This window comes from Streptomyces tagetis (genome assembly GCF_018069565.1).
In the GTDB taxonomy this organism is placed as follows: Bacteria; Actinomycetota; Actinomycetes; order Streptomycetales; family Streptomycetaceae; genus Streptomyces; species Streptomyces tagetis.
Window position 1 is genome coordinate 54,724 of the sequence record NZ_JAGPNL010000010.1, and the last position, 114,215, is coordinate 168,938.

General features: G+C 73.4%; 100 protein-coding genes, 2 pseudogenes and 1 riboswitch (2 of these 103 only partly in view). Of the genes and pseudogenes, 47 read left to right on the forward strand and 55 right to left on the reverse strand.

Annotation, left to right across the window (positions count from 1 at the left end; genetic code table 11):
* From J5Y05_RS28040 to cobI, 9 genes and pseudogenes are all read left to right on the forward strand, one after another.
* Positions 1-6: the end of an inorganic phosphate transporter gene (locus J5Y05_RS28040; RefSeq protein ID WP_210876059.1), read on the forward strand. 1,278 nt of this gene lie to the left of the window's left edge; only the last 6 of its 1,284 coding nucleotides appear in the window; its start codon lies beyond the left edge, outside the window; the stop codon is at positions 4-6.
* Between the two features lie 70 nt (positions 7-76).
* On the forward strand, positions 77-298 hold the full coding sequence (locus J5Y05_RS28045) for a hypothetical protein (RefSeq protein WP_210876061.1): 222 nt from the start codon (positions 77-79) through the stop codon (positions 296-298).
* 206 nt (positions 299-504) lie between these two features.
* Positions 505-646, forward strand: a riboswitch (cobalamin riboswitch).
* A 99-nt stretch (positions 647-745) separates the two neighbouring features.
* A pseudogene (locus J5Y05_RS28050) lies at positions 746-1,702 on the forward strand (cobalamin biosynthesis protein); the annotation flags it as partial.
* Positions 1,703-2,016: 314 nt separating this feature from the next.
* On the forward strand, positions 2,017-3,549 hold the full coding sequence (locus tag J5Y05_RS28055) for a cobyric acid synthase (RefSeq protein WP_210876063.1): 1,533 nt from the start codon (positions 2,017-2,019) through the stop codon (positions 3,547-3,549).
* Positions 3,546-7,199 carry a cobaltochelatase subunit CobN gene (cobN, locus tag J5Y05_RS28060; RefSeq protein WP_210876065.1) on the forward strand — a complete coding sequence of 1,218 codons (3,654 nt, stop codon included), beginning with the start codon at positions 3,546-3,548 and terminating at the stop codon, positions 7,197-7,199. The genes J5Y05_RS28055 and cobN overlap by 4 nt, the downstream gene beginning before the upstream one ends.
* Entirely contained in the window at positions 7,196-9,274 is a 2,079-nt protein-coding gene (locus J5Y05_RS28065; protein ID WP_210876067.1) for a putative cobaltochelatase, read from the forward strand. The genes cobN and J5Y05_RS28065 overlap by 4 nt, the downstream gene beginning before the upstream one ends.
* Positions 9,274-9,873, forward strand: a complete 600-nt coding sequence (cobO, locus tag J5Y05_RS28070; protein WP_210876068.1) for a cob(I)yrinic acid a,c-diamide adenosyltransferase — start codon at positions 9,274-9,276, stop codon at positions 9,871-9,873. The genes J5Y05_RS28065 and cobO overlap by 1 nt, the downstream gene beginning before the upstream one ends.
* Positions 9,873-11,294, forward strand: coding sequence for a cobyrinic acid a,c-diamide synthase CobB (locus J5Y05_RS28075; RefSeq protein ID WP_210876070.1), 1,422 nt, complete (start codon positions 9,873-9,875; stop codon positions 11,292-11,294). The genes cobO and J5Y05_RS28075 overlap by 1 nt, the downstream gene beginning before the upstream one ends.
* Complete coding sequence (gene cobI, locus J5Y05_RS28080; RefSeq protein WP_210876072.1) at positions 11,291-12,022, forward strand: precorrin-2 C(20)-methyltransferase; 732 nt, start codon at positions 11,291-11,293, stop codon at positions 12,020-12,022. Before J5Y05_RS28075 ends, cobI begins: the two co-directional genes overlap by 4 nt.
* 20 nt (positions 12,023-12,042) lie before the next feature.
* Here the strand turns inward: cobI and J5Y05_RS28085 are convergent, their stop codons facing one another.
* Positions 12,043-12,771: a ZIP family metal transporter gene (locus J5Y05_RS28085; protein ID WP_210876074.1), complete on the reverse strand. Its 729-nt coding sequence runs from the start codon at positions 12,769-12,771 to the stop codon at positions 12,043-12,045.
* 86 nt (positions 12,772-12,857) lie between these two features.
* Between J5Y05_RS28085 and cobM the strand changes: the two genes are divergently transcribed.
* Genes cobM through cobC form a run of 6 tightly spaced genes read left to right on the forward strand, consistent with a single transcriptional unit; the run spans position 12,858 to position 19,301 of the window.
* On the forward strand, positions 12,858-13,721 hold the full coding sequence (gene cobM / locus J5Y05_RS28090; protein ID WP_210876076.1) for a precorrin-4 C(11)-methyltransferase: 864 nt from the start codon (positions 12,858-12,860) through the stop codon (positions 13,719-13,721).
* The gene (gene cbiE, locus J5Y05_RS28095) at positions 13,718-14,998 is read left to right on the forward strand and encodes a precorrin-6y C5,15-methyltransferase (decarboxylating) subunit CbiE (protein WP_210876078.1); all 1,281 of its coding nucleotides are present in this window, start codon (positions 13,718-13,720) and stop codon (positions 14,996-14,998) included. The genes cobM and cbiE overlap by 4 nt, the downstream gene beginning before the upstream one ends.
* Complete coding sequence (gene cobJ, locus J5Y05_RS28100; RefSeq protein WP_210876080.1) at positions 14,995-16,695, forward strand: precorrin-3B C(17)-methyltransferase; 1,701 nt, start codon at positions 14,995-14,997, stop codon at positions 16,693-16,695. Before cbiE ends, cobJ begins: the two co-directional genes overlap by 4 nt.
* Positions 16,692-17,300 (forward strand): precorrin-8X methylmutase, encoded by a 609-nt coding sequence (locus J5Y05_RS28105; protein ID WP_210876082.1) that lies wholly within the window; start codon positions 16,692-16,694, stop codon positions 17,298-17,300. Before cobJ ends, J5Y05_RS28105 begins: the two co-directional genes overlap by 4 nt.
* On the forward strand, positions 17,297-18,214 hold the full coding sequence (locus J5Y05_RS28110) for a sirohydrochlorin chelatase (protein ID WP_210876084.1): 918 nt from the start codon (positions 17,297-17,299) through the stop codon (positions 18,212-18,214). The genes J5Y05_RS28105 and J5Y05_RS28110 overlap by 4 nt, the downstream gene beginning before the upstream one ends.
* Complete coding sequence (gene cobC / locus J5Y05_RS28115; protein ID WP_210876086.1) at positions 18,186-19,301, forward strand: Rv2231c family histidinol phosphate aminotransferase CobC; 1,116 nt, start codon at positions 18,186-18,188, stop codon at positions 19,299-19,301. The genes J5Y05_RS28110 and cobC overlap by 29 nt, the downstream gene beginning before the upstream one ends.
* 161 nt (positions 19,302-19,462) lie before the next feature.
* Here the strand turns inward: cobC and J5Y05_RS28120 are convergent, their stop codons facing one another.
* On the reverse strand, positions 19,463-20,452 hold the full coding sequence (locus J5Y05_RS28120; RefSeq protein WP_210876088.1) for an SCO1860 family LAETG-anchored protein: 990 nt from the start codon (positions 20,450-20,452) through the stop codon (positions 19,463-19,465).
* 188 nt (positions 20,453-20,640) lie between these two features.
* Positions 20,641-21,738, reverse strand: a complete 1,098-nt coding sequence (locus tag J5Y05_RS28125; RefSeq protein ID WP_210876090.1) for an amidohydrolase family protein — start codon at positions 21,736-21,738, stop codon at positions 20,641-20,643.
* A gap of 230 nt (positions 21,739-21,968) precedes the next feature.
* Between J5Y05_RS28125 and J5Y05_RS28130 the strand changes: the two genes are divergently transcribed.
* The 5 genes from J5Y05_RS28130 (at position 21,969) to thpD (ending at position 26,781) form a co-directional block, all read left to right on the forward strand.
* Entirely contained in the window at positions 21,969-23,099 is a 1,131-nt protein-coding gene (locus J5Y05_RS28130) for a pyridoxal-phosphate-dependent aminotransferase family protein (protein ID WP_210876092.1), read from the forward strand.
* A gap of 329 nt (positions 23,100-23,428) precedes the next feature.
* Positions 23,429-23,965, forward strand: a complete 537-nt coding sequence (ectA, locus tag J5Y05_RS28135; RefSeq protein WP_210876093.1) for a diaminobutyrate acetyltransferase — start codon at positions 23,429-23,431, stop codon at positions 23,963-23,965.
* 149 nt (positions 23,966-24,114) lie between these two features.
* A complete protein-coding gene (gene ectB, locus J5Y05_RS28140) occupies positions 24,115-25,386 on the forward strand; it encodes a diaminobutyrate--2-oxoglutarate transaminase (protein ID WP_210876095.1) in 1,272 nt (423 codons plus the stop codon).
* A 96-nt stretch (positions 25,387-25,482) separates the two neighbouring features.
* Positions 25,483-25,881, forward strand: coding sequence for an ectoine synthase (locus J5Y05_RS28145; RefSeq protein ID WP_030419992.1), 399 nt, complete (start codon positions 25,483-25,485; stop codon positions 25,879-25,881).
* A complete protein-coding gene (gene thpD / locus J5Y05_RS28150) occupies positions 25,882-26,781 on the forward strand; it encodes an ectoine hydroxylase (RefSeq protein ID WP_210876097.1) in 900 nt (299 codons plus the stop codon).
* 76 nt (positions 26,782-26,857) lie between these two features.
* Here the strand turns inward: thpD and J5Y05_RS28155 are convergent, their stop codons facing one another.
* The 3 genes from J5Y05_RS28155 to J5Y05_RS28165 all read right to left on the reverse strand — a co-directional run bounded on the left by J5Y05_RS28155 (position 26,858) and on the right by J5Y05_RS28165 (position 30,444).
* Positions 26,858-27,916 (reverse strand): aminotransferase class V-fold PLP-dependent enzyme, encoded by a 1,059-nt coding sequence (locus tag J5Y05_RS28155; protein WP_210876099.1) that lies wholly within the window; start codon positions 27,914-27,916, stop codon positions 26,858-26,860.
* 62 nt (positions 27,917-27,978) lie between these two features.
* Entirely contained in the window at positions 27,979-28,707 is a 729-nt protein-coding gene (locus tag J5Y05_RS28160; RefSeq protein WP_210876101.1) for a DsbA family oxidoreductase, read from the reverse strand.
* Between the two features lie 207 nt (positions 28,708-28,914).
* Entirely contained in the window at positions 28,915-30,444 is a 1,530-nt protein-coding gene (locus tag J5Y05_RS28165; RefSeq protein WP_210876103.1) for an aldehyde dehydrogenase (NADP(+)), read from the reverse strand.
* Positions 30,445-30,554: 110 nt separating this feature from the next.
* Between J5Y05_RS28165 and J5Y05_RS28170 the strand changes: the two genes are divergently transcribed.
* Both J5Y05_RS28170 and J5Y05_RS28175 read left to right on the forward strand, forming a co-directional pair.
* Complete coding sequence (locus J5Y05_RS28170; RefSeq protein WP_210876105.1) at positions 30,555-31,328, forward strand: IclR family transcriptional regulator; 774 nt, start codon at positions 30,555-30,557, stop codon at positions 31,326-31,328.
* Positions 31,329-31,331: 3 nt separating this feature from the next.
* Positions 31,332-31,802 (forward strand): GNAT family N-acetyltransferase, encoded by a 471-nt coding sequence (locus J5Y05_RS28175; protein ID WP_210876107.1) that lies wholly within the window; start codon positions 31,332-31,334, stop codon positions 31,800-31,802.
* 182 nt (positions 31,803-31,984) lie between these two features.
* On the opposite strand, the gene J5Y05_RS28180 is transcribed toward J5Y05_RS28175, so the two are convergent.
* The 10 genes from J5Y05_RS28180 to J5Y05_RS28225 all read right to left on the reverse strand — a co-directional run bounded on the left by J5Y05_RS28180 (position 31,985) and on the right by J5Y05_RS28225 (position 43,792).
* The gene (locus J5Y05_RS28180; RefSeq protein ID WP_210876108.1) at positions 31,985-33,394 is read right to left on the reverse strand and encodes a pectate lyase family protein; all 1,410 of its coding nucleotides are present in this window, start codon (positions 33,392-33,394) and stop codon (positions 31,985-31,987) included.
* A 96-nt stretch (positions 33,395-33,490) separates the two neighbouring features.
* Complete coding sequence (locus tag J5Y05_RS28185; RefSeq protein WP_210876109.1) at positions 33,491-34,852, reverse strand: ABC transporter substrate-binding protein; 1,362 nt, start codon at positions 34,850-34,852, stop codon at positions 33,491-33,493.
* Positions 34,849-35,799 (reverse strand): DUF6807 domain-containing protein, encoded by a 951-nt coding sequence (locus J5Y05_RS28190; protein WP_210876110.1) that lies wholly within the window; start codon positions 35,797-35,799, stop codon positions 34,849-34,851. The genes J5Y05_RS28185 and J5Y05_RS28190 overlap by 4 nt, the downstream gene beginning before the upstream one ends.
* Positions 35,796-36,962, reverse strand: coding sequence for a Gfo/Idh/MocA family protein (locus J5Y05_RS28195; RefSeq protein WP_210876111.1), 1,167 nt, complete (start codon positions 36,960-36,962; stop codon positions 35,796-35,798). Before J5Y05_RS28195 ends, J5Y05_RS28190 begins: the two co-directional genes overlap by 4 nt.
* Positions 36,959-37,861 carry a carbohydrate ABC transporter permease gene (locus tag J5Y05_RS28200; protein ID WP_210876112.1) on the reverse strand — a complete coding sequence of 301 codons (903 nt, stop codon included), beginning with the start codon at positions 37,859-37,861 and terminating at the stop codon, positions 36,959-36,961. Before J5Y05_RS28200 ends, J5Y05_RS28195 begins: the two co-directional genes overlap by 4 nt.
* Positions 37,858-38,793: a carbohydrate ABC transporter permease gene (locus tag J5Y05_RS28205; protein ID WP_210876113.1), complete on the reverse strand. Its 936-nt coding sequence runs from the start codon at positions 38,791-38,793 to the stop codon at positions 37,858-37,860. The genes J5Y05_RS28200 and J5Y05_RS28205 overlap by 4 nt, the downstream gene beginning before the upstream one ends.
* A gap of 251 nt (positions 38,794-39,044) precedes the next feature.
* On the reverse strand, positions 39,045-40,778 hold the full coding sequence (gene araD, locus J5Y05_RS28210; RefSeq protein WP_210876114.1) for an L-arabinonate dehydratase: 1,734 nt from the start codon (positions 40,776-40,778) through the stop codon (positions 39,045-39,047).
* A complete protein-coding gene (locus tag J5Y05_RS28215; RefSeq protein WP_210876115.1) occupies positions 40,775-41,683 on the reverse strand; it encodes a dihydrodipicolinate synthase family protein in 909 nt (302 codons plus the stop codon). The genes araD and J5Y05_RS28215 overlap by 4 nt, the downstream gene beginning before the upstream one ends.
* Positions 41,680-42,357, reverse strand: coding sequence for a GntR family transcriptional regulator (locus J5Y05_RS28220; protein ID WP_210876116.1), 678 nt, complete (start codon positions 42,355-42,357; stop codon positions 41,680-41,682). Before J5Y05_RS28220 ends, J5Y05_RS28215 begins: the two co-directional genes overlap by 4 nt.
* A gap of 268 nt (positions 42,358-42,625) precedes the next feature.
* Complete coding sequence (locus J5Y05_RS28225) at positions 42,626-43,792, reverse strand: hypothetical protein (protein ID WP_210876117.1); 1,167 nt, start codon at positions 43,790-43,792, stop codon at positions 42,626-42,628.
* A 331-nt stretch (positions 43,793-44,123) separates the two neighbouring features.
* On the opposite strand from J5Y05_RS28225, the gene J5Y05_RS28230 reads away from it, so the two are divergent.
* The 8 genes from J5Y05_RS28230 (at position 44,124) to J5Y05_RS28265 (ending at position 52,377) form a co-directional block, all read left to right on the forward strand.
* Positions 44,124-44,933: an NAD-dependent epimerase/dehydratase family protein gene (locus J5Y05_RS28230; protein ID WP_210876118.1), complete on the forward strand. Its 810-nt coding sequence runs from the start codon at positions 44,124-44,126 to the stop codon at positions 44,931-44,933.
* A 669-nt stretch (positions 44,934-45,602) separates the two neighbouring features.
* Positions 45,603-46,373, forward strand: a complete 771-nt coding sequence (locus tag J5Y05_RS28235; RefSeq protein ID WP_030419999.1) for a DeoR/GlpR family DNA-binding transcription regulator — start codon at positions 45,603-45,605, stop codon at positions 46,371-46,373.
* 124 nt (positions 46,374-46,497) lie between these two features.
* Positions 46,498-47,868, forward strand: a complete 1,371-nt coding sequence (locus J5Y05_RS28240; RefSeq protein WP_210876119.1) for an ABC transporter substrate-binding protein — start codon at positions 46,498-46,500, stop codon at positions 47,866-47,868.
* Entirely contained in the window at positions 47,865-48,812 is a 948-nt protein-coding gene (locus J5Y05_RS28245) for a carbohydrate ABC transporter permease (RefSeq protein WP_210876120.1), read from the forward strand. Before J5Y05_RS28240 ends, J5Y05_RS28245 begins: the two co-directional genes overlap by 4 nt.
* Complete coding sequence (locus J5Y05_RS28250; RefSeq protein WP_210876121.1) at positions 48,812-49,687, forward strand: carbohydrate ABC transporter permease; 876 nt, start codon at positions 48,812-48,814, stop codon at positions 49,685-49,687. The genes J5Y05_RS28245 and J5Y05_RS28250 overlap by 1 nt, the downstream gene beginning before the upstream one ends.
* Positions 49,684-50,673 (forward strand): zinc-dependent alcohol dehydrogenase family protein, encoded by a 990-nt coding sequence (locus J5Y05_RS28255; RefSeq protein WP_210876122.1) that lies wholly within the window; start codon positions 49,684-49,686, stop codon positions 50,671-50,673. Before J5Y05_RS28250 ends, J5Y05_RS28255 begins: the two co-directional genes overlap by 4 nt.
* A 134-nt stretch (positions 50,674-50,807) precedes the next feature.
* Complete coding sequence (locus tag J5Y05_RS28260; RefSeq protein ID WP_210876123.1) at positions 50,808-51,041, forward strand: hypothetical protein; 234 nt, start codon at positions 50,808-50,810, stop codon at positions 51,039-51,041.
* Positions 51,042-51,147: 106 nt separating this feature from the next.
* Positions 51,148-52,377, forward strand: a complete 1,230-nt coding sequence (locus tag J5Y05_RS28265; RefSeq protein ID WP_210876263.1) for a TerD family protein — start codon at positions 51,148-51,150, stop codon at positions 52,375-52,377.
* 135 nt (positions 52,378-52,512) lie between these two features.
* On the opposite strand, the gene J5Y05_RS28270 is transcribed toward J5Y05_RS28265, so the two are convergent.
* From J5Y05_RS28270 to J5Y05_RS28285, 4 genes are all read right to left on the reverse strand, one after another.
* Positions 52,513-53,124 carry a DUF1707 SHOCT-like domain-containing protein gene (locus J5Y05_RS28270; RefSeq protein WP_247615463.1) on the reverse strand — a complete coding sequence of 204 codons (612 nt, stop codon included), beginning with the start codon at positions 53,122-53,124 and terminating at the stop codon, positions 52,513-52,515.
* Positions 53,125-53,232: 108 nt separating this feature from the next.
* Positions 53,233-54,249: a 1-aminocyclopropane-1-carboxylate deaminase gene (locus tag J5Y05_RS28275; RefSeq protein ID WP_210876124.1), complete on the reverse strand. Its 1,017-nt coding sequence runs from the start codon at positions 54,247-54,249 to the stop codon at positions 53,233-53,235.
* A gap of 16 nt (positions 54,250-54,265) precedes the next feature.
* Positions 54,266-54,910, reverse strand: a complete 645-nt coding sequence (locus J5Y05_RS28280) for a GntR family transcriptional regulator (RefSeq protein ID WP_210876125.1) — start codon at positions 54,908-54,910, stop codon at positions 54,266-54,268.
* Positions 54,911-55,015: 105 nt separating this feature from the next.
* On the reverse strand, positions 55,016-56,452 hold the full coding sequence (locus J5Y05_RS28285; protein ID WP_210876126.1) for a hypothetical protein: 1,437 nt from the start codon (positions 56,450-56,452) through the stop codon (positions 55,016-55,018).
* 283 nt (positions 56,453-56,735) lie between these two features.
* Here J5Y05_RS28285 and J5Y05_RS28290 point away from each other — a divergent pair, with 283 nt between their 5' ends.
* Positions 56,736-58,562: a DUF8508 domain-containing protein gene (locus tag J5Y05_RS28290; protein ID WP_210876127.1), complete on the forward strand. Its 1,827-nt coding sequence runs from the start codon at positions 56,736-56,738 to the stop codon at positions 58,560-58,562.
* Between the two features lie 90 nt (positions 58,563-58,652).
* On the opposite strand, the gene J5Y05_RS28295 is transcribed toward J5Y05_RS28290, so the two are convergent.
* Together J5Y05_RS28295 and J5Y05_RS28300 are read right to left on the reverse strand one after the other, a co-directional pair.
* Positions 58,653-59,093 carry a DUF3618 domain-containing protein gene (locus J5Y05_RS28295; protein ID WP_210876128.1) on the reverse strand — a complete coding sequence of 147 codons (441 nt, stop codon included), beginning with the start codon at positions 59,091-59,093 and terminating at the stop codon, positions 58,653-58,655.
* Entirely contained in the window at positions 59,090-59,509 is a 420-nt protein-coding gene (locus tag J5Y05_RS28300) for a phage holin family protein (RefSeq protein WP_210876129.1), read from the reverse strand. The genes J5Y05_RS28295 and J5Y05_RS28300 overlap by 4 nt, the downstream gene beginning before the upstream one ends.
* A 154-nt stretch (positions 59,510-59,663) precedes the next feature.
* Between J5Y05_RS28300 and dapA the strand changes: the two genes are divergently transcribed.
* Positions 59,664-60,623 (forward strand): 4-hydroxy-tetrahydrodipicolinate synthase, encoded by a 960-nt coding sequence (gene dapA / locus J5Y05_RS28305; protein ID WP_210876130.1) that lies wholly within the window; start codon positions 59,664-59,666, stop codon positions 60,621-60,623.
* A gap of 65 nt (positions 60,624-60,688) precedes the next feature.
* Here dapA and dapD read toward each other — a convergent pair whose 3' ends face one another.
* The 11 genes from dapD to J5Y05_RS28360 form a co-directional block, all read right to left on the reverse strand.
* On the reverse strand, positions 60,689-61,678 hold the full coding sequence (dapD, locus tag J5Y05_RS28310; RefSeq protein ID WP_210876131.1) for a 2,3,4,5-tetrahydropyridine-2,6-dicarboxylate N-succinyltransferase: 990 nt from the start codon (positions 61,676-61,678) through the stop codon (positions 60,689-60,691).
* 378 nt (positions 61,679-62,056) lie between these two features.
* A complete protein-coding gene (locus tag J5Y05_RS28315) occupies positions 62,057-62,593 on the reverse strand; it encodes a TetR/AcrR family transcriptional regulator (RefSeq protein ID WP_210876132.1) in 537 nt (178 codons plus the stop codon).
* Complete coding sequence (locus J5Y05_RS28320) at positions 62,593-62,913, reverse strand: DMT family transporter (RefSeq protein ID WP_210876133.1); 321 nt, start codon at positions 62,911-62,913, stop codon at positions 62,593-62,595. Before J5Y05_RS28320 ends, J5Y05_RS28315 begins: the two co-directional genes overlap by 1 nt.
* A gap of 228 nt (positions 62,914-63,141) precedes the next feature.
* Positions 63,142-63,474, reverse strand: a complete 333-nt coding sequence (locus J5Y05_RS28325) for a metal-sulfur cluster assembly factor (RefSeq protein WP_210876134.1) — start codon at positions 63,472-63,474, stop codon at positions 63,142-63,144.
* Positions 63,471-63,938: a Fe-S cluster assembly sulfur transfer protein SufU gene (gene sufU, locus J5Y05_RS28330; protein WP_210876135.1), complete on the reverse strand. Its 468-nt coding sequence runs from the start codon at positions 63,936-63,938 to the stop codon at positions 63,471-63,473. Before sufU ends, J5Y05_RS28325 begins: the two co-directional genes overlap by 4 nt.
* A 16-nt stretch (positions 63,939-63,954) precedes the next feature.
* The gene (locus J5Y05_RS28335) at positions 63,955-65,211 is read right to left on the reverse strand and encodes a cysteine desulfurase (RefSeq protein WP_210876136.1); all 1,257 of its coding nucleotides are present in this window, start codon (positions 65,209-65,211) and stop codon (positions 63,955-63,957) included.
* Entirely contained in the window at positions 65,208-65,972 is a 765-nt protein-coding gene (gene sufC / locus J5Y05_RS28340) for a Fe-S cluster assembly ATPase SufC (RefSeq protein ID WP_210876137.1), read from the reverse strand. The genes J5Y05_RS28335 and sufC overlap by 4 nt, the downstream gene beginning before the upstream one ends.
* A gap of 7 nt (positions 65,973-65,979) precedes the next feature.
* Positions 65,980-66,297 (reverse strand): non-heme iron oxygenase ferredoxin subunit, encoded by a 318-nt coding sequence (locus J5Y05_RS28345; protein WP_210876138.1) that lies wholly within the window; start codon positions 66,295-66,297, stop codon positions 65,980-65,982.
* Complete coding sequence (sufD, locus tag J5Y05_RS28350; RefSeq protein WP_247615465.1) at positions 66,294-67,523, reverse strand: Fe-S cluster assembly protein SufD; 1,230 nt, start codon at positions 67,521-67,523, stop codon at positions 66,294-66,296. The genes J5Y05_RS28345 and sufD overlap by 4 nt, the downstream gene beginning before the upstream one ends.
* 63 nt (positions 67,524-67,586) lie before the next feature.
* Positions 67,587-69,008, reverse strand: a complete 1,422-nt coding sequence (gene sufB / locus J5Y05_RS28355) for a Fe-S cluster assembly protein SufB (RefSeq protein WP_210876139.1) — start codon at positions 69,006-69,008, stop codon at positions 67,587-67,589.
* Complete coding sequence (locus tag J5Y05_RS28360; RefSeq protein WP_210876140.1) at positions 69,005-69,736, reverse strand: helix-turn-helix transcriptional regulator; 732 nt, start codon at positions 69,734-69,736, stop codon at positions 69,005-69,007. The genes sufB and J5Y05_RS28360 overlap by 4 nt, the downstream gene beginning before the upstream one ends.
* Before the next feature lie 333 nt (positions 69,737-70,069).
* Between J5Y05_RS28360 and J5Y05_RS28365 the strand changes: the two genes are divergently transcribed.
* The 3 genes from J5Y05_RS28365 to J5Y05_RS28375 all read left to right on the forward strand — a co-directional run bounded on the left by J5Y05_RS28365 (position 70,070) and on the right by J5Y05_RS28375 (position 72,840).
* Positions 70,070-70,993 (forward strand): ABC transporter ATP-binding protein, encoded by a 924-nt coding sequence (locus J5Y05_RS28365; protein ID WP_210876141.1) that lies wholly within the window; start codon positions 70,070-70,072, stop codon positions 70,991-70,993.
* Entirely contained in the window at positions 70,990-71,766 is a 777-nt protein-coding gene (locus tag J5Y05_RS28370; RefSeq protein WP_210876142.1) for an ABC transporter permease, read from the forward strand. The genes J5Y05_RS28365 and J5Y05_RS28370 overlap by 4 nt, the downstream gene beginning before the upstream one ends.
* Before the next feature lie 66 nt (positions 71,767-71,832).
* Positions 71,833-72,840, forward strand: coding sequence for a COX15/CtaA family protein (locus J5Y05_RS28375; RefSeq protein WP_210876143.1), 1,008 nt, complete (start codon positions 71,833-71,835; stop codon positions 72,838-72,840).
* 211 nt (positions 72,841-73,051) lie between these two features.
* On the opposite strand, the gene J5Y05_RS28380 is transcribed toward J5Y05_RS28375, so the two are convergent.
* Complete coding sequence (locus J5Y05_RS28380; protein ID WP_210876144.1) at positions 73,052-73,396, reverse strand: hypothetical protein; 345 nt, start codon at positions 73,394-73,396, stop codon at positions 73,052-73,054.
* A gap of 96 nt (positions 73,397-73,492) precedes the next feature.
* Positions 73,493-74,461, reverse strand: a complete 969-nt coding sequence (locus tag J5Y05_RS28385) for a heme o synthase (protein ID WP_247615467.1) — start codon at positions 74,459-74,461, stop codon at positions 73,493-73,495.
* A gap of 369 nt (positions 74,462-74,830) precedes the next feature.
* On the opposite strand from J5Y05_RS28385, the gene tkt reads away from it, so the two are divergent.
* Genes tkt through pgl form a run of 5 tightly spaced genes read left to right on the forward strand, consistent with a single transcriptional unit; the run spans position 74,831 to position 81,429 of the window.
* Entirely contained in the window at positions 74,831-76,918 is a 2,088-nt protein-coding gene (gene tkt, locus J5Y05_RS28390) for a transketolase (protein ID WP_210876145.1), read from the forward strand.
* A gap of 42 nt (positions 76,919-76,960) precedes the next feature.
* Positions 76,961-78,079, forward strand: coding sequence for a transaldolase (gene tal, locus J5Y05_RS28395; RefSeq protein WP_210876146.1), 1,119 nt, complete (start codon positions 76,961-76,963; stop codon positions 78,077-78,079).
* Positions 78,080-78,083: 4 nt separating this feature from the next.
* Positions 78,084-79,607, forward strand: a complete 1,524-nt coding sequence (gene zwf / locus J5Y05_RS28400) for a glucose-6-phosphate dehydrogenase (RefSeq protein WP_210876147.1) — start codon at positions 78,084-78,086, stop codon at positions 79,605-79,607.
* The gene (gene opcA, locus J5Y05_RS28405; RefSeq protein WP_210876148.1) at positions 79,604-80,650 is read left to right on the forward strand and encodes a glucose-6-phosphate dehydrogenase assembly protein OpcA; all 1,047 of its coding nucleotides are present in this window, start codon (positions 79,604-79,606) and stop codon (positions 80,648-80,650) included. Before zwf ends, opcA begins: the two co-directional genes overlap by 4 nt.
* Entirely contained in the window at positions 80,647-81,429 is a 783-nt protein-coding gene (pgl, locus tag J5Y05_RS28410; protein ID WP_210876149.1) for a 6-phosphogluconolactonase, read from the forward strand. Before opcA ends, pgl begins: the two co-directional genes overlap by 4 nt.
* 205 nt (positions 81,430-81,634) lie before the next feature.
* On the opposite strand, the gene J5Y05_RS28415 is transcribed toward pgl, so the two are convergent.
* The 11 genes from J5Y05_RS28415 to uvrC form a co-directional block, all read right to left on the reverse strand.
* Complete coding sequence (locus tag J5Y05_RS28415; protein WP_210876150.1) at positions 81,635-82,591, reverse strand: hypothetical protein; 957 nt, start codon at positions 82,589-82,591, stop codon at positions 81,635-81,637.
* A 99-nt stretch (positions 82,592-82,690) separates the two neighbouring features.
* Positions 82,691-84,343: a glucose-6-phosphate isomerase gene (gene pgi / locus J5Y05_RS28420; protein WP_210876151.1), complete on the reverse strand. Its 1,653-nt coding sequence runs from the start codon at positions 84,341-84,343 to the stop codon at positions 82,691-82,693.
* A gap of 130 nt (positions 84,344-84,473) precedes the next feature.
* Positions 84,474-84,809, reverse strand: a complete 336-nt coding sequence (locus J5Y05_RS28425; protein ID WP_078856302.1) for an RNA polymerase-binding protein RbpA — start codon at positions 84,807-84,809, stop codon at positions 84,474-84,476.
* A 226-nt stretch (positions 84,810-85,035) separates the two neighbouring features.
* Entirely contained in the window at positions 85,036-85,272 is a 237-nt protein-coding gene (gene secG / locus J5Y05_RS28430; RefSeq protein WP_210876152.1) for a preprotein translocase subunit SecG, read from the reverse strand.
* A gap of 125 nt (positions 85,273-85,397) precedes the next feature.
* Positions 85,398-86,174, reverse strand: coding sequence for a triose-phosphate isomerase (tpiA, locus tag J5Y05_RS28435; RefSeq protein WP_210876153.1), 777 nt, complete (start codon positions 86,172-86,174; stop codon positions 85,398-85,400).
* 6 nt (positions 86,175-86,180) lie between these two features.
* Positions 86,181-87,392: a phosphoglycerate kinase gene (locus J5Y05_RS28440; protein WP_210876154.1), complete on the reverse strand. Its 1,212-nt coding sequence runs from the start codon at positions 87,390-87,392 to the stop codon at positions 86,181-86,183.
* Positions 87,393-87,527: 135 nt separating this feature from the next.
* The gene (gene gap, locus J5Y05_RS28445; RefSeq protein WP_210876155.1) at positions 87,528-88,535 is read right to left on the reverse strand and encodes a type I glyceraldehyde-3-phosphate dehydrogenase; all 1,008 of its coding nucleotides are present in this window, start codon (positions 88,533-88,535) and stop codon (positions 87,528-87,530) included.
* Between the two features lie 533 nt (positions 88,536-89,068).
* Entirely contained in the window at positions 89,069-90,058 is a 990-nt protein-coding gene (gene whiA / locus J5Y05_RS28450) for a DNA-binding protein WhiA (RefSeq protein WP_030423290.1), read from the reverse strand.
* Positions 90,049-91,140: a gluconeogenesis factor YvcK family protein gene (locus tag J5Y05_RS28455; RefSeq protein ID WP_210876156.1), complete on the reverse strand. Its 1,092-nt coding sequence runs from the start codon at positions 91,138-91,140 to the stop codon at positions 90,049-90,051. Before J5Y05_RS28455 ends, whiA begins: the two co-directional genes overlap by 10 nt.
* Positions 91,137-92,147 carry an RNase adapter RapZ gene (rapZ, locus tag J5Y05_RS28460; protein ID WP_210876157.1) on the reverse strand — a complete coding sequence of 337 codons (1,011 nt, stop codon included), beginning with the start codon at positions 92,145-92,147 and terminating at the stop codon, positions 91,137-91,139. Before rapZ ends, J5Y05_RS28455 begins: the two co-directional genes overlap by 4 nt.
* Positions 92,144-94,429 carry an excinuclease ABC subunit UvrC gene (gene uvrC, locus J5Y05_RS28465; RefSeq protein ID WP_210876158.1) on the reverse strand — a complete coding sequence of 762 codons (2,286 nt, stop codon included), beginning with the start codon at positions 94,427-94,429 and terminating at the stop codon, positions 92,144-92,146. The genes rapZ and uvrC overlap by 4 nt, the downstream gene beginning before the upstream one ends.
* Positions 94,430-94,930: 501 nt before the next feature.
* On the opposite strand from uvrC, the gene J5Y05_RS28470 reads away from it, so the two are divergent.
* A complete protein-coding gene (locus J5Y05_RS28470) occupies positions 94,931-95,881 on the forward strand; it encodes a hypothetical protein (protein WP_210876159.1) in 951 nt (316 codons plus the stop codon).
* A gap of 61 nt (positions 95,882-95,942) precedes the next feature.
* On the opposite strand, the gene J5Y05_RS28475 is transcribed toward J5Y05_RS28470, so the two are convergent.
* Positions 95,943-96,371: a Rieske (2Fe-2S) protein gene (locus J5Y05_RS28475; RefSeq protein ID WP_210876160.1), complete on the reverse strand. Its 429-nt coding sequence runs from the start codon at positions 96,369-96,371 to the stop codon at positions 95,943-95,945.
* Between the two features lie 519 nt (positions 96,372-96,890).
* Here J5Y05_RS28475 and J5Y05_RS28480 point away from each other — a divergent pair.
* Together J5Y05_RS28480 and J5Y05_RS28485 are read left to right on the forward strand one after the other, a co-directional pair.
* Entirely contained in the window at positions 96,891-97,970 is a 1,080-nt protein-coding gene (locus J5Y05_RS28480) for a LacI family DNA-binding transcriptional regulator (RefSeq protein WP_210876161.1), read from the forward strand.
* Between the two features lie 84 nt (positions 97,971-98,054).
* Complete coding sequence (locus J5Y05_RS28485) at positions 98,055-98,963, forward strand: carbohydrate kinase family protein (protein WP_210876162.1); 909 nt, start codon at positions 98,055-98,057, stop codon at positions 98,961-98,963.
* Positions 98,964-99,084: 121 nt separating this feature from the next.
* Here J5Y05_RS28485 and uvrA read toward each other — a convergent pair whose 3' ends face one another.
* Positions 99,085-102,105 (reverse strand): excinuclease ABC subunit UvrA, encoded by a 3,021-nt coding sequence (uvrA, locus tag J5Y05_RS28490; protein WP_210876163.1) that lies wholly within the window; start codon positions 102,103-102,105, stop codon positions 99,085-99,087.
* A 223-nt stretch (positions 102,106-102,328) separates the two neighbouring features.
* Between uvrA and J5Y05_RS28495 the strand changes: the two genes are divergently transcribed.
* Together J5Y05_RS28495 and J5Y05_RS28500 are read left to right on the forward strand one after the other, a co-directional pair.
* Entirely contained in the window at positions 102,329-103,015 is a 687-nt protein-coding gene (locus J5Y05_RS28495) for a maleylpyruvate isomerase family mycothiol-dependent enzyme (RefSeq protein ID WP_210876164.1), read from the forward strand.
* Positions 103,016-103,032: 17 nt separating this feature from the next.
* Positions 103,033-103,689 (forward strand): MBL fold metallo-hydrolase, encoded by a 657-nt coding sequence (locus tag J5Y05_RS28500; RefSeq protein WP_210876165.1) that lies wholly within the window; start codon positions 103,033-103,035, stop codon positions 103,687-103,689.
* Between the two features lie 133 nt (positions 103,690-103,822).
* On the opposite strand, the gene aroQ is transcribed toward J5Y05_RS28500, so the two are convergent.
* From aroQ to J5Y05_RS28535, 7 genes and pseudogenes are all read right to left on the reverse strand, one after another.
* Positions 103,823-104,296 carry a type II 3-dehydroquinate dehydratase gene (gene aroQ, locus J5Y05_RS28505; protein ID WP_210876166.1) on the reverse strand — a complete coding sequence of 158 codons (474 nt, stop codon included), beginning with the start codon at positions 104,294-104,296 and terminating at the stop codon, positions 103,823-103,825.
* Positions 104,297-104,358: 62 nt separating this feature from the next.
* Positions 104,359-105,203, reverse strand: a pseudogene (locus J5Y05_RS28510) (calcium:cation antiporter); the annotation flags it as partial.
* A 132-nt stretch (positions 105,204-105,335) separates the two neighbouring features.
* Positions 105,336-106,337 carry a TerC/Alx family metal homeostasis membrane protein gene (locus tag J5Y05_RS28515; RefSeq protein ID WP_210876167.1) on the reverse strand — a complete coding sequence of 334 codons (1,002 nt, stop codon included), beginning with the start codon at positions 106,335-106,337 and terminating at the stop codon, positions 105,336-105,338.
* A 357-nt stretch (positions 106,338-106,694) separates the two neighbouring features.
* Complete coding sequence (locus tag J5Y05_RS28520) at positions 106,695-108,677, reverse strand: TerD family protein (RefSeq protein ID WP_210876168.1); 1,983 nt, start codon at positions 108,675-108,677, stop codon at positions 106,695-106,697.
* 91 nt (positions 108,678-108,768) lie between these two features.
* Positions 108,769-109,347, reverse strand: coding sequence for a TerD family protein (locus tag J5Y05_RS28525; protein ID WP_210876169.1), 579 nt, complete (start codon positions 109,345-109,347; stop codon positions 108,769-108,771).
* A gap of 146 nt (positions 109,348-109,493) precedes the next feature.
* Positions 109,494-111,632: an excinuclease ABC subunit UvrB gene (gene uvrB / locus J5Y05_RS28530; RefSeq protein ID WP_210876170.1), complete on the reverse strand. Its 2,139-nt coding sequence runs from the start codon at positions 111,630-111,632 to the stop codon at positions 109,494-109,496.
* A 39-nt stretch (positions 111,633-111,671) separates the two neighbouring features.
* Positions 111,672-112,541, reverse strand: a complete 870-nt coding sequence (locus tag J5Y05_RS28535) for an MHYT domain-containing protein (RefSeq protein ID WP_210876171.1) — start codon at positions 112,539-112,541, stop codon at positions 111,672-111,674.
* A 280-nt stretch (positions 112,542-112,821) separates the two neighbouring features.
* Between J5Y05_RS28535 and J5Y05_RS28540 the strand changes: the two genes are divergently transcribed.
* Together J5Y05_RS28540 and J5Y05_RS28545 are read left to right on the forward strand one after the other, a co-directional pair.
* On the forward strand, positions 112,822-113,709 hold the full coding sequence (locus J5Y05_RS28540; protein WP_210876172.1) for a glycerophosphodiester phosphodiesterase: 888 nt from the start codon (positions 112,822-112,824) through the stop codon (positions 113,707-113,709).
* A 58-nt stretch (positions 113,710-113,767) separates the two neighbouring features.
* Positions 113,768-114,215, forward strand: the 5' portion of a protein-coding gene (locus tag J5Y05_RS28545; RefSeq protein ID WP_210876173.1) for a methylated-DNA--[protein]-cysteine S-methyltransferase. Its footprint extends 107 nt past the window's final position; 448 of the gene's 555 nt are visible here — the first part of the coding sequence; its start codon is at positions 113,768-113,770; its stop codon lies off the right edge, out of view.

Below are 114,215 nucleotides of genomic sequence, written 5' to 3' on the forward strand. Positions count from 1 at the left end.
GTCTGAGTCCGCCGGGCCCCGGCTCCCGCACCGGACGCCGGGCCCGCCTGCCCGGGTACGAAGGAAGAGAACCGTCATGAACATCGACTGGGCTGCCCTCGGCTCCGTCTTCGGAGTCAGCCTCGTGGCCACCCTGGGCCTCGTGGCCCTCTTCACCCTCGGCATCGCCGGCCTCTCCCGCCAGGAGCGGGCCGTCGCCCGGGGCGAGTCGGCGGCGCTCGCCGTCACGGGCGCGTACGCCTGCTTCGCGGCCTGCGCCGCGGCGGTGGCGTACGGGATCTACATGATCGTCGCCTGACCCTCCGGAAGGCACCCTCCGTCCGGAAAGGCACCCTCCGGGAAGCATCCTCCGGGCTCCGGGAGGGCGCCCTCGGGGAAGACCGTGCGCGGGGCGCGGGACGGGAAGCACCGTCCCGCGCCCCGCGCTCTTCGTGTGCCGGCGCGCACCCGCGCCCTGTGGGCCTTCGCACACTCCTCCTCCGCAGGTCAACGGCAGGTTGACGGGTCTTCGCGGAGCGTGGTGGACTGCCGGAGCCATCACGGCGGCAGGAGAGGAAGCCGGTGCGAATCCGGCGCGGTCCCGCCACTGTCACCGGGGCGTCATGCCCCGGGAGCCAGGAACTCTCGCCGCCGGTCTCGTCGAGCCAGGGCGCGGACACCCTGAGTGAGGACCCATCGCCATGCGCGGCTGCCGTTCGAGGTACACCCACGACGTTCCCCCCGCCCCTCCGGCCGGCTGAGCGCCGTGCGGGCCGAACGCGTCTTCGCGTACGGCGCCGCCGCCGGCCTCCTCGGTGACCTCCTCCTCGGCGATCCGCGCCGCGGGCACCCCGTCGCCGCCTTCGGGCGGGCCGCCGGGGCCGTGGAACGGGTGCTGTGGCGGGACCACCGGGGCCGGGGCGCGCTGCACACCCTCGTCTGCGCCGGCGGCGCCGTGGCCCTCGGGGCCGTCGCCGCGCGGGCCGTCCGTTCCCGTCCCGTCGCCTCCGTCGCGCTGACCTCCGCCGCCACCTGGGCCGTCGTCGGCGGCACCTCGCTGGCGCGTGAGGCGCGGGCCATCGGGCGGGCGCTGGAGGCCGGGGAGGTGGCGGCGGCGCGGGAGCGGCTGCCGCACCTGTGCGGACGGGACCCGCGGGCCCTCGACGCCGACGGGATCGCGCGGGCCGTGGTGGAGTCCGTCGCCGAGAACACCTCGGACGCCGTGGTGGGCGCGCTGGTGTGGGGCGCCGTGGCCGGGGTGCCGGGGCTGCTCGGCTTCCGCGCGGTGAACACCCTCGACGCCATGATCGGGCACAGGTCGCCCCGGTACCGGCGCTACGGCTGGGCCGCGGCCCGGCTCGACGACCTCGCGGGCTGGCCGGGCGCCCGGCTGACCGCCGTCCTCGCCACGGTCGGCGGCCCGGACCCCCGGGGCGCGGTACGGGCCTGGCGGGCCGACGCCTCCCGGCACCCGAGCCCCAACGCCGGCCCCGTCGAGGCGGCCTTCGCGGGCGCCCTCGGCGTCCGGCTGGGCGGCACGCTCTCCTACGGCGGACGCGTCGAGCACCGGCCGGTGCTCAACGAGGCCGCGGGGCGCCCGGTCGGGGCGGCCGACATCGAACGGGCCGTACGGCTCTCCCGGCGCGTGGGCCTGCTCGCGCTCGGCGTGTGCGCCGGGGCGCGGCTGCTCGTGGGCTCCGCCCGCCCGGGAACGGAGGGGCGACCGCCGGCCGGCGCCGGCCGGGCGCAAGGGCAACTCGGCGCCCGCGCCGCGAAGGCCGGGCTCGCCCTCGCGGCCGGCCCCGTCACCGCCACCCACCCGGCCCAGGCCCGGCCGCTCGCGGGCGTCCTCCGCACACAGGCCCGGCCCCTCACCGGCACCCTCCCCACACGGGCCCCGCTGCTCGGCCGTGCCTTCACGGCGCGGGCCCGGCTGCCGGCCGGCTTCCTCGCGGCGCGGTCCCGGCCGCTCGCCGGTGCCCTGCTCGCGCGGTCCCGGCCGCTCGCGGGCGTCCTTCGGGGCAGGGGGTGGGTGGCGTGAGCGGGGGTCTTCTCGTCGCCGGTACCACCTCCGACGCCGGCAAGAGCGTGGTCACCGCCGGGATCTGCCGGTGGCTGGCGCGGCAGGGGGTGCGGGTCGCGCCGTTCAAGGCGCAGAACATGTCCCTGAACTCCTTCGTCACCCGCGAGGGCGCCGAGATCGGGCGGGCGCAGGCCATGCAGGCCCAGGCGTGCCGCATCGAGCCGAGCGCGCTGATGAACCCGGTGCTGCTCAAGCCGGGCGGCGAGCGCAGCAGCCAGGTCGTGCTGCTCGGCAGGCCGGTCGGCGAGATGAGCGCCCGCGGCTACCACGGCGGACGGCAGGCGGCCCTGCTCGGGACGGTGCTGGAGTGCCTGGCCGAACTGCGCGCCGACCACGACGCGGTGATCTGCGAGGGCGCCGGCAGCCCCGCCGAGATCAACCTGCGCCGCACCGACATCGTCAACATGGGGATCGCCCGGGGCGCCGGCTTCCCCGTCCTCGTCGTCGGCGACATCGACCGGGGCGGCGTCTTCGCCTCCTTCTTCGGCACGGTGGCGCTGCTCTCCCCCGAGGACCAGGCGCTGGTCGCCGGGTTCCTCGTCAACAAGTTCCGCGGCGACGTGAGCCTGCTGGAACCCGGCCTCGACATGCTGCGCGGCCTCACCGGGCGGCGTACGTACGGCGTCCTGCCCTTCCGGCACGGGCTCGGCATCGACGAGGAGGACGGCATGAGCCTCGCCGCGCCCGGCGCGGGGCGGGAGCCGGAGACCGCGCCGCCGCACGGCGAGGACGTGCTGCGGGTCGCGGTGTGCGCGCTGCCGCTGATGTCCAACTTCACGGACCTGGACGCGCTCGCCGCCGAGCCGGGCGTCGTGGTCCGCTTCACCGACCGGCCCGAGGAGGTGGCCGACGCCGACCTCGTCGTCGTCCCCGGCACCCGGGGCACCGTCCGCGCCCTGGACTGGCTGCGCCGGCGCGGGCTCGCCGACGCGCTGGCACGCCGGCACCGGGACGGCCGGCCGGTGTTCGGGATCTGCGGCGGCTACCAGCTCCTCGGCGAGGAGATCGAGGACGACGTGGAGAGCCGCCGGGGACGGGTCGAGGGGCTCGGCCTGCTGCCCGTACGGGTGCGGTTCGCCCGCGAGAAGACCCTCGCCCGCCCGGTGGGCACCGCCCTCGGCGAGCCCGTCGAGGGCTACGAGATCCACCACGGCGTCGCCGAGGTCCTCGGCGCGGAGACCTTCGTCCGCGACGACCGGGGCAACGCCCTGGACGGCTGCCGGTCCGGCGCGACCCTGGGCACCCACTGGCACGGCGCGCTGGAGTCGGACGGCTTCCGGCGGGCCTTCCTGCGCGAGGTGGCCGCCGCCGCGGGCCGCCGCTTCGTACCGGCCCCCGCCACCTCCTTCGCCGCGCTGCGCGAGGAACGGCTCGACCGGCTCGGCGACCTGATCGAACGGCACGCGGACACCGACGCGCTGTGGCGGCTCGTCGAGTCCGGCACACCGCAAGGACTTCCCTTCATCCCCCCGGGAGCGCCCGCATGAGCACTGTGTTGTTGTTGTCGACCGCCGACACGGACCTTCTGGCGGCGCGCGCCTCGGACGCCGCCTACCGGATCGGCAACCCGTCCCGGGTCGACGTCCAGGAGGAGCTGCCGGCCCTGCTGGACGGCGCCGACCTCGCCGTAGTCCGCCTGCTGGGCGGCAAGCGGGCCTGGGAGGACGGGCTCGCCGCGCTGAAGGCGGCCGGGGTGCCGACCGTGCTGCTCGGCGGCGAGAGCGTGCCGGACGCCGAGCTGATGGCCGAGTCGTCGGTGCCGGCCGGGGTGGTGGCGGAGGCGCTGCGCTACCTCGTCGAGGGCGGCCCGGAGAACCTCACCCAGCTCGCCCGGTTCCTCTCGGACACGGTGCTGCTGACCGGCGAGGGCTTCGACGAGCCGCGGAAGATGCCCGAGTACGGGGTGCGCGGCGAACGCCCCCTCGTCGACGGCCGCCCGACGGTGGGCGTGCTCTTCTACCGCGCCCACCAGCTCAGCGGCAACACCGCCTTCGTCGACACGCTCTGCGAGGCGATCGAGGCGCGCGGCGCCAACGCCCTGCCGGTGTACTGCGGTTCGCTGCGCGGCGCCGACCCGGGGCTCTACGAGATCCTGGGCCGGGCCGACGCCCTGGTCGCCACCGTCCTCGCCTCCGGCGGCACCCACGCCTCGCAGGCGTCGGCCGGCGGCGACGAGGAGGCGTGGGACATCGGCGCGCTCGCCGACCTCGACGTGCCCGTGCTCCAGGGACTCTGCCTGACCACCTCGCGGGCCGCCTGGGACGCCTCCGACGCCGCCCTGTCCCCCATGGACGCGGCGATGCAGGTCGCCATCCCCGAGTTCGACGGCCGGCTGATCACGGTGCCGTTCTCCTTCAAGGAGCAGGGCCCGGACGACGTACCGGTCTACGCCGCCGACCCGGAGCGGGCGGGGCGGGTGGCCGGCATCGCGGTGCGGCACGCCCGGCTGCGGCACAAGCCGAACGCGGAGAAGAAGGTCGCGCTGGTCTTCACCGCCTACCCGACCAAGCACTCCCGGGTCGGCAACGCGGTCGGCCTGGACACCCCCGCCTCGGCGGTGCGGGTGCTGGACGCGCTGCGGGAGGCCGGGTACGCGGTCGACGGCTACCCCGACAACGGGGACGAGCTGATCCACCGGCTGATCGAGGCCGGCGGCCACGACGTGGAGTGGCTGACGGAGGACCAGCTCGCCGCCGCGCCCGCGCGGGTGCCGCTCGCCGACTACCGGTCCTGGTTCGCCACGCTGGACCCGGGGCTGCGGGAGGCGATGACCGAGGCGTGGGGCGAGCCGCCGGGCTCGCTGTACGTCGACGGCGACGAGATCGTGCTCGCCTCGCTGCGGTTCGGGAACGTCGTCGTGATGATCCAGCCGCCGCGCGGATTCGGGGAGAACCCGATCGCCATCTACCACGACCCGGACATGCCGCCCTCGCACCACTACCTGGCGGCCTACCGGTGGCTGGAGAACACCTTCGGCGCCGACGCGGTCGTCCACATGGGCAAGCACGGCACGATGGAGTGGCTGCCCGGCAAGGGGCTCGGGCTGGGCGCCGGGTGCGCGCCCGACGCGGTCCTCGGCGACCTGCCGCTGGTCTACCCGTTCATCGTCAACGACCCCGGCGAGGGCACCCAGGCCAAGCGGCGCGGCCACGCCACCGTCGTCGACCACCTGGTGCCGCCGATGGCCCGCGCCGACACCTACGGCGACCTGGCCAAACTGGAGCAGCTCCTCGACGAGTACGCGCTCGTCTCCGATCTGGACCCGGCGAAGGCGCCGACGGTGCGAGCGCAGATCTGGACCCTGGTCAAGGCGGCCGAACTCCACCACGACCTGCGCGTGGACGACCAGCCGGACGACGACGCCTTCGACGCGTTCGTCATGCACGTCGACGGCTACCTCTGCGAGATCAAGGACGTGCAGATCCGCGACGGACTGCACATCCTGGGCGGCGGTCCGGTGGGCGAGCCGCGGGTCAACCTGGTGCTGGCGGTGCTGCGGGCCTCCCAGGTGTGGGGCGGGCAGGCGAACGCCCTGCCGGGTCTGCGGGCCGCCCTGGCCGAGCACTTCGGGCTGGTGGAGAAGGAGCTGCTGGCCGAGCCGGGCGCCCCGGTGAAGGTGCCGGCGGAGCTGACCGCCCTGGTCGACGGTCCCGCCCGCTCGGGCGCCGACGCGATCGACCTGCTGGAGACGGTGTGCCGGCGCTTCGCCGAGGGCATGGAGGAGCGCGGCTGGGCGCCGGCCGGCTGCGCGCCCCTGGTCCGCGAGGTGCTCGGCACCGAACTCGCCGACGCGGTCGCGGTGCTGGAGTTCGCCTGTACCGAGGTGGTGCCCCGGCTGGCCCGCACCGGCGACGAGATCGGCAACATCCTGCACGCCCTGGACGGCGGCTACGTCCCCGCCGGGCCGTCCGGCTCCCCCACCCGGGGGCTGGTCAACGTCCTGCCGACCGGGCGGAACTTCTACTCGGTCGACCCCAAGGCGATCCCGTCCCGGCTGAGCTGGGAGGTCGGCCAGTCCCTCGCCGACTCCCTGGTGCAGCGCTACCTCCAGGACACCGGCGCCTACCCGAAGTCCGTCGGCCTCACCGTGTGGGGCACCTCCGCGATGCGCACCCAGGGCGACGACATCGCCGAGATCCTGGCGCTGCTCGGCTGCCGCCCGGTGTGGGACGACGCCTCGCGCCGGGTCACCGGCTTCGAGGTGGTGCCGCCCGAGGAGCTGGGCCGGCCGCGCATCGACGTGACGGTGCGCATCTCGGGCTTCTTCCGGGACGCGTTCCCGCACGTCATCGGGTTGATCGACGACGCGGTGCGGACGGTGGCCGAGCTGGACGAGCCGGCCGAGGCCAACTACGTACGGGCGCACGCCGACGAGGACACCGCCGAGCACGGCGACCGGCGCCGGGCCACGGCCCGCGTCTTCGGCTCCAAGCCGGGCGCGTACGGGGCGGGCCTGCTGCCGCTGATCGACGCCCGGAACTGGCGCTCCGACGCGGACCTCGCCGAGGTGTACGCGGTGTGGGGCGGCTACGCCTACGGGCGCGGGCTCGACGGGCGCGCGGCGCGCGGCGACATGGAGACGGCGTTCCGGCGGATCGCGGTGGCGGCGAAGAACGTCGACACCCGCGAGCACGACCTCGTCGACGCCGACGACTACTTCCAGTACCACGGCGGCATGGTCGCCATGGTGCGGCACCTGACGGGCGCCTCCCCGGAGGCGTACGTGGGCGACAGCGCCGTACCGGACCAGGTGAAGACCCGCACGCTGGGCGAGGAGACGCACCGCGTCTTCCGTGCCCGGGTGGTCAACCCGCGCTGGATGGCGGCGATGCGCCGGCACGGCTACAAGGGCGCCTTCGAGATGGCGGCCACCGTGGACTACCTCTTCGGGTACGACGCCACGGCCGGGGTCGTCGACGACTGGATGTACGAGAAGCTCAGCGCCGAGTACGTCTTCGACCCGGAGAACCGGGACTTCATGCGCGCGTCCAACCCGTGGGCGCTGCGGGGCATCACCGAACGCCTGCTGGAGGCCGCGGACCGCGGCCTGTGGGCGGAGCCGGACGCGCGGACCCTGGAGCGGCTGCGCGCCACCTATCTGGAGCTGGAAGGCGACTTGGAGGGCGAGGAGAAGTGACCACCCCGTTCCCGTTCACGGCCGTCGTGGGTCAGGACGACCTGCGGCTGGCCCTGCTGCTCAACGCCGTGAGCCCCGCGGTCGGCGGAGTCCTGGTGCGCGGCGAGAAGGGCACCGCGAAGAGCACGGCGGTGCGCGCCCTGTCGGCGCTGCTGCCGCGGGTCGGCGTCGTCCCCGGATGCCGCTTCTCCTGCGACCCCGCCTCCCTCGACCCCTCCTGCCCCGACGGGCCGCACGCGCCGGACGCGGCCGGGGAGGACCGCGCGGCGCGGATGGTGGAGCTGCCCGTCGGCGCCTCCGAGGACCGGCTGGTGGGCGCCCTCGACATCGAGCGGGCCCTCGCGGAGGGCGTCAAGGCGTTCGAGCCGGGGCTCCTCGCCGACGCCCACCGCGGCATCCTCTACGTCGACGAGGTCAACCTCCTCCACGACCACCTGGTCGACCTGTTGCTGGACGCCGCCGCGATGGGCGCCTCCTACGTCGAGCGCGAGGGCGTCTCCGTCCGGCACGCGGCGCGTTTCCTGCTGGTCGGCACCATGAACCCGGAGGAGGGCGAGCTGCGTCCGCAGCTCCTGGACCGGTTCGGGCTGACCGTGGAGGTCACCGCCTCCCGCGAGCCCGACGAGCGGGTGGAGGTGGTCCGCCGCCGCCTCGCCCACGACGACGACCCGGCCGCCTTCGCCGCGCGCTGGGCCGCCGAGGAGGCGGCCGTACGGGAGCGGATCGCGGCGGCGCGCGCCCTGCTGCCGTCGGTGAAGCTGGGCGACGGGCCGCTGCGGCAGATCGCGGCGACCTGTGCCGCCTTCGAGGTGGACGGCATGCGCGCCGACATCGTGATGGCGCGGACGGCGACGGCGCTGGCGGCCTGGGCGGGGCGCACCGACGTGCTCGCCGAGGACGTGCGGCAGGCGGCGCTGCTCGCCCTGCCGCACCGGCGGCGCCGCAACCCCTTCGACGCGCCGGGGCTGGACGAGGAGAAGCTCGACGAGACGCTGGAGCAGTACGCCGGGCCGGAGCCGGGCGATCCGGACGACCGCGGCCCCGACGACGACGGCGGTGACGACGACGGCGGTGACGACGATCCCGATCCGGGGCCCGGCGGTCCCGGCGGGCGGCCGGAGCCGGAGGACGGCCCCGGCGACGGGGACGCCGGCGGCCGTGCCGAATCCCCGGCCGACGCGCCGGACGCGCCGGACGACCGGCACGGCGAGCCCCGGCCCTCCGGCGCCGGCGAGCGGGCCCCGGTGGGGGCCGCGGAGCCGTTCCGCACCCGGGTGCTGCACGTGCCCGGCGTCGGTGAGGGCGCCGCGGGGCGCCGGTCGCGGGCGCGGACCGAACAGGGCCGCACCACCGGGGCCCGGCGGCCCCGGGGCGCGCTGACCAAGCTGCACCTGGCGGCGACCGTGCGGGCGGCGGCGCCGCACCAGCGGGCGCGGGGCCGGTCGGGCCGCGGGCTGGTGGTGCGCCGGGACGATCTGCGGCAGGCGGTGCGCGAGGGCCGCGAGTCCAACCTCGTGCTGTTCGTCGTCGACGCCTCCGGGTCGATGGCGGCGCGGCAGCGGATGAGCGCCGTCAAGGGCGCCGTGCTGTCGCTGCTGCTCGACGCCTACCAGCGCCGGGACAAGGTGGGCCTGGTGACCTTCCGCGGCTCGGCCGCCGACGTCGCCCTGCCGCCGACCTCGTCGGTGGACACGGCGGCGGTCCGGCTGGAGTCGCTGCCGACCGGCGGGCGGACCCCGCTCGCCGCCGGGCTGCTGCGGGCCCACGAGGTGCTGCGGGTGGAGCGGCTGCGCGATCCGGCCCGCCGGGCGCTGATCGTGGTGGTGACCGACGGCCGGGCCACCGGCGGCGTCGAGCCGGTCGCGCTCGCCTCGCGGGCGGCGCGGCTCCTCGCCGCCGAGGGCACCGCCTCGGTGGTCGTGGACTGCGAGTCGGGTCCGGTGCGGCTCGGGCTGGCCGCCCGGCTCGCACAGGATCTGGGCGGTACGGCGGTGACGCTGGACGAGCTGCGCGCGGACACCGTCGCGGGGCTGGTCAAGGACGTGCGGGACGCCGGGACGAGGAGGGCCGCGTAATGCCGAAGGGGCAGCCGAGCGTGGTGCCGGACGACGGGCTGACGACCCGTCAGCGGCGTAACCGTCCGCTGGTGATCGTGCACACCGGGATCGGCAAGGGCAAGTCGACGGCCGCCTTCGGGCTGGCGCTGCGCGCCTGGAACCAGGGGTGGCCGGTCGGGGTGTTCCAGTTCGTCAAGTCGGCCAAGTGGAAGGTGGGCGAGGAGCACGCGCTGCGCGTGCTCGGCGCCTCCGGCGAGGGCGGCACCGTCGACTGGCACAAGATGGGCGAGGGCTGGTCGTGGGTGCAGCGCGACGCCCAGATGGACAACGAGGAGAAGGCCCGCGAGGGCTGGGAGCAGGTGAAGCGGGACCTGGCCGCCGAGACGTACCGGCTGTACGTGCTCGACGAGTTCGCCTACCCGATGCACTGGGGCTGGGTGGACACGGACGAGGTCGTGGAGGTGCTGCGGACCCGTCCCGGCACCCAGCACGTGGTGATCACCGGCCGGAACGCGCCGGAGAAGCTGGTGGACCTCGCCGACCTGGTGACCGACATGTCGAAGGTCAAGCACCCGATGGACGCCGGGCAGAAGGGCCAGAGGGGCATCGAGTGGTGATGTCCGCGCCGCCCCGGCTGGTCGTCGCCGCGCCCTCCTCGGGCAGCGGCAAGACCACCGTGGCCACGGGGCTGATGGCCGCGTTCGCCGCGCGGGGGCTCGCCGTCTCCCCGCACAAGGTGGGACCGGACTACATCGACCCCGGCTACCACGCGCTCGCCACCGGACGGCCGGGGCGCAACCTCGACGCGTACCTGTGCGGGCCCGAGCTGCTCGGGCCGCTGTTCCTGCACGGGGCGCGGGGCTGCGACCTCGCCGTCGTCGAGGGCGTGATGGGGCTGTACGACGGGGCCGCCGGGGAGGGCGAACTGGCCTCCACGGCCCAGGTCGCCACGGTGCTGCGGGCCCCCGTCGTCCTGGTCGTGGACGCCTCGGCGCAGTCGCGGTCGGTGGCCGCGCTGGTGCACGGCTTCGCCTCCTGGGACCCGCGGGTGCGGATCGGCGGCGTGATCCTCAACAAGGTCGGCTCGGACCGGCACGAGGCGCTGCTGCGGGAGGCGCTGGACGCGTCCGGCGTGCCGGTGCTCGGTGTGCTGCGCCGCGCCCCGCAGGCCGGGACGCCCTCCCGGCACCTGGGGCTGGTGCCGGTCGCCGAGCGCCGGGAGGCGGCCGTGGCGGCGGTGGCCGCGATGGGCGCCCAGGTGGCCGCGGGGTGCGACCTGGACGCGCTCGCCGCGCTGGCCCGGGGCGCCGGTCCGCTGCCGGGCCCGGCCTGGGACCCGGCGGACGCGCTGGCCGGCCTCCCGGGACCGGGAACGCCGGCCGGTGACGCGGCGGGAACGGGAGCGCCCGCCCGTGGCGCGGCGGGAGCGGGCGGGGCGCCGGTGGTCGCCGTGGCGGGCGGACCCGCCTTCACCTTCTCCTACGCCGAGCACGCCGAACTGCTCACCGCCGCCGGCGCCGAGGTCGTCCCCTTCGACCCGCTGCGCGAGGAGGCGCTGCCCGAGGGCACCCGCGGGCTCGTGGTCGGCGGCGGCTTCCCCGAGGTGTACGCCGCCGAACTCTCCGCCAACGCGCCGCTGCGCGCGGCCGTCGCCGCCCTCGCCGGGAGCGGGGCCCCGGTCGCCGCCGAGTGCGCCGGGCTGCTCTACCTGTGCCGGGAGCTGGACGGGCTCCCGCTCTGCGGCGTCCTGGACGCCTCCGCCCGCATGTCGGAGCACCTGACCCTGGGCTACCGCGACGCCGTGGCCGTGGGCGACAGCGTCCTCGCCCCGGCCGGTACGCGGATGCGGGGCCACGAGTTCCACCGCACCGTCGTGGAGCCGGGCGCCGGGCCCGCCCCCGCCTGGGGCCTGCGGACCCCCGAGCGGCGCGTCGAGGGGTTCGTGCGGCGCGGCGTGCACGCGAGTTTTCTGCACACCCACTGGGCGTCCGAGCCCGGTGTGGCCCGTCGGTTCGTGGAGAGGTGCCGGACGTCATGAGCAGCAGACTGATCGGGGTCGGGGTCGGCCCGGGGGACCCCGAACTGGTCACGGTGAAGGGGGTCGACGCGCTGCGCGCGGCGGACGTCGTCGTCGTCCCGGTGATGGACACCGGGGAGCGCGGCCGGGCCGAGGCGACGGTGCTGCACTACGTGCCCGCCGAGAAGGTGGTGCGGGTGGTGTTCGCCCTGAACGAGCGGAGCGACCGCGCCCGGCGCGAGGCGGCGTGGGACGCGGCCGGGGAGCGCGTGGCCGGTCTGCTGCGCGCCCACGCCCGGGTCGCCTTCGCCACCATCGGCGACCCCAACGTGTACTCGACCTTCACCTACCTCGCGCAGACCGTCGGCGCCCTGGTGCCCTCCGTCGTCGTGGAGACCGTGCCCGGCATCACCGCCATGCAGGACCTCGCCGCCCGCTCCGGTGCCGTGCTGACCGAGGGCACCGAGCCGCTGACCCTGGTGCCGGTGACGGCCGGGGCGGCGGTGCTCCGGGAGGCGCTGGAGGGGCCGGGGACGGTCGTCGCCTACAAGTTCGGCAGGCAGGCGGCCGAGGTCGCCGAGGCGCTGCGGGAGACCGGGCGGCTGGAGGGCGCCGTGTGGGGCTCGGCGCTCGGGCTGCCCGGGGAGTCCGTACGCCCCGCCGCCGAACTGGACGGCGGCCCGCTGCCCTACCTGTCGACGCTGATCGCGCCGGCCCGGCGCACCGACGGGCGGGGCGGCAAGCTGTGAGCGGACCGGGGGCCGGCTCCTCAGTCGGCGACGCCCACCACCAGCCAGATGAACGCGGCCCCCGCGACCGTGCACAGCAGGGTCGAGCGGGCCGGGTGCTCGTGGTGGGCCTCGGGCAGGATCTCCGCGGCGGCGAGGTAGAGCAGCACACCGCCGAAGAGGCCGAGATAGCCGCCGAGTGCCGCCTCGGGGATGGTGAAGAGCAGCGTGGACGCGGCGCCGAGCACCGGGGCGACGGCGTCGGCGGCCAGCATGGCGACGGCCCGGCGGCGGGCGTTGCCGTACAGGCTCGTCAGTGTGTAGGTGTTGAAGCCGTCCGCGAAGTCGTGGGCCACCACGGCCGTCGCCACGGCCGCGCCCATGCCGCCGCCCACCTGGAAGGCGGCGCCGATGGCCACCCCGTCCATGGCGCTGTGCGCGACCATCGCGGCTGCGGCCGTCAGCCCCACCTCGGGCGAGTGCCGCCCGCCCTCGTCCGCCCCGTGCGCCGCGCGCCGGGCGGCGAGCAGGCGTTCGCCCAGATGGGCGAGGAGGAACCCGGCGACGAAGAGCAGCAGCGCCGTGGGGACGCCGAAGACCTCGCCGTCGGCGGCGTCCAGGGCCTCCGGCAGCAGGTCGAGGCCGGCCACGCCCAGCATCAGGCCGCCGGCCAGCCCCAGGACCAGATGGCGCCGGTCGGTCACCCGCTGGGCCGTCCAGCCGCCGGCCAGCGTCATCAGGAACGCGCCGAGCGCGACGAAGACCGCCATGACCCCTTGCTATCCGATCGGCGCGGGTGCCCGCGCGGGGGACGGCAGCGACCGCAGTACCCGTGTGCAGGAGAGGACCCATTCCCATGGCCGATGCATCCGCCGGCAAGGTGACCTTCGTCGGGGCCGGGCCCGGCGCCGCCGATCTGCTGACCTTCCGCGCCGCGCGCGCCATCGCCGAGGCCGACGTCGTGATCTGGGCGGCGAGCCTGGTCCAGGCCGAGGTGCTGGAGCACGCCCGCCCCGGGGCCGAGGTGCTGGACTCGGCCACGATGTCCCTGGAGGACGTCGTGGCCGTCTACCGGCGTGCCCACGAGCACGGCCTGCGGGTGGCCCGCGTCCACTCCGGCGACCCCGCCCTGTGGGGCGGCACGCAGGAGCAGCTCGACCGGTGCGCCGCGATCGGCATCGCCACCGAGGTGGTGCCGGGCGTGTCCGCGTTCTCGGCGGTCGCGGCGCTCGCGGGCCGGGAGCTGACCATCCCGGAGGTGGCGCAGTCGGTGATCCTCACCCGGCTCGGCGGCGGCAAGACGCCGATGCCGCCCGGGGAGGAGGTCCGCGAGTTCGCCCGGCACGGCACCACCATGGCCGTCTTCCTCTCGGCGGCCCGCAGCGGGCAGCTCGTACGGGAGCTGCTGGAGGGCGGCTACCCGACCGGCACCCCGGTGGTGGTGGCGTACCAGGCCACCTGGCCGGAGGAGCTGATCGTCCGGTGCACGGTCGGCACGCTGGAGGAGACGGTCAAGGAGCACCGGCTCTGGAAGCACACGCTCTTCCTGGTCGGCCCGGCGCTCGACGCGCACGGCACCCGCTCGCACCTGTACCACCCGGGCCATTTCCACGGCTACCGCAGGGCCGACCCCGAGGCCCGGCGGGCGCTGCGCGAACGCGGGGCGCACTCCGTGCCGGGTGCGGCCGGGCCGGGGGCGGGCGACGGGGCGGGCGCGTGAGCGCGCCGGTCACCGTCGTCGGCACGGGCGTCGGGGCGCCCCTTCCGGCCGGCGTCCTGGCCGGTGCGCGGCTCGTCGTGGGCGGCCGGCGCCACCTGGACGCCGTGACGCTGCCCGAGGGGGCGGAGCGGATCGTCCTCGGCCCGCTCGCGCCCGCCCTGGACGCGATCGCGGAGCACCTGGCCGGCGGGCGGCCGGTGGTGGTGCTGGCCTCGGGCGACCCCGGGTTCTTCGGGATCGTGCGGGTGCTGGCCGAGCGGTTCGGACCGGACCTGCTCGACGTGCGGCCCGGGGTGTCGTCCGTCGCCGCCGCCTTCGCGCGGGCCGGGCTGCCCTGGGACGACGCCGTGGTGGCCAGCGCCCACGGGCGGGACCCGCGCACCGCGGCCAACCTGTGCCGCGCGCACCCCAAGGTGGCCGTGCTGACCGGGCCGGGCGCCGGTCCCGCCGAGCTGGGCGCCGCCCTCGGGGACCTGCCCCGGGTGCTGGTCGTCGCCTCGGCGCTCGGCTCCGGCGCGGAGCGCGTGGAACGGGTGACGCCCGCCGAGGCCGCCGCCCGGGAGTGGGGCCCGGCGGTGAACGTCGTGCTCTGCCTGGACGAGACGCGCGCGGTGGGCGCCGTGCGCACGGTCGCGGGACCGGCCCGGCGGCCTGCCGGATGGGCCCTGGACGAGGCGGAGTTCGCCCACCGCGACTCGATGATCACCAAGTTCGAGGTGCGGGCGCTGGCGCTGGCCCGGCTCGGTCCGCGCCCCGGCGACCTGGTGTGGGACGTCGGCGCGGGCTCCGGCTCGGTGGCGGTGGAGTGCGCCCGCCTCGGCGCGGCCGTCACCGCCGTGGAGAAGAGCCCGGACGGCGTCGCCCGGATCGGTGCCAACGCCGCCGCGCACGGCGTCGCGGTCCACGTCGTGCGCGGCACGGCGCCCGGGGCGCTCGCCGCGCTGGACGATCCCGACGCGGTGTTCGTGGGCGGCGGCGGGCGGGACCTGCCCGCGATCGTCGCGGCCTGCGCGCGGCGGGCCCGGCGCTCGGTGGTGGTCGCCGTGGCCGCGCTGGACCGGGTCCCGGCGGCGCGCGAGGCGCTGGCGGGGGCGGGGCTGGAGTGCGGCGGGGTGCTCCTCCAGTCCTCGCGGCTGGCACCGCTGCCCGGGGACGTGACGCGGCTCGCCGCCGGCAACCCGGTCTTCCTGCTGTGGGGCCTGCGCCCCGCCGCCCCCGCCACCATCCCGCGCGGCTCGGCCGGCGGGGACACCGACAGTGAAGGAGTGACCCAGTGATCGGCCTGATTTCCGCCACCGCGGCGGGGGCGGCGGCCCGGGACCGGCTGGCCGCGGCCTGGCCGGAGCGCACCCGCGTCTACGACGGTCCGGTCGCGGACGCCGTACGGACCGCGTTCGCCGAGTGCGAGGGGCTGGTGTGCTTCCTCGCCACCGGCGCCGTCGTCCGGCTCGTGGCACCGCTGCTGGACGACAAGCGCACCGACCCGGGCGTGGTCTGCGTCGACGAGGGCGGCCGGTTCGCCGTCTCGCTGGTCGGCGGGCACGGCGGCGGCGCCAACGACCTGGCCCGCGCGGTCGGCGAGGTGCTGGGCGCCCGGCCGGTGGTGACCACGGCCACGGACGCCGTCGGGCTGCCGGGCCTGGACACGCTCGGCCTGCCCGTCGAGGGCGACGTCGCCGGGGTCTCCCGGGCCCTGCTGGACGGCGAGGCGGTGGCGCTGCGGGCCGACGTCGCCTGGCCGCTGCCGCCGCTGCCGCTCGCCGCGGAGGGACCGTACGCGATCCGGCTGACGGACCGTGTGGTGGAGTCGGCCGGGCGGGAGGCGGTGCTGCGCCCGCCGACGCTGGTCGTCGGGGTCGGCGGCTCCAGGGGCGTGCCCGCCGACGAGGTCCTGGGCCTGGTCGGCGAGGCCCTGGCCGGCGCCGGGCTCTCCCCCGCCTCGATCGCCGAGGTGGCCACCGTCGACGCCAAGGCCGGTGAGCCCGGCATCGTCGCCGCCGCCGCGCGGCTCGGCGTACCGCTGGTGACGTACCCGGCCGGGGAACTGGCCGGCATCGAGGTCCCGCACCCCTCCGACGCCCCGCTGGCCGCCGTCGGCACCCCCTCGGTCGCGGAGGCCGCGGCGCTGGCCCGGGGCGGTGAACTCCTCGTGCCCAAGCGGAAGTCGCGGCGCGCGGACGGGCGGCCCGCGATGGCCACCTGCGCGGTGGTCCGGCGGCTGGGCCGCGGCCGGCTCGCGGTGGTCGGCCTCGGGCCGGGCGCCCGGGACCTGCTCACGCCCCGCGCCCGCGAGGAGCTGCGGCGGGCCTCCGTCCTGGTCGGCCTCGACCAGTACGTGGACCAGATCCGCGACCTGCTGCGCCCCGGCACCCGGGTGCTGGAGTCCGGGCTCGGCGCCGAGGAGGAACGCGCCCGCACGGCCGTGGCCGAGGCCCGGCGCGGGCACGCCGTCGCCCTGATCGGCAGCGGCGACGCCGGGGTCTACGCGATGGCCTCGCCCGCGCTGGCCGAGGCGTCCGACGACATCGACGTGGTCGGCGTGCCCGGGGTGACGGCGGCCCTGGCGGCCGGGGCGATCCTCGGGGCGCCGCTGGGCCACGACCACGTCTCGATCAGCCTGTCCGACCTGCACACGCCGTGGGAGGTCATCGAACGGCGGGTGCGCGCGGCGGCCGAGGCCGATCTCGTGGTGACCTTCTACAACCCGCGCAGCCGGGGCCGTGACTGGCAGCTCCCGAAGGCGCTGTCGCTCCTCGCGGAGCACCGGGAGCCCGGCACCCCGGTCGGCGTGGTGCGCAACGCCTCGCGCGCGGACGAGTCGAGCCGGCTGACGACGCTGGCCGCGCTCGACCCGGCGACGGTCGACATGATGACGGTCGTGACGGTGGGCAACACCGCGACCCGGCGGATCGCCGGGCGCATGGTGACCCCGCGCGGCTACCGCTGGCAGGACGGCCGGGAGGCGGCGCAGTGAACCGTGTGGTCCACCCCATCGAGGAGGAGTCCTTCCGGCGGCTGCGCGCCCGGCTGGACACCTCGCCCTTCCCGCCGCTGACCCGGGCGGTCGTCGAGCGGGTCATCCACTCCGCCGCCGACCTGGAGTACGCCTCCGACCTGGTCATGGACGAGGCCGACCTGGTGCGGGCGCACGCGGCGCTGCACGCCGGGGCGCCCGTCGTCGTGGACGTCGAGATGGTCGCGGCCGGCATCACCCGCCGGGAGACGGTGTGCCGGCTGCGGGACGCCGTCGCCGGCCCCGGGCTGACCCGCTCGGCGCACGCGGTGCGGCTCGCCCACGCACAGGTCGGGCCGGGCGCCCTGTGGGTGATCGGCTGCGCGCCGACCGCCCTGGAGGAACTGCTCGCCCTGGACGCCTCCCCCGCGCTCGTGATCGGACTCCCCGTCGGTTTCGTCGGGGCCGCCGAGTCCAAGGCAGCACTGCGCGAGAGCGGGCTGCCCGCCGTCAGCAACGTGTCCGAGAAGGGCGGTTCGGCGGTGGCCGCCGCCGCGCTCAACGCCCTGCTGTACCACCCCGCTCCGGACGGCACCCCGTCCGGGAAACCCGAGGAGACACTGTGACCACCCCGCCCGCCCTGCTCATCGCCGGCCACGGCACCCGGGACGAGGCCGGAGCCGAGGCGTTCCGCGACTTCGTCCGCGAACTGGGCCGCCGCCACCCCGAGCTGCCCGTCGCGGGCGGCTTCATCGAGCTGTCCCCGCCACCGCTCGGCGAGGCCGTCGCCGGCCTGGTCGAGCGCGGTGCGCGCCGGTTCGCGGCCGTGCCGCTGATGCTGGTCTCCGCCGGTCACGCCAAGGGCGACATCCCGGCCGCGCTGGCCCGCGAGAAGGAACGCCACCCCGGCATCACGTACACGTACGGCCGTCCGCTGGGCCCGCACCCCTCGCTGCTGCGGGTGCTGGAGCGGCGGCTCGCCCAGGCGGCCGACCCGTCCTGGGACCCCGCCGAGGTGACCGTGCTGCTGGTCGGGCGCGGCTCGACCGATCCGGACGCCAACGCCGAGGTGTTCAAGGCGGCCCGGCTGCTGTGGGAGGGGCGCGACCACGCGGGCGTGGAGACGGCGTTCGTGTCGCTGGCGCGGCCGGACGTGGCGAGCGGGCTGGACCGGTGCCTGAGGCTGGGCGCGCGGCGGATCGTGGTCCTGCCGTACTTCCTGTTCACCGGCATCCTGCCGGACCGGGTGCGGCGCCAGACCGAGGAGTGGGCGGCCTCGCACCCCGAGGCCGAGGTCCGCTCGGCGGACGTCATCGGCCCCGAGCCGGAACTCCTGGACCTGGTGTGGGAGCGGTACGAGGAGGCCGTCGGGGGCGATCTGCGGATGAACTGCGACAGTTGCGTGTACCGGATCGCGCTGCCCGGTTTCGAGGACAAGGTGGGGCTGCCGCAGCAGCCGCACTACCACCCCGACGACGACGGCCATCACCACCACGGGCACCATCACGGCCATGGACACGCACACTCGCACGCGCACTGATCCCCCCGCCGCCGGGCCGGGCCTTCCCGGCAGCGGCGGCGGGCACGATCTGCGCCACCACGGGGACGCCGAGGTCCGGGGCGACGGCTCGGCCCTGGTCGACCTCGCGGTCAACGTGCGGACCGGCACGCCGCCCGCCTGGCTGCGCGAGCGCCTCGCGGACTCGCTCGGCTCCCTCGCCGCCTACCCGGACGGCCGGGCGGCGCGGGCGGCGGTGGCGGCGCGGCACGGGCTGGAGGCGGAGCGGGTGCTGCTGACGGCGGGCGCGGCGGAGGCGTTCGTGCTGCTGGCCCGCGCGCTCGACGTGCGCCGGCCGGTGGTGGTGCACCCGCAGTTCACGGAGCCGGAGGCGGCGCTCGCGGACGCGGGGCACGCGGTCGGGCGGGTGGTGCTGAGCGCGGCCGACGGTTTCCGGCTCGATCCGGCGGCGGTGCCCGCCGACGCCGACCTCGTGGTGATCGGGAACCCCACCAATCCGACCTCGGTGCTGCATCCGGCGGGGGCCGTCGCGGCGCTGGCCCGCCCGGGGCGGACGCTGGTGGTGGACGAGGCGTTCATGGACGCGGTGCCGGGCGAGCGGGAGGCGCTGGCCGGGCGGACGGACCTGCCGGGGCTGGTGGTGCTGCGCAGCCTGACCAAGACATGGGGGCTGGCGGGGCTGCGGATCGGGTACGTGCTGGCGGCGCCGGGGACGGTGGCGAGGCTGGAGCGGGCCCAGCCGCTGTGGCCGGTGTCGACGCCGGCGCTGGTGGCGGCCGAGGCGTGCGTGGGCCCGCGGGCGCTGGCGGAGGCCGAGGAGGCGGCCCGGCGGATCGCCGCGGACCGGGAGCACCTGGTCGCCGGGGTGCGCGGGCTGGCATCGGCGGGGCTGCGGGTCGTGGAGCCGCCGCGGGGCCCCTTCGTGCTGCTCCGGCTCCCCGGGGCGGCGGCGGTGCGGCGGCGGCTGCGCCTCGCCGGGTACGCGGTCCGGCGCGGGGACACCTTCCCCGGGCTGGACGCGGAGTGGCTGCGGGTGGCGGTACGGGACCGCGCGACGACCGACGCCTTCGTCCGCGCCCTGCGGGACGCGGTGACGGCGGGGGCCTGAGCCCCCACGAGGCGCCACGCGCGGGGGCCCCGGCGTCCGGACGCCGGGGCCCCGGTGTCGTTCCCCCCTCCGGGACGTGTCCACGGCCCGGAGGGGCGCTCCGTCCCTCGCCGGCCCGGTCCCGTCGTGCGGCCGGGACCGGGCCGTCGGGGTGGGCCGCTCTAGCCGTGGCGGCGCCGCGCCAGGTAGAGGGCGCCGCCGCCGGCCAGCACCAGCGCGCAGGCGCCGCCCGCGATGTACGGCGTCGCCGAGTTGCCGCCGGTCGCCGCGAGGTCGGCCGTGGCCGCCGGGGCGCCCTGCGGCTTCACGTCGGCGACCGCCTCGTCCGCGGGCTTCTCCGCCGGCTTGTCCGCCGGCTTGTCGTCGTCGGCGGGCGTGGTGGCGGGGGCCGACTCGGCGGCCTCCGGCTCCTTCTCGGCGGGGGCGGGCGCGGCCGGGCTCTCGCAGGTGGCCTTGGCCAGCGTCACCGTGCCGTCGACCTCGGCCACGTTGAGGTCGAGCGGGTTGACGGCGACCTTGAGTTCGAGGGCGGTGGCCGCCGCCGTACGGGAGGTGGTCTCGGAGCGGGACAGGTCGAGGCGGACCTCGCCGACGCCGGGCACCTTCACCTCCGTGGTGCCCCCGGCGGTCAGGGTGACCTTCTTGCCGAGGACCGTCACCGAGCCGAGCACGTTGGACGAGGCGACCGGCTTCTCGCCGGCCTCGCAGGTCGCCTTGGAGGTGACCTGTTCCACCTCGATGACCGAGAGCACCGGCAGGCCGGGCACGTGCACCCTGGCCCGGACCAGGTTGGTGTACCCCTCGGCCTTGGTCTCGGTCACGGTGGCCTTGGCGTCGGCCACGTCGGCCCGCAGGACGTTGAAGGGCTTGCCGCCGTCGACGCCGTCCAGCTTGGCGGTGAGCGCGGTCTGCCGCGCGCTCTCGGGCGCCTGGACCTCGTTGAGGGTGACGGCGAGCGGGAGGTGGACGGTCTTGTTGAGCAGGGCCACGTCGAGGCCGGTGCGCAGGACGACGGCGCTCGCGCGCCCCTGCTCCTCGGTGGCGTGGGCGGTGCCCGCCCCGGCCAGGACCGCGGGACCCGCGGCCAGGGCCGTGGCCGCCGCGACGGTGACGAGGCGGCGTGCGGGCATGCGGAAGGTGTTGCCGTTCAAGGTGGTGGGACCCCCAGAAAGACATGCGTGTGGGACACGCATGAGCGACATGCTTGGGACCCGGAAAGGATGTCCCCGCCCGCCCGCCAACCGTCAGTGTTCCTGGGTTACTTCACTCCATCGAGGGGTTTCCGCGCGCTTTTTCGAATCTTCCCTGCACGGGTGTTCGGACGCTTCACCCCCCACGGTTACCCGACGACCCGTCCGTTGAGCACCACCCGGCGCGGAGCGCCGAGCACGCGGACGTCCGCGCGCGGGTCGCTCTCGTACACCACCAGGTCCGCCGGTGCGCCCTCCTCCAGCCCGGGGCGGCCGAGCCAGCGCCGGGCGGCCCAGGTGGTCGCGGCGAGGGCCTCGACGGGCGGGATGCCCGCGGTGACCAGTTCGGCCACCTCCGCCGCGGCCAGCCCGTGCGCCAGGGTGCCGCCGGCGTCGGTGCCGACGAAGACCGGGACACCGGCGTCGTAGGCGTTGCGCACGGTGTCGTAGCGGCGGGCGTGGAGCCGGCGCATGTGGGCGGCCCAGCCGGGGTAGCGCTTCTCGCCGCCGTCGGCGAGGAGCGGGAAGGTGGCGATGTTGACGAGGGTCGGCACGATGGCGACGCCCCGCTCGGCGAAGAGCGGGATGGTGTCGTCGGTGAGCCCGGTCGCGTGCTCGACGCAGTCGATGCCGGCCTCGACCAGGTCCCGCAGGGAGTCCTCGGCGAAGCAGTGCGCGGTGACGCGGGCGCCCAGCCGGTGGGCCTCGGCGATCGCCGCCTCGACGGCCCCGCGCGGCCAGCAGGCGGACAGGTCGCCGAGGTCGCGGTCGATCCAGTCGCCGACCAGCTTGACCCAGCCGTCGCCGCGCCGGGCCTCCCGGGCGACGTGGGCGACCAGGTCCTCGGGCTCGACCTCCCAGGCGTAGCCCCGGATGTACCGGCGGGTGCGGGCGATGTGCCGGCCCGCCCGGATGATCTTCGGCAGGTCCTCGCGGTCGTCGATCCAGCGGGTGTCGGAGGGCGAGCCCGCGTCGCGCAGCAGCAGCGTGCCCGCGTCCCGGTCGGTGAGCGCCTGCTTCTCGGCCGTCTCGGCGGGCACCGCGCCGTGCGCGTCGAGACCGACGTGGCAGTGCGCGTCGACCAGTCCGGGCAGCGCCCAGCCCTCGACGGTGCGGACGTCGCGGGCGCCGGCGGGACGGTCGTACGAGATCCGGCCGTCGATCACCCACACCTCGTCGCGGACGTCCCCGTCCTCCGGTCCGACGAGCACCCGACCCCTGACGTGCAGCACCGCGCGATCCCTCATGTGCGGCACCCTAGACGGTGGTCCCGGGGCGTTTCGAGGGGCCGCCGGGGACCCGTGGGCGACGGGCCCGATGGACGGTTCCACCGAGGCGGAGGTGATAATTCCGCCCGTGGGGGTGTGGCAACGGAGACCGGCGCCCCCGGCGGCGCGCGCGGGCCGGGCACTACGCTCGGACCCGTCCCGTCCGCCTCGTACGGTCCCGTCCGCCGCCGACTGAGGAGAGCACCGCCGTGACCCACCCCTTCCTGGACCTGGCACCGATGACCGCCGGCCACTTCGCCGCGATCGAGGACCGGGTGGCGCGGCTGCTGGACACCCGGCAGGACGTGGTGATCATGCAGGGCGAGGCGCTGCTGCCGCTGGAGGCCGCGATCCGCGGGACGGCCGGTCCTGACACCGTCGCGCTGAACATCGTCACCGGGCCCTACGGGCAGACCTTCGGCGACTGGCTGCGGGAGTGCGGCGCGACCGTCCACGACCTCGCCGTGCCCTTCGACACGGCGGTCACCGCCGCCCAGGTCCGGGACGCCTTCGCCGCGCACCCGGAGATCGGCTTCGTCTCCCTCGTGCACGCGGAGGCGGCGACCGGCAACACCAACCCGGTCGCGGAGATCGGCGACGTGGTACGGGAGCACGGCGCGCTGTTCTACCTGGACGCGGTCGCCTCCGTGGGCGCCGAGCCGGTGCTGCCGGACGCCTGGGGCGTGGACCTGTGCGTGATCGGCGCCCAGAAGGCGATGGGCGGCCCCGCCGGGGTGTCGGCGGTGTCGGTCAGCGAGCGGGCGTGGGCGCGCATGGCGGCGAACCCGGGGGCGCCGCGCCGCTCGTACCTCTCGCTGCTGGACTGGAAGGAGCGCTGGACGGACGCGGGGCGCACCGCGCTGCCGCACGCTCCGGCGCAGGTGGAGATGGTGGCGCTGGAGGCGTGCCTGGAGCGCGTCGAGGAGGCGGGCGCCGACGCGGTGATGGCGCGGCACGCCCGCGCGGCGGCGGCCACCCGGGCCGGGGTGCTCGCGCTGGGCGGCGGTCTGGAGCCCTGGGTGCGCGACGCGCGGGAGGCGGCCCCGGTGGCGACGACGCTGCGGGCCCCGGCCGGCACCGACGCCTCCGCCCTGGTGGCCCGCGCCCTGGCCGCCGATCCGGCGCTGCCGCTGGCCGCGGGCGGGGGCGCGCTCGCCGGCGAGATGATCCGCGTCAACCACTACGGCCCGCACGCCGGCCGGGCGTCCGTGGCGGCGTGCCTGGCGGCCCTCGGGGCGGCACTGGCGGACGAGGGCCTGGCGGCAGATCCGGAGGCGGCCACCCGGGCCCTTGGCGCGGCCTGGGACGAGGCGGCCGGCGCCGGTCTGTCGAACGCGTGAATTCGGCGTAATTTCCAAAGCTCACACAAATAGAATTAACGAATTCTCTTCACAACAGCTTCCCGTATTCTCCTGCCCGCTTTCTCCGAGGCTAAACGCAGAGATTCGACGGACCTCCGAGGGGGCCGTCCGGGCGCCGCGCGCATCGGTTACGTGATTGTGACCCGTTGCACATGGTGCCCGTTTTGCGTGTTTTAACCGGGACAAAGCTGTTCATATTGCCGATCCCTCGCGCGGCGGCACGCGCGGGCGTGATAACACACGACACCTGCATCCGTAACCCCGTCCGGCGATGCAATTTCGCATTTCGCTGGGTAAATTCAATTCGCATGACCGCCGCACAAGCAGACCTGCAAATCGACCGTCCGCGAGTGGCCGACGGGGCCGCCCTGTGGCGGCTGGCGAGGGATTCCCGGGTCCTCGACCTGAACTCGTCCTACAGCTATCTGCTCTGGTGCCGCGACTTCGCCGCCACGTCGGCCGTGGCCCGTGACGAGCACGGCGACCCCTTCGGCTTCGTCACCGGCTACCTCCGGCCGGAGCGTCCCGACACCCTGCTGATCTGGCAGGTGGCGGTGGACGAGGCGTACCGCGGACGCCGGATCGCCGCCGCGATGCTGGACGCCCTGTTCGCCCGCGTGGCCGCCGAGCGGCCCGCGGTGCACACTGTGGAGACGACCATCGCGCCGGACAACAGCGCCTCCCGGCGACTGTTCACCTCGTTCGCCGAGCGGCACGGCGCACGGCTGGAGCGCGAGGTGCTGTTCGACGCCGGCCTCTTCCCCGACGGACCGCACGACCCCGAGGTCCTGTACCGCATCGGCCCCCTGACCAGCGCGACCGGCACTCCCCCGCCGGCCCCCTGACCCCTCCCCCGGCGCCGGCCCCCGGCCGGATCACCGCGCCGGGCCCCCGCCGCCCCGACGGCCCCCGGGAGCGCACCGGTCCCCCGGTCCCCCGGCACCCGTCCGGCCTCCCCTCTCACCGAACCTCACGCACCGAGGAGCGATTCGTCGTGACCATCACCCAGCCCGACCTGAGTGTCTTCGAGACCCTGGAGTCCGAGGTACGCAGCTACTGCCGCGGCTGGCCCACTGTCTTCGACCGTGCGCTCGGCAGCCGCATGTACGACGAGGACGGCCACGAGTACCTCGACTTCTTCGCCGGAGCGGGCTCGCTCAACTACGGCCACAACAACGCCGTACTGAAACGGGCGCTCATCGACTACCTGGAGCGCGACGGCGTCACGCACGGTCTCGACATGTCGACCACCGCCAAGCGCCGCTTCCTGGAGACCTTCCAGAACCTGGTGCTGCGCCCCCGTGACCTTCCGTACAAGGTCATGTTCCCGGGCCCGACCGGCACCAACGCCGTGGAGTCGGCGCTCAAGCTGGCCCGGAAGGTCAAGGGCCGCGAGGCGATCGTCTCCTTCACCAACGCCTTCCACGGCATGTCGCTGGGCTCGCTCGCCGTCACCGGCAACGCCTTCAAGCGGGCCGGGGCCGGCATCCCGCTGGTCCACGGCACGCCGATGCCGTTCGACAACTACTTCGACGGCAAGGTCGAGGACTTCCTCTGGTTCGAGCGGCTGCTGGAGGACCAGGGCTCCGGCCTCAACCAGCCCGCCGCCGTGATCGTCGAGACGGTCCAGGGCGAGGGCGGCATCAACGTCGCCCGGCCCGAGTGGCTGCGCGCCCTGGCCGACCTGTGCGAACGCCAGGACATGCTGCTCATCGTCGACGACATCCAGATGGGCTGTGGCCGCACCGGGGCCTTCTTCTCCTTCGAGGAGGCGGGCATCACCCCGGACATCGTCACCGTCTCCAAGTCGATCAGCGGCTACGGCCTGCCCATGTCGCTGTGCCTGTTCAAGCCGGAGCTGGACGTGTGGGAGCCGGGCGAGCACAACGGCACCTTCCGCGGCAACAACCCGGCCTTCGTCACCGCGACCGCCGCGCTGGAGACCTACTGGGCCGACGGGTCGGCGATGGAGAAGCAGACCCGGGCCCGCGGCGAGCAGATCGAGCAGCAACTGATCTCCATCACCGAGGAGAACCTCGCCGACATCCGCGAGTACCGGGGCCGCGGCCTGGTGTGGGGCATGGAGTTCCACGACAAGGAACGCGCCACCCGCATCGCGCGCCGCGCCTTCGAGCTGGGTCTGCTCATCGAGACCTCCGGCCCCGAGAGCGAGGTGGTCAAGCTGCTGCCGGCCCTCACCATCACCCCCGACGAACTGGACGAGGGTCTCAAGATCCTCGCCCGCGCCGTGCGCGAGACCGTCTGACCCGCCCGGCGCCCCGCGCTCCGGTGCCCGCGGCCCCCGCGGCCGCGGGCTCCGGTCCCACCCGCACATCCCTCACCGAGGAGGCATCGCACCACCGTGATCGTCCGTTCGTTCAAGGAGATCGAAGGCACCGACCGGCACGTGAAGTCCGCGTCCGGCACCTGGGAGAGCAAGCGCATCGTCCTCGCCAAGGAGAAGGTCGGCTTCTCCGTCCACGAGACGATCCTGTACGCGGGTACGGAGACGTCGATGTGGTACGCCAACCACATCGAGGCCGTCGTCTGCGTGGAGGGCGACGCCGAGCTGACCGACCGCGAGACCGGGAAGACGTACCACATCACCCCCGGCACCATGTACCTCCTGGACGGCCACGAGCGGCACACGCTCAAGGTCAAGGAGGACTTCCGCTGCATCTGTGTCTTCAACCCGCCCGTGACCGGACGGGAGGACCACGACGAGAACGGCGTCTACCCGCTGCTCACCGAGGAGGTGTGAGTGACCGTGACCATCACCACCGACACCGATCTCTACCCCACCCGCGGGGCCACCGAGGTGGCCACCCCCCGGCTGGACCCCGCGGTCTGGAGTGACCTCGACGCCCCCGGCCCCATCGCCCCCGACGGCCTGCGGGCCTTCGACCGCGACGGCTTCCTCGCCATCGACCGGCTGATCGGTCCGGACGAGGTCGCCGTGTACCACCGCGAGCTGGAACGGCTCACCAGCGACCCGGAGATCCGTGCCGACGAACGCTCCATCGTGGAGCCGAAGTCCAAGGAGATCCGGTCCGTCTTCGAGGTGCACCGGATCAGCGAGGTCTTCGCCGCCCTGGTGCGCGACGAACGGGTGGTGGGCCGGGCCCGCCAGATCCTCGGCTCGGACGTCTACGTCCACCAGTCGCGGATCAACGTCAAGCCCGGCTTCGGCGCCAGCGGCTTCTACTGGCACTCCGACTTCGAGACCTGGCACGCCGAGGACGGCCTGCCGCGCATGCGCACGGTCTCGGTGTCGATCGCGCTCACCGAGAACCACGACACCAACGGCGGGCTCATGATCATGCCGGGGTCGCACAAGACGTTCCTCGGGTGTGCGGGGGCCACGCCGAAGGACAACTACAAGAAGTCCCTCCAGATGCAGGACGCGGGCACGCCCTCCGACGAGGCGCTGACGCGGATGGCCTCGGAACACGGCATCCGCCTCTTCACCGGCAAGGCCGGTTCGGCGACCTGGTTCGACTGCAACGCCATGCACGGGTCCGGTGACAACATCACGCCGTTCCCGCGCAGCAACGTCTTCATCGTCTTCAACAGCGTGGAGAACACGGCGGTGGAGCCGTTCGCGGCGCCGGTCCGCCGGCCCGACTACATCGGCGCGCGGGACTTCACCCCCGTGCGGTGACACCCGCGGTCGCAGCGGGCCGGGACCTCGTCGTGTGGGACGGGAGGTCCCGGCCCGGTGCCGTCCCCGGACCGGCTCAGAGTGCCGGGGCGGACAGCTCGTCCAGCAGCCGGTCGACGTCCGCGGCCGTGTTGTACACGTGGAAGGCGGCGCGCAGCCGGCCCGCCCGGTCGGACACCTCTATGCCCGCCCGGCTCAGCGCCGCCTGCCGCCGGCCCAGTCCCGGCACGGAGACGACGGCGGAGCCCGGCGCCGGGAGCGGTTCGTGTCCCAGCCCCTCCATGCCGCGCCGGAACCGTTCGGCGAGGGCGGTGTCGTGGGCGTGCACCGTGTCCGCGCCGAGTTCCCCGATGAGTTCCAGGGCGTGGCGGGCGCCGGTGAAGGAGAGCACGGCCGGGCTCTCGTCGTACCGGCGCGCGGAGCGGGCGAGTTCGGTGACCGGTCCGTAGCAGCTCTCCCAGGGGTCCTCGCCGGTGCACCAGCCGGCGAAGAGCGGGGTGAGCGCGCCCGGGTCCTCGGGCACGGTCAGGAAGGCGACGCCGCGCGGGCACAGCCCCCACTTGTAGGTGACGGCGACGGTGAAGTCGTCCTCGTCCGCGGCGTGCGGCAGCCACCCGGCGGACTGGGAGAGGTCGACCAGCGTCCGCGCCCCGTGCGTCCGGGCCGCCTCCCGCACCGCCGGGAGGTCGGCGAGGCGGCCGTCGGCGGACTGGACGGAGCTGAGGGCGACGAGCGCGGTGCGCGGGCCGACGGCGTCGGCGACGCGCTCCAGCGGCGCGGCGCGCACCACCAGGTCCGGGCGCATGTGGAACGGGTTGACCAGGGAGCTGAAGTCGCCGTCGACGGTGAGGACTTCGGCGCCCTCGGGCAGCGAGGCGGCGATCAGTCCGCAGTAGGTGGCGACCGAGGCTCCGGTCGCCACTCGGGCGGCGGGCACGCCCACGAGCCGGGCGTAGGCCGCGCGGCTCGCCTCGACGTCGGCGAACATGTCGCCGGGCCGCCCCTCCGCCGCGCGGTCCAGGGCCTCGCGCATCGCGGCGGCGGACCGGGCCGGCAGCAGGCCGGTGCTCGCGGTGTTCAGGTACGTGGTCTTCGGGGCGAACTCGGCCCGGACGAGGTTCTCGAAGCGTTCCATGGCACCACTGTGCGGGTCCGGGGGCGCCCCGTCCACGGTGCCGGTCCCCGGCGGCGGCCCGTTCAGCCGCCCGCGGAGGCCGCGTCCCCCGGCACCGCGCACCCGTCCGGGCCGCAGACCCCGGCGTCGGGGCCTGCCTCGGGGGCCGGGGCGTGCTCCTGCCAGGCCCGGGTCAGCGCCTCGGTGAAGACCTCGGCGGGCTGGGCCCCGGAGACGCCGTAGGCGCGGTCGATGACGAAGAAGGGGACGCCGGTGGCGCCGAGGGCCGCGGCCTCGCGCTGGTCGGCGCGGACCCGCTCGGCGTAGGCCGTGGGGTCGGCGAGCACGGCGCGGACGGCGTCCTCGTCGAGACCGGCGGCGACGGCCAGGCCGACGAGGTGGTCGTCGTCGCCGAAGACGGAGCGCTCCTCGGCGAAGTTGGCGCGGTAGAAGGCGTCGAGCAGCGCCTCCTGGCGGCCGTGGTCCGCGGCCAGGTGCAGCAGCCGGTGGAGGTCGAAGGTGGAGCCGTGGTCGCGGCCCCGGCTGCGGTAGGCCAGCCCCTCGGCGGCGGCCTGGGCGGCGAGGCGGTCCTCGCCGGCCAGCGCCTGGGCCTCGCTCATCCCGTACTTGGCGGTCAGCATGGCGAGGACGGGCTCGACGTCGCCCTTGGCCCGCCCGGGGTCCAGCTCGAAGGAGCGGTGGACGACCTCGACACCGTCGCGGTGCGGGAAGGCCGCCAGCGCCTTCTCGAAGCGGGCCTTGCCCACGTAGCACCAGGGGCAGGCGATGTCGCTCCAGATCTCGACGCGCATGTCTCGGCTCTTCTCCGGCTCGTACGGGTACGGAGACCTTCTCCGCCCGCAGCGGGAACGTCCGGACGGCGGCACGCATTCCCCGGCACGGCACGGGCCGGGGGCCGAGCGGGGCGCGGCACGGGCCGGGGGCGGAGCGGGGCGCGTTGCCCGGTTACGGGACCGGCCGTGGCCCGCGGGGGCGGATTTCCCCGCGGGCCGGGGTGGTCAGCGTTCGAGGCGGCCGTTGAAGCGGCGCGGCAGGCCCAGCGGGTTGTCGTCGCGCAGCTCGGGCGGGAGCAGGGCCTCGGGGGTGTTCTGGTACGCGACCGGCCGCAGCCAGCGCTCCACGGCGGTGGCGCCGACCGAGGTGGAGGTGGAGGTGGTCGCCGGGTAGGGGCCGCCGTGGTGCTGGGCCGGGGCCACCGCGACGCCGGTGGGCCAGCCGTTGACCAAGACCCGGCCCGCCAGCGGGGTCAGCTCCGCGAGGAGGTCCGCGCCGCGGCCCTTGCCGGCGGCCTCGTCGGCGGAGAGCTGGGCGGTCGCCGTGAGGTTGCCCGGCAGCCGGGACAGCACGTCCGTCACCTCGGCGTCGTCCGCGTAGCGGGCCACGACGGTGACCGGGCCGAAGCACTCCTCCAGCAGCGGCGCGTGCCCGTCCCCGTCGGCGAGCCGGGCGGCCGGCACGGTGAGGACCCCGGCGCGGACCTCGTGCTCGCCGTCGGCCCCCGGGACGACCGGGGCCCGGACGCCGGGCAGCGCGGCGCGCTCGGCGACCCCGGCGGCGTAGGCGTCCCGCATGCGGTGGTCGAGCAGGACGCCGGGCGCGGCGGCGGCGACCGCGGCGGCGAGGGCCTCGACCAGGGCGTCGCCCGCCGCGGTGGACGGCACCAGGACCAGGCCCGGCTTGACGCAGAACTGGCCGACGCCGAGGGTCATCGAGGCGGCCAGCCCGGCGCCTATCTCCGCGGCCCGTTCGGCCGCCGCCGCCTCGGTGACGACGACCGGGTTCAGCGAGCCCAGTTCGCCGTGGAAGGGGATCGGGACCGGCCGGGCCACCGCCTCGTCGAACAGGGCGCGTCCGCCGCGCACCGACCCGGTGAAGCCGGCCGCGGCGACCAGCGGGTGCCGGATCAGTGCGAGGCCGGCGTCGAAGCCGTGCACCAGGCCGAGGACGCCCTCGGGCACCCCGTGCCGGGCGGCGGCGCGGCGCAGCACCCCGGCGACCAGCGCGGAGAGGGCGGGGTGGTCGGGGTGGGCCTTGACCACGACCGGGCAGCCGGCCGCGAGCGCGCTGGCCGTGTCGCCGCCGGCGACGGAGAAGGCGAAGGGGAAGTTGGAGGCCGCGTAGACGGCGACGACGCCGAGCGGCACCTTGAGGCGGCGCAGGTCCGGGACGGGCGGGGTCGCGGTGTCGTCGGGGTGGTCGATGACGACGTCGAGGAAGGCGCCCTCGTCGACCAGGGCGGCGAAGGCGCGCAACTGGTAGCAGGTGCGGGCGAGTTCGCCGGTGAGCCGGGCCGTCCCGAGCGCGGTCTCGGCGTCGGCGGCCTCGACCAGCGCGTCCCCGTCCGCCTGGAGCCCGTCGGCGGCGGTGCGCAGGAAGGCGGCGCGTACGGCGCGGTCGGCGAGGGCGCCCCGCGCGGCGTGCGCGGCGCGGACGGCGGTGTCCACCTCCCCCGCCGTGGCCTCCCTGGCGACCTGTTCGCGCCGCTTCCCGGTACGGGGGTCGACACTCCAGACTGGTGCTGCTGCCACCGCGGGTCCCTCCACGTGCTCGGTCTCGGGGTCGTTCGATATACTGAACACTGTCTCAGATCGTGAACATGTGGGAGATTATTTCCCGACGGACGAAAGGGTCAAGGGCGATGCCGGCTGGCGAGACGGGGGGCGGAGCGCAGGTCAAGTCCGCCGTGCGGACGGTGGAACTGCTGGAGTACTTCGCCGGGCGTCCCGGCATGCACTCCCTGGCCTCGGTCCAGGAGGCCGTGGGCTACCCCAAGTCCAGCCTCTACATGCTGCTGCGCACCCTGGTGGAGCTGGGCTGGGTGGAGACGGACGCGACCGGCACGCGGTACGGCATCGGCGTACGGGCGCTGCTGGTGGGGACGTCGTACATCGACGGCGACGAGGTGGTGGCGGCGGCGCGGCCGACGCTGGACCGGCTCTCCGACGACACCACGGAGACCATCCACCTCGCCCGGCTCGACGGCACCAACGTGGTCTACCTGGCGACCCGCCAGTCCCAGCACTACCTGCGGCCCTTCACCCGGGTCGGCCGCCGGCTGCCGGCCCACTCGACCTCGCTGGGCAAGGCGCTGCTGAGCACCTACTCCGACGAGCAGGTGCGCAAGATGCTGCCGGAGACGCTGCCCGCGCTGACCGAGAACACCATCACCGACCGCGAGCGGCTCATCGAGGAGCTGCGCCAGGTCCGGGAGCAGGGCTTCGCGGTGGACCGCGAGGAGAACACGCTGGGGCTGCGCTGCTTCGGCGTGGCGATCCCCTACCGCACCCCGGCGCGGGACGCGGTGAGCTGCTCGGTGCCGGTGGCCCGGCTGACGCCCGCCCACGAGCAGATGGTGAAGGACGCCCTGTTCGACGCGCGGGACCGGCTGACCCTGGCGACCCGGAGGCTCTGAGCCGTGCACATCGCCCTGCGCGAGGTCCACGACAGCGACCTGCCCGTCTTCTTCCGGCAGTTGAACGATCCTGAGGCCCTGCTCATGGCGGCCTTCACCCCGCGTGACCCGGCCGACTGGGACGCCTTCGCGGCGCAGTGGCGGCGGTTGCGCTCCTCGGGGGACGTGGTGCGCACCATCCTGGGCGACGGCGACGTGCTCGGCAGCGCCGCGGTCTACGGGGAGCCGGGCGAGCGGGAGGTCACCTACTGGGTGGACCGGGCGTACTGGGGCCGGGGCGTGGCGACGGGGGCGCTGCGCGCGCTGCTGGCCGAGGTGCCGGAGCGCCCGCTGTACGCGCGGGCGGCGGCGGACAACGCCGGGTCGCTGCGCGTGCTGGAGAAGTGCGGCTTCGAACGGACCGCCCGTGCGCGCGGGTTCGCCCGTGCCCGGGGCGCGGAGATCGACGAGGTCGTGCTGCGCCTGCCCGCCTGACGCCGCCCGCCCCGGCGCGGATGAGCCGCGGCCGGTCGGCGGGGACGGCGACGCGGGCGCCGGGCCCGGTGCCGCGGTGCTCGGCGAGGGCGGGTGCGGGTCCCGGTCCATGCGGGGTGCTCCTTCGGTGAGGGCGGGCCACGGGGGCCGGGACGGCGTGGGCGGTCCCGGCCCCGGGCGGGTCAGCGCAGGCGGCCGGCGCCCGCGCCCTGGGCGACGAGGGCGGGGACGGCGCGCGCCGGGTGGACCGTGGTGCGCAGGGTCGGCGTCCAGCCGGCGCCGCGCTGGAGGGTCTCCTGCGGGATCTCCGCGTTGTGCACGGCGATCAGGTCCAGGGGGCGGCCGTTGACCAGGTTGTGGGCGGCGGTCAGCGGGGCCTCGCTCCACTTCTTCAGCACCGCGGCGGGGCTGGTGCCGGCCGGGAGGGTGAAGGCGTTGTGCTCGGCGACGATCGCGGACTCCTTGCCGACGCCGAGGCTGTAGCCGTAGTCCGCCCCGGCCACGAAGTGGTTGTCGTAGACGTCGACCTGGCCGAAGCGGACGCGGGGCGCGCGTTCGACGAGACCGGCGAAGAGGTTGTGGTGGAAGGTGGAGCGCAGCCTGCCCCGGTCGTCGGCGGCGGTGGACTCGCTGTCGCTGTTGCCGATGAGGATCGTCTTGTCGTGCTCGGTGAAGACGTTCCAGGAGGCGGTGACGAGGTCGGCGCCGCGGACGATGTCCAGTTGGCCGTCGTGCTGCTGGTAGAGCATGCCGAAGTGGGTCGGCGCGGCGCTGTCGGGGTGGTCGCCGTCGGTGAAGGTGTTGTGGTCCAGCCAGACGTGGGTGGAGCCGTGGACGACGGCGCTGTCGTACTCGGAGTTCCAGTTGCCCCGGTCGCCGTCGGTGGGGTCCCACTGCGGGAAGCAGTCGACGGGGCTCTCGAAGGTCAGGTTGCGGACGATGACGTTGTCGACGCCCTTGATCTGGAGGCTGGCGCCCTTGAAGCCGGCGTCGCGGCCGACGCCGATGATGGTCGTGTCGGCGGGCACGTTCGCCCGCACCGCCTGGGCCTGCCGGGCGGCGGAGACGCGGCGCAGCCCCTCGGGGCTGTCGTCGCTCTCGCCCTCCAGGTCGGTGTCGAGCCCCCAGGTCTCGGGCGCGTACGCCTCCAGGTAGGCGCCAAAGTCGTAGCCGGGGGCGGCGAAGGTGTCGCAGCCGCCGGTGACGGCGTCGATGGTGCCCTTCACCTTGATGATGCGCGGCGCGGTGCCGCCCGCGGTGAGGGCGGCCTTGAAACCGGCCCAGGTGGTGACGGTGAAGACGTGCCGGGCGTCGGCGGCGGAGCCGCCGGTGGTGCCGGTGGTGTGGGAGGCCCAGCCGTCGCGGGCGGGCAGGGTCTGCCGGGCGGGGTCGGGGTGGTGCGGGCGGGCCTCGGCGGCGCCGGTCCCGGTCAGGGTCAGGGTCAGCAGCAGGGCGGCGCCGACGGCCGGCGCGACGGCTCTGGCGGCTCTGCCGCGCGGGCGGGTTCGGGTCCGGGGCGGGCCGGCGGTGCCGGCGGCACCGGCGGCACCGCGGGTGTTCGTGTCATGCGCATGCCATCCGAAAATGCTCATGTGGTCCGGTCTCCTTCTGCGGTCGGGGGGTGGTGGTGCGGGACGGGCGGGGGCCCGGCGGCCGGTGTGCGCGGCGGGGCCGGGCCGGGCCGCTCCTCAGCCCTTGTGCTCGTTCCACTCGGCCTGCGCCGCGTCGAGCTGCTTGGCCATCGTGTCCAGGAACGCCTTCGCGGACATCTTCCCGAGCAGGACCTTCTGGAAGTTCGGCTCGTTGTCCGCCTTCGAGATCGTGTTCCAGTCCGGCAGGTAGTACGGGAGCTGCACGATCGTCGTCGACCCGTCGTTCAGCGCCTGCGCGGCGAGCTTCGTCGGCTCCGCCCGCGAGATCCACTCGTCCTTCGCCGCGTCCGTGTGGGACGGCACCTGGCCCGCCGACTCGTTGAACCGCGAGTTCTGCGCCCGCGAGAGGGCGAACTCGACGAAGGTCCAGGCCGCCTCCTTGTTCTTGGAGCTCTTGAACACCCCCAGTCCGTCGACCGGGTTGGAGACCTGGACCCGCTTGCCCGAGGCGCCGGTCGGCTGCGGGATGCCGCGGAACTTGTCGGCGCCGAGCGCCTTGACGTGGTCCTGGTAGGAGCCCAGGTTGTGGTTGACCATGCCGATGGTGCCCGAGTCCCACTGGGCCACCATCTTGGTGAAGTCGTTGTTGACGTCGGCGGCCGGCGTGGCCTTCTTGTAGAGGGCCGCGTACTTCTCCAGCGCCTCGACGTTGCGCGGGTCGTTGACCGTGGTCTTCTCGCGGCCCTCGTCCCAGAAGGACGTGATGCCGGACTGCCCGTACATCGCGTCCAGGGCCTGGGCGATGGACCCGGCCCCGCCCCGGATGGTGTAGCCGAACTCGTTCCTGCCGGACCGGGTCAGCTTCCCCGCCGCCTCGTAGAAGGCGTCCCAGGTCGTCGGCTCGGCGAGGCCCGCCTTGTCGAACAGGTCGGTGCGGTAGTAGAGGACGCCGTTGTTGGCGGAGGTCGGCACCGAGTAGAGGGTGCCGTCGCCGCCGCCCGCGGCCTTCAGCGACTCCACCATGTCCTTGTTGAGCCTGCCGTCCAGGGGCGAGCCGGCGAGCCTCTCGTCGAGCGGCTCCAGGGCGTCCTGGGCGGCGAACCCGGCGAGCATCGCCGCGCCCACCCCGCCCACGTCCGGCAGGCCCCCGCCCTGGATGGCGGTGTCCACCTTGGACTGGTACTCGGTGGCCGCGATGCCCACGTACTCGACGTCGATGTCGGGGTGTTCCTTCTCGAAGGCGGCGATGATCTCCTTCCAGACGTCGGTGCGCACGCCCCCGTTGTTGTCCCAGAAGACGATCTTGCCGGTGCCGCTGCCCTCGGCGCCCTTGTCGCCGCCCGCCCCGCTGCCGTCGTCGCCGCAGGCGGTGACGGTCAGCGCGAGCACGGCCCCCAGGGCGACGGCGGCCGTGGTCCGGCGCCTGCCGGTGGTGCTGGTGCGATTGCTGATCTTCATTGGTCGGCTCTCTTCTTCCGGTCCCGTGGCGGGTGATCACCTGGAGGGTGATCCGTTGAGGGGTGGGGGTGCGGAACACGTGGGGGTGCCGGGGTGCCGGCCTGGGCTCCCACCGCCTCGCGGGCCAGGGCCGCGGCACCGGCCGCGTCGAGGCGGCCGTCGGCGACCACGGTGACGATCCGGCGGGTCTCGGTGGCACCGGGCGCGAGGGGCAGCCGGGCGTCGTGGGCGAGCGAGGAGCCGGCCCCCGGGTACTCGGCGGTGCGGACGAACCACGGGTCGCGGCGGGTGCGTTCGTCGCCCCCGGCGAAGACCAGCGTCCAGGACGGGCCGGCCAGGGCCAGCCAGTCGGCGCGGCTGCCGTGCACCGCCGCCTCGCCCGTTGCCCCGGCGGTGAAGACGTCCGGGGCCTCCCGCTCCTTGCGGGCCCGCCAGAAGAAACCCCCGTAGGCGGCGCCGGGGCGCCCGTTGGTGGCGGGGCTGCCGAGACCGAGCGGGGCCCCGGTGACGTTGGTCAGCGCGAAGGTGAGGTCCAGCGCCCAGGCGGCGGGGGTGAGCCGGACCGCCCTGACCGTGCGGTGCTCCCGGAGCAGCTCCCGGCCGGCGGCGACCCAGCGCAGCTCCTCGGTGAAGCCGGCCGGATCACGGTGGGGGAAGGACAGGTGGCGCTGGGCACCGTGGTTGTCCAGCTCGGTCGGGCCCCGGTCGCGGACGTAGGTGCGCCCGCCCCAGAAGTTGTGCCCCTCGACGTCGGGAACGGCGACACCGACGCCGAGGTGGTGGAGGTGGTCGGCGGGGGCGGACTCGGTGACCGCCGTGCCGGCCAGGGTGGTGACGGGGTGCAGATGGGGGCGGGGGGAGAGCCGGGCGGGCAGCTCGGGCCGGGTGACGTACCGGGCGACGGGGCGGCCGGCCAGGCTCAGCACCGGGGCTTCGGCGCCGTTCACGGGGTGCTCACCCCTTTCAGCGGGTGTTCCGTACGCGGGGCCCAGGGGGCGCCCAGCTCGGAGTAGAGGGAGAGGGTCTCGGCGGCGGCGGCCACCAGGCCGTCGACGCCGGGGACCACGCGGCGCTCCTCGCCGGGCACGCGGCGCCAGGTCCCCTCGGGCAGCGGGGCCGGGTCGGGGGCCCGGCGGATCGCCTCGACGACCTTCATGAAGCCGCCCGTGGCCGCCGGCGGGACCAGCAGCGGGGCGCCGTCCCCGACGTGGGCGACCAGGTTCTCCAGCAGGTCGGTACGGCCGTACTCGTACTCCTGCGGGCCGTGCCCGGCGCGCTGGAGCAGCACCCGGTCCTGCTTGTACCAGAAGGTGATCCGGCCGCTGCGGCCGTGCACCAGGACGTAGGGCTCGGCGGCCCGCTCGGCGCACAGGGTGGCGGCGACGGTGATCCCCGGTCCGCGCGCGGTGGTGATCCGTACGCAGGAGGTGTCGTCGGCCTCGATGTCGTTGGCCCGGCCCAGCTCGGTCTCCACCCCGGTGACGTCCTCGGCGCGGTCGGCGCCGCCGAGGGCGAGGGCGGTGGCGACGGCGTGCGCGAGGGGGTTGGTGAGCGCCCCGTCGATCACGTCCACGCCGTTCATCCGGCGCCGGCCAGCCCAGGGGGAACGGCGGAAGTACGCCTCGTCGCGCACCCAGGCGCCGGCGCCGCCGATCCCCGTCACCTCCCCGATCGCGCCCGAGGCGGCCAGCTCGCGGATGGCGGGCAGGGCGTGCGAGCCCAGCGACTGGAAGCCGGTCTGGCAGGCGACACCGGCCTCGGCGACCCCGTCGGCCATCCGCCGGAACTCCGCGTACGAGGGGGCCGGCGGCTTCTCCAGCAGGACGTGGACGCCGCGCCGTGCGGCGGTCAGCGCGAGGTCGGTGTGGGTGGGGATCGGCGTGCAGATCACGGCGATCCGGGCGCCGGTGGAGTCCAGCAGGGCGCCCAGGTCGGCGGAGTGCGGCGGGAGGGCGCCGCCGAACTCCTCCTCGCTCAGCGGCGCGGTCTCGCAGACCCCGGCCAGCCGGACGGCTCCCGCCCGCTCCAGCCGGCGGATGTTGGCGAGGTGCCAGCGGCCGTGGCCGCGGGCGCCCACGAGGACGACGGGCAGCGCGGTCGTCTCGCTCATCCCTTCACCGCCCCCGCGCTGAAGCCGGTGATCAGCCACTTCTGGATGAAGGCGAAGACGATCACGACCGGGACGGCGGCGACGATGCCGCCCGCGGCGAGCGCGCCCAGGTCGACGCTGTCCGCGCTCATCAGGGTGTTGAGGCCGACCGGGATCGTCTGCTTGTCCTGGTTGTTGAGGAACATCAGGGCGAAGAGGAAGTGGTTCCAGGAGTGCACGAAGGCGAAGGAGCCGACGGCGATCAGACCCGGCCGCAGCAGCGGCAGGACGACGATCCGGAAGGCCCGCAGACGCCCGCAGCCGTCCACCCAGGCCGCCTCCTCCAGGGAGTACGGCACGTTCTTGATGAAGTTGCTGATGAGGATCATCGACAGCGGCAACTGGAAGACGGTCTCGGCGAGGATGACGCTGCCCAGCGAGTTGATCATCCGCAGTCCGGCGAAGATCTCGAAGAGCGGCACCAGCAGCAGCGCGCCCGGCACGAACTGGGAGCAGAGCAGGGCGAGCAGGAAGCCCTGCTTGGCGCGGAAGTCGAACCGGGCGAGGGCGTAGCCGCCGGCCAGCGCGACGAGGGTGGTCATCACCAGGGTGGCGAGGCCGACCAGCACGCTGTTCTGGAAGAAGACCGCGAAGTTCCGCTCGGTCCACACCTTCTCGAAGTGCTCGAAGGTGACCGGCCAGGGCACCAGCGAGGTCGATCCGGCGGGGCGCAGCGAGAAGAGCAGAATCCAGTAGAAGGGGATCAGGGTGAAGACCAGGTAGCCGCCGAGCGGCAGGTAGATCTGCCAGCGGGGCACCTCGTCCCAGGGGCGGCGCCTCGGTGCCGGGCGCGGGGGCGGCGGGGCGGCGGCGCGCGGGGCGGCCGGCGCGGCCGTGGCGGCGGCCTCTTTGGTGATCACTTCTTCTCGCCTCCGAACTTGCTCAGCCGCAGGTAGGCGATCGAGCAGAAGAGCAGGATCACGAACGCGACCGTGGTCAGGGCCGACGCGTAGCCGAAGTCGTGGGCGTCGACGCTGGTGTTGGCGATGTAGAGCGGCAGGGTCGTGGTCTCGCCCGCGGGTCCGCCGCCGGTCAGGGTGTAGAGCAGGTCGACGTTGTTGAACTCCCACACCGCGCGCAGCAGCGTGGAGAGGATGATGGCGTCCTTGAGGTGGGGCAGCGTGATGTGCCGGAACTGCTGCAAGCGGCTGGCCCCGTCGACCTCGGCGGCCTCGTACAGGTCCTTCGGGACGGACTGGAGGTCGGCGAGGAGGAGGATGGCGAAGAAGGGGACGCCGCGCCACAGGTCGGCGACGATCGCCGCCGGGAAGACGGTCGCGGGGTCCGACAGCCAGCTCGTGCCGTACTCGCCGAGGCCCAGGTCGGCGAGGTAACGGCTGACGCCGGTCTGGGAGTTGTAGAGCAGGACCCAGATGGCGGAGGTCAGGACGCCGGAGACGGCCCAGGGGGAGAAGACCAGGGCGCGTCCGATGCCGCGGCCGACGAAGGTCTGGTTGACGATGAGCGCCAGGGCGAGGCCGAAGAGGAGTTGCAGCCCGACCTCGACGAAGACCCACTGGGCGCTGAAGACGAGGGTGTCCCAGAACTGGGGGTCCTCGGTGAAGACGCGGACGAAGTTGCCGAGGCCCGCGTAGCCGTTCCGCCAGGGCTTGGTGGGGTTGTAGTCCTGGAGGCTGTAGTAGAAGACGCTGAGGACCGGGTAGGCGATGAAGCCCAGCATCAGCAGGAGGGCGGGTCCGATCAGCAGGTAGGGCAGCCCGCGCGGCGCGTGGGAGGCACGGCGCCGCCGGGGTGGCGCGGGCGGTTTCGCCACGGCTGCGGCTTGGGCCATGACTGGTCTCCGTTCTGGTGCGTGCGGTGCGGCTCGTCCGGGTGCGCGGTCGCCTGGTGCGGCTCGGACGCCCGGGGGTGCGGTGGGACGCGTACGGGCGGTGCGGTGGTGCGCGTACGGGTGGTGCGGTGGTGCGCGGGCGGTGATGCGGGTGCGGGGCGGGTGCGGTGGTGCGCGTGCGGTGGTACGAGCGGCGCAGGAAGCGCTTTCCCCACGGGCGGGACGGGCCCCGGACCGCCACCCGGCGGCGGTCAGCCCGCGTAGGGGTCCGGCACCTCGCCGGGGCGGGCCAGGAAGGCGAAGTCGCAGCCGGTGTCGGCCTGCGTGATCTGGTCGAAGTACAGGGCGCCGTAGCCGCGCCGGTAGGGCACGGGCGGCGGGGTCCACGCGGCCCGGCGCCGCTCCAGCTCGGCGTCGTCCACGTGCAGGTGGAGGCCGCGGGCCCCGACGTCCAGGGTGATGGTGTCCCCGGTGCGGACCAGTGCCAGCGGCCCGCCGACGTACGACTCGGGGGCCACGTGCAGGACGCAGGCGCCGTAACTGGTGCCGCTCATCCGGGCGTCGGAGATCCGCACCATGTCCCGCACACCCTGCTTGAGCAGGTACTCGGGGATCGGCAGCATGCCGTACTCGGGCATGCCGGGCCCGCCCTTGGGGCCGGCGTTGCGCAGCACCAGCACGCTGTCGGCGGTGATGCCGAGCGCCGGGTCGTCGATCGTGCGCTGCATGGTCCGGTAGTCGTCGAAGACGACGGCGGGGCCGGTGTGCCGGAGCAGGCGCGGTTCGGCGGCGATGTGCTTGATGACCGCGCCGTCCGGACAGAGGTTGCCGCGCAGCACCGCGACGCCGCCCTCGGCCGCCACCGGGTTGTCGCGGGGCCGGATGACGTCGTCGTGGTGGACCCGGGCCCCGGCGATCTGCTCGCGCAGCGTGTCGTGGGCGACGGTGGGCCGGTCCAGGTGGAGCAGGTCGGGGATGCGGGAGAGGAACCCGGGCACCCCGCCGGCGAAGTGGAAGTCCTCCATGAGGTGGGTCCGGCCGCCGGGGCGGACGTTGGCCAGCACCGGGACGGTGCGGGCGGCCCGGTCGAAGTCGTCGAGGGTGAGCCGCACCCCCGCCCGGCCGGCCATGGCGATCAGGTGGATCACGGCGTTGGTGGAGCCGCCGAGGCCGAGCACGGTGGTGACCGCGTCCTGGAACGCCTCCGCGGTGAGGATCTGGCTCAGCCGCCGGTCCCGGTGGACGAGGCCGACGGCGCACCGGCCGGCCGCGGCGGCCATCCGCTCGTGCCCGGAGTCCACGGCCGGGATGCTGGAGGCACCCGGGACGGTGACGCCGAGCGCCTCGGCGGCGGCGGTCAGCGTGGAGGCGGTGCCCATCGTCATGCAGTGGCCCGGCGAGCGCGCCAGTCCGCTCTCCAGCTCCTGCATCTCGCAGTCGCCGATGAGGCCGGCCCGCCGCTCGTCCCAGTACTTCCACATGTCGGTGCCGGAGCCCAGGGTCTCGCCGCGCCAGTGGCCGGGGAGCATGGGGCCGGCCGGTACGAAGACCGCGGGCAGGTCGGCGGAGGCGGCGCCCATGAGCAGGGCGGGCGTCGACTTGTCGCAGCCGCCGAGCAGGACGGCGCCGTCGACGGGGTAGGAGCGCAGCAGCTCCTCCGTCTCCAGGGCGAGGAGGTTGCGGTAGAGCATCGGGGTCGGCTTCTGGAAGGTCTCGCTGAGCGTGGAGACCGGGAACTCCAGCGGGAAGCCGCCCGCCTGCCACACCCCGCGCTTGACCGCCTGGGCCCGCTCGCGCAGGTGGACGTGGCAGGGGTTGATGTCGGACCAGGTGTTGAGGACGGCGACGACGGGCTTGCCGAGGTGTTCCTCGGGCAGGTAGCCGAGCTGGCGGGTGCGGGCGCGGTGGCTGAAGGAGCGCAGTCCGTCGGTGCCGTACCACTGGTGGCTGCGCAGCTCCTCGGGGCGCCGGACCGGCCCGGTCATATCGACCACCCGGCGGCGATGGCGGCGACGTCGGCGCGGGCGGCCTCGCCGAGGGGCTTGCTCGGCGGGCGGACCTCCCGGCGGCACAGGCCGAGGGAGGCGAGGGCCTCCTTGACGACGGTGACGTTGTCGGCGGAGCCGTTGGCGGCACGCAGTTCCTCGAAGCGGCGGATCTGCTCCCAGACCTTCATGGCCGCCGTGTAGTCCCCGGCCCGCAGCGCCTCGATCATGTTGAGGGAGACGGCGGGGGCGACGTTGACGAGCCCCGAGGTGAAGCCGGTGGCGCCCGCGGAGAAGTAGGAGGGCGCGTACGGCTCGGCGAGTCCCGCGACCCAGACGAACCGCTCCAGGCCGGCGTCCCGGGCGAAGGCGGCGAAGCGGGCCGCGTCCGGGACCGCGTACTTGACGCCGATCACGTTGGGGCAGGCGTCGGCGAGTTCGGCGAGGCGGGTGCCGCCGAGGCGTTCGTTGCGGACGTAGGGGACGACGCCGAGGTCGGGCACGGCCTCGGCGATGGCGCGGTGGTAGTCGACCCAGCCGCCCTGGGAGACGTAGGGGTGGACGGGCTGGTGGACCATCACCATCCCGGCGCCCAGGTCGCGGGCGTGCCGGGCGGAGGCGACGGCGGTGGGCACGTCGTGGCCGACGCCGACGAGGATCGCTCCCCCGTCGCCGGCCTCCTCGACGGCGAGTTCGGCGACGAGGCGGCGCTCGGCCGGGGAGAGCGCGTAGAACTCGCCGGTGTTGCCGCCCGGGGTGAGGGTGGTGACGCCGCCGTCGAGGAGCCGGCGCACCAGGGCCCGGTAGGTGGCGGAGTCGACGGAGCCGTCCTCGGCGAACGGGGTCACCGGGATCGCCACCACGTCGGCCAGTGCCGCCCGCTGGGGCTCGAAGGTGGTTGTCATGCCGGACCGTCCTCTCCCTGGGCCTGCCGGTCGCCGGACCCGGTTCCCGGGAAGGCCCGCTCGACGAACGACGCGATGTGCGCGTGGAGGGCGCGCGCCGCGCCGTCCGCGTCGCCCGCGAGGGCGAGGCGCAGGATCTCCTGGTGCTCGTCCGCCTCCCGTTGCCAGGAGGGGTCCGCGGCCCAGGCCACGGCGGAGACGAGGGCCGCCTGGTCGCGGACCTCGTCGAGCATCCGGCCGAGCAGCGGGTTGCCGCAGGGCAGGTACAGCGCGCGGTGGAACTCGCGGTTGGCGAGGGAGCGTTCGGCCGTGTCACCGGCGAGCTCCGCCCGTTCCAGGGCCTCGCGCGCGGCGTCCAGGGAGGCTCCCCGGCCCACCGCGCGGCGCAGCGCCTCGGGTTCCAGGAGCAGCCGCACGTCGTAGACCTCGCGTGCCATGTCCGCGTCCACCCTGCGCACCGTGACGCCCTTGTACTGGTTCATCACCACCAGTCCGGTGCCGGCCAGGGTCTTCAGCGCCTCGCGCACGGGGGTCTTGGAGACCCCGAACCGCGCGGCGAGGTCGGCCTCGACGAGGGCCTGGCCGGGGGTGAGCCGGCCGGTGAGGATGCGGCGTTTGATCTCCTCCTGCACGTACTGCGTGCGGGAGGGGATCGGGGTGGGCACAGAGGTCATGCGCGCCTCTCGGATCTCGCATATCGCGTCTCATATATGACGTACGAAGTACGACGCGTCAGAAGGTAGGAGGGGCGCGGGGTTTCGTCAACGCTTCCGGCAGAGGAATTCGAAACCGCTTACTGCGCACGGGGGTCCGCGCCCGCCCGGCCGGCCGGGAGCCGGGCGGGTTCCCGGTGCCGGCCGCGGGGGACCGGACCCGCGATGACCAGGCATGACGCCGGCGGTCCTGTGGCTCCGCCCCGCCGTGGGCCGCCGGATCGCCGGTTCAGCGGCGGGCCAGCGCCGAGCGCACCGCGTCCAGGTCGTCGTCGGAGGCCAGCCCGGCGTGGTACAGGCGCAGTTCGGTCGCCCCCCGGTCCCGGGCGCGGGCCGCGTCGGCGGCGAGGGTGCCGGGGCTGCCGCCCATGCCGGAGACCACGGTGAGGTTGGCGGCGAGGACGGCGCCCTCGACGCCCCGCGCGGCGAAGGGCTCCAGCGCCTCCGGCCCGCCGGTGCAGGGCACCACCACGCCGTCGGCGACGGACAGGACGTGCGCGGGGTCGACGCCCGCGTTGGCGCCGCAGTGCCAGGGGACGGGGTCGGCGTGCAGGAGCACCTGGAAGCCCTCGGGCGCGGCGGCCCGTACGGCGGCCACGGCCTCCTCCTGGAGGGTGCGGGCGGCCTCCTCGCGCCAGGCGAGGGTGGCCCGCGCCGTGTCCTCGCCGAGCAGGCGGGCGATGCCCGCCCGGCCGCCGCCGGAGGGCGCCCCGCGCCACACCGGCTCCAGCGCCCGCCGGACGCGGGCGGCCAGCGCGTCGGCGTCCAGTCCGTGGCGGCCGTAGCCCTCGCCGCACTCCGGGCAGAAGCACAGGGACATCAGGTACTGCCCGGCGTCCCCGAGCGCGACGCCGCCCGTCTTGTCGTGGGCGTGCGGGTGGGCCAGGCCGTACCAGCCGCAGGACTCCAGTTCGGTGCCGAGGGCGCCGGGCCGCACGGCCGCCTCGGCGGCGAGGCCGGTGAGGTAGGCGCGGGTGGCGGGTTGGGCGATGCAGGGGGCCCAGGGGTAGCGGTCGCCGTGGGCGTTGCGGACGCCGGTCGCCGGATGCTCGGCGCCCAGGCGGGAGTTGTGGGCGAGGACGACCCAGGTGTGCACGGCGAGCCCCGCGCCCGCCAGCGCGCCCGCGGCCTCGCCCCAGGCGTCGCCGGGCGCCCAGTCGCCGGCCGGGTACGGGCGCGGGGCGCGGCCGGCCCAGCGGGCGGGGTCCGGCGGGTAGAGCACGGCGGAGTGCTCCGCGGTGACGATCCGGTGGCGCGGGTGGCGGGGGGTGAGGGCGCGGGTGGAGTGGTAGGCGGCGGCGAGCGTGGCCTGCCGCACGCCGAGACCCGCGACGAAGTCCGCCGCGGCGGGGTCGCCGTTGACGTCCCAGGGGTAGACGAATGCCGACGCCTTCACATGCCCTCCTCCGGCGGCGCGGCCCCCGCGCCCGGCCGGGCGGGCGGGCCGCGGCGCCCCGGGGGGGCGTGGCCGACCCCGCGGCGGGAGCGGGAGCACGCTCCACGTCCATGTCCGATGTCCAGGTCGCTGAACGCGCACACGCTAGGCCGCGCCCGCAGGCCGGTCAAGGAGCCGACCTCCCCTCACCTGCGGTCCAGCCCGCACGGCGGGTTCGGGAGCGGCGGCTCTTGACGGGCCGGGTACGAGATCTTTAGCGTGTCCATCCACATGAACGCGGTGCGCCCGGCGCACGGCTGCCGATTCGCAGGTGACCCGAGGAGTCCCGAGGATGCCCGCACCCCGCACCGTCCTGCTCACCGGCGCCGCCGGCGGCCTCGGCACCCTGATGCGGGAGCTGCTGCCCGCGTACGGACACGCGCTGCGCCTGTTCGACGTGCGGCCGGTGGAGGGCGAGCCGGAGGCGATCGTCGCCGACCTCGCCGACGCGGCGGCCGTACGCGAGGCGGTCCGGGGCGTCGACGCGATCGTGCACCTCGCGGGCATCTCCCTGGAGGCCCCGTTCGAGGAGATCGTGCGGGCCAACATCCACGGCGTCCACCACCTGTACGAGGCCGCCCGCGAGGAGGGCGTCCGGCGGGTCGTCTTCGCCTCCTCCAACCACGCCGTCGGCTACACCCCGTGCCCGCGCCCGGGTGATCCCCTCATCCCCGTCGACACCCCGCACCGCCCGGACACCTTCTACGGCCTGTCCAAGTCCTTCGGCGAGGACCTCGCCCAGCTCTACTGGGACAAGCACGGGGTGGAGACCGTCTCCGTCCGCATCGGCTCCTGCTTCCCCGAGCCGGCCGGCGTGCGCGCGCTCTCGCTGTGGCTGAGCCCGGCCGACTGCGCCCGCCTGCTGCACGCCGCCCTGACCGCCGAGGACGTCGGCCACACCGTGGTCTACGGCTCCTCCGCCAACACCCGCCTGTGGTGGGACCTCACCTCCGCGCGCGCCCTCGGCTACGAACCGCGGGACGACTCCGAGCCGTACGCGGCCCGGCTCCTCGCGGAGCAGGGGGAACTCGACCCGGACGACCCGGCTCAGTCGCGCCTGGGCGGCCACTTCGTGACCGACCCGCCGGTCTGGTCCCCCTGACCGCCCGCCCCCTTCCCTCCGGGCACCCGCCCCTTCCCTCCTGCCTCCTGGTACCCCCTCCCCGTCCCGGCGCCCGCTTCCGCCCGCCGAGGGCGCCCGCCTCCGCCCGCCCCGCCCGCCTCCGGCGCCCTCTTCGTCCCGCTCCGGGCGCCCGTTCCGGTCCGGAGCGGCGGTATGCCCGTCGCGGGCGCCCGCTCCTGCCCGCACCGGGCGCCCGAACGGCGCCCGCCCCCCGTCCGGCACCCCGATAACGGGCTCCTGGCACCCCGTGCCGGGGCTCTGGGCCGCACCGGGCCGACGCCCGGAACCGGCCGTCCAGACCGACCGGTCGGACCGGGTGGACCAGACCACCCGGCGCCGACCAGGCGATTCGTCTGTACCGGGGCGCCGGCGGCGGCCGGAACGGCGGAAAACCGACGCCCCCGGCGCCGGTCGGGCATCGATCGGGCCCGCCCACCGCCCATTCGGGCATCCGTATCGCCCGCTCTCCCGCGCCGACCCGCCCCCATGCAGGTCCGCGACGGTCATCACCGAAGCCGAACGGGCATAAACGGGCAATAGCGAAGCTATAACAAGCCTGGTCAGAACCTCATACCGCCTGTAGAACATCCTGCAAGGGCCGCACAGGGCCCGAACGGGCAGCGAGATCAGGAAGCAGGTGGTCGACCCATGGGTCACGGGACGGCCGAGGAGCGCCAGCGCGAGATCGTGCGCATGGCACGCGCCACCGGCTCGGTCGACGTCACCGCGCTCGCCGCCGACCTGGGCGTGGCGAAGGAGACCGTACGACGGGACCTGCGCGCCCTGGAGGACCACGGTCTGGTGCGCCGCACCCATGGTGGCGCCTACCCCGTGGAGAGCGCCGGCTTCGAGACGACCCTCGCCTTCCGCGCCACCAGTCACGTCCCGGAGAAGCGCCGGGTGGCCAACGCCGCCGCGGAACTCCTCGGGGACGCCGAGACGGTCTTCGTCGATGAGGGCTTCACCCCGCAGCTCATCGCGGAGGCCCTGCCCCGGGACCGGCCGCTCACAGTGGTCACCGCCTCCCTGCCGGTCGCCGGGGCGCTCGCCGAGACCGGCACCATCCATGTCCTGCTGCTCGGCGGGAGGGTCCGCTCCGGCACCCTCGCCACCGTGGACCACTGGACGACGAAGATGCTCGCCGGCTTCGTCATCGACCTGGCGTTCATCGGCGCCAACGGCATCTCACGCGAGCACGGTCTGACCACGCCCGACCCGGCGGTCAGCGAGGTCAAGACCCAGGCGGTCCGGGCCGCGCGCCGGGTGGTGTTCGCGGGGGCCCACACCAAGTTCGGAGCGGTCAGCTTCTGCCGGTTCGCCGACATCGGCGCACTGGAGGCGATCGTCACGAGCACCCTGCTCCCGGCGGCCGAGGCCCACCGCTACTCCCTGCTCGGGCCGCAGGTCCTCCGGGTCTGACGACGGGTCCGACGGCCCCGAACCCCGTACCCCCGTCCCCTCCGTACCCCCGTCCCCCCGCATCCCAAGACACCCCCACACGTCGCACAAGTCCCCGTAAGTACCGACAGATTCTGGAGTACCCATGCGAACCCAGAGCCGACGCTCGCCACGGTCCCTCGTCACCGTGGCCGCGATTGGGACGCTGATCGCTCCGCTCGCCGCCTGCTCGGGCGCCGGCGGGTCCGGAGGGTCCGACGGCGCGAGATCCATCAACGTCCTGATGGTGAACAACCCGCAGATGGTGGAGTTGCAGAAGCAGACCGCGGCCAACTTCACCAAGGAGACCGGCATCGAGGTGAACTTCACCGTCCTGCCGGAGAACGACGTCCGCGACAAGATCAGCCAGGACTTCGCCAACCAGGCCGGTCAGTACGACGTCGCCACCCTGAGCAACTACGAGATCCCGATCTACGCCAAGAACGGGTGGCTGCACTCCCTGGACGACCACGTCAAGAAGGACACCGCCTTCGACCAGGGCGACATCCTCCCCTCCATGACCAAGGCGCTCACCGCGGAGGACGGCAAGCTCTACGGCGAGCCGTTCTACGGCGAGTCCTCCTTCCTGATGTACCGCAAGGACGTCCTGGAGAAGGAGGGGCTCTCCATGCCGGAGAAGCCCACCTGGAAGGAGGTCGCCGAGCTGGCCGCCAAGATCGACGGCTCGACGCCCGGCATGAAGGGCATCTGCCTGCGCGGCCTGCCCGGCTGGGGCGAGGTCATCGCGCCGCTGACCACCGTGGTCAACACCTACGGCGGCACCTGGTTCGACGAGAACTGGAAGGCCCAGCTCGACTCCAAGGAGTTCAAGCAGGCCACGCAGTTCTACGTCGACCTGGTCCGCAAGCACGGCGAGTCGGGCGCCGCCCAGGCCGGTTACGCGGAGTGCCTGAACAACATGACCCAGGGCAAGACGGCCATGTGGTACGACGCCACCGCCGGCGCCGGTTCCCTGGAGGCGAAGGGCTCGCCCGTCGCGGGCAAGATCGGCTACGTGCCGGCGCCGGTCGAGAAGACCGACGGCTCGGGCTGGCTCTACACCTGGGCGTGGGGCATCCAGAAGGCGTCCAAGAACTCCGACGACGCCTGGAAGTTCATCTCCTGGGCCTCCGGCAAGGAGTACGAGAAGCTCGTCGGCGAGAAGGCCGGCTGGTCCAACGTCCCCGCCGGCAAGCGCGCCTCGACCTACGACATCCCGGAGTACCGCAAGGAGGCCGCCGCCTTCGCCGACGTCACCCGGGACGCCATCGCCGACGCCAAGCCCGAGAACCCGGGCGTGCAGCCGCGGCCCGCGCCCGGCATCCAGTTCGTCGGCATCCCCGAGTTCACCGACCTGGGCACCAAGGTCTCCCAGGAGATCAGCTCCGCGATCGCCGGACGCCAGTCGGTGGACGAGGCACTGAAGAAGGCCCAGAAGCTCGCCGAGGCCGTCGCCGATAAGTACGAGGGATCATGACCTTGACGTCCCCGCCCCGGGCCGCCGCCACCGTCTCCGGACGGCCGGCGGCCCGGCGGCCGAACCGCATGCGCGCCTGGGCCACCCGGGCGCCCCTGCTGCCGGCGCTGATCTTCATGATCATCGTCACCCAGCTCCCCTTCGTGGCCACGCTGGTGATCTCGTTCTTCGACTGGAACGCGCTCTACCCCGACCAGCGCCGCTTCGCCGCCTTCGCCAACTACGGCGAGGTGCTGACCAACCCCGAGCTGCGCAAGTCGGTGGGGACGACGATCCTGCTGACGGTCACCGTGGTGCTGGTCAGCCTGGTGCTGGGCCTGCTGCTGGCGCTGCTGCTGGACCGCCGCTTCCGCGGCCGGGCCGTGGTGCGCACCATGCTCATCGCGCCGTTCCTGCTGGTGCCGATCGCCGCCGCGCTGATGTGGAAGCACCTGCTGTTCAACCCGGAGTACGGGCTGTTCAACGGCATCCTCAACGCCATCGGCGGGGAAGGGGCGATCCAGCCGGACTGGATCTCCGAGATGCCGCTGCTGGCGGTCGAGGCCGCGCTGATCTGGCAGTGGACCCCGTTCATGATGCTGATCCTGCTGGCCGGCCTGCAAAGCCGCGACTCGGAACTGATCGAGGCGGCCCGGATGGACGGCGCGAGCGGATGGCAGATCTTCGTGCACATCACGCTGCCGCACATGCGCCGCTACCTCGAACTCGGCGTGCTGCTCGGCTCGATCTACATCGTGCAGAACTTCGACGCGGTGTTCACCATCACCTCCGGTGGACTGGGCACCGCCAACCTGCCGTACACGATCTACCAGACGTTCTACCAGGCGCACGAGAACGGGCTCGCCTCCGCGGCCGGCGTCATCGTCGTGATCGGCTCGCTCATCCTGGCGACCTTCGCGCTGCGCGTGGTGTCGTCGCTGTTCCGTGAGGAGGTGTCCCGCTGATGGCCACCGCCACCGCCACCGCGGCCCGGACCACCGGCGCCGCCCCGCGCAAGGGCCGCGTCCAGGGGGCCGTCCTGGGCGTCGTCGCCTGGCTCGCCGGGCTCGTGTTCGTGATGCCGCTGCTCTGGATGGTGCTGACGTCCTTCCATTCGGAGACGGACGCGGCGACCAATCCGCCGTCGGTCGCCGCCTCCCTCACCCTGGACGGGTACCGCGAGTTCTTCGGCCTGACCGGCGGCGCCAGCCCCTGGCCCGCGCTGATCAACTCCCTCACCGCCTCGCTCGTCTCCACCCTGCTGACGCTGCTCCTGGCGCTGCCGGCCGCGTACGCGCTGTCCATCCGGCCGGTGAAGAAGTGGACCGACGTCCTCTTCTTCTTCCTGTCGACCAAGATGCTGCCGCTGGTCGCCGCGCTGCTGCCGATCTACCTGTTCGCCAAGAACACCGGTCTGCTCGACAACATCTGGATGCTCGTCATCCTCTACACGGCGATGAACCTGCCGATCGCCGTCTGGATGATGCAGTCCTTCCTCGCCGAGGTCCCGGTGGCGATCATCGAGGCGGCCCAGATCGACGGCGCCCGCCTGCCCACCGTGCTGGGCCGCGTGGTCGCGCCGATCGCCCTGCCGGGCATCGCGGCGACCGCCCTGATCTGTTTCATCTTCAGTTGGAACGAGCTGATGTTCGCCCGCGTGCTCACGGGCGTGGTCGCGGAGACGGCCCCCGTCTTCCTCACCACGTTCATCACCAGCCAGGGCCTCTTCCTGGCCAAGGTGTGCGCCGCGTCGCTCGTCATCTCCCTGCCGGTGCTCGCCGCAGGGTTCGCCGCCCAGGACAAGCTGGTCCAGGGCCTGTCGTTGGGAGCCGTGAAATGAAGGCCGCCGTCATCGAGTCCGTGGGCAAGGCCGTCGTCGCCGAGGTCCCGGACCCGACGCCAGGGCCGCGCGAGGTCGTCGTCGAGGTCGCGGCCTGCGGCCTGTGCGGCACCGACCTGCACATCCTCCAGGGCGAGTTCGCTCCCACGCTGCCCATCGTGCCGGGCCACGAGTTCGCGGGCGAGGTGGTCGGCGTCGGCACCCAGGTCACCGAGGTGGCCGTCGGCGACCAGGTCGCGGTGGACCCGTCCCTGTACTGCTACGAGTGCCGCTTCTGCCGCAACGGCCAGAACAACATGTGCGAGAGCTGGGCCGCGATCGGCGTCACCACGGCGGGCGGGGCCGCGCAGTACGCGGTCGCCCCGGTGGCCAACTGCGTCAAGCTGCCCGAGCACGTGCGCACCGCGGACGCCGCCCTGATCGAGCCGCTGTCCTGCGCGGTCCGCGGCTACGACGTCCTCCAGTCCCGGCTCGGCGCCCACGTCCTGATCTACGGTTCCGGCACCATGGGCCTGATGATGCTGGAGCTGGCCAAGAAGACCGGCGCGGCCAGCGTCGACGTGGTCGACGTCAACCCGACGCGGCTGGAGACGGCCCGCACCCTCGGCGTCTCGGGCTCGGCGGCCGACGCGGACGAGCTGGACCGGCCGCAGGGCTGGGACCTGGTCATCGACGCCACCGGCAACGCGGCGGCGATCCAGGACGGTCTGGGCCGGGTGGCCAAGGCCGGCACCTTCCTCCAGTTCGGCGTCGCCGACTACGCGACGCGCGTGACGATCGACCCGTACCGCATCTACAACCAGGAGATCACCATCACCGGGTCGATGGCGGTCCTGCACAGCTACGAGCGGGCGGCGGAGCTGTTCGCCAACGGGGTGCTGGACCCGGACGTCTTCATCAGCGACCGGGTGCCGCTGGACCAGTACCCGCAGGCGCTGGACCAGTTCGCGTCGGGCGTCGGCCGGAAGATCGTGGTCATCCCGTAGACAGCGGCCCGAGGGGGGGCCGGGCGGACCGGCGGCGGCCGACGCGGGGGCGGGCCGGCGCCGGGGGGCGCCGGGCCGGAGCCCCGGGGGAAAACCGGTGGGCCGCCGCTGCCTTCGCGCCCTGCCCTCCCCGCATGCCCCGACCCCACGGTTTCGCCTACGAGGCGTACGAGAGCGGCACCGTCCGCATCACCCACCACGGGCACCCCGCGGCCACCCTGAACGGGCCGCGGGCCGCCCGGTTCCTCGACGAGGTGGCCGCCGGCGACCCCCAGCTCGTCATGGCGCGCCGGACCGGCAACCACCGGCGCGGCAACGAGCGCACCGCCCGCGACCACCCCCGCAACCGGCCGCGCGGCCGGCGCTGAAAAGGCCGGCCGGGCCGTCCTGCGGACGCCGCGACGGCCCGACCCGATCGGCCGAAGGGTAAGGGAACGGCAAAACGGTGTCGCTCGTTCACCCGGCATGACCGCTATGACCCCCGGTTCGAACATCCCGTTGTCCGCCGCCCGCGTGGCGGTGGACGTGGCCGCTCCCGTGCGGCTCGATGTCTCGGGCCTGCTGCTCACCGCCGACGGCAAGGTGCGCTCCGACGACGACTTCATCTTCTACAACCAGCCCTCCGGGCCGGGCGTTACGTACCGTTCCGGCGGCGGCACCGCCCCGGACGCCGTCACCGTCGACACCGCGGCCGTCCCCCCGGCCATCGAGAAGATCGTCGTGACCGCCAGCCCGGACGCGGCCGGGCAGTCCTTCCAGGGCATCGAGCCGACCGCGACCCTGCGCGACGCGGACACCGGGACCGTCCTCGCCACCTTCACCCCGCCCCGGCTCGGCACCGAGACGGCCCTCGTCGTCGTGGAGGTCTACCGGCGCAACGGCGCCTGGAAGGCCCGCGCGGTCGGCCAGGGGTACGCCGACGGACTCGCGGGCATCGCCACCGACTTCGGCGTCAGCGTGGAGGAGCCGGCCGCACCGGCCGCACCCGTCGCACCGGCCGCCCCCGCCGCACCGCCGGCCCCCGACCGGGCCCCGGTCTTCCCGCCGCCCCCGGTCAACGCGCCGGCCATGCCCGCCGCCCCGCCCGCGCCGCCGGCCGCCCCGCCCGCCCCGGCCCCGGGCGCCGGGAAGATCAACCTGGACAAGGGCCGGGTCAGCCTCACCAAGAACCAGACGGTGTCGCTGGTCAAGGGCGGCCGTCCGGTGCTCTCGCAGGTCCGCATGGGCCTCGGCTGGGAGCCCGCCTACCGGGGCAAGGACATCGACCTGGACGCGTCGGTCATCGCGTACGGACCGCAGCGCGACCACGTCGACAGTTGCTACTTCGGCAAGCTCCAGATCCTGGGCGGCGCCGTGCGGCACTCCGGGGACAACCTCACCGGCGAGGGCAGCGGCGACGACGAGACGATCACCGTCGACCTCGGCCGGCTCCCGCAGGAGGTCAGCGGGCTGGTCTTCACGGTGAACTCCTTCTCCGGCCAGAAGTTCACCGAGGTCGCCAAGGCGTACTGCCGTCTCGTGGACGCCGCGAGCGGGGAGGAGCTGGCCCGCTTCGACCTCACCTCCGCCGAGCCGCAGACCGGTGTGATGATGGCGAAGCTGATCCGCCAGTTCACCGGCGAGTGGGAGATGACCGCGATGGGCGACTTCGTCAAGTCCCGTACGGTGCGCGGCATGGTGAAGCCCGCCGCCGCGGCGCTGTAGCCACCGCCCGCGGGCAGGGGGCGCCGGTCCGCACCGCGGACAGCGCCCCCACGCCGTCCCCGGGCCGTCCCCACGCCATCCCCACGCCATCCCCACGCCGTCCCCGGGCCGTCCCCGGGCCGGTCGCCCGTCGTTTCAGCGGCCGGTGCGGCGGGCGCGGGCCAGTTCGAAGCGGCTCGGGTAGCGGACCTTGAGGTTGCCCATGCGCACACGGCCCGTGAAGCGCAGGACCGGGGCGCCCGCCTCCGGGCGGTCCGTGGCGCGGTTGACGACGTGGCCGAGGCCGGTGCTCACCTCGCTGGTGCGGACCTCCCAGCCGCGCGGGACGACGACGACCATGTTGCCCATGCCGACGGTCACCTCGACGCTGACCTGGCGCTGCCGGCACTCGGCACCGGTGAAGTCGACCTTGATGTTGCCCATGCCGGTGGTGGCCACGATCGTCGTCGGCACCACCCAGTAGCCGGTCTGGCGCAGGCTGCCGCTGCCCGCGTCCAGGACGAGCGGGTCCGGCCACCCCGCCGCCTGCGCCGCCTCGGGGAGGTCCGCGACGAGGGGTTCGAGGTCGCCGAAGGTCTTGGCGGCGAACGCCCTGTCCAGCCGTTCCTCCAGTTCGTCCAGGGAGAGCCGCCCCTCCCCCATGGCGTCGCGCAGCCGCTCGGCGACGGCCTCCCGGTCGGTGTCGGCGACCCGCAGGTTCCGGTCGGGGTCGGACGGTCGGCGGGGCGTCAGGTCACCAGCGGTCATGGCGGACGATTCTACGGCGCGGGCGCCCCGGCCGGACGTCCCGGTCCCGGAGGAGTACCCGGCCGGTCCGGACGCGGACACCGGTCCCGGCCGGGGCGACGGCGCCGTCTAGAAGAGCGCGCTGTAGGCGTTCAGCGCGGGCTGGCCACCGAGGTGGGCGTAGAGCACGGTCGCGTCGCGGGGGATCTCGCCCCGGCCGACCAGATCGACGAGGCCGGCCATCGACTTCCCCTCGTAGACGGGGTCGGTGACCATGCCCTCGGTGCGGGCGGCGAGCCGCATCGCGTCGAGGGTCGTCTCGTCGGGCACACCGTAGATCCCGGCGTGGTACCGCTCGTCCAGTTCCACGTCGGCCTCGGTGAGTTCGCCAGTGACGCCGATGAGCCGGGCGGTGCCCTGGGCGATGCGGGCGATCTGCTCGCGGGTGCGGGCCGGTTCGGCGGAGGCGTCGATGCCGAGCACCCGGCGGGGCCGCCCGCCCGCCTCCTCCAGGGCGCGGAAGCCGGCGATCATGCCGGCCTGGGTGGAGCCGGTCACCGAGCAGACGACGACGGTGTCGAAGAAGACGCCCGCGGCGCGCTCCTGCTCGGCCACCTCGTGGGCCCAGCCGGCGAAGCCGAGCCCGCCGAGCGGGTGGTCGGAGGCGCCGGCGGGGATGGCGTACGGCTTGCCGCCGCCCTCCTCCACCTCGCGCAGCGCCTGCTCCCAGCTCTCCTTGAAGCCGATGCCGAAGCCGGCCCTCACCAGCCGTACGTCGGCGCCGGCCAGCCGGGAGATCAGGATGTTGCCGACCTTGTCGTACACCGCGTCGGGCCAGTCCACCCAGCTCTCCTGCACCAGCACGCACTTGAGCCCGGCGCGGGCGGCGACGGCCGCGACCTGACGGGTGTGGTTGGACTGCACGCCGCCGATGGAGACGAGGGTGTCGCAGCCCTGGGCGAGGGCGTCGGCGACCAGGTACTCCAGTTTGCGGGTCTTGTTGCCGCCGTAGGCGATGCCGGAGTTGAGGTCCTCCCGCTTGGCCCACAGCGCGGCACCGCCGAGGTGCTCGGTGAGCCGCTCCAGCGGGTGCACGGGCGAGGGCCCGAGGAGCAGCGGGTAACGGGCGTACGAGGAAAGGGACATGGGAGGGTCCTCCGGATCACTCGGGGTCGGCGAGCCCTTCCAGGCTGCGCCAGATGTCCGCCGTGACACGGAGCGCCGTCTCCGTGTCCCCGGCCGCGCAGGCGTCGATCAGTTGCCCGTGCAGTCCGGCCGAGCGGCAGGTGCCGCCCTCGCCGAAGCGGCGGCGTTCCAGCCGGCGGATGAGCGGGGTGTAGCGGGCGATGGTCGCCGCCGCGGCGCCGTTGCCGGCGGCGCGGACGAGGACGTGGTGCAGTTCGTCGTCGGCGCGCAGGGCGCCGTCCACGTCCCCGGTGCCCACGGCGGCGGAGAAGCGGTCGTTGGCGGCGCGCATCTCGTCGAGGTCGGCGGCGCGCAGCCGGGGCACGGCGACACGGGTGACCAGTTCGTGCATGGCGCCGACCACGGCGGCGGCGTTGCGCACCTCGGCGGCGACGACCGGGGTGACCCGGGTGTAGCTCTGCGGCTTGCTCTCCAGCAGCCCTTCGTCCACCAGCCGGGAGAACGCCTCGCGCACCGGCGCCCGGGAGAGCGCCAGCCGCTCGGCGAGGTCGGCGTCCCGCACGACGGCGCCGGGCTCGATCTCCCCGGCGACGATCGCGTCGCGGATCGCCTCGTAGGCACGGTCCCGGAGCAGGGTGCGGGGTACGGGTCGGATGGCCACGACTGAAATGTTAGATGTCAGAGCCGCCCCGGAACAAGGGGCCGTGCCCTGCGGCCCGGCACGGCCCCCTCGCTCCGCTCGGCGCTCCTCGGGAGCGCGCCCGTCTCAGCCGGGCTGCTCGCCCCGCTGCGAGCGTGCCTTGAACGCGGCCTTGCGCGCCTCCTTGGCCGCCCGCTTGTCCGGGTGGAGCCGGCCCACCGCCTCCAGCACCTCCGCGGTGGCCGGGTGGGCGACCCGCCAGACCGTCTCGAAGAAGCCGCTGTGCTGCCGGGCCAGGCCCTGGACCAGGGCGCGCAGCTCCTCGGAGTCGCCCTCCGCGGCGAGCTGCGCGGCGAGCGTGTCCACGGTCAGCCAGAAGACCATCGCCTCCGGCGGCGCGGGCACGTCCCGGGCGCCGTGCTCGGTCAGCCAGACACGGGCCAGCCCGCCCAGTTCGGCGTCGTCGAGGACGTCCCGCAGCGCCGGTTCGGCCTCCGGGCCGAGCAGGGACAGCGCCTGCTGGCAGCGCAGCCGGCGCAGCGGGGCGCCCGCGTCGGTGCCGCGCGCGGCGGCCAGCAGCTCGCGCGCCGCGGCCAGGGGCTCCCGGCCGGCGAGCCACCGCTCGGTCTCGGCGTGCGCGGCGAGCGGCGGGAAACCGGCCGTGCCGTCGAGCAGGGCGTCGGCGCCCTTGTCCGCGAGGTCGCCGACGGCCGGGGCGGTGAAACCGGCCTCCAGCAGGCGGGCGCGGAGCCCGTACAGGCCGAGCGGGGTGAGCCGCACCATGCCGTAGCGGGCGACGTCGCTCTCGTCGACGGGCGCCCCGGGCTCCTCGTCCGCGTCGGCCATCAGGGCCTCGTCGACGGGCCGGTACGCGACCAGGCCGATGGGCTCCAGCATCCGGAACTGGTCGTCGAGCCGCATCATCGCGTCGGAGATCTGCTCCAGCACGTCGTCGGTGGGCTCGTTCATGTCGCCGGGGACCAGCACGGAGGCGGCCAGCGCGGGCAGCGGCACCGGGGCGTCGCCGGGGGTGTTCTCGCTGACGGTGAGCAGGTAGAGGTTGGCGAGCACGCCGTCCAGGAACTCGGCCTCGGCCTCGGGGTCCCAGTCCAGGCCCGAGAGGTCGACCGCGCCGCCCTCGGCGACCAGGTCCACCAGATCGTCCAGGTCGGGCACGCTCGCGTCGGCGAGGACCGTCTCCAGCGCGGTGAGCCACACGGCGAGGACGTCCTGCGGGGAGCCCCCGGTGAGCAGCGCCATCTCCTCGCCGGCCGCGACGGTGCCCTCGTCCTCGTCGACGATCTCGACGAGTCCGGTGTCCACCGCGACCCGCCACGCCTCGCTCGCCTCCGCCGCCGCGTCGTCGCCGGTCAGCGCCAGTGCCCGCGCCGCGGCCGGGATCTGCTCCTCGACGAGCCCGCCCCCGGCGTCGACGCGGGTGTCCGGGCCCGCCCAGCGGGCGATCCGGACGGCCCGGGAGAGCAGCGGCGCGGAGAGCGCGTCGCGGGCCAGCTCCGCCTCGGGGCGCAGGCGTACGGGCGGCAGGGTGGAGCGGTCTGACATCGGCTGTTTCTCCTCGCGCACCTCGTCCGCCGCACGGCCATCCTCCGCCGTACGGCTCAACCGCTCAGCCTAGACGGATTTCCCCCCGGACCGCCCGGTTCACCTCCCCGACCCCTCGCGTACAGGGTCCGAACCTTGACAACGCCCTTGGCCAGGCAGGAGATTGACGCGCGTAGAAAACGGGGGGACAGCCGTACACCGAGGCCCGCACGACCGTCCTCCCGCATCGCGTGTCCGTACCGTCCCCGTCCCGGCGTCCGTCACCTCCCCGGAGGAGCCCCCGTTGGCCAGCCAGTCCGTCACGCGCCTCGCCGCGCTCACCGTCGCCACCGCCTGCTCGGCGGCGTCCCTCGTCGTCCTCGGCCCGCCCGCGCACGCCGATTCCGTGCGCATCCACGACATCCAGGGCACCACCCGGATCTCCCCGTACGCCGGCCGGCAGGTCGCCGACGTGCCCGGCATCGTCACCGGCGTCCGCGACCAGGGCTCCTCGCGGGGCTTCTGGTTCCAGGACCCGCGGCCGGACGCCGACCCCGCCACCAGCGAGGGCGTGTTCGTCTTCACCAGCTCGGCCCCCCAGGTCGCGGTAGGCGACGCGGTCACCGTCTCCGGCACGGTCTCGGAGTTCGTGCCCGGCGGCACCGCCTCCGGCAACCAGTCGCTGACCGAGATCACCCGGCCCACGGTCACCGTCGTCTCCCACGGCAATCCGGTACCGGCCCCGGTCGTCGTCTCCGCCCGCTCCGTGCCCCGCGCCTACGCCCCCGCGGGCGACGCCGACGCGGGCGGCTCGGTCAACGCCCTGCCGCTGCGGCCGGGCCGCTACGCCCTGGACTACTACGAGTCCCTGGAGGGCATGAACGTCCAGGTCGCCGACGCCCGCGTGGTCGGCGCGAGCGACCCGTACACCGAGCTGTGGGTGACGGTGAGGCCCGGCGAGAACGCGAGCCCCCGGGGCGGCACCGTCTACGGCTCCTACGAGGCCCAGAACACCGGGCGGCTCCAGGTCCAGACGCTGGGCGAGCCGGCCGGCTTCCCCGCCGCCGACGTGGGCGACACCCTCGCGGGCGCCACCACCGGCCCGCTCGACTACAACCAGTTCGGCGGATACACGCTGGTCGCCCGTACGCTGGGCACGCTCACCGCCGGCGGGCTCGCCCGGGAGACCACCCGCGAGCAGCGGCGCGACGAGCTGTCGGTGGCCACCTACAACGTCGAGAACCTCGACCCGTCCGACGGAACCTTCGCCGCGCACGCGGAGGCGATCGTGCGGAACCTGCGCTCGCCCGACATCGTCTCCCTGGAGGAGATCCAGGACGACAACGGCGCCGTGGACGACGGCACGGTGACCGCCGGCGTGACGGTGGGCAAGCTGATCGACGCGATCGTCGCGGCCGGCGGCCCGCGCTACGACTGGCGCTCGGTGGACCCCCTCGACAAGGCGGACGGCGGGGAGCCGGGCGGCAACATCCGCCAGGCGTTCCTCTTCGACCCGCGGCGGGTCTCCTTCACCGACCGTCCCGGCGGGGACGCGGTCACCGCGACCGGGGTGGTGAAGGCGCGCGGCAAGGCCGCGCTGACCCACTCCCCCGGCCGAATCGACCCCGCGAACCCGGCGTGGCGGAACAGCCGCAAGCCGCTGGCCGGCGAGTTCGCCTTCCGCGGACGTACGGTCTTCGTCATCGCCAACCACTTCGCGTCCAAGGGCGGAGACCAGGGGCTGACGTCCGCGTACCAGCCGCCGGCCCGGAGTTCGGAGACGCAGCGCCACCTCCAGGCGACGGCCGTGAACACCTTCGTCAAGGAGATCCTGGCCGTCGAGAAGAACGCGGACGTCATCGCCCTCGGCGACATCAACGACTTCGAGTTCTCCGGCACGACCCGGCGCCTGGAGGCCGGCGGCGCGCTCTGGTCGGCGGTCAGGTCGCTGCCGCCGGGCGAGCGTTACTCGTACGTCTACCAGGGCAACAGCCAGGTGCTCGACCAGATCCTGGTGAGCCCGTCGATCCGGCGCGGCGGGCACCTGTCGTACGACAGCGTGCACATCAACGCCGAGTTCCACGACCAGATCAGCGACCACGACCCGCAGGTGCTGCGGTACCGCCCGTAGAGCGCCGCACCGCGCCGCGCGGTCCCGCCCGAGGGCGGGGCGCGCGGCGCGGTGTTCCGCGTGCCGGTCCCTTTCGGTACCGGGCCGGTCTCAGTGGTGCGGGTGCGGGCCGTGGCGGCGGCGCAGCACCCCGGCGGCGACGGCGGCGCCCGCCACGGCCCCCGCGACCAGCACGGGAGGCGGAGGGCGCCGCCCGGAACGGACCTCGCCCTCGGTGACCGGCCCCGGCGCCCGTTCCCGGGCGGCGCCCCCGGCCCGGTGGGCTCGGCCGCGCGCGCCGTGCCCGGCGTGCGCGGCCGAGCTGCGCAGTTGCACGGTCGCGGCGCCGGCCTTGTCCCGCAGGTCGGCGGCACGGGTCTTGGCGCGGCCCTTCACATCGGCCTTCCCGGCCAGTTCCTCGACGGTGTCGCCGAGCTGACGGCGGGTCCGCTCGATCTGGCGGCGCAGTTCGTCGGGCCCCTTGGCCCCGGTGGCCGGCTCGGCGGTGGAGCCGGCGCGGGCGGCGTCCGCCCCGTCGGTGGAGTCCGTCATCGGTGCGCCCTTTCCCTGATCTCGTCGACGTCGGCCCTGACACTGCCGAGGGTCTCCTCGGGTTTCGGGGGTACGGCACGCCGGAGCTGTGCGCGGCCGACGAGCGCCAGCACGCCCGCGATCAGGAAGAGCGCCCCGGTCACGACGAGTGCCGCGGCCCAGACGGGCAGCACCAGCCAGAGCGCGGCGACGGCCGCGCCGGCCAGGGCGATCAGGCCGACGTACGCGAGGGCGCCCGCGGCCCCCAGCATGCCGCCGCCCCGGCCGGCGCGTCGCCCCTTCTCGGCCATTTCCATCCTGGCGAGGGCGATTTCCTGGCGCACGAGCCGGGAGAGCTGTTCGGTGGCCTGCCCGACGAGTTCGCCCACGGAGTGGTGCTCGTCGCGCACGGGCCGGGTGTGCAGGGTCCCGGTCACGGTCCGCCTCCTCTCGGTTCGGGACACCCCGGGTACCCCCGGCCGCGGCGCCCTATCCGCGCGCGCCGCCGATCAGGACTTCTCAGCGCGGCTTACGGATACCCTGTAGCGGAATTAAGTAGAGCTTCACGATCGGGCGGCGGAGACTGCGTCCATGACGCCACTGCCGCCCTTGCCGTCCCAAACGCCCTCAACGTCCCGAACGGCCCAGCCGCCCCGGACGACCGGCGCCCACCCCACCAGCCCCTTCGGCCGCGCCCTGTGCGCGATGGTCACGCCCTTCACCGCCTCGGGCGCCCTCGACCTCGACGGCGCCCGGCGCCTCGCCGACCGCCTGGTCTCGGGCGGCTGCGACGGGCTGGTGCTCTCCGGCACGACGGGCGAGTCGCCGACCACGACGGACGCGGAGAAGGCGGCGCTGGTCACGGCGGTGCGGGAGGCGGTCGGGGGGCGGGCGACGCTGATCGCCGGGGTCGGCACGGCGGACACCCGGCACACCGTGGAGCTGGCCCGCGCGGCCGAGAGGGCGGGCGCGGACGGCCTGCTGGTGGCCGCGCCCTCCTACAGCAGGCCACCGCAGGAGGCACTGGAGGCGCACTTCCGGGAGGTCGCCGACGGCTGCGGCCTGCCGCTCGTCCTGTACGACATCCCCGCCCGCACCGGCGTCCGCATCGAGCCCGACACCCTGGTCCGCCTCGCCGGGCACCCGCGGATCGTCGCCGTCAAGGACTGCGCGTACGACCTCCTCGGCACCCAGCGGGTGCTCTCCCGCACCGATCTGGCCTACTACGCGGGGTGCGAGGAGCAGATCCTCCCGCTGTACGCGATCGGCGCCGCCGGCTACGTCAGCACCGTCGCCAACGCCGTGCCGGAGCTGCTCCGCGCCGTCCTGGACGCCTTCGACGCCGGGGACACGGCACAGGCGGCCCGCCGCCAGCGCGGGCTGCTGCCGCTGATCGAGGCGGTGATGGCGACGCCCCTGCCCGGCACGGTGACCACCAAGGCCCTCCTGACCGCCCTCGGCCTCCCCGCCGGGCCGCCCCGCGCCCCACTCCGCCCGGCCCCCGCGGAGACGACGGCGAGGCTCCTCGGCGCGTACGCCGCCCTCCGCTGAGCCCCGCACGCCGACGGGCGCCCTCCCCGCCTCGGGAGGGCGCCCGGCAGTGCGCCGACACGTCGTCAGTTGTGGCTGTGGAGGATCTCGTTGAGGCCGTTCCAGACGGCGTTGTTGGGGCGGGCCTCGACGGTGCCGGTGACCGAGTTGCGGCGGAAGAGGATGTGGGAGGCGCCGGACAGCTCACGGGCCTTGACCACCTGGCCGTCGGGCATGGTCACGCGGGTGCCCGCGGTGACGTACAGGCCGGCCTCGACCACGCACTCGTCGCCCAGCGCGATGCCGACGCCCGCCTCGGCGCCGACCAGGCAGCGCTCGCCGATGGCGATGATCACGTTGCCGCCGCCGGAGAGGGTGCCCATGGTGGAGGCGCCGCCGCCGATGTCCGAGCCGTCGCCGACCACGACGCCGGCCGAGATGCGGCCCTCGACCATGGAGGTGCCGAGCGTGCCCGCGTTGAAGTTGACGAAGCCCTCGTGCATGACCGTGGTGCCCTCGGCGAGGTGGGCGCCCAGGCGTACCCGGTCGGCGTCGGCGATGCGCACGCCCTTGGGGGCGACGTAGTCCGTCATGCGCGGGAACTTGTCGATGGAGGTCACCTGGAGGTGGTGGCCCTCGGCGCGGGCGTTGAGGCGGACCTTCTCGATGTCGGCGACGGCGACGGGGCCCAGCGAGGTCCAGGCGACGTTGGCCAGGTGGCCGAAGATGCCGTCCAGGTTCTGGCCGTGCGGCTTGACCAGACGGTGCGAGAGCAGGTGCAGGCGCAGGTAGGCGTCGTGCGCGTCGATCGGCTTCTCGTCGAGGGAGGCGATGACCGTGCGGACCGCGACGACCTCGACCCCGCGGCGGGCGTCCGGGCCGGTCGCCGCGGTCGCGCCGCCGCCGAGCAGTTCGGCGGCGCGCTCGGCGGAGAGCCGCTCGGTGCCGGCCGGGCCGGGTTCGGCGGAGAGTTCGGGGGCCGGGAACCAGGTGTCGAGGACGGTTCCGTCGGCGGCGATCGTGGCAAGGCCGGCGGCAACGGCGCCGGTGGCGCGGGGAGCAGTCGTGTCGGTCATGAGGGCAACCTAACCGGCCGGGGGCACCGGGTGCGAACCGGTCGCCGGGACGTCTCGCCAGGTGGCGGCCCCGGGACACGCGGGGTGCGCCCGGACGGGCCCGGGACACGCGGGATGTGCGCCGCACGGGCCCGGGACACACGGAGATACACGCCCGGACGGCCCGGGACGCGCCGGGGGCCCGCCCCCCGTGGCCTACGACACGCCGAGCGCGCGCCCGCACGACCACGACACGCGCGGGATGCGCCCCCGCACGGCCCACGACTCGCCGAGCGCGCGCCGAACAGTCCAGGACACGCCCGGGGACACGCCCGGGGACACGCCCGAACCGCCCGCGCCCCGCCGCCCGGCGCCCTCACCGCCCCGGCCGCGCCCCCCTCAGCCCAGCAGCCGGGCCAGCGCCCCGCGCGCGTACTCCTCGTCGTACGGGGCGTCCGTCAGCAGCACCTGGAGGCAGATGCCGTCCATGAGGGCGACCAGCGCCCGTGCCGTCGCCGGTTCGGTGCGGTGGGAGAGCAGCGCGGACACGTCCTCGGCCCATTCGGCGGCGACCGGGCGCAGGGCGGGGCGGCGCAGCGCGGCGAGGTACAGCTCGTACTCCAGCTCCACGCCGGTGCGGTCGCCCGCCAGCCAGTCGCCGAGCATCCCGGCGAGCGCCCCGGCCAGGTCGGAGTGCGGGTCGGCGAGGGCGGGGTGCTCGGCGACCACGGTGGCGAACCCCTCGTTGGCCTGCCGCAGGGCGGCGACCAGCAGTTCGTCCAGGGTGGCGAAGTGGTACGTCGTGGAGCCGAGCGGCACGTCGGCCTCGGCGGCGACGGTGCGGTGACTGAGCCCGGCGATGCCCTTGCGTCCGACGACCCGGATCGCCGCGTCGATGATCCGCTGCCGCCGGCCGGGGTCGTGGCGCCGGGCCATCAGTGCGCGCCGCCCATGTTGAGCACCACCACGCCGACGATGATCAGCGCGATGCCGGCGGCCTTGGCGGCGGTCACCCCCTCGCCCATGAACATCACCCCGATGGCGGCGATGGCGGCGGTGCCGATGCCCGACCAGATGGCGTAGGCGGTGCCGACGGAGAGGGTCTTGAGGGTCTGGGCCAGCAGGGCGAAGGAGACGACGTAGCCGAGGAGGGTCAGCAGCGACGGCCCGAGCCGGCTGAAGCCCTCGCTGTACTTCATGGCGGTGGTCCCGGCGACCTCGGCGGCGATGGCTGCGGCGAGCAGCAGGTATCCCATGTGTACGAGCGTACATAGCGGCGGGGTGCGCGGGAACGGGCCGGGCGCCTCCGCGCGGTCCCCGGCCGCGCGGTCCCCCTCCGCACGCTCCTCGCCCGCGCGGTCCCCGGCCGCGCGCACACGGAGACGGCGACGCCCGCACGGGGCGTCGCCGTCTCGGTGACACGGGGTGGTGCCCGGCACGCGCCGGTACGCGGAGCACCGCGGCCCGGCGGCCGGCGGGGAGGCTCAGACGTTGAAGCCGAGGGCCCGCAACTGCTCGCGGCCGTCGTCCGTGATCTTGTCCGGGCCCCACGGCGGCATCCAGACCCAGTTGATCCGCAGCTCGTTGACGATGCCGTCGGTGACTGACTTCGCCTGGTCCTCGATCACGTCGGTCAGCGGGCACGCCGCCGACGTCAGGGTCATGTCGATGGTCGCAATGTTCGACTCGTCGACGTGGATGCCGTAGATGAGACCCAGGTTGACCACGTCGATGCCCAGTTCGGGGTCGACGACGTCCATCAGGGCCTCGCGGATCTCCTCCTCCGAGGCCGGCTTCATCTCCACGGTCTCGCTCATGCCGTCTCCTTCTCGGCGCCGGCGCCTTCCAGCGCCTGGGCCGTCGCGTCCTTCCAGGCCATCCAGCTCAGCAGGGCGCACTTGACCCGGGCCGGGTACTTGGACACCCCGGCGAACGCCACGGCGTCCTCCAGGACCTCCTCCATCGCCTCGTCGGGCTCGATCCTGCCCTTGGACTGCATCAGCTCCAGGAAGGTCTCCTGGATGCGACGCGCCTCGGCCAGGTCCTTGCCGACCAGCAGCTCGTTCAGCACGGAGGCCGACGCCTGGCTGATGGAACAGCCCTGCCCCTCGTAGGAGACGTCTTTGACCGTCGTGCCGTCGTACTTCACGCGCAGGGTGATCTCGTCGCCGCACGTCGGGTTGACGTGGTGCACCTCGGCGTCGCCGTCCCGCAGGCCCCGGCCCTGCGGGTTCTTGTAGTGGTCCAGGATCACTTCCTGGTACATGGAGTCCAGCTTCATGCGATCGCTCGTCCCGTCAGCCGAAGAAGTTCCGTACGTGCTCCAGGCCGTCGACCAGTGCGTCGATCTCGGCCGGCGTGGAGTACAGATAGAACGACGCTCGCGTGGTCGCAGGAATTCCGTAGCGCAGGCAGACCGGCCGCGCGCAGTGGTGCCCGACCCGGACGGCGATGCCCTGCTCGTCGAGGACCTGGCCCACGTCGTGCGGGTGGATGTCGCCGAGCGTGAAGGAGATCGCCGCGCCGCGGTCCTCGGCCGTGGCGGGGCCGATGACGCGCAGGTCGGGGACTTCCAGCAGCCGCTTCATCGCGTACTCGGTGAGGGCGTGCTCGTGGGCGAGGATGCGGTCCATGCCGATCGAGTTCAGGTAGTCGATGGCCGCGCCCAGACCGACCGCCTGCGCGACCGGCGGCGTGCCCGCCTCGAACTTGTGCGGCGCGGGGGCGTACGTCGAGGAGTGCATCGACACGGTCTCGATCATCTCGCCGCCGCCGAGGAACGGAGGCAGGTCCTCCAGCAGCTCCTGGCGGCCCCAGAGGACGCCGATGCCGGTCGGACCGCACATCTTGTGGCCGGTGAAGGCCACGAAGTCGGCCTGGAGGGCCTGGACGTCCATCGGCATGTGCGGCGCGGCCTGGGAGGCGTCGATGCAGACCAGCGCGCCGACCTCCTGGGCGCGGCGCACGATCGCCTCGACCGGGTTCTGGGTGCCCAGGATGTTGGAGACCAGCACGAAGGAGACGATCTTCGTCTTCTCGTTGATGACCTCTTCCAGGTCGGAGAGGTCGAGGCGGCCGTCGTCGGTCAGGCCGAACCAGCGGAGCTTCGCGCCGGTGCGCTGCGCGAGCAACTGCCACGGCACGATGTTGGAGTGGTGCTCCATCTCCGTGATGACGATCTCGGTCTCGTGGTCCACGCGGTAGGGCTCGTCGGCCCAGCCGAGCATGTTCGCCACGAGGTTCAGCGACTCCGAGGCGTTCTTCGTGAAGATGACCTCGTCGCGGCTGGGCGCGTTGATGAACTCCGCGACCTTGTCGCGCGCCCCCTCGTACAGTGCCGTGGCCTCCTCGGCGAGGACGTGCACGCCACGGTGGACGTTGGCGTTGTGCTGCTCGTAGTACTCGTCGAGCGCGTCGATGACCTGGCGCGGGGTCTGCGAGGTCGCGGCGTTGTCGAGGTAGACGAGCGTCTTCCCGTCGTGGACCCGGCGGTCCAGGATCGGGAAGTCCTTGCGGATCGCCTCGGTGTCGAGGAGGCCCGGCAGATGTGTCACGCGGATACGCCACCCTTCGTGTACGCCTCGTAGCCCTCGTTCTCCAGGGTGTCGGCCAGCTCGGGACCGCCGGACTCGGCGATCCGGCCGTCGGCGAAGACGTGGACGTGGTCGGGCTTGATGTAGCGCAGGATGCGCGTGTAGTGCGTGATCAGCAGGGTGCCGACCTCGCCGCTCTCGCGGACCCGGTTGACGCCCTCGGAGACGACGCGCAGGGCGTCGACGTCCAGGCCGGAGTCGGTCTCGTCGAGAACCGCGATCTTCGGCTTGAGCAGTTCGAGCTGGAGGATCTCGTGGCGCTTCTTCTCACCGCCGGAGAAGCCCTCGTTGACATTGCGCTCGGCGAAGGCGGGGTCCATGTGGAGCCGCTCCATGGTCTCCTTGACCTCCTTCACCCAGTGCCGCAGCTTGGGGGCCTCGCCGCGGATGGCGGTGGCGGAGGTGCGCAGGAAGTTGGAGACGGAGACGCCGGGGACCTCGACCGGGTACTGCATGGCGAGGAAGAGGCCGGCGCGGGCGCGCTCGTCGACGGACATCTCCAGGACGTCCTCGCCGTCGAGGGTGACGGTACCGCCGGAGACGGTGTACTTGGGGTGGCCGGCCAGGGCGTAGGCGAGGGTCGACTTGCCCGAGCCGTTGGGGCCCATGATGGCGTGCGTCTCGCCCTGCTTCACGGTGAGGTCGACGCCCTTGAGGATTTCCTTCGTGGCGTTGTCTGCCTCGACGGTGACGTGCAGGTCTCGGATTTCAAGCGTTGCCATGGGTGCCTCAGGACTCCTGGGTGACGGAGACGAGCACGTCGTCCCCTTCGATCTTTACGGGGTATACGGGGACGGGGCGCGTCGCCGGAAGGCTGTCGGGCTTGCCCGAGCGGAGGTCGAAGCGCGAGCCGTGCAGCCAGCACTCGATGTGGCAGTCGTCGACCTCGCCCTCGGACAGCGAGACGTTCGCGTGCGAGCAGATGTCGTTGATCGCGAAGACCTCGCCCTCGGTGCGCACGACGGAGACCGGCGTGCCGTCGAGTTCCACCCGCTTGGGGGTGTCCTCCTCCAGCTCGCCCAGTCCACAGACGCGTACGAAGGTCATGCGACCGCGGCCTCCAGCTCCTCTTCGATCTTGGCGATGAGGCGCTCCTCGATGTCCGGGACGCCGATCTGCTGGACCAGTTCGGCGAAGAAGCCCCGGACCACCAGGCGGCGGGCGTCCTTCTCGGGGATGCCGCGCGCCATCAGGTAGAAGAGCTGCTCGTCGTCGAACCGGCCGGTCGCGGAGGCGTGTCCGGCACCGACGATCTCGCCGGTCTCGATCTCCAGGTTGGGCACGGAGTCGACCCGGGCGCCGTCGGAGAGCACCAGGTTGCGGTTCATCTCGTAGGTGTCGGTGCCCTCGGCCTTGGCCTCGATGAGCACGTCGCCGATCCACACCGCGTGCGCGTCGTCGCCCTGGAGCGCGCCCTTGTAGACGACGTTGGACTTGCAGTGCGGCACGTTGTGGTCGACCAGGAGACGGTGCTCCTGGTGCTGGCCGGCGTCGGTGAAGTAGAGGCCGAACAGCTCGGCCTCGCCGCCGGGGCCGGCGTACGCCACGCGCGGGTGGAGGCGGACCACGTCGCCGCCGAAGGTGACGACGACGGACTTGAACGAGGCGTCGCGGCCCACGAGGGTGTTGTGCTGGCCCACGTGCACGGCGCGCTCGTCCCAGTCCTGGACCGAGACGACGGTGAGCTTGGCGCCGTCGCCGAGGACGAACTCGACGTTGGCGGCGAGCACCGCGTCACCGGTGTGGTCGATGACGACGACGGCCTCGGCGAAGGCGCCCAGCTCGACCACCTGGTGGCCGTAGGCGACGCCGCCCTCGCCGTGCACGGCGATGCGGATCGGCTCGGTGAGCACCGCCTCCTTGGCCACGGTGATCACGCCGGCCTCGGTGAACGCGGAGTACGCCTGGGCGGCGACGCGGTCCACCGGGGCGCCGGTCCGGCCGAGCCGGGCGTCGTCGCGGCCCACGGTCTCGACGGTGACGCCCTCCGGCGCCTCGACGGCGATCTTCACGGCCTCGCCGGACGCCACCGCGGTGCCGTCGTGCAGTCCGCGCAGCCGCTCCAGCGGCGTGAACCGCCACTCCTCCTCACGGCCGTGGGGGACGGGGAAGTCCGCCACGTCGTAGGACGGGGGCGCGCTCATGCGGGTGGCGACCGTCGAGGACGCCTCGGCGGCCACCGCGATCGCGCCGGCGGTGGTGGAACCCGCCGGCGGGGGTCCCCCCTGCCCCGGCGCGTTCGAGGACGTGGGGGAGTTCTGAGCCTCAGCCATGGCTGTCGTGGTGCTCGCTTTCCTTTGCGTAAGTGGCGTGACGGGGGACGGCGGGCGGCCGGGTCAGCCGACCGCGCCTTCCATCTGGAGCTCGATCAGCCGGTTGAGTTCGAGCGCGTACTCCATCGGCAGCTCCTTGGCGATCGGCTCGACGAAGCCGCGCACGATCATCGCCATGGCCTCGTCCTCGGAGAGACCGCGGCTCATCAGGTAGAAGAGCTGGTCCTCGGAGACCTTGGAGACGGTCGCCTCGTGGCCCATGGACACGTCGTCCTCGCGGACGTCCACGTAGGGGTAGGTGTCCGAGCGGGAGATCGTGTCGACGAGCAGCGCGTCGCACAGGACGTTGGACTTGGAGCCCGGGGCGCCCTCGCCGATCTCGATCAGCCCGCGGTAGGAGGTGCGTCCGCCGCCGCGCGCCACCGACTTGGAGACGATGTTGGAGGACGTGTTCGGGGCCATGTGGACCATCTTGGCGCCGGCGTCCTGGTGCTGGCCCTCGCCCGCGAAGGCGATGGACAGGGTCTCGCCCTTGGCGTGCTCGCCCATCAGGTAGACGGCCGGGTACTTCATGGTCACCTTGGAGCCGATGTTGCCGTCGACCCACTCCATGGTGGCGCCCTCGTAGGCGACGGCGCGCTTGGTGACCAGGTTGTAGACGTTGTTCGACCAGTTCTGGATGGTCGTGTAGCGGCAGCGGGCGTTCTTCTTGACGATGATCTCGACGACCGCGGAGTGCAGCGAGTCCGACTTGTAGATCGGGGCGGTGCAGCCCTCGACGTAGTGCACGTACGCGCCCTCGTCGACGATGATCAGGGTCCGCTCGAACTGGCCCATGTTCTCGGTGTTGATCCGGAAGTAGGCCTGGAGCGGGATCTCCACGTGCACGCCCGGGGGCACGTAGATGAAGGAGCCGCCGGACCACACGGCGGTGTTCAGCGCGGCGAACTTGTTGTCGCCGACCGGGATGACGGTGCCGAAGTACTCCTTGAAGAGCTCCGGGTGCTCCTTGAGCGCGGTGTCGGTGTCGAGGAAGATGACGCCCTGCTCCTCCAGGTCCTCGCGGATCTGGTGGTAGACGACCTCCGACTCGTACTGCGCGGCGACACCGGCGACCAGGCGCTGCTTCTCCGCCTCCGGGATGCCGAGCTTGTCGTACGTGTTCTTGATGTCCTCGGGCAGGTCCTCCCAGGACTGCGCCTGCTTCTCCGTGGACCGCACGAAGTACTTGATGTTGTCGAAGTCGATCCCCGACAGATCCGAGCCCCAGTTCGGCATGGGCTTCTTCTCGAAGAGCCGCAGGCCCTTGAGGCGGAGCTTGGTCATCCACTCCGGCTCGGACTTCTTCCCGGAGATGTCCCGGACGACGTCCTCGTTGATGCCGCGCCTGGCGGAGGCGCCGGCCGTGTCGGAGTCGGCCCAGCCGTACTCGTACTTGCCCAGGCCCTCGAGTTCGGGGTGGGCAGTCTCCGTGGGGAGAGTCATGCGGGGTTCCTCCCGGCCGTGCGTGCGGATGCGTTGTCGGTGTTCGTGGAAGTCTGGGGAACGAAGGTGGTGCAGACACCGTCGCCGTGCGCGATGGTCGCCAGCCGCTGCACGTGCGTGCCGAGCAGTTCGGCGAAGAACTCCGTCTCCGCCTCGCAGATCTGCGGGAACTCTCCGGCGACGTGGGCGACCGGGCAGTGGTGCTGGCAGAGCTGCTCGCCCTGCTGCGGAGGAGGCGCGCTGCGCGCCGTGGCAGCGTACCCGTCCGCGCTCAGGGCCTTGGCCAGCGCCGCGGTCCGCTGGTGCGGAGGGGCGGCCTCCACCGCCTTGCGGTAGGAGCCCGCGAGGGCCGCGAAGCGGGCGCGGGCGAAGGCGGCGACCGCCTGCTGCCCGCCCTCGCGCTCGGCGATCCAGCGCAGCGCGTCCGCCGCGAGCTTGTCGTACGACTGGTCGAAAGCGTCGCGCCCGCAGTCGGTGAGCGCGAAGACCTTCGCGGGCCGCCCGCGCGTGCGCGCGCCGTAGACCCGCTGCTCACGGGCTTCGACGACGTCGTCGGCGGCCAGCGCGTCCAGGTGCCTGCGTACGGCGGCCTGGGTGAGGCCGAGACGCCCGGCCAGCGCGGTCACCGTCGACGGCCCGTGGACCAGGATGGAGCGCGCGACGCGGTTGCGTGTGGATCGCTCACCGGTCGCGAGTTCCTCCTGCGGAGCCTCGCCAACGTTTTTCACAACGCCATTGTTGCGTAATTCATCCGGGCCCGGCAACCCGCGAACGGATCACCGGGTGGTGCCCTGCGTCACTTAGGTATACCTAAGCTGACCTGCGGAAACGATCTTTGATCGATCGTTCCGGGCCGGTCCGCGGGTTCCCCGCGCGCCCCCCGCCTCGCCCCCGCGCACCCCCTCCGACCGGCCCGCACCGCCCCGCACGCCGTTCCCGGACGACACGCCGGACGACCCTCCGGACGGACTCCTGCGGCCCCGGGGAGCGTCGTCCCCGCGCGCGGGAGTTCCCATACCCGCCCGCCGGGGGCACCCGGCGCGTCCCTAGACTCTGGACCCATGCGAAGCGAGCCCGTGGTCCAGGTCCAGGCCCTGGTGAAGCGGTACGGCACGAAGACCGCGGTGGACGGCCTCGACCTGGTGGCCCGAACGGGTGTGACCGCCGTCCTCGGCCCCAACGGCGCCGGCAAGACGACCACGGTCGAGATCTGCGAGGGGTACCGGAGACCGGACTCCGGCACGGTACGCGTCCTGGGCCTCGACCCGGTGACCCAGGGCCCCGCGCTGCGGCCCCGGATCGGCGTGATGCTCCAGTCGGGCGGCGTCTACTCCGGCGCCCGCGCCGACGAGATGCTGCGGCACGTCGCCGCGCTGCACGCCCACCCCCTGGACGTCGACGGGCTCATCGAGCGCCTGGGGCTCGGTTCCTGCGGCCGGACCACCTACCGCCGGCTCTCCGGCGGCCAGCAGCGGCGGCTCGCCCTCGCCATGGCCGTGGTCGGCCGCCCCGAGCTGGTCTTCCTCGACGAGCCCGGCGCCGGGCTCGACCCGCAGGCGCGACGCGCCACCTGGGACCTGGTGCGCGATCTGCGCGCCGACGGCGTGTCGGTGATCCTCACCACCCACCACATGGACGAGGCCGAGCAACTCGCCGACGACGTCGCCGTCATCGACGCCGGCCGGGTCGTCGCCCAGGGCTCGCCCGAGGAGCTGTGCCGGGGCGGCGCGGAGAACACGCTGCGCTTCACCGGACGCCCCGGGCTCGACGTCGGCTCGCTCCTCAAGGCGCTCCCCGCGAACACCTCGGCCGTCGAGCCGGCGCCCGGTTCCTACCGGGTGACCGGCACCATCGATCCCCAACTGCTCGCCACGGTGACCTCCTGGTGCGCCCAGAACGGGGTCATGCCGGACCGCATCTCGGTGGAACGGCACACCCTGGAGGACGTCTTCCTGGAGCTGACCGGCAAGGAGCTGCGCGCATGACCACCACGACCCCCGGCACCTTCACGCCCCGGCCCGGGGCCGCGCCGCTCCCCCGCATGATCGCCGCCCAGGCGCTGCTGGAGACGCGGATGCTGCTGCGCAACGGCGAGCAACTGCTGCTCACGGTGATCATCCCGGCGCTGCTGCTGGTGCTGTTCGGCTCCGTGGACATCGTCGACACGGGCGAGGGCGCGGCCGTCGACTTCCTCGCCCCCGGCATCCTCGCGCTCGCCGTGCTCTCCACCGCGTTCACCGGCCAGGCCATCGCCACCGGCTTCGAACGCCGCTACGGGGTGCTGAAGCGCCTCGCCGTCTCACCGCTGCCGCGCTGGGGCCTGATGACCGCCAAGACGCTGGCCGTCCTGGTCACCGAGGTGCTCCAGGTGATCCTGCTGACGGTGATCGCCTTCGCCCTGGGCTGGTCGCCGCACGGCAACCCGGTCGCCGTGGTGCTGCTCCTGGCCCTCGGCACGGCCGCCTTCTCCGGCCTCGGGCTGCTGATGGCGGGCACGCTGAAGGCGGAGGCCACGCTCGCCGCCGCCAACCTGGTCTTCCTGCTGCTGCTCGTGGGCGGCGGGGTCATCGTGCCGCTGGACCGCTTCCCGGACGCCGCGCAGGCGGTCCTGGGGCTGCTGCCCATCGCCGCGCTCTCGGGCGGGCTGCGGGACGTGCTCCAGCACGGCGCGTCGATCCCCTGGGGCGACCTGGGCGTCCTCGCCGTGTGGGCGGTCGCGGGGCTCGCCGCGGCCGGCAGGTTCTTCCGCTGGGAGTGACCGGGGAGCCGGGCTCCGGGCGCAAGCCGGGACCCTCGTGAAAGCGTGCACAAGCGGCCCCCTACCATGGACGGCGTGCCAAACGTGACCCGTGCCGACGCCACCGCCGCCGTGCGCAATCCGCTCGCCTTCATCGCCGCACGCTGGACCCCGGACCCCCGGACGGTCCGGCGGGCGGCCCTCGCCGCGCTCGTCATGGCGGTGGTCATCGTGGTCACCGGCGGCGCCGTCCGGCTGACCGGCTCCGGACTGGGCTGCCCGACCTGGCCGAAGTGCACCGACGACTCGCTCACCACCACCCGCGAGATGGGCCTGCACGGGATCATCGAGTTCGGCAACCGCCTGCTGACCTACGTGCTGTGCGCGGCGGTCGGCTGGGCGATCGTCGCCGCCCGCTCGCAGAAGCCCTACCGGCGGGACCTGGTCCGGCTGGGCTGGCTCCAGTTCTGGGTCGTCATGGGCAACGCGGTCCTCGGCGGCATCGTCGTGCTGGTCGGCCTCAACCCGTACACGGTGGCCGCGCACTTCATGCTGTCGACCGCCCTGATCGCGGTGGCGACGGTGATGTGGCAGCGCGCCGGGGAGGGCGACGCGGCACCGCGCCCCCTGGTCGGCGCGGCCGTGCGCCAACTGGTGTGGGTGCTCGTCGCCGTCTGCGTGCTGCTGATCGCGGTGGGCACGGTGGTCACCGGCGCCGGGCCGCACGCGGGCGACTCCAGCGAGGTGGCGCGGATGCCGCTCGACTGGGAGATGGTCTCCAAGCTGCACGCGGTGCTGGCGTGGATCGTGGTGACGCTGACCTTCGCCCTGTGGTTCGTGCTCAGGGCGGTCGACGCGCCGCCCGGCCCCTCGGCCCGCACCCGGGACCTGTTCGTCATCCTGCTGCTCCAGGGCGTCGTCGGCTACGTGCAGTTCTTCACCGACCTGCCCGAGGTCCTGGTCGGCCTGCACATGCTCGGCTCGTGCCTGGTGTGGATCGCCACGGTCCGGGTGCTGCTCGCGCTGCGGGAGCGTCCGCTCGCGGAGGCCGACGCGCCCGGTCCGGCCGAGGAGCCCTCGCTGACCCCCGCCTGAGCACGGCTCACGCCGTCCCGTACAACACCCCCGTGCCGCGTCGTCCGCCACCCTCAGGCGGGCCACGCGGCACGCGCGCGTGGTGGGACGGTTCCGCCGACGGGGAGCGCCGCCGGGGCCGGGGCACGCCGGTCCGCCGGGCGGCGCCCGGGGAACATCAGGCGACGCCGGGGGCGCCGGAGAGCGTCACCCGGGGCGCGTCCAAGGCGCGTCAGCCGTTCTTCGGGCCGCCGACCTGGAGACCCGCCATGCGGGACCACTCGTAGGGGCCCGTCCTCACCCGCGCCGCGAACTCGCCGTCGAAGGCGTCGTGGACGGTGATCCCGGACTTCGCGACGGCCTTCTCGGCGCTCTCGTACGTGGGGGCCATGAGGTCGCCCCAGGTGCCGTCCGCGCCGACGAGCACGATGCGCGCCCCGCGCTCCCCGACGTAGGAGACCTGGCCCTCGGCGCCGCCGTGCGCCTTGGCGAAGGTGTCGATCCACCGGGCGAGCCGGGTCACCTGGCGTCCGTGCCGGGCGCCGGCCTTCGCGTCAACCTGCTGCGTGTCTGCCATGCCCAGAATGCTACCGACGGGTAGTGCGAACGGCGACGGGCGGGGTGCGTGGCCTGGGCCACGCACCCCGCCCGTCAAAGGCGCGCAGGACTCCGGCTACCGCAGGAAGGGGTCGACCGCGATGGCGAGGAAGAGCACCGAGACGTAGGTGATGGACCAGTGGAAGAGCCGCATCTCCTTGAGCTTGACGCCGGTGACCTCGGCCTTGGCCCGGTTCTGGAGCCCGTGCGCCTCCCACAGCCACATGCCGCCGGCCAGCAGGGCGACCGCCGTGTAGAACCAGCCGGTGTAGCCCAGCGGCGTCAGCAGCAGCGAGACGACGACCATCACCCAGCTGTAGATCACGATCTGGCGGGCGACGACCTTGTTGGAGGCGATGACCGGGAGCATGGGCACGCCCACGCGCGCGTAGTCCTCCTTGACCTTCATGGACAGCGGCCAGTAGTGCGGCGGCGTCCAGAAGAACATCACCAGGAAGAGGATGACCGGCGCCCAGGACATCGAGTTGGTCACCGAGGACCAGCCGATCAGCACCGGCAGACAGCCGGCGATGCCGCCCCACACGATGTTCTGCGAGGTGCGCCGCTTGAGGATCATCGTGTAGACGACCACGTAGAAGAGGAGCGCGCCGAGGGCGAGCCAGGCGGAGAGCCAGTTGACGGTGAGGCCGAACATCAGCGTCGAGACGATCGCCAGGGTGATGCCGAAGGCGAGGCACTCGCGCGGGCTGACCATGCCGGTGACGAGCGGGCGCTGCGAGGTGCGGTCCATGAGCGCGTCGATGTCGCGGTCGATGTACATGTTCAGCGCGTTGGCGCCGCCCGCGGAGAGGTAGCCGCCGACACAGGTGAGCAGCACCAGCCGCAGGTCGGGGACGCCCTGCTCGGCGAGGAACATCACCGGAACCGTGGTGATCAGCAGAAGCTCGATGATCCGCGGCTTGGTCAGCGCCACGAACGCCTTGACACGGGCCCCGAACGGCCGGTGACTCGGGCTCTGGCTCGTCCCGATAACCCCCGCAGGACGGGATTCAACGGCCGTCACGCACACCCCTGACAGAGACATCCCAGCAAGCCCTCCGTGTGAAGTGCCGGTAAAGGCTCGCGCGTACCACGCCACTTTAGACGTTGCCCATACCCCGGCTCTTCGCGGGGGGTGGGGTCGCGCGGAAACGCGGAGAAAGAGGACGCTCCGACGTGCGTACGCGGAGTCGATTGAGCAGTCGGATGAGCGGCTGCGTATTCACTTGTCCAAATGCCGTTTCCCCCGGTCGGCAGGCGGATCGAGAAGAGTCCCGGCAGTCTGGTTTCCGGGGAAAAACGCACGTACTTACGGGGGTAGGCTCGGCAATGGCCGGCCGCGTACGGATACGCCGGCACCCGGTGAGCGTCATGTACACCGGCTTCCGACACCGGAGAGGAGCCCTGACTCAGGGTGAGCACCAAGCCGACCACCGCAGACCTCGAGTGGACCGAGCTGGACCAGCGGGCCGTGGACACCGCCCGCGTCCTGGCCGCCGATGCCGTACAGAAGGTTGGCAACGGCCATCCCGGTACGGCGATGAGCCTGGCTCCCGCCGCCTACACCCTCTTCCAGAAGGTGATGCGGCACGACCCCGCCGACGCGGACTGGGTCGGGCGTGACCGCTTCGTGCTGTCCGCCGGACACTCGTCCCTGACCCTCTACACCCAGCTCTACCTGGCCGGCTTCGGCCTGGAGCTGGACGACCTGAAGGCGTTCCGCACCTGGGGCTCGAAGACCCCGGGGCACCCCGAGTACGGCCACACGGTGGGTGTGGAGACGACGACCGGCCCGCTCGGCCAGGGCGTCGCCAACGCGGTGGGCATGGCGATGGCCGCCCGCTACGAGCGCGGGCTGTTCGACCCCGAGGCCCCGGCGGGCGAGTCCCCCTTCGACCACTTCGTCTACTGCGTCGCCGGTGACGGCTGCCTCCAGGAGGGCATCTCCGCCGAGGCGTCCTCCCTCGCGGGCCACCAGAAGCTGGGCAACCTGGTCCTGCTCTGGGACGACAACCACATCTCGATCGAGGGCGACACGGAGACCGCGGTCTCCGAGGACACCGTCAAGCGGTACGAGTCCTACGGCTGGCACGTGCAGCGCGTGGCCCCCCAGGACAACGGCGACCTGGACCCGCACGCCATCCACCGCGCGGTCGAGGAGGCCCGGAAGGTCACCGACCGGCCGTCCTTCATCGCCATGCGGTCGATCATCGCCTGGCCCGCCCCCAACGCGCAGAACACCGAGGCGTCCCACGGCTCGGCCCTCGGCGACGAGGAGGTCGCCGCCACCAAGCGCGTGCTGGGCTTCGACCCGGAGCGCACCTTCGAGGTCTCCGACGAGGTCATCGCGCACACCCGCAAGGCGCTGGAGCGCGGCCAGGCCGCCCGCGCGGTGTGGGAGAAGTCCTTCCGGCAGTGGCGGGACGACAACCCGGAGCGTGCCGCCGAGTACGACCGGATCGCCAAGGGCGAGCTGCCCAAGGGCTGGGAAGAGACGATCCCGGTCTTCGAGACGGGCAAGGGCGTCGCCACCCGCGCCGCCTCCGGCAAGGTGCTCCAGGCGCTCGGCGCGATCGTGCCCGAGCTGTGGGGCGGCTCCGCCGACCTCGCCGGCTCGAACAACACGACGATCGACAAGACCAGCTCCTTCCTCCCCGAGGGCAACCCGCTGCCCGAGGCGGACCCCTACGGCCGCACCATCCACTACGGCATCCGCGAGCACGCGATGGCCGCGGAGATGAACGGCATCGCCCTGCACGGCAACACGCGCATCTACGGCGGCACCTTCCTGGTGTTCTCCGACTACATGCGCAACGCGGTGCGGCTCTCGGCGCTGATGCACCTGCCGGTGACGTACGTGTGGACGCACGACTCCGTCGGCCTGGGCGAGGACGGCCCGACCCACCAGCCGGTCGAGCACCTGGCCTCGCTGCGCGCCATCCCGGGCCTGAACGTGGTCCGTCCGGCCGACGCCAACGAGACGGCGATCGCCTGGCGCGAGATCATGCGCCGCTGGACGAAGGAGTTCGGCAAGGGCGCCCCGCACGGTCTGGCCCTCACCCGCCAGGGCGTGCCGGTCTACGAGCCGAACGACGACGCGGCCAAGGGCGGCTACGTGCTGTTCGAGGCCGAGGGCGGCGAGCCGCAGGTCGTCCTCATCGCCACCGGCTCCGAGGTGCACCTCGCCGTCGAGGCGCGCGAGCGGCTCCAGGCCGGCGGCGTGCCCACCCGGGTGGTGTCGATGCCGTCCGTGGAGTGGTTCGAGGAGCAGGACCAGGGGTACCGGGACAGCGTCCTGCCGCCCTCCGTCAAGGCCCGCGTCGCGGTGGAGGCGGGGGTGGGACTGACCTGGCACAAGTACGTCGGGGACGCCGGCCGCATCGTCTCCCTGGAGCACTTCGGTGCCTCGGCCGACGGTCCGACCCTCTTCCGCGAGTTCGGTTTCACCCCCGAGAACGTGGTCGCCGCCGCCCAGGAATCGCTGGCCGCCGGCCGGCGCTGACGCTCGTACACGGCACACAGGAACATAGGAGATGCAATTTCCATGACAGACGCACTCAAGCGCCTCTCCGAGGAGGGCGTCGCGATCTGGCTGGACGACCTGTCGCGCAAGCGGATCACGTCCGGCAACCTCGCCGAGCTGATCGACCAGCAGCACGTCGTGGGCGTCACCACCAACCCGTCGATCTTCCAGAAGGCGATCTCGCAGGGTGACGGCTACGACCGTCAGCTCGCCGACCTCGCGGTCCGCAAGGTGACCGTCGAGGAGGCGATCCGGATGATCACCACGGCGGACGTCCGCGACGCCGCCGACATCCTGCGCCCCGTCTTCGACGCCACCGGCGGCAAGGACGGCCGGGTCTCCATCGAGGTCGACCCGCGCCTCGCCCACCACACCGAGGCGACGGTCGCCGAGGCCAAGCAGCTCGCCTGGCTGGTGGACCGGCCCAACACGCTGATCAAGATCCCGGCGACCGAGGCCGGCCTTCCGGCGATCGCCGAGACCATCGGCCTGGGCATCAGCGTCAACGTCACGCTGATCTTCTCCCTGGAGCGCTACCGCAAGGTGATGGACGCCTTCCTGACCGGCCTGGAGAAGGCCCGGGAGCGCGGACTGGACCTGTCGCTGATCCACTCGGTGGCGTCCTTCTTCGTCTCCCGCGTGGACACCGAGATCGACAAGCGGCTCGACGCGCTCGGCACCGACGAGGCCAAGGCGCTGCGCGGCAAGGCCGCCGTGGCCAACGCCCGCCTCGCCTACCAGGCGTACGAGGAGGTCTTCTCCTCCGACCGCTGGAACGCGCTGGAGCGCGAGGGCGCCAACCGTCAGCGCCCGCTGTGGGCGTCGACCGGCGTCAAGGACCCGGCGTACGCGGACACGATGTACGTCACCGACCTGGTCGCGCCGAACACGGTCAACACCATGCCGGAGGCGACGCTGGAGGCCACCGAGGACCACGGGCGGATCACCGGCGACACCGTCTCGGGCACCTACGAGCAGGCCCGCGCCGACCTGGACGCGGTCGAGAAGCTCGGCATCTCCTACGACGAGGTGGTGCAGCTCCTGGAGGACGAGGGCGTCGACAAGTTCGAGGCGTCCTGGAACGACCTGCTGAAGTCGACCGAGGCGGAGCTCCGGCGCCTCGCCCCCTCGGAGGGCTAGGACATTGTCGAGCAGCAACCCGCTGCGTGACCCCGCAGACCGACGGCTCCCGCGCATCGCGGGGCCGTCGGGTCTGGTCATCTTCGGCGTCACGGGCGACCTCTCCCGCAAGAAGCTCATGCCCGCCGTCTACGACCTGGCCAACCGCGGTCTGCTGCCGCCGGGCTTCTCCCTGGTGGGCTTCGCCCGCCGGGACTGGGAGAACGAGGACTTCACGCAGGTCGTGCACGACGCCGTCAAGGAGCACGCGCGCACGACGTTCCGCGAGGAGGTCTGGCAGCAGCTCATCCAGGGCATGCGCTTCGTCCAGGGCACCTTCGACGACGACGACTCCTTCGAGCGGCTGCGCGACACGATCGACGAGCTGGACAAGGCGCAGGGCACGGGCGGCAACTTCGCCTTCTACCTCTCGGTGCCGCCGAAGTCCTTCCCGGTGGTGATCCAGCAGCTCCGCAGGCACGGACTGGCGGACCAGTCCGGCGGGTCCTGGCGGCGTGCGGTGATCGAGAAGCCCTTCGGCCACGACCTGCGGTCGGCCGAGGAGCTGAACGCGATCGTCCACGAGGTCTTCGCCCCGGACCAGGTCTTCCGCATCGACCACTACCTGGGCAAGGAGACCGTCCAGAACATCCTGGCGCTGCGCTTCGCCAACACCATGTTCGAACCGATCTGGAACCGGTCCTACGTGGACCACGTGCAGATCACCATGGCCGAGGACATCGGCATCGGCGGCCGGGCCGGCTACTACGACGGCATCGGCGCCGCCCGCGACGTCATCCAGAACCACCTGCTGCAACTCCTCGCCCTGACCGCGATGGAGGAGCCCGCCTCCTTCGACGCGGACGCGCTGGCCGCGGAGAAGACCAAGGTGCTCGGCGCCGTCCGGCTCCCCAAGGACCTCGGCCGCGACACCGTGCGCGGCCAGTACGCGGCGGGCTGGCAGGGCGGCGCGAAGGCGGTCGGTTACCTGGAGGAAGAGGGCATCGACCCGAAGTCCACCACCGACACCTACGCGGCGATCAAGGTCGGCATCGACAACCGCCGCTGGGCGGGCGTCCCCTTCTACCTGCGCACCGGGAAACGGCTCGGCCGCCGGGTCACGGAGATCGCCGTGGTCTTCCAGCGGGCCCCGCACTCCCCCTTCGACACCAGCGCGACGGAGGAGCTGGGCCAGAACGCGATCGTCATCCGCGTCCAGCCCGACGAGGGCGTCACGGTCCGCTTCGGCTCCAAGGTGCCCGGCACCTCCATGGAGATCCGGGACGTGTCCATGGACTTCGCCTACGGCGAGTCCTTCACCGAGTCCAGCCCGGAGGCGTACGAGCGGCTCATCCTCGACGTCCTGCTCGGCGACGCCAACCTCTTCCCGCGCACCGAGGAGGTCGAGCTGTCCTGGAAGATCCTCGACCCGATCGAGCGCTACTGGGACGAGAACGGCACCCCGGCCCAGTACCCGGCGGGTACCTGGGGGCCGGTCGAGGCCGACGACATGCTGGAGCGAGACGGACGGAGCTGGCGCCGGCCATGAAGACAGACCTCACGGACACCACGGCCAGCAAGATCAACAAGGCGCTGGTGCAGGGCCGCCGGGCCAGCGGCACCCCCGCCGTCGGCATGGTGCTCACCCTGGTCATCGTCACCGACGAGGAGAACGCCTACGACGCGCTGAGGGCGGCGAGCGACGCCGCGCACGAGCACCCCTCGCGCACCCTCGTCGTCATCAAGCGGGTCTCGCGCTCGCCCCGGGAGCGCACGCAGTCCCGGCTCGACGCCGAGGTGCGCATCGGCGCGGACGCGGGCACCGGCGAGACGGTGGTGCTCCGGCTGTACGGCGAGGTCGTCGACCACGCCCAGTCGGTGGTGCTGCCGCTGCTGCTGCCGGACGCCCCGGTGGTGGTCTGGTGGCCGGTGAACGCGCCGCTGGACCCGGCCAACGACCCGCTCGGGGCGCTCGCCCAGCGCCGGGTCACCGACACCTACGCCTGCGAGGAGCCGGTACGCGAGCTGGTCGCCCGCGCGGAGTCGTACACGCCCGGGGACACCGACCTGTCGTGGACCCGGATCACGCCCTGGCGTTCGATGCTGGCGGCGGCCCTGGACCAGGTCGACTGCCGGGTGCAGTCGGTCGAGGTGGAGGGCGAGGCGTTCAACCCGAGCTGCGAGCTGCTGGCGATGTGGCTCGCGGACCGGCTGGACGTCCCGGTGGAACGCTCCGCCTCCAGCGGGCCGGGGCTGACGGCGGTCCGGATGGAGACGGACTGCGGTCCGGTCGTCCTGGACCGGGCGGACGGTTCGCTGGCGACCCTGTCCATCCAGGGCCAGCCGGCCCGCGCGGTGGCGCTCAAGCGCCGGGAGACCGCCGAGCTGATGGCGGAGGAGCTGCGCCGGCTCGACCCGGACGACACCTACGCCTCGGCGCTGCGCTACGGCGTCAACCGGCTGAGCACGCCCCCCAAAGGAGCCGGGGGGCGGTCCCTCGGGACAGGCGCTCCCGTCGAGGCGACTGCGCAAGCTCCCGCACGGGACACGGCGCGGGAGGAGGAACCGGTGAGGAAGGCGGCGACGACGTGAGCACACCCCAGTTGGTCGTGCACCGGGACAAGGAGCTGATGGCCGAGGCCGCCGCGGCCCGGCTGATCACGAGGATCGTGGACGCGCAGGCGTCCCGGGGCTCGGCGTCCGTGGTGCTGACCGGGGGCCGCAACGGCAACGGCCTGCTGGCCGCCCTGGCGGGGTCGCCCGCCCGGGACGCCGTCGACTGGTCGCGGCTGGACCTGTGGTGGGGCGACGAGCGGTTCCTGCCCGAGGGCGATCCGGAGCGCAACGTGACCCAGGCGCGCGAGGCGCTGCTGGACGCGGTGCCGGTCGACCCGGCGCGGGTGCGGGCGATGCCCGCCTCGGACGGCCCTCACGGCACGGACGTGGAGGCCGCCGCGGCGGCCTACGCGCGGCGACTGGCGGAGGCCGCCGGTCCCGAGGACCACGCCGCGGTGCCCTCGTTCGACGTGCTGCTGCTGGGCGTCGGACCCGACACCCATGTGGCCTCGCTCTTCCCGGAGCTGCCCGCGGTGCGGGAGACCGAGCGGACGGTGGTCGGCGTCCACGGCGCCCCCAAGCCGCCGCCGACCCGGGTGTCGCTGACCCTGCCGGCGATCCGGGCGGCCCGTGAGGTGTGGCTGCTGGCGGCCGGGGAGGACAAGGCGAAGGCCGTGGCGGTCGCGCTCTCCGGCGCCGGCGAGATCCAGGCGCCGGCGGCGGGGGCGCGGGGCCGCTCCCGCACCCTGTGGCTGCTGGACGCGGCGGCGGCCTCCGGGCTGCCCCGGTCGATGTATCCGCCCGCGTCGGCGTAGTACCCGCGCGGCAGGACGCCGGGTCCCGTGTGCCGGGGCCCGGCGTCGCCGTTCCCGGACGCGGGCGGGGCGTTGCCCGTCGCCGGGCGCGGGCGGGACGTTGCCGTACCCGGACGCGGGGCGTTGCCGTTCCCGGGCGAGGGCTGGTCATCGCCGTCCCCGGAGGCGGACGGGGCGTTGCCCGTCGCCGGGCGCCGGGCGGGCGTCAGGAGCCGCCGGGGCCGGGGGCGTACGGGTTGCCGGGGTGCGGGGCGTACGGGTTGCCGGGGTGGTGGGGCCGCGGCGGGGGCGCGTAGGGGTTGCCGGTGCCGTAGGGACCACCGGGGCCGTACGGGGGCCGCCCCGGCGGAGACGGCGGGTACGGGGTGGCCCGCGGCGGGGCGTACGGCGGCGCCTGCGGCGGGACGGACGGCGTGCCGGGCGGCCGGGGGGCCGCCGGGTGCCGGGTGAGCCGGATGCCGTGCCGGCGGCGCAGCCGGCCCATCTCCACCAGCGCGATCGAGGTGACCGTCACGGGCGCCCCGAGGATGAAGACGACGCCCATGGTGAGGCTGAGCCCGTGCAGATCGCCCGTGGCGAGGTCGAAGAGGGCGATCAGCCAGGTCGTCACGGTCGCCAGCAGGGGCGGCAGACAGCGGTGGACGCCCGCCGTGCCGAAGAAGTTGCCGGAGACGTGCACGGCGCCGCGGACCACGACCACCGCCATCCACAGCGCCGGCGGCCCGAGGAACAGGACGAGCAGCGGTGAGCCGGCCGCCGACTTCAGCAGGTAGACCGTGAGCACGATCGACCCCACGAAGAGCAGCAGCAGCTTGGCCGAGTTGAGCAGCGGCACTTTGAGCGTGCGGACCGGGCCGCCGTGGCGCCACACCCAGAGCATGACGCCGACCGTGAGCGGGGTGAGGAAGAGCAGGACGGCGGAGGCCGTCAGCATGTTCTCCAGCACTTCGTCGAAGGTGAACCCGCCCTGGAAGACGGTGTAGACGCCGAGCGCGGCGACCGTGCCGGCGATGAGCCGGACCCGCTTGAGCCGTTCGACCGAGGCGTCGACGGAGGGCGGTATCCACGCCGGGTGGAACACCGCGCGCGCCAGCCGTTTGGGCCGCAGCGCGTCCCGCGCCGTCAGTCCACCGCCCGTCCAACTCCCCGGCGCACGCGCCATGGTGAACTCCCCCGAGTCATGGTCCGGATGATCACGGGAGTCTACGGGAAGCGGGCGGCGGGCCGCCGCCCACTTCCCCGAAGAACGGCGCTGAGGGTGTCACCGCCGGCCGCGCAGCTCCCGGTAGGCGGCGACCAGCGCGCGGGTGGAGGGGTCGAGGCCGGGCACCTCGGCGCCCTCGGTGAGGGCCGGTTCGACCCGCTTGGCCAGCACCTTGCCGAGTTCAACGCCCCACTGGTCGAAGGAGTCGATGTTCCAGACGGCGCCCTGGACGAAGACCTTGTGCTCGTAGAGCGCGATGAGCTGGCCGAGGACGGAGGGCGTCAGTTCGGTGGCGAGGATGGTGGTGGTCGGGTGGTCGCCGCGGAACGTCTTGTGCGGCACCAGTTCCTCCGGCACACCCTCCTCCCGCACCTCGTCCGGCGTCTTGCCGAAGGCGAGGGCCTGGGTCTGCGCGAAGAAGTTGGCCATCAGCAGGTCGTGCTGGGCGGCGAGGGTGTCGTCGAGTCCGGCGACCGGGCGGGCGAAGCCGAGGAAGTCCGCCGGGATCAGCTTGGTGCCCTGGTGGATCAACTGGTAGTAGGCGTGCTGCCCGTTGGTGCCCGGGGTGCCCCACACCACCGGGCCCGTCTGCCACTCCACCGGCTGCCCGTCGCGGTCGACGGACTTGCCGTTGGACTCCATGTCGAGTTGCTGGAGGTAGGCGGTGAAGCGGGAGAGGTAGTGGCTGTAGGGCAGCACCGCGTGCGACTGGGCGCCCGCGAAGTTGCCGTACCAGATGCCCAGCAGCCCCATCAGCAGCGGCACGTTGGACTCGGGGGGCGCGGTGCGGAAGTGCTCGTCGACAAGGTGGAAGCCGTCAAGCAGCTCGCGGAAGCGGTCCGGGCCGATGGCGATCATCAGGGAGAGGCCGATGGCCGAGTCGAAGGAGTATCGTCCGCCGACCCAGTCCCAGAACGCGAACATGTTGGCCGTGTCGATGCCGAACTCGGCGACCTTCTCCGCGTTGGTCGACAGCGCGACGAAGTGCCGGGCGACCGCGGCCTCGTCGCCGAGGGCGTCCAGCAGCCAGCTCCGCGCGGAGGTGGCGTTGGTGAGGGTCTCGATCGTCGTGAACGTCTTGGAGGCGATGACGAACAGCGTCTCCGCCGGGTCCAGGTCGCGGGTCGCCTCGTACAGGTCGGCGCCGTCGACGTTGGAGACGAACCGGACGGCGAGCGCGCGGTCGGTGACGTCGCGCAGTGCCTCGTAGGCCATGGCGGGGCCGAGGTCGGAGCCGCCGATGCCGATGTTGACGACGGTACGGATGCGCCGGCCGGTGTGGCCGGTCCACTCGCCGGAGCGGACCCGGTCGGCGAAGCCGGCCATCTTGTCGAGCACCGCGTGCACCTCGGGGACCACGTTCTCCCCGTCCACCTCGATCACCGCGTCCCGCGGGGCGCGCAGCGCGGTGTGCAGGACGGCGCGGTCCTCGGTCGTGTTGATGCGCTCGCCGCGGAACATGGCGTCCCGCAGCTCGAACACGCCGGTGGCGGCGGCCAGGTCACGCAGCAGGCGCAGCGTCTCGCCGGTGAGTAGGTGCTTGGAGTAGTCGACGTAGAGGTCGCCCACCCGCAGGGTCCAGGTGCTGCCGCGCTCCGGGTCGGCGGCGAACAGCTCGCGCAGGCGCACCTCCCCGAGTTCCTGGTGGTGCTTGGCCAGCGCGGTCCATTCGGGCGTCTGGTGGAGCCTGATACGGCCGTCTGCGTTCATGTCGGACTTCAGCCTTCTTCCTTGCGTGTGGCAGCGTCCCCGCCGATCCAACCTAAGCGATCAGCACGGAAGAAGGGTGTCGAACGACTCCGGCCAGGCACCCCTGGGGTGTCCGGCCGGTTTTCTCTGGCTAGATCTCGCCGCGCAGCTTGGCGAGTGCCTCGGCGAGGATCGCCTCGCCGTCCGCGTCGCTGCGACGCTCGCGCACGTATGCCAGGTGCGTCTTGTAGGGCTCGGTGCGCGGCGGGTCCGGCGGGTTCTCCCGGTCCTGTCCGGCGGGGAAGCCGCAGCGCGGGCAGTCCCAGGTCTCCGGGACCTGTGCGTCGCTCGCGAAGCTCGGCTGTGTCTCGTGTCCGTTGGAGCACCAGAAGGAGATGCGCAGACGCGGCGCTGACTCGCCGCGCTCGGCCTCGCCCATCGGCCCCGCCCCGACCCGGCTTCCCCGGATCGCGTTGCCACTTGCCACGGTCGTAACTCCCTGCGTGATGGTGCCGCGAAGCGAGTCGGCGTTCCGCTTCGCCGCGAGCGCCTCAGTCTACGAAAGGCCCAACGCGCGTCCAGTGATTGGAGTTACAAGCCCAAGCGCCCAGACGCAAGCCCCATGATAGGCCGCGCCGAGCGGCGCGTACCGGACATGGGGCCCGTGGTGCGCGGTGTGCCGCCGCCCGGGACCGGCCGGCCGGTCGGCGTGATCAGCCGTTCGACTTCATCAGCAGTCCGAGCGCGATGATGCACGCGAACCACAGCAGACCGATCACGACGGTGATCCGGTCGAGGTTGCGCTCGGCGACCGAGGAGCCGCCGACGGACGACTGCATGCCGCCACCGAACATGTCGGAGAGGCCGCCGCCCTTCCCCTTGTGCATCAGCACCAGCAGCATCAGCAGCAGGCTGAAGACGATCAGGGCGATCGAGAACCCCAAAACCACGGCTGGACCAACTTCCTCGGACTCGGATGAATGACGGGGGCATGGTGACGCCTGAGCGGCGGGGCCGCACAGGGACGCACTACCATGCCCCCGCAAGAGTACGACGTATCGCGGCTACCGCATACTCACTGGTCGCGGAAGCGGACGATCTTGACGAACTCGTCGGCGTCCAGTGAGGCACCTCCGACGAGGGCGCCGTCGATGTCGGGTTGGGCCATGATCTCGGCGACGTTGCCGGACTTGACCGAGCCGCCGTACTGGATGCGGACCTTGTCCGCCAGCTCCTGCGAGTACAGCTCGGCGATCTTGCCGCGGATCGCCGCGCAGACCTCCTGGGCCTCCTCGGCGCCGCAGACCTTGCCGGTGCCGATGGCCCAGACGGGCTCGTAGGCGACGACGACGGTCTCGGCCTGCTCGGCCGGCAGCTCCTTCAGACCGCCCTCGACCTGGGCGAGGGTGTGGGCGACGTGGTTGCCCGCCTCGCGGACCTCCAGTTCCTCGCCGACGCACAGGATCGGGGTGAGGCCGTGCTTGTAGGCGGCCTTGACCTTGGCGTTGACCTGCTCGTCGGTCTCGGCGTGGTACTGCCGGCGCTCGGAGTGGCCGACGGCCACGAAGGCGCACTTCAGCTTGGCCAGCATCGGTCCGGAGATCTCGCCGGTGTAGGCGCCGCCGTCGTGGGCGGAGATGTCCTGGGCACCGTACTTGATCTTGAGCTTGTCCCCCTCGACGAGGGTCTGCACGGAGCGCAGGTCGGTGAAGGGCGCGAGGACGGCGACCTCGACGGCCTCGTAGTCCTTGTCGGCGAGGGCGAAGGCGAGCTTCTGGACGTGGGCGATGGCCTCCAGGTGGTTGAGGTTCATCTTCCAGTTGCCGGCCATCAGCGGTGTGCGGGTGGTCATGCGGGGTCAGTCCTCCAGTGCGGCGAGGCCGGGGAGCGTCTTGCCCTCGAGGTATTCGAGGGAGGCGCCGCCTCCGGTCGAGATGTGGCCGAATGCGTTCTCGTCGAAGCCGAGCGTGCGCACGGCCGCGGCGGAGTCGCCGCCGCCGACCACGGTGAAGCCGGGGGCGTCGACGAGTGCCTGGGCGACCGCCTTGGTGCCCTCGGCGTAGTCGGGGTGCTCGAAGACGCCCATGGGGCCGTTCCAGAAGACGGTGGCCGCGTCGGCGAGCTTGGATGCGTACAGCTTGTCGGTCTCGGGGCCGATGTCCAGGCCCTGCTGGTCGGCCGGGATGGCGTCCGCGGCGACGGTGGTGGGGTGGGTGGGGGCCTTCGCCTTGAGGTCCGGGAACTCCGGGGAGACCCGCACGTCCACGGGGAGGACCAGTTCGACGCCGTTCTTCTCGGCGCGCTCCATGTACTCGCGGACGGCCGGGAGCTGGTCCTCCTGGAGCAGCGAGGTGCCGATCTCGTGGCCCTGGGCCTTGAGGAAGGTGTAGGCCATGCCGCCGCCGATCAGGATGCGGTCGGCGCGGCCGAGCAGTTCGTCGATGACGGCGAGCTTGTCGGAGACCTTGGCGCCGCCGAGCGCGACCACGTAGGGGCGCCGGACCTCGTCGGTGAGCTTGCGCAGGACGCCGACCTCGGTGGCGATGAGGTGGCCGGCGTAGTGCGGCAGGCGCCTCGGCAGGTCGTAGACGGAGGCGTGCTTGCGGTGCACGGCGCCGAAGCCGTCGCCGACGTAGACGTCCGCGAGGCCGGCCAGCCGGTCGGCGAAGGCGGCGCGCTCGGCGTCGTCCTTGCTGGTCTCGCCCGGGTTGAAGCGCAGGTTCTCCAGGACGGCCACCTGGCCGTCGGCGAGGCCGGCGACGGTGGAGGCGGCGGACTCGCCGACCGTGTCCTGGGCGAACGCGACCTCGGCGTCGAGGAGTTCGCCGAGGCGGGCGGCGGCCGGGGCCAGGGAGAAGGCGGGGTCCGGGGCGCCCTTGGGGCGGCCCAGGTGCGAGGCGACGACGACGCGCGCGCCCGCGTCGGCCAGGGCCTCGACGGTGGGCAGCACGGCGCGGATGCGGCCGTCGTCGGTGATGGTGGTGCCGGCCAGCGGCACGTTGAGGTCGGCACGGACGAAGACGCGCTTGCCGGCCACGCCTTCCGAGAGCAGTTCGTCGATCGTCTTCATAACAGCGGCTCCTGGGGCTCTTGATCGCTCGTGATCCTACGAGGACGGGTGGTGCCGGACGTGGGTCAGGGCCCGGACGGCGTGACCGTACGCCGCCCGAGCCCTGCTCTCACATGGAGTGTCCGCTCCGGTCGATCAGAGCTGGTTGCCGACGAAGACCGTGAGGTCGACGAGGCGGTTGGAGTAGCCCCACTCGTTGTCGTACCACCCGATGATCTTCACGTTCTTGCCCTCCTGGACCATGGTCAGGGAGGAGTCGAAGGTGCAGGACGCCGGGGCGTTGACGATGTCCGAGGAGACGATGGCGTCCTCGGTGTACTCGAGGATGCCCTTCAGCTCGCCCTCCGCGGCCTTCTGGAAGGCGGCGTTGACCTCTTCCTTGGTGACCTCGCGGCTCAGCTCGACCACGAGGTCGGTCACCGAGCCGGTGGGGACCGGGACGCGCATGGCGATGCCGTCCAGCTTGCCCTTGAGCTGCGGCAGGACCAGGGCGGTCGCCTTGGCGGCGCCGGTGGTGGTCGGGATGATGTTCTCCGCGGCGGCCCGCGCGCGGCGCAGGTCCTTGTGCGGGAAGTCCAGGATGCGCTGGTCGTTCGTGTAGGCGTGCACCGTGGTCATCAGACCGCGCACGATGCCGAAGTTCTCGTCGAGGACCTTCGCCATCGGCGCCACGCAGTTGGTGGTGCAGGAGGCGTTGGAGATGACCGTGTGGTTCGCCGGGTCGTAGTCGTCCTGGTTGACGCCCATGACGACGGTGACGTCCTCGTTCTTCGCCGGGGCGGAGATGATGACCTTCTTGGCGCCGCCGGCGATGTGCTTCTCGGCGTCTTCCTTCTTGGTGAAGATGCCGGTCGACTCGATCACGATGTCGACACCCAGCTCGCCCCAGGGGATCTCGGCCGGGTTGCGCTCGGAGAGGACCTTGATGGTCTTGCCGCCGACGGTGATGGTGTCCTCGGTGTGCGAGACCTCCTGCTTGAGGCGGCCGAGGATGGTGTCGTACTTCAGCAGGTGGGCGGTGGTCGCGGTGTCACCCAGGTCGTTGACAGCCACGATCTCGATGTCTGCACCCTGCTCCAGCAGCGCGCGGAAGTAGTTACGACCGATGCGGCCAAAGCCGTTGATGCCTACGCGGATCGTCACGAACCGATCTCCTCGTTGGTACGCCGGCTGTGTGCCGGCGAGCTGTATGGGATGTCCCCGACCACCCTCGACCCTACCTCCCGGAGGCAGGCGGAGTGACATCGAGACGACGCATACCCGGCACGGTGGCCGGTACCCGTAGCTAGGGGTACGGACCACCCCGATTCCGGGGACGGATCACCTGATTTCGGGACGCCGAGAGGCGGTTCGTTGACCGGAGCCGTCACTCGTTCCGGGCAGGGGTACGCACTGTTCACGGGGGGTTCCGGAGGGTGTCCGAGGGGGGATTCCGAAGGCGCTCCCGCGGGGCCGCGACGGCCGGAATCCGGCGTTCGGGACGCCGGGCGGCGACGGCGGCGGCCGGCCGGTCCGGGGGTGGGGCGCGGGGCCCGGCGGGTGCGCGGCGCCCGGCCGGAGGGGGCGCGCGGCGGGCGTCGGATGTTTCTTCCCCGGAAGGGTGAAAAAACCGGTGCCGGTACCCGTTCGGGTACCGGCACCGGCATGTTGACGGCCTGTCAGGCGCGGGCGGCGGATCAGCCCACGAGGTTGTCCGCCAGTTCCTCGCCGAGGTTGGCCTCGGTGCCCGGGATGCCGAGGTCCGAGGCGCGCTTGTCGGCCATGGCCAGCAGGCGGCGGATGCGCCCGGCGACCGCGTCCTTGGTCAGCGGCGGGTCGGCGAGAGCGCCCAGTTCCTCCAGCGATGCCTGCTTGTGGTCCATGCGCAGCCGGCCCGCGGCGGCGAGGTGCTCGGGCACGTCGTCGGCGAGGATCTCCAGCGCCCGCTGCACCCGGGCGCCCGCGGCGACGGCCGCGCGGGCCGAACGGCGCAGGTTGGCGTCGTCGAAGTTGGCGAGACGGTTCGCCGTGGCGCGGACCTCGCGGCGCATCCGCCGCTCCTCCCACGCCAGGACGGACTCGTGCGCGCCGAGCCGGGTGAGCAGGGCGCCGATCGCGTCGCCGTCACGGACCACGACCCGGTCCACGCCCCGCACCTCGCGGGCCTTGGCGGCGATCGACAGTCTGCGGGCGGCGCCGACCAGGGCGAGGGCGGCCTCGGGGCCGGGGCAGGTCACCTCCAGGGAGGAGGACCGGCCGGGCTCGGTGAGCGAGCCGTGTGCCAGGAAGGCGCCGCGCCAGGCCGCCTCGGCGTCGCAGGTGGCGCCGGAGACCACCTGCGGGGGCAGTCCCCGGATGGGTCGGCCCCGGCCGTCCACCAGGCCGGTCTGGCGGGCGAGCTGGTCACCTCCCGCGACCACCCGCACCACGTAGCGCGAGCCGCGGCGCAGCCCGCCGGGCGCCATCACGATCAGTTCCGAGCTGTGGCCGAAGATCTCCAGGACGTCCCGCTTGAGGCGCCGGGCCGCCATCGCGGTGTCCAGCTCCGCCTCGATCACGATGCGCCCACTCACCAGGTGGAGGCCGCCGGCGAACCGCAGGACGGAGGAGACCTCCGCCTTCCGGCAGCAGGTACGGGTGACGGGAAGCCGGGAGACCTCGTCCTTCACCGCTGGCGTCATCGCCATGGGCCGATCCTTCCATGCATCCGAAAAATACGGTCGTACGCGGCGGCCAACAGTTCCGGATCGTGCCTCGGGGTCCCGTCGGTCCGGGCGACCGGAGCCAGCTCGACCGCGGCGCCGAACCCCTTGGCGGCGTCGGTGAGCGAGTCACGGTCGGGCACGGCGGCCTCGTCGGCCAGCACCACGTCCAGGGCGAGTTTAGGGGCGTGTCGTCCCAAAACCTCCAAATGACGCTGCGGAGAGAAGCCTTCCGTTTCGCCGGGCTGGGGTGCGAGGTTCAGCGAGAGCACCCTGCGGGCCTTGGTCTGGGTGAGCGCGTCGAGCAGTTCGGGCACGAGCAGGTGCGGGATGACGGAGGAGAACCAGGAGCCCGGACCGAGCACGACCCAGTCCGCGTCGAGGACCGCCTCGACCGCGTCCGGCACGGCCGGCGGGTCGTGCGGCACCAGGTGCACGGACTGCACCTCGCCGGGGGTGAGCGCGACCGTGGCCTGTCCGCGCACCGTCTCCACGTCCTCGGGCCGCTCCGGGTCGTGGCCCTTGACCAGGGCCTGGAGCTCCAGCGGGACGGCGGACATGGGCAGCACCCGCCCGTGCGCGCCGAGCAGCCGGCCGACCAGGTCCAGGGCCTGGACATGGTCGCCGAGCTGCTCCCACAGGGCGACGATCAGCAGATTGCCGACCGCGTGTTCGTGCAGGTCGCCCTGGGACTGGAAGCGGTGCTGGATCACCCGCGCCCAGGTCTGGCCCCACTCGTCGTCCCCGCACAGCGCGGCCAGCGCCTTGCGCAGGTCGCCCGGGGGCAGGACGCCCAGTTCGTCGCGGAGGCGCCCGCTGGAGCCGCCGTCGTCGGCCACGGTGACGACGGCGGTGAGGTCGCCGGTGATCCGGCGCAGTGCGGCGAGCGAGGCGGACAGCCCCATGCCGCCGCCGAGGGCGACGACCTTGGGCTGGGTGCCGCGGCGGCGCGGCTTGCCGCCGCGCGCCTCGGCGGGGCGGGCGGTGCGGGACTCGGCGGATCTGCCGCCGCGTCCCTCCGGCACCACCCGGCGCAGCCTGCTCAGCCGCGGAGTACGTCCTGTCATTCCCGTCCCATGTCCCGGTGGACGACCACCGTCTCCACGCCCTCGGCGGCGAGCCGGGCGGCGAGCTTCTCCGACATGGCCACGGACCGGTGCTTGCCGCCGGTGCAGCCGACGGCGACGGTCACATAGCGCTTGCCCTCACGACGGTAGCCCGCCGCGATCAACTGGAGCAGCTCGGCATAGCGGTCGAGGAACTCCTTGGCCCCGGGCTGGTTGAGGACGTAGGCCGACACCTCCTCGTTCAGACCGGTGTAGGGGCGCAGTTCCGGGACCCAGTGGGGGTTGGGCAGGAAGCGCATGTCCACGACGAGGTCGGCGTCGACCGGGAGGCCGTACTTGAAGCCGAAGGACATGACGGTGGCCCGCAGCTCGGGCTCCTCGTCGCCCGCGAACTGGGCGTCCATCTTGGCGCGCAGCTCGTGCACGTTGAGGCTGGAGGTGTCGATCACCAGGTCGGCGTCGCCGCGCAGCTCGCGCAGCAGCTCCCGTTCGGCGGCGATACCGTCGACGATGCGGCCGTCGCCCTGGAGGGGGTGCGGGCGGCGCACCGACTCGAAACGGCGCACCAGCGCCTCGTCGGAGGACTCCAGGAAAACGATCCGCCGGGTGACTCCGCGGGAGTCGAGGTCGGCGAGGGACTCGCGCAGGTTGTCGAAGAAGCGCCGGCCGCGGACGTCGACGACGACCGCGATGCGGGCCACGTTGCCCTGCGAGCGGGCGCCCAGCTCCACCATGGTGGGGATCAGCGCGGGTGGCAGGTTGTCGACGACGAACCAGCCGAGGTCCTCCAGACACTTGGCCGCCGTGGAGCGGCCCGCTCCGGACATGCCGGAGATGATCACCAGCTCGGGGATGCCCGTGTCGTGCGTCCCGGCTGTCTCGTTGCCCGTACTCACGTGTGCTCCGTTGTCGTGGCGCCCGTCGGTCCGGGCGGTCCCGGGACCCGCGTCCTCGCCGGTCGTGCCCGGGGTCCGCTCCGGTGTGGGCTGTGTGTCGTGCTCGGTCATCTCTCCTGCCCCCGTCGTTCGTCCGGGGTGCCCGCGGACACGGGCTCCCCCGGGGCATCCGCCGTCGTCTCGGGTGCCCCGTCCTCGTCATCCATGATCTCTCCGGTCGCCGTGTTCACGGCGGGCGCGGCCGGGGCGGCCCCCGCGAGGGCCACCGCGACGGTCTCGGCCGTCTTGCGTCCTATACCGGGTACCTCGCAGATCTGGTCGATCGTCGCCGACCGGATTTTCTTCACCGAACCGAAGTGCTTGATGAGCGCCTGCTTACGGGTCTCCCCGAGTCCGGGCACGTCGTCTAGAGGGCCGGAACGGAAACGCTTGGCGCGTTTGGCGCGCTGGTAGGCGATGGCGAAGCGGTGGGCCTCGTCGCGGACCCGCTGGAGCAGGTAGAGGCCCTCGCTGGTGCGGGGCAGGACGACCGGGTCGTCGTCGCCGGGCAGCCAGACCTCCTCCAGCCGCTTGGCCAGCCCGCACACGGCGATGTCGTCGATGCCCAGCTCGTCCAGGGCCCGCCGCGCCGCCGCGACCTGCGGCTGCCCGCCGTCGACGACGACGAGCTGGGGCGGGTAGGCGAACCGCCGGGGCCGCCCGTCCTCGTCCTTGAACCCGTCCTGACCGCTCTGCGGGCCGTTCTCCGGGCCGTGGCCCTCGCCGGGGCCCTCGCCGGGGCCCCGGGCCGGTGGAGTCCCGGGGAACGTGGCGGGCGCGGCGGGCGTGTCCCCGGGCGGGGTGGAGGCGGTGGACGGGGCGACGGGCGGGGCGACGGGGACGGTCGGTGCGGGCGCGGCGGCGGGCGGGCCGGCCGGGTGGCCGTGCGCATCCCCGGCCCCGCCCCCGGTGCCGTCCTCGGCGGGCTCCTGCCCGGCCCACTCCCCGGTCCGCTCCTTCTCGGCGAGGTAGCGGCGGAAACGGCGGGTGACCACCTCGTGCATGGAGCGGACGTCGTCCTGCCCCCGGAAGCCCTTGATCTGGAACCGCCGGTACTCGCTCTTGCGGGCCAGCCCGTCCTCGAAGACGACCATGGAGGCGACCACGTCGTCGCCCTGGAGGTGCGAGACGTCGTAGCACTCGATCCGCAGCGGCGCGCTGTCCAGGCCCAGGGCGTCGGCGATCTCCTCCAGGGCGCGCGAGCGCGTGGTGAGGTCGGAGGCGCGCTTGGTCTTGTGCAGGACGAGCGCCTGCTGCGCGTTGCGCTGCACCGTCTCCATGAGGGCCTTCTTGTCGCCGCGCTGCGGGATGCGCAGCGACACGCCCGAACCGCGCCGGTCCGTCAGCCACTCCTGCACCGGCTCCACCGGGTCGGGCAGCGCCGGGACCAGCACCTCGCGGGGCACGGCGTCGCCGCTCTCCTCCCCGTAGAGCTGCTGGAGGGCGTGTTCGACGAGGGCGGCGGTGGTGACCTCCTCGACCTTGTCGGTGACCCAGCCGCGCTGGCCGCGGACGCGTCCGCCGCGCACGTGGAAGATCTGGACCGCCGCCTCCAGCTCGTCCTCGGCGACGGCGATCAGGTCGGCGTCGGTCGCGTCGGCGAGCACGACCGCGCTCTTCTCCATGGCCTTCCTGAGGGCACCGATGTCGTCGCGCAGGCGGGCCGCCCGCTCGTACTCCAGTTCCTCGGCCGCCTCCCCCATCCGCGCCTCCAGCCGGCGCAGGTAGGTGCCGGTACGGCCGGCCATGAAGTCGCAGAACTCCTCCGCCAGCTCCCGGTGGTCCTCGGCGGAGATCCGCTCCACGCAGGGCGCCGAGCACTTGCCGATGTAGCCGAGGAGGCAGGGGCGGCCGGTGCGCTCGGCGTTCCTGAAGACGCCGGCCGAGCAGGTGCGCACCGGGAACACCCGCAGCAGCAGGTCGACGGTGTCGCGGATCGCCCAGGCGTGCCCGTACGGCCCGAAGTAGCGCACGCCCTTCTTCTTGTGGCCCCGCATGACCTGCACGCGGGGGATCTCCTCGTTCATCGTCACCGCGAGGTACGGGTAGCTCTTGTCGTCGCGGTACTTGACGTTGAACCGGGGGTCGTACTCCTTGATCCAGGAGTACTCGAGCTGGAGCGCCTCGACCTCCGTGGACACCACCGTCCACTCCACGGAGGCGGCCGTGGTGACCATGGTGCGGGTGCGCGGGTGCAGGCCGGAGAGGTCCTGGAAGTAGTTCGCCAGGCGCTGGCGCAGGCTCTTCGCCTTTCCGACGTAGATCACCCGTCGGTGCTCGTCACGGAACCTGTACACCCCCGGGGAGTCCGGGATCTCACCCGGCCTGGGGCGGTAGCTGGAGGGGTCGGCCATGTCTCACACCCTACTGTCGGGGGCCGACAGAGCGCCGGGGCTGTGGACAGCCGTCGCGGGGGCTGTGGACAGCGGCCGGCAGGGTTGTGGATCACCACGCGAGGGCGGTTGCGGCGGCTCGCCGGCGGGTCCGGTCGGGGCCGCTCGGCGGGCGGTGCGGCGGGCCGGGGCGGGGTTGGTGGGGTTAGTGGCGTTAGTGGGGTTGGTGGAGTCAGTGGGGTCGGTGGGCCGGGGCGGGGCGTCGGTGGTGGGGCGGGCCCGGGGCCGGGCGGAGAGTCCGGGTGGCGGGCGGGCCCGTGTGTTCTCGGCCAGGAGTCCACGGCGGTCCCGCGCCAAGTGTTGTCGGGACTTGGTCAACACGCTTCAATGCGGGGGAACTCGGGGCCATGAAGCGCGGCGTACGGAGACGAGGACCCCCCTGCGCCGCGTCGGGGGCGGCCCCGCGGATTCGCGCCGAACGGTCTGACCAGCCGTCGTGGACCTCCACAGAAAGGCCCCTGCATGCCGCACGCCGCTCAGCACGCGGACACCGCCCCCACCGAACTCGACGCGGCCCTGCGCGGCGGCCCCTTCCACGTGGCCCTGCGCGCGGCGATCGCCGCGCGCGGACTGCCGCTCCAGCGCGTGCAGCACCACCTGTCGCGCCGCGGGGTGAAGGTGGGCGTCACCAGCCTCAGCTACTGGCAGCAGGGTGCCCGCCGCCCGCAGCGCCCCGAGTCCCTGCGCGCCGTACGGGCCCTGGAGGAGATACTCCAGCTCCCCGAGGAGTCGCTGATACGCCTGCTCGTGGAGCCCGAGGAGAGCCCCTCCGGCGCACACCACACCACCCGCTCCTACCGCGCCCTGGTGGCCGCCTCCGGCGTCCTGGAGCGGCTCCTGGCCGAGCTGGGCCACACCCCGTCCGACTCCGGGCTGCACACCCTCGGGCACCACGAACGCGTGCGCGTCGGAGCCGACCGCGCGCTGGCGGGCCGCGAATCGCAGCACATCGTCCGCGCCCACCGCGACGGCGTCGACCGCTTCCTCGCCGTCCACCACGGCGACCCGGGCTGCGTCCCCGCGCGGATGACCGTCCGCGCGCTGGAGAACTGCCGCACGGGACGCGTCCGCACCCACCACGACACCGGCGTCCTCGTGGCCGAGCTGCTCTTCGACACCCGCCTGCGGGCCGGCGACACGCACCTGTTCCGCTACGCCGTCGAGGACGGCACCGCCGGCGTGTCGCGCGAGTACGTGCGCGGCTTCGGCGGGGCGGGCGGGCAGTACGCCCTCCAGGTGCGCTTCGACCCGGCGGCGCTCCCCGCGCGCTGCCACCGGTTCACGCAGTACTCGGCGGCGGCGCCGCGCGGCGGCCTGCGCGAGCTGGAACTGAGCGGACCGCACCACTCCGTGCACCTCGTCGAGTCCCGGGTGCGGTCGGGCGTGCTGGGCATCGGGTGGGACTGGGAGTGAGCGGGACCCGGCCCGCCTGGGGGACTGGGAGTGAGCGGGGCCGGCCTCGCCCGCCCGGGGGTCAGCCCTCGTAGGGGCCGACGACGATCCGGCCCTGCTCGACCTCGACCGGGAGTTCCGCCAGCGGCACGGAGGCCGGGGACTTCAGCACCTCGCCGGTGCGGGCGTCGAACTCGCTGCCGTGGCACGGGCAGACCAGCTTCGTCCCGACCAGCTTGTTGATGGGGCACCGCGCGTGCGTGCAGATCGTGCTGTGCGCCTTCAGCGCGCCGTCGTCCGTCCGGCCGACCACGATCTTCTGGTCCTGGTAGAGCTTGGCGCCGCCCTCGGCGACATCGCCCTCCGCGCCGAGGTCGACGGGTGCCGTCGGTCCGACGGTATCGGCGCGGTCGTCGCCCGGGGCGCAGGCGGCCAGGCCGATACCGGCGACGGGAGTGAGCGCCGCCGTGCGCAGGACGGTACGGCGGCTCGGGGCGGGACGGCCGGGCATGGTGTCTCCACGGGTCAGGGTGGAGCGGGCGGCCGGACGGGCGGGGCGCGGCACCGGTCGTCCGCTGCGCGGTACGGCTGCGGTTGCGGCGCGCGGGCACCGCGGCACGCGACGGCCGCCGCGCGGGACCGGGGCGTGCAGGAGCGACGATATCGGGCGGGGCGGGACGGGCGGCGGGGTGGGTGCCGGAGGTGTGGGTGGGCGGCGCGGTGAGTGCCGGAGGTGTGGGGGTGGGCGCCGGCGTGGGCGCCGAAGGTGGGGGGCGAGCGGGCGGATCGGGTGGATGCGGGGGCCGGGGCGCGGGGGCGGGGCGAGGGGGCTGGCGTAAGCGCTGGCGTAAGCGCTTACGCAGTCGCTTCCGGCAACCGCTCGCGTAAACGCTTACGCGAGCGGTTGCGCAAGCGTTTACGTCCACCCCCTCCGTGGGGTACGGTCCCGGCCAGCGCATGGCGCGTTTCCGCCCGTGCCGTGCCGATGAGCCGTTCCGTGCCGTTTTCCGGGGAGAGAAAGGGGGCGCCGATGACCACCATGGCCGATGTCGCACGGAGCGCCGGAGTCTCCGTGGCGACCGTCTCCCACGTGCTGAACAGCACCCGCCCGGTGCTGCCGCACACCCGGCAGGCCGTCCTGGACGCGATCGAACAGCTCGGCTACACCCCGAACGGGCCGGCACGCTCCCTGGTGACGGCGCGTACCCGTTCCATCGGGCTCGCGGTGTCGGCGATCAGCAACCCGTACTTCACGGAGATCCTCCAGGGGGTCGAGGCCGGTGCCCTGGAGCACGGCTACAGCCTGCTCATCGCGGACCCGCACGATGATCCGGAGCATGAGCACACGGTCGTCCAGTTGCTGCACGAGCGGCGGGTGGACGGCATGATCGTCGCCCCTTCGGCCGATCCGGGCGCCCTCCTCGCCTACCTGGCCCGCCACCGGGTGCCGGCGGTCTTCCTCGACCGGCTGGTCGACGCGCCGGAGACGGACGACTGGCGCTTCGACCAGGTCTGCGCCGACGGCTGCGAGCCGACGGCCGGTCTGGTCACCCATCTTGCCGAGCTGGGGCACCGCCGGATCGGCCTGGTCGCGGGCCGGCCGGGGTTCAGCACGACCCGCGAGCGGCTCACCGGCTACCGGCACGGACTGGCCACCGCCGGTCTGCCCTTCGACGAGCGCCTGGTGGTGCACGGCGACTCCGAGACGGCCGGTGGAGAACGCGCCACCGACGCCCTGCTGTCCCTCGCGGTGCCGCCGACCGGGCTGATCACGGCCAACAACACGATGACCATCGGCGCGCTGCGCGCCCTGCGGCGGCGGGGCCTGTCCGTTCCCGGCGATCTCGCACTGTGCTGCTTCGACGACTTCGCCTGGGCGGACCTCTTCTCCCCGCGGCTCACCGCCGTCGCGCAGCCGAGCCGGGAGCTGGGCGCGCGGGCCGTGCGGCTGCTGCTGGAGCGCCTGGACGCCCCGGACCGGCCGGCGCGGACGGTCCGGCTGGACTGTTCCCTGGCCCACCGCACCTCGTGCGGCTGCCCCGAGCGGCCGGAGCCTCCCGGGCCACCCGGCCCGGGAGGGACCACCGTGTCCCCCTCGACCACCTCTTAGCGCACTCCCCGTCCTTGCCTTCCCTCCTTCCCTCCCCTCGCGTTACCCGGACGGCCTCCGCCGAGGCCCACGAAAGGACTGCCCGTGATCGTCGTCGCCGGTGAGGCACTGATCGACCTGGTACCGCAGGGCACCGGTGCCCTGGCCCCGCTGCGCCCCGCGCTCGGCGGCGGCCCGTACAACACGGCCGTCGCGCTGGGCCGCCTCGGCTCCCCCACCGCCTTCTGCTCGCGGGTGTCCCGGGACGCCTTCGGGGAGGCTCTGCTGGAGCGGCTGCGGGAGACCGGCGTGGACGTGTCCCCGGTGCAGCGCGGGCCCGAGCCCACGACCCTCGCGGTGGCGTCGGTCGGCACGGACGGTTCGGCCGCCTACTCGTTCTATGTGGAGGGGACCGCCGACCGGCTGTTCACGGCCCCTTCGACGCTGCCCGTGGGGACCAGGGCGGTGTCCTTCGGCACCTGTTCGCTGGTGCTGGAGCCGGGGGCGAGCGCGTACGAGGGGCTGCTGCGCGATTCGGCGGCGCGGGGCGTCTTCACCGCCCTGGACCCGAACATCCGGGCCGGGCTGATCCCGGCCCCGGACGCCTACCGGACCCGGTTCAAGAGCTGGCTGCCGTCGGTGTCGCTGCTGAAGCTCTCCGCCGAGGACGCCGAGTGGCTGGGCGGGACGCCCCGAGAGTGGCTGGCCGCGGGCCCGTCGGCGGTCGTGATCACCCAGGGCGGCGACGGGCTGACCGCGTACACCCGGGACGGCGGCGTGTACACGGTTCCCGGCGAGCAGGTCAGGGTGGTGGACACGATCGGCGCGGGTGACACCGTCAACGCGGCGCTGCTGCACGGTCTCGCGGTGCGCAACGCCCTCGGCGACCGGGAGCTGGCCACACTGGGACCACAGGGCTGGACGGACCTGCTCGGCTTCGCCGCGCGCGCAGCGGCGGTCACCTGCTCGCGGGCGGGAGCGCAGCCGCCGTACGCCCACGAGGTGGCCGGCTGAGACATCGCCCCGCGCGCGGGGAGCACCGCGAAGCGGCGTGCGCCACGGGGGGATTCCCGTGGCGCACGCCGCTTCGCCCGTTCCGCGGGCAGTCCCGCGGAAGCCTGGCCCTGCCGGCCGCCTACTTCGCGGCCGGCTTGGCGGTCTTCGCCGTCTTGGCCGTCTTCCTGGTGGTCTTGGCGGTCTTGGTCTCGGTCTTCTGCGCGGGGGTCTTCCGGGCGGCGGTCTTCTTGGCGGTGGTCTTGGCCGCCGCCTTCGCCGCCCTGCGCGGTGCCGGGATCGGCTCGGCGTCGCTGACCCGGTCCGCGCCGAGGACGTCCCGCAGGAACTTGCCGGTGTGGCTGGCCGGGACGCCCGCGACCTGCTCGGGCGTGCCCTCGGCGACCACCAGGCCACCGCCGGCGCCGCCTTCGGGGCCCATGTCGACGACCCAGTCGGCCGTCTTGATCACGTCGAGGTTGTGCTCGATGACGATGACCGTGTTGCCCTTGTCGACCAGGCCGGACAGGACCGTCAGCAGCTTGCTGATGTCCTCGAAGTGCAGACCGGTGGTCGGCTCGTCGAGGACGTAGACCGTGCGGCCGGTGGAGCGCTTCTGGAGTTCGCTGGCGAGCTTCACCCGCTGCGCCTCGCCGCCGGACAGGGTGGTCGCGGACTGGCCGAGCCGGACGTAGCCGAGGCCGACGTCCTTGAGGGTCCTCATGTGCCGGGCGATCGAGGGGACCGCCTCGAAGAAGTCCGTGGCCTCCTCGATCGGCATGTTCAGCACGTCGGCGATGGACTTGCCCTTGTAGTGGACCTCCAGGGTCTCCCGGTTGTAACGGGCCCCGTGGCAGACCTCGCACGGGACGTAGACGTCCGGGAGGAAGTTCATCTCGATCTTGATGGTGCCGTCGCCCGCGCAGTTCTCGCAGCGGCCACCCTTGACGTTGAAGGAGAACCGGCCGGGCATGTACCCGCGGACCTTCGCCTCGGTGGTCTCGGCGAACAGCTTGCGGATGTGGTCGAAGACACCGGTGTACGTCGCCGGGTTCGACCGCGGGGTGCGGCCGATGGGCGACTGGTCGACGTGGACGACCTTGTCGACCAGGTCGTCGCCCTCCACGCGCGTGTGCCGGCCGGGCACGGTCCGCGCGCCGTTCAGTTCGCGGGCGAGGTGGGTGTACAGGATGTCGTTGACCAGGGTCGACTTGCCGGAGCCGGAGACACCGGTGACGGCCGTGAACACGCCGAGCGGGAAGGACACGTCGATGTCCTTCAGGTTGTTCTCCCGGGCGCCGTGCACGGTGAGCCGGCGGGCGGGGTCCAGCGGGCGCCGGATCTCGGGCAGCGGGATGGCCTTCTTGCCGGCCAGGTAGAGACCGGTCTGCGATTCGGCGTTGGCCAGCAGCTCCTTGAGTCCGCCGCTGTGCACCACCTTGCCGCCGTGCTCGCCGGCGCCGGGGCCGATGTCGACGATCCAGTCGGCGACCTTGATGGTGTCCTCGTCGTGCTCGACCACGATCAGGGTGTTGCCCATGTCGCGGAGCCGGACGAGGGTCTCGATCAGCCGGTGGTTGTCCCGCTGGTGCAGACCGATGGAGGGCTCGTCGAGGACGTAGAGCACGCCGACGAGTCCGGAGCCGATCTGGGTGGCCAGGCGGATGCGCTGGGCCTCGCCGCCGGAGAGGGTGCCGGCCGCGCGGTTCAGCGAGAGGTAGTCGAGGCCGACGTCGACGAGGAAGCGGAGCCGCTCGTTGACCTCCTTGAGCACGCGCTCGGCGATCTTCTTGTCGCGGTCGGTGAGCTTCAGCTCGCCCAGGAAGTCCGCGCAGTCGCTGATCGACATCGCGGAGACCTCGGCGATCGACTTGCCCATGACGGTGACCGCGAGGACGACGGGCTTGAGGCGGGTGCCCTGACAGCTCGGGCAGGGCACCTCGCGCATGTAGCCCTCGAAGCGCTCGCGGCTGGCGTCGCTCTCGGCCTCGCTGTGCCGGCGCTTGACGAAGGGGACGGCCCCCTCGAACGCCGTGGTGTACCGGCGCTCGCGCCCGTACCGGTTGCGGTAGCGGACCTCGACCTGGGTCTTGTGCCCGTACAGCAGCGCTTTGCGGGCGCGCTGGGGCAGGCCCGCGAAGGGGATGTCGGTGCGGAAGCCGAGCGCGTCCGCGAGGGCGCCGATGAGGCGGCCGAAGTAGTCCTTGGTGTGGCCGTGCGACCAGGGGTGGATGGCGCCGTCGTCGAGGGACTTCTCCTCGTCCGGCACGATCAGCTCCGGGTCGACCTCCATGCGCGTGCCGATGCCGGTGCAGTCGGGGCAGGCGCCGAAGGGCGAGTTGAAGGAGAAGGAGCGCGGCTCCAGCTCTTCGAAGGACAGGTCGTCGTAGGCGCAGTACAGGTGCTCCGAGTACATGCGCTCGCGCTCGGGGTCGTCCTCGGGCAGGTCGACGAAGTCGAGCACGACCATGCCGCCGGAGAGGCCGAGCGCGGTCTCCACGGAGTCGGTGAGGCGGCGCTTGGCGGAGTCCTTCACCGTGAGGCGGTCGACGACCACCTCGATGGTGTGCTTCTCCTGCTTCTTGAGCGTGGGCGGCTGGGAGAGCTGGATCGTCTCGCCGTCCACGCGCGCGCGGGAGTAGCCCTTGGTCTGGAGGTCGGCGAAGAGGTCGACGAACTCGCCCTTGCGCTCGCGCACCAGCGGCGAGAGCACCTGGAAGCGGCTGCCCTCGGGCAGTTCCAGGACCCGGTCGACGATGGCCTGCGGCGACTGGCGCGAGATCGGCCGGCCGCACTGGGGGCAGTGCGGCTTGCCGATGCGGGCGAAGAGCAGGCGCAGGTAGTCGTAGACCTCGGTGATGGTGCCGACCGTGGAGCGCGGGTTGCGCGAGGTCGACTTCTGGTCGATGGAGACCGCCGGGGAGAGTCCCTCGATGAAGTCGACGTCCGGCTTGTCCATCTGGCCGAGGAACTGCCGGGCGTAGCTGGAGAGCGACTCCACGTAGCGCCGCTGGCCCTCGGCGAAGATGGTGTCGAAGGCCAGGGAGGACTTGCCCGACCCGGACAGGCCCGTGAAGACGATGAGCGCGTCACGAGGCAGGTCGAGCGAGACGTTCTTCAGGTTGTGCTCGCGCGCGCCACGGACGATGAGACGGTCGGCCACGCCGGTCCGCACCTTTCTTGAGAGAAGTGACAGGGGCGGGGCCCCCGTCTATCTCAGACTAGGGGGAGCCACTGACAACGCCGGTCGGTTTCACCGGTAGTCAACAAACCCCGACTCCCCAGCATGCCCGACGCCGCACCCGACCATATAGCACGTGCATTCGATTTAACGGAGTGCTTCGTCACCTTCACCCGAAGGTGTGGCGAGGTCTAGGGTCGGCGCCATGATTGATCACGCGCGTGACCTGGCGGCTGTACACACCGCCACCGAACGGCTGCTCAACGCGGTCGGCACCCTGGACAACGCGTCCGCGGCCGTACCGTCACGGCTTCCCGGCTGGAGCCGCGGCCACGTCCTCGCCCATCTCGCCCGCAACGCGGACGCCCTCGTGAACGTCCTCGAAGGCCGGCCCATGTACGCCTCCCCCGAGGCCCGGGAGGGCGACATCGAGCGGGACGCCCCGCGCCCCCTGGACGTCCAGGTCGCCGACGTGCGCGAGAGCGCCGACCGCTTCCAGCGGTCCGCCGCCGCGCCGGCGGACTGGTCACGCACGGTGGAGCTGCGCAACGGCGTCACGGACTCCGCGTCCCGGGTCCCCTTCCGCCGCTGGGTCGAGGTCGAGCTGCACCACGTGGACCTGGGGATCGGATACGAGCTGGAGGACCTCTCGGCGGAGTTCGCGGAGCGGGAGACCGCCTTCCTCGCCGCCCGCTTCTCGGGCAACCCGGACGTCCCGGCGACACGGCTGACGGACGGCACGCGCGCGTGGAGCACGGGCCGGGAGGCGGCGGAGCCCGAGCGCACCGTCTCCGGCACCCCGGCGGACCTCGTCGGCTGGCTCGCCGGCCGCCGTCCCGGGACCGCGCTGACGGTGGCGGGGGGCGAACTGCCGTCCCTGCCGCCGCTGTAGCCCGTAGGCTGGCGGTCATGACGTACAGCGGAGAGGTGCGGGTCGGCGGCCCCGCCGACGTGCACGAACTCAAGGACCTGATGATCACCAAGGTCGCGGTCGGCCCGATGGACAACAACGCCTATCTGCTGCGCTGCCGGGCCACCGACGAGCAACTGCTGATCGACGCCGCCAACGACGCCGAGACCCTGCTCGGCACGATCGGTGCCGACGGGGTGGCCTCCGTCGTCACCACCCACCGGCACGGCGACCACTGGCAGGCCCTCGCGGAGGTCGTCGCGGCCACCGGCGCCCGCACCTACGCGGGCCGGTACGACGCCGAGGGCATCCCCGTGGCGACCGACGTGCCCGTCGACGACGGCGACACGATCCGGGTCGGCCGGGTGGAACTCACCGCCCGCCACCTGGTCGGCCACACCCCCGGCTCCATCGCCCTGGTCTACGACGACCCCCACGGCCACCCCCACGTCTTCACGGGCGACTGCCTCTTCCCGGGCGGGGTGGGCAACACCCGCAAGGACCCGGAGGCGTTCGCCAGCCTGATCCGGGACGTCGAGACCAAGATCTTCGACGCGCTGCCCGACGAGACCTGGGTCTACCCGGGCCACGGCAACGACACCACGCTGGGCGCCGAGCGGCCTCACCTTCCGGAGTGGCACGCGCGCGGGTGGTGAGCCCCGGCCGGACGAGGCGGCGGTGACCGCGGAACGCGCCGGGCGCGAGGCGACGGCGACCGCCGGGCGCGGCTGGTCATCGTGGGGGGCGCACGGGCGCGGGCGGGGCGGCCCAGTGGCGCGACGCGCGGGCTCAGGTCGCGGCGCGGCCCGCCCCCGCCAGTGCCGCGACGCGCTCCACACCGAACGCGTACCCCTGGACACCGCACCCCGCGATGACGCCGTCGGCCCGCTGGGAGACGTAGGAGTGGTGCCGGAACGGCTCGCGCTGGTGGATGTTGGAGATGTGGACCTCCACCACGGGCAGCCCGTCGCAGGTGTTGAGCGCGTCCAGGATCGCCACGGACGTGTGCGAGTAGGCGGCCGGGTTGATCACGATGCCCGAGTGGTGCAGCCGGGCCTCGTGAATCCAGTCGACCAGTTCCCCTTCGTGGTTGGACTGCCGGAAGTCCACGGTGCCGCCGTGGGCCGCCGCCGCCTCGGCGCACAGGGCCTCGACGTCGGCGAGGGTGTCGGAGCCGTAGATCTCCGGCTGCCGCTGACCGAGCAGGTTCAGGTTGGGGCCGTTGAGAATCATGATCGGGGCTTGGGCCAGGGTGCGGGGCACGGTTCCTCCGGTCCGTTCGTGACACGAGCGGCCCGGGACCGGCCGCCCGCCCCCGGTGTATCACGCCGCCGCCGGGCCGTCGCGGCCGGTCCGGGACGCGTTCCGAGCAGCACCAGCAGGGCGATGATCACACCGACGACCGCGTGGTGCAGTCCGGCGGCCTCCACGCGCTCTCGACGGTGGGCGAGACCCCTTCGGCCAGGCCGACCACGCCGATCAGGGCCATGCCGAGCAGTCCCAGCCCGAGCAGGGCGGTGCGGGCGGAGGGGGCGTGGGCGTGGCCCTCGCTGGTGATCACCTCGCCCTGCCGGGTGATCGGGAGGAAGTAGTCGCGGTGCCGGACGGTCAGGGTCGTGATGAAGAGGCCGTAGAGGATCAGGGAGGAGACCGCGGCGAAGGTCAGTTGCACGGTGGAGAACTCGGGGCCGCGCGCGCTGGTGGTGAAGGTCGGCAGGACGAGGCTGAGCGTGGCCAGGGTCGCGACGGTGGCGAGGGCGGCGCCGGTGCCCTCGGGGTTGAAGACCGCCGTGCCGTGCCGCAGCGAGCCGACGAGGAGGCTGAGGCCGACGACGCCGTTACAGGTGATCATCACGGCGGCGAAGACGGTGTCCCGGGCGAGCGTGGCGCTCTTGTCGCCGCCGTCGATCATCAGGGTGACGATGAGGGCGACCTCGATGACCGTGACGGCAACGGCGAGGACGAGGGAGCCGAAGGGTTCGCCGACCCGGTGGGCGACGACCTCGGCGTGGTGGACGGCGGCCAGGACGGACACCGCGAGGACCAGTGTCGGCAGGACGACGATCCCGGCGGGCAGGGAGCGCCCCCAGGTGAAGGCCGGCAGCAGGACCGCCACCACGGGCGTCGCGGCGGTCCACTGCGTCACGAGCGCCCTGGTCCGACTGATCATGCAGCGATCGTCACAGAGCGCGAAGGGCCCCGCACGCCCGGTCACGCGGACCGGGGGTCGCGTGACCGGGCGGGTGCCACGGGCCGGGCGCACCCGGGGAGCGCGGAGGCCGGGCCCCCGGGCGCCGGGCCGTCAGGCGTCGACGCTGTCCCTGGGCCTGTCGTCGTCGCGGTCGGCCGCCGCCTCCGCCAGGGCCTGCTTGCGGGAGGCCCGGAGGCTGGTGACGGTGGTGACGACGAGGACGGTGCAGATCACGCCGAGGGAGACGGGTATCCCGATCTCGGGGACGGGGACGCCGGACTCGTGCAGCGCGTGCAGCACCAGCTTGACGCCGATGAAGCCGAGGATGACGGAGAGCCCGTAGGAGAGGTGGACCAGTTTCTTCAGCAGGCCGCCGATGAGGAAGTAGAGCTGGCGCAGGCCCATGAGGGCGAACGCGTTGGCGGTGAAGACGATGTACGGGTCCTGGGTCAGGCCGAAGATCGCCGGGATGGAGTCGAGCGCGAAGAGCACGTCGGTGGTGCCGATCGCGAGCATCACGACCAGCATCGGGGTCATGATCCGCTTGCCGTTCTCCGTGATCCACAGCTTGGTGCCGTGGTAGCGGTCGGCCACGCCGAAGCGGCGTTCGGCGGCCTTGAGCAGCCGGTTCTCCTCGAAGTCCTCGTCCTCCTCGTCGACCCGTGCCTCCTGGATGAGCTTCCAGGCCGTCCAGATGAGGAAGGCGCCGAAGAGGTAGAAGACCCAGGAGAAGCTGGCGAGGATCGCCGCGCCCGCGACGATGAAGACGGCTCTGAGGACCAGGGCGATCAGCACGCCGACGAGGAGCACGCGCTGCTGGTACTGCGTCGGCACCGCGAACTTCGCCATGATCAGCACGAAGACGAAGAGGTTGTCCACGCTCAGCGACTTCTCGGTGATGAAGCCCGCGAAGAACTCGCCGGCGGGTCCGCCGCCGCCGAAGAGGAAGAGGCCGAGTCCGAAGAGCCCGGCCAGGGCGACCCAGACGACGGTCCAGATCCCGGCTTCCTTGATCGATACGTCGTGCGGTTTGCGGCCGATGAAGAAGTCGACCGCGATGAGGGCGGCGAGGCCCCCGATGGTCAGGACCCACAGGGTCGCGGAAACATCCACTACGCCTCCGGCAGTGCGTCAGACGGAAAAAGTCAGCGTTCGCCGCCGGAGGTCTCTTCCACCCGGGTCTCCGGGACGCGTGACGCGTCCGGAACCCACGGGCCGGCGCCCCGGGATCTGGCCTGATCCGTATTGACGGGTACGCCGCAGCAGACCGGGAGTACTCCCCTCCGCACGAAAAACAGTACCGCAATCACCAAGGAACAGTAAAGGGCTGGGTAAAGAAACAGCCAAAGGGCCTGGTGGGGATGGCTTTACGAGGACTTGGTGCGACGCTGCGGCGGACGGTCCCACGACGCCCGGCGAGCGGTCACGCGCCCCTGGCGGGCCGCCGGTGGGCCGGGCGGCCCCGGGCCCTCAGCGGCCGTCGCCGCGGCGGGCGGCGGCGACCCGGGCGAGCACGTCGTGAAGCACCCGGCTGCCCGGCGGCACGACCGCGGGATCATACGTCCAGGCGTGGCCCACCCACGGGTCGGCGAGGTGGTCGTCGGGCACCGGCGTCAGCCGCAGCAGCGACCGCCACAGGGGGTCGAGCAGCGGGCCGTAGGCGGCGGACTCCTCGCGGTCGGCGACCATCATCAGGTGGACCCCGACGGAGGGTCCCTCGTCCGCGAGGTACCGGAGCTGGTTCACGGCCCGGTCGTCGAAACCGTGCGGGAAGTCGTTGACGATCAAGAGCTGCTGGGACGTGTCGAAACCGGGCGGCAGCGCGTCGGGGGCGCCGCCCCGCAGGGCCATCTGCACCAGGTCGACGCGCTGGGTGAGCCGGGTCAGCGACTCCGCCGTGCCCGCGGCGCCCCGGGCGGGCGGCGCGGCGAGCACATCGTGGTCGGCCAGCGGGGCCAGCGCCGACGCGCCCGCCCCGGCGGCGTCGACGACGTGCACCGTGAACTCGCCCGGCGGGTAGACGGCGAGCATCCGGGCCGCGTGCGCGACCGCCGTCTCCACCGCCAGGTGCGCCCGCTGCCGGGGGTCGGCGAACGTGTCGTCGAAGGCACCGGAGCGCCCACTGTCGATCCACAGGCCGCGTTCCAGGGGCAGCCGGACCAGCATCGGGATGCTCACCCCGTCGGCCTCGGGCAGGTGGAGGTCGCCCAGGCGCAGGGCCATGGGGATCTCCATGGGGACGCGGTAGGCGTGCCAGACCGGGTTGTCCCAGCGGGCGTAGGCCGCGGGGAGGGCCGGTTCGACGACGTCGGCCTCGGCGGCGAGCTGGGTGACGTCCCGGTCCAGGACCTCGCGGGCCTGGGCGACGAGCTGGGCGTGCCGGGCGCGGGCCGCGTCCCGGGCGGCGTCGCTCCCGCCGCCGATCCGGTTGCGCGGGTCGGACAGGGCCTGGTCGACCTCCTTCTCCCGGCGCGATTCGGCGAAGTCGACGGCGCTGCGGTACGCGGCGACACTGCGGGCCAGGTCCTCGAACATGCCCCAGACCTGGTTGTAGAGGCGCTCGTCCATGGACCAGCCGGTGGCGTCCCCCGCGACGGGGCGCGCGGGCTCGCCGGGTGCGGACGGGGGCGCGGCCGGCGGGGGCGCGGGGGGTGCCGCGTGCTGCCGGCGCGGGTGCCGGTAGTCGACGGGCCCGTCGGCGGAGGGCAGGGTCGGCGGTCCGGCGGTGGTCGACGGTCCGGCGGTGGTCGGCGGGTCCGCGGGGCCGGCTCCGAGCGGCGGCTGCGGTACGGGGTCGGCGGCCGGACGGGGTGCGGTGGCTCCGTGGTCGGGGCCGGGGGCCACGGGCCGGCGGGAGCGGTCGGTGTCGTCCGTACGGGGCGGGGGCGCGGCGACGGAGCGGGCGAGGCCGCCGGCCACGGCCTCCTGGATGTTCCCGGCGAGCCGGTGGGCCTCGGCCAGCCCCTGGTCGGCGAGGAGTTCGGCGAGGCCGCCCGCGTACCCCTGGCCGACGGCCCGTACCTTCCAGGCTCCCTGGCGTCGGTACAGCTCGACGGCGACGACGGCGGTCTCGCTCTCCAGACCGGTGAGGGTGTAGCTGGCGATCTCGGTGCCGTCGAGGCCGGTGACGGCGACGAAGGGTGCGGCGACGGCGCCGAAGCGGGCCGGGCCGCCCGCGTCGGGCAGGGCGAGCAGGACGCTGACGCGGTGCACGGTGTCCGGCAGGGCGTCGAGGTCCACGGCGAGGCGGTGGCCGGCGGCGGCCTGCCGGGAGACCTCCAGGCCGGGCATCGAGGGGGTGCCCGGATGGGCCACCCCGTCGATGCCCGGGACCCGGCCGTTCTCGTCGCCGACGGTGGCGCCCGCCACGACCGGCGTGCCGGCCGAGACCCGGATCTCCAGACGGGTCCGGGAAAGCGGGTGGTTCTGCCCCCGCACCAGCTCGGCCGTCATCGCCTGTTCCCCCTGTGCCCTTCGTGTCCTGCTCGTGCTGTGCGGGTGCCGCCCGCTCCCCCGCGCCGGGCAGGCGGCGGACGGGTCGTGCCTACAGGACCGGCAGGATGGCCGGCATCAGGTCCTGGAAGGTGCGGCCGTTGGCCGGGGTGCCGAGGGCGGTCATCGACCAGCCCTGGCCCGCGCGGTGCACCTTGGCCATGATCTGGGCCGTGACGGGGCCGCCGCCGGCCAGCGTGTAGCGGGCGAGTTCCTGTCCGTTGGTCTCGTCGACGAGACGGCAGAACGCGTTCTGCACCTCCTGGAAGGTCTGGCCCGTGAAGGAGTTCACGGTGAAGACGATCTGGTCGATGTGGACCGGCACGCGCTGGAGGTCGACGAGGATCGACTCGTCGTCGCCGCCCTGGCCGACGCCGCCGACGAGGTTGTCGCCGGTGTGGCGCACGGAGCCGTCGTCGCTCACCAGGTGGCGGAAGAAAACGACGTCGACCGGCTGCTTGTCCGCGAACAGGACGGCGGAGGCGTCCAGGTCGATCTCCCGGGTGCGCGAGCCGAACAGGCCGCGCCGGGGAGCCGCCTGCCAGCCGAGACCCATGCGCACCGACGTCAGGCTGCCGCCGTCGCTCTTCTGCAGACTGATGGCCTGACCCTTGGTCATGTTGACGGTCACGCGCTGATTCCCCTCTCGGACTTCCCCTGTTGCCGCGGCACCCGCGGTTGTCCAGAACCCTACGCAGGGCCACTGACAGCGCCCCACCCCGGACCCCGCTTTGTGTCGTTCTTGCAACACAGGGTGTGTCCGGGGTGGCCGGCGGGTCAGGCGAGGCCCGCCTCCCTCATCTGGCGCAGCTCCTTCTTCATCTCGGAGACCTCGTCGCGCAGGCGGGCCGCGATCTCGAACTGGAGGTCCGCGGCGGCGGCCCGCATCCGTGTGGTCAGTTCCTCGATCTGCTCGGCCAGCTCCGCGGCGGGCCGGTCGGTCGGCACGGTCTCCTTGACCCGGCCCCGGCCCCTGGTCTTCGTGGCCGTCTGCTGACCGCCGAGGGCGGGAACGGGTGCCTTGGGTGCCTTGCCGTCCAGGGACTGGCGGTAGCCGGAGCCGAGGAGTTGCTCGGTGTCGACGTCCTCGCGGGCGATCTGGGCGACGATGTCGTTGATCTTCTTGCGGAGCGGCTGCGGGTCGATGCCGTTCGCCCGGTTGAAGGCGATCTGCTTCTCACGGCGGCGGTTGGTCTCGTCGATGGCCTTCTCCATCGCGGGCGTGATCTTGTCCGCGTACATGTGGACCTGGCCGGAGACGTTGCGCGCGGCGCGGCCGATGGTCTGGATGAGGGAGGTGCCGGAGCGCAGGAAGCCCTCCTTGTCGGCGTCGAGGATCGCCACCAGGGAGACCTCGGGCAGGTCGAGGCCCTCGCGCAGGAGGTTGATGCCGACCAGCACGTCGTACTCGCCGGTGCGCAGTTCGCGCAGGAGTTCCACGCGGCGCAGGGTGTCGACGTCGCTGTGCAGGTAGCGGACCTGGATGCCGAGTTCGACGAAGTAGTCGGTGAGGTCCTCGGCCATCTTCTTGGTGAGGGTGGTGACGAGGACGCGCTCGTCCTTCTCGGTCCGCTCGCGGATCTCGTGCACCAGGTCGTCGATCTGGCCCTCGGTGGGCTTGACGACGACCTGCGGGTCGACGAGACCGGTCGGGCGGATGATCTGTTCCACGGCGCCGTCGGAGCGCGAGAGTTCGTAGGTGCCGGGGGTGGCCGACAGGTAGACGGCCTGGTCGACGCGCTCCTGGAACTCCTCCCACTTCAGCGGACGGTTGTCCAGCGCGGAGGGCAGCCGGAAGCCGTGGTCGACGAGGGTCCGCTTGCGCGAGGCGTCGCCCTCGTACATGGCGCCGATCTGTGGCACGGTGACGTGCGACTCGTCGATGACCAGCAGGAAGTCGTCCGGGAAGTAGTCCAGCAGGGTGTTCGGCGGGGAGCCGGGCGAGCGGCCGTCGAAGTGCATCGAGTAGTTCTCCACGCCGGAGCAGGAGCCGATCTGGCGGAGCATCTCGATGTCGTAGGTGGTGCGCATCCGCAGGCGCTGGGCCTCCAGGAGCTTGCCCTGCCTCTCCAGGTCGGCCAGGCGCTCGGCCAGCTCCTTCTCGATGTCGTTGACGGCCCGCTCCATACGCTCGGGGCCGGCCACGTAGTGGGAGGCGGGGAAGACGTAGAGCTGCTGGTCGTCGCTGACGATCTCGCCGGTGAGCGGGTGCAGCAAGGAGAGGGCCTCGATCTCGTCACCGAACATCTCGATGCGGACGGCCAGCTCCTCGTAGACCGGGAAGATCTCGATGGTGTCGCCGCGCACCCGGAAGGTGCCGCGGGTGAACGCCATGTCGTTGCGCGTGTACTGGATGTCGACGAAGCGGCGCAGCAGCTCGTCGCGGTCGAACTCGTCGCCGACCCGGAGCGGGACCATCCGGTCCACGTACTCCTGGGGTGTGCCGAGGCCGTAGATGCAGGAGACGGAGGCGACCACGACGACGTCGCGGCGGGTGAGCAGCGAGTTGGTGGCGGAGTGGCGCAGGCGCTCCACCTCCTCGTTGATCGAGGAGTCCTTCTCGATGTAGGTGTCCGACTGCGGGACGTACGCCTCGGGCTGGTAGTAGTCGTAGTACGAGACGAAGTACTCGACGGCGTTGTTCGGCAGCAGCTCGCGGAACTCGTTCGCCAACTGGGCGGCCAGTGTCTTGTTGGGTGCCATCACGAGGGTGGGCCGCTGGAGCTTCTCGATCATCCACGCGGTGGTGGCCGACTTGCCGGTGCCGGTCGCGCCGAGGAGCACGACGTCCTTCTCGCCTGCTTCGATGCGCCGGGCGAGTTCGGCGATGGCCGCGGGCTGGTCGCCACTCGGCTGGTAGGGGCTGACGACCTCGAAGGGCGCCACCGTGCGTTCGATCTGGGAAACGGGCCGCATGTTTCCACGGTACGACCCCGCACCGACAACGGGCCGCGGTCAGCGCTCGTGCGCCACGTGGGGGCGGCGTCGGGCGGGGGGACGGCGCGGATGACGCTGGACGCGGAATGCCTGGTGACGCGTGGTGCGGGCGGGGTGGGCGGGGACGCCGGGCCGGGGCTCGGCGGGGGGCTGGGCGGGCCGGCTCGTGACCATGAGCGGGTCGAACATCACCACGGCCGCGGCGAGCACGAGGAGGGCGAGCGGGCCGATCAGCATGGGGCCGAGGAGTTCGGCGGGCGTGCCTCCGGCGGGCCCGGCGCCGCCGTGGACGTGGACCCGGAGGGCGGCCATGCCGGTGTAGTGCGTGCCGGTGACCCCGAGGCCGAGCACCAGGCCGGCGCCCATGCTCCAGCGCAGGCCCCGGACCTGGCCGGCGGCCCACAGGGCAGCGGCGGAGGAGGCCATGGCGATGACGACCGAGAGGGCGACGGTGAACGTGTTGTAGTCCACCCGCCCCTCCAGGCTCATTCCGGCCATGCCCAGGTAGTGCATGGAGGCGATGCCGAGCCCGGTGACGGTGCCGCCGGTGAACAGGGCCGCGCCGCGGGCGCCCCGGTAGCCGACGATGAAGATCCCCACGCCCACCATGACGATGGCGACGGCCAGGCTGGCGAAGGTCATCGCCCAGTCGTAGCGGATCGGGGTGTCCTCGACGGTGAACCCGGTCATCGCGACGAAGTGCATGGTCCATATCCCGGAGCCGATCGCGGCGGAGCCGAGGGCGAGCCACCAGGGGCGTCCGGAGCGGGTGACCAGCATCGACCGGGTGGTGCAGCGCAGACCGAGGGCGCTGCCCAGGCAGGCCATGAGGTAGGCCACCAGCGGGGTGACGATCTCGTAGCCGAATCCCTCGACCGTGTGGTGCATGCGCGGCTGCCCCTCCGCCCTCGTGCGTCCTGGAACGCTGTGCTGTGCGAGACCCCTCCCAGGTCCGCGTGACGGTCAGGGTTGGGCCAGAGGCTACGGCCCTCACCGGAATGGCCGAACGATTCTCCGGCAAAGAATCACGCCCTTGACCCAGTTGTGCAGCCCTCGTGATCGGAGATGAGCGACTCCATTCAGCACATGGCCATCCCGCCACCCCTTAATGTTGACCGCCTGCTGTCACAGTGGTGCTGTCCGTGATCGACAGACGCGAGGAGTACGCATGCACGCGCGCGCAGCCGCCGTCACGACCACCGCGCTGGTGACGGTCGCCCTGCTGGCCCCCGTCTCGCACGCCCTGACCGGCCCCGGCGACGACACGCCCACGGTCGTCGCCCACCGGGGCGCCTCCGCGTACGCGCCGGAGAACACCCTGGCCGCCGTCGACAAGGCCGCCGAGCTGGGCATCCGCTGGGTGGAGAACGACGTACAGCGCACCAAGGACGGCGAACTCGTCGTCATCCACGACGACAGCCTCGCGCGCACCACCGACGTCGAGGAGGTCTTCCCCGACCGCGCCCCCTGGAAGGTGAAGGACTTCACCTCCGCGGAGATCGCGCGACTGGACGCCGGCAGTTGGTTCGGCGCGCAGTACGCGGGCGCGCGCGTGCCGACGCTCAGGCAGTACGTGCACCGGGTGGAGCGCCACCATCAGAGGCTGCTGCTGGAACTGAAGAGTCCGGAGCTGTATCCGGGCATCGAGCGGGAGACCCTCAAGGTGCTCTCCAACGAGGGCTGGCTCGACCGCCGGCACGTGGACGGCCGGCTGATCGTGCAGAGCTTCAGCGCGGACAGCGTGCGCACCGTCCACGAGCTGAAGCCGGCCGTCAAGACCGGGTTCCTCGGCGCCCCGGCCACGTCCGAGCTGCCCGGCTACGCCGAGTTCGCCGATCAGATCAACCCCTCGCACGGCTCCCTCACCGCCGCGTACGTCTCCGCCGTCCGGTCCCTGACCGGGCCGCACGGCCGGCCGATGGAGGTCTTCGTCTGGACGGTCGACGACGCGGAGACCGCCCGCCGGGTCGCCGGGCACGGCGTCGACGGGATCATCACCAACAAGCCCGACGTGGTGCGGGACGCCGTACGGACGGCGGTGCCGGCCGGCCGGTGACCCGGGCGGGGCCGTCGGGCCCCGGGCGTTGTCGGTGGCGGGCCGTACCGTGGTGCGCATGGACAGCCATGGGCAGTGCCAGCAGCAGGTCGACTGGGCCGTCGTCGGCACCGGCATCGGCCCCCTGCTGCTGGCCACGACCGGCAAGGGCCTGGTCAACGTCGTGTTCCACGCCACGGACGCGGTGCGGGACCGCGCGCTGGACCGGCTGGCGTCCCGGCTGGGCGCCCGCCTGGTCGAGGCGCCCGGCTCCCCGCGGCTGGCGGAGGCGATACGGCAGGTGGAGGCGTACCTGGCGGGCGAGCGGCACGACTTCGACCTGCCGCTGGACTGGTCGCTGATATCGGGGTTCAACCGGGAGGTGCTGCGGGAGCTGGCCGCCGGTGTCCCCTATGGCTCGGTCGTCGGCTACGGCGATCTCGCCGGGCGGGTGGGGCAGCCGGGCGCGGCGCAGGCCGTGGGCATGGCGATGGGCGCCAACCCGCTGCCGGTCGTCGTGCCGTGCC

Bases quoted from the DNA above. Each gene is read 5' to 3' on its own strand.
- J5Y05_RS28045 (WP_210876061.1), top strand. From the start codon at position 77: ATGAACATCGACTGGGCTGCCCTCGGCTCCGTCTTCGGAGTCAGCCTC.
- cobN (WP_210876065.1), top strand. From the start codon at position 3,546: ATGAGCACTGTGTTGTTGTTGTCGACCGCCGACACGGACCTTCTGGCG.
- cobO (WP_210876068.1), top strand. From the start codon at position 9,274: ATGCCGAAGGGGCAGCCGAGCGTGGTGCCGGACGACGGGCTGACGACC.
- J5Y05_RS28075 (WP_210876070.1), top strand. From the start codon at position 9,873: ATGTCCGCGCCGCCCCGGCTGGTCGTCGCCGCGCCCTCCTCGGGCAGC.
- cobI (WP_210876072.1), top strand. From the start codon at position 11,291: ATGAGCAGCAGACTGATCGGGGTCGGGGTCGGCCCGGGGGACCCCGAA.
- J5Y05_RS28085 (WP_210876074.1), bottom strand. From the start codon at position 12,771: ATGGCGGTCTTCGTCGCGCTCGGCGCGTTCCTGATGACGCTGGCCGGC.
- cobM (WP_210876076.1), top strand. From the start codon at position 12,858: ATGGCCGATGCATCCGCCGGCAAGGTGACCTTCGTCGGGGCCGGGCCC.
- cobC (WP_210876086.1), top strand. From the start codon at position 18,186: ATGGACACGCACACTCGCACGCGCACTGATCCCCCCGCCGCCGGGCCG.
- J5Y05_RS28125 (WP_210876090.1), bottom strand. From the start codon at position 21,738: ATGAGGGATCGCGCGGTGCTGCACGTCAGGGGTCGGGTGCTCGTCGGA.
- ectA (WP_210876093.1), top strand. From the start codon at position 23,429: ATGACCGCCGCACAAGCAGACCTGCAAATCGACCGTCCGCGAGTGGCC.
- J5Y05_RS28155 (WP_210876099.1), bottom strand. From the start codon at position 27,916: ATGGAACGCTTCGAGAACCTCGTCCGGGCCGAGTTCGCCCCGAAGACC.
- J5Y05_RS28160 (WP_210876101.1), bottom strand. From the start codon at position 28,707: ATGCGCGTCGAGATCTGGAGCGACATCGCCTGCCCCTGGTGCTACGTG.
- J5Y05_RS28170 (WP_210876105.1), top strand. From the start codon at position 30,555: ATGCCGGCTGGCGAGACGGGGGGCGGAGCGCAGGTCAAGTCCGCCGTG.
- J5Y05_RS28180 (WP_210876108.1), bottom strand. From the start codon at position 33,394: ATGAGCATTTTCGGATGGCATGCGCATGACACGAACACCCGCGGTGCC.
- J5Y05_RS28185 (WP_210876109.1), bottom strand. From the start codon at position 34,852: ATGAAGATCAGCAATCGCACCAGCACCACCGGCAGGCGCCGGACCACG.
- J5Y05_RS28195 (WP_210876111.1), bottom strand. From the start codon at position 36,962: ATGAGCGAGACGACCGCGCTGCCCGTCGTCCTCGTGGGCGCCCGCGGC.
- J5Y05_RS28205 (WP_210876113.1), bottom strand. From the start codon at position 38,793: ATGGCCCAAGCCGCAGCCGTGGCGAAACCGCCCGCGCCACCCCGGCGG.
- araD (WP_210876114.1), bottom strand. From the start codon at position 40,778: ATGACCGGGCCGGTCCGGCGCCCCGAGGAGCTGCGCAGCCACCAGTGG.
- J5Y05_RS28215 (WP_210876115.1), bottom strand. From the start codon at position 41,683: ATGACAACCACCTTCGAGCCCCAGCGGGCGGCACTGGCCGACGTGGTG.
- J5Y05_RS28220 (WP_210876116.1), bottom strand. From the start codon at position 42,357: ATGACCTCTGTGCCCACCCCGATCCCCTCCCGCACGCAGTACGTGCAG.
- J5Y05_RS28230 (WP_210876118.1), top strand. From the start codon at position 44,124: ATGCCCGCACCCCGCACCGTCCTGCTCACCGGCGCCGCCGGCGGCCTC.
- J5Y05_RS28235 (WP_030419999.1), top strand. From the start codon at position 45,603: ATGGGTCACGGGACGGCCGAGGAGCGCCAGCGCGAGATCGTGCGCATG.
- J5Y05_RS28240 (WP_210876119.1), top strand. From the start codon at position 46,498: ATGCGAACCCAGAGCCGACGCTCGCCACGGTCCCTCGTCACCGTGGCC.
- J5Y05_RS28245 (WP_210876120.1), top strand. From the start codon at position 47,865: ATGACCTTGACGTCCCCGCCCCGGGCCGCCGCCACCGTCTCCGGACGG.
- J5Y05_RS28250 (WP_210876121.1), top strand. From the start codon at position 48,812: ATGGCCACCGCCACCGCCACCGCGGCCCGGACCACCGGCGCCGCCCCG.
- J5Y05_RS28255 (WP_210876122.1), top strand. From the start codon at position 49,684: ATGAAGGCCGCCGTCATCGAGTCCGTGGGCAAGGCCGTCGTCGCCGAG.
- J5Y05_RS28260 (WP_210876123.1), top strand. From the start codon at position 50,808: ATGCCCCGACCCCACGGTTTCGCCTACGAGGCGTACGAGAGCGGCACC.
- J5Y05_RS28265 (WP_210876263.1), top strand. From the start codon at position 51,148: ATGACCCCCGGTTCGAACATCCCGTTGTCCGCCGCCCGCGTGGCGGTG.
- J5Y05_RS28270 (WP_247615463.1), bottom strand. From the start codon at position 53,124: ATGACCGCTGGTGACCTGACGCCCCGCCGACCGTCCGACCCCGACCGG.
- J5Y05_RS28275 (WP_210876124.1), bottom strand. From the start codon at position 54,249: ATGTCCCTTTCCTCGTACGCCCGTTACCCGCTGCTCCTCGGGCCCTCG.
- J5Y05_RS28285 (WP_210876126.1), bottom strand. From the start codon at position 56,452: ATGTCAGACCGCTCCACCCTGCCGCCCGTACGCCTGCGCCCCGAGGCG.
- J5Y05_RS28295 (WP_210876128.1), bottom strand. From the start codon at position 59,093: ATGACGGACTCCACCGACGGGGCGGACGCCGCCCGCGCCGGCTCCACC.
- dapA (WP_210876130.1), top strand. From the start codon at position 59,664: ATGACGCCACTGCCGCCCTTGCCGTCCCAAACGCCCTCAACGTCCCGA.
- dapD (WP_210876131.1), bottom strand. From the start codon at position 61,678: ATGACCGACACGACTGCTCCCCGCGCCACCGGCGCCGTTGCCGCCGGC.
- J5Y05_RS28315 (WP_210876132.1), bottom strand. From the start codon at position 62,593: ATGGCCCGGCGCCACGACCCCGGCCGGCGGCAGCGGATCATCGACGCG.
- J5Y05_RS28320 (WP_210876133.1), bottom strand. From the start codon at position 62,913: ATGGGATACCTGCTGCTCGCCGCAGCCATCGCCGCCGAGGTCGCCGGG.
- J5Y05_RS28325 (WP_210876134.1), bottom strand. From the start codon at position 63,474: ATGAGCGAGACCGTGGAGATGAAGCCGGCCTCGGAGGAGGAGATCCGC.
- sufU (WP_210876135.1), bottom strand. From the start codon at position 63,938: ATGAAGCTGGACTCCATGTACCAGGAAGTGATCCTGGACCACTACAAG.
- sufC (WP_210876137.1), bottom strand. From the start codon at position 65,972: ATGGCAACGCTTGAAATCCGAGACCTGCACGTCACCGTCGAGGCAGAC.
- J5Y05_RS28345 (WP_210876138.1), bottom strand. From the start codon at position 66,297: ATGACCTTCGTACGCGTCTGTGGACTGGGCGAGCTGGAGGAGGACACC.
- sufD (WP_247615465.1), bottom strand. From the start codon at position 67,523: ATGGCTGAGGCTCAGAACTCCCCCACGTCCTCGAACGCGCCGGGGCAG.
- sufB (WP_210876139.1), bottom strand. From the start codon at position 69,008: ATGACTCTCCCCACGGAGACTGCCCACCCCGAACTCGAGGGCCTGGGC.
- J5Y05_RS28365 (WP_210876141.1), top strand. From the start codon at position 70,070: ATGCGAAGCGAGCCCGTGGTCCAGGTCCAGGCCCTGGTGAAGCGGTAC.
- J5Y05_RS28370 (WP_210876142.1), top strand. From the start codon at position 70,990: ATGACCACCACGACCCCCGGCACCTTCACGCCCCGGCCCGGGGCCGCG.
- J5Y05_RS28375 (WP_210876143.1), top strand. From the start codon at position 71,833: ATGGACGGCGTGCCAAACGTGACCCGTGCCGACGCCACCGCCGCCGTG.
- J5Y05_RS28380 (WP_210876144.1), bottom strand. From the start codon at position 73,396: ATGGCAGACACGCAGCAGGTTGACGCGAAGGCCGGCGCCCGGCACGGA.
- J5Y05_RS28385 (WP_247615467.1), bottom strand. From the start codon at position 74,461: ATGTCTCTGTCAGGGGTGTGCGTGACGGCCGTTGAATCCCGTCCTGCG.
- tal (WP_210876146.1), top strand. From the start codon at position 76,961: ATGACAGACGCACTCAAGCGCCTCTCCGAGGAGGGCGTCGCGATCTGG.
- opcA (WP_210876148.1), top strand. From the start codon at position 79,604: ATGAAGACAGACCTCACGGACACCACGGCCAGCAAGATCAACAAGGCG.
- J5Y05_RS28415 (WP_210876150.1), bottom strand. From the start codon at position 82,591: ATGGCGCGTGCGCCGGGGAGTTGGACGGGCGGTGGACTGACGGCGCGG.
- pgi (WP_210876151.1), bottom strand. From the start codon at position 84,343: ATGAACGCAGACGGCCGTATCAGGCTCCACCAGACGCCCGAATGGACC.
- tpiA (WP_210876153.1), bottom strand. From the start codon at position 86,174: ATGACCACCCGCACACCGCTGATGGCCGGCAACTGGAAGATGAACCTC.
- J5Y05_RS28440 (WP_210876154.1), bottom strand. From the start codon at position 87,392: ATGAAGACGATCGACGAACTGCTCTCGGAAGGCGTGGCCGGCAAGCGC.
- whiA (WP_030423290.1), bottom strand. From the start codon at position 90,058: ATGGCGATGACGCCAGCGGTGAAGGACGAGGTCTCCCGGCTTCCCGTC.
- J5Y05_RS28455 (WP_210876156.1), bottom strand. From the start codon at position 91,140: ATGACAGGACGTACTCCGCGGCTGAGCAGGCTGCGCCGGGTGGTGCCG.
- rapZ (WP_210876157.1), bottom strand. From the start codon at position 92,147: ATGACCGAGCACGACACACAGCCCACACCGGAGCGGACCCCGGGCACG.
- uvrC (WP_210876158.1), bottom strand. From the start codon at position 94,429: ATGGCCGACCCCTCCAGCTACCGCCCCAGGCCGGGTGAGATCCCGGAC.
- J5Y05_RS28470 (WP_210876159.1), top strand. From the start codon at position 94,931: ATGCCGCACGCCGCTCAGCACGCGGACACCGCCCCCACCGAACTCGAC.
- J5Y05_RS28475 (WP_210876160.1), bottom strand. From the start codon at position 96,371: ATGCCCGGCCGTCCCGCCCCGAGCCGCCGTACCGTCCTGCGCACGGCG.
- J5Y05_RS28480 (WP_210876161.1), top strand. From the start codon at position 96,891: ATGACCACCATGGCCGATGTCGCACGGAGCGCCGGAGTCTCCGTGGCG.
- J5Y05_RS28495 (WP_210876164.1), top strand. From the start codon at position 102,329: ATGATTGATCACGCGCGTGACCTGGCGGCTGTACACACCGCCACCGAA.
- J5Y05_RS28500 (WP_210876165.1), top strand. From the start codon at position 103,033: ATGACGTACAGCGGAGAGGTGCGGGTCGGCGGCCCCGCCGACGTGCAC.
- J5Y05_RS28520 (WP_210876168.1), bottom strand. From the start codon at position 108,677: ATGACGGCCGAGCTGGTGCGGGGGCAGAACCACCCGCTTTCCCGGACC.
- uvrB (WP_210876170.1), bottom strand. From the start codon at position 111,632: ATGCGGCCCGTTTCCCAGATCGAACGCACGGTGGCGCCCTTCGAGGTC.
- J5Y05_RS28535 (WP_210876171.1), bottom strand. From the start codon at position 112,541: ATGCACCACACGGTCGAGGGATTCGGCTACGAGATCGTCACCCCGCTG.
- J5Y05_RS28540 (WP_210876172.1), top strand. From the start codon at position 112,822: ATGCACGCGCGCGCAGCCGCCGTCACGACCACCGCGCTGGTGACGGTC.